General features: G+C 33.7%; 124 protein-coding genes, 3 pseudogenes, 2 riboswitches and 1 other annotated feature (1 of these 130 cut by a window edge). Of the genes and pseudogenes, 97 read left to right on the top strand and 30 right to left on the bottom strand.

Features of this window, described 5'->3' with window-relative positions; translation table 11 throughout:
* Nucleotides 1–236: 236 nt before the first annotated feature.
* Nucleotides 237–1,085, bottom strand: coding sequence for an MBL fold metallo-hydrolase (locus V5E38_RS08435; protein ID WP_499212914.1), 849 nt, complete (start codon nucleotides 1,083–1,085; stop codon nucleotides 237–239).
* Between the two features lie 453 nt (nucleotides 1,086–1,538).
* Here V5E38_RS08435 and V5E38_RS08440 point away from each other — a divergent pair, with 453 nt between their 5' ends.
* The 10 genes from V5E38_RS08440 (at nucleotide 1,539) to recQ (ending at nucleotide 10,069) form a co-directional block, all read left to right on the top strand.
* A complete protein-coding gene (locus V5E38_RS08440; RefSeq protein ID WP_499212915.1) occupies nucleotides 1,539–2,372 on the top strand; it encodes a protein-glutamine gamma-glutamyltransferase in 834 nt (277 codons plus the stop codon).
* Between the two features lie 158 nt (nucleotides 2,373–2,530).
* Nucleotides 2,531–2,857 carry a LacI family DNA-binding transcriptional regulator gene (locus V5E38_RS08445; RefSeq protein WP_499212916.1) on the top strand — a complete coding sequence of 109 codons (327 nt, stop codon included), beginning with the start codon at nucleotides 2,531–2,533 and terminating at the stop codon, nucleotides 2,855–2,857.
* 282 nt (nucleotides 2,858–3,139) lie between these two features.
* Nucleotides 3,140–3,757: a pyroglutamyl-peptidase I gene (locus V5E38_RS08450; RefSeq protein WP_499212917.1), complete on the top strand. Its 618-nt coding sequence runs from the start codon at nucleotides 3,140–3,142 to the stop codon at nucleotides 3,755–3,757.
* The gene (pxpB, locus tag V5E38_RS08455; RefSeq protein ID WP_499212918.1) at nucleotides 3,750–4,493 is read left to right on the top strand and encodes a 5-oxoprolinase subunit B family protein; all 744 of its coding nucleotides are present in this window, start codon (nucleotides 3,750–3,752) and stop codon (nucleotides 4,491–4,493) included. Before V5E38_RS08450 ends, pxpB begins: the two co-directional genes overlap by 8 nt.
* Entirely contained in the window at nucleotides 4,483–5,238 is a 756-nt protein-coding gene (locus V5E38_RS08460) for a 5-oxoprolinase subunit PxpA (RefSeq protein ID WP_499213542.1), read from the top strand. Before pxpB ends, V5E38_RS08460 begins: the two co-directional genes overlap by 11 nt.
* Before the next feature lie 4 nt (nucleotides 5,239–5,242).
* Nucleotides 5,243–6,187 (top strand): 5-oxoprolinase subunit C family protein, encoded by a 945-nt coding sequence (locus tag V5E38_RS08465; RefSeq protein WP_499212919.1) that lies wholly within the window; start codon nucleotides 5,243–5,245, stop codon nucleotides 6,185–6,187.
* A gap of 2 nt (nucleotides 6,188–6,189) precedes the next feature.
* The gene (locus tag V5E38_RS08470) at nucleotides 6,190–6,693 is read left to right on the top strand and encodes an ankyrin repeat domain-containing protein (RefSeq protein WP_499212920.1); all 504 of its coding nucleotides are present in this window, start codon (nucleotides 6,190–6,192) and stop codon (nucleotides 6,691–6,693) included.
* Nucleotides 6,694–6,775: 82 nt separating this feature from the next.
* Nucleotides 6,776–7,492 (top strand): pseudouridine synthase, encoded by a 717-nt coding sequence (locus tag V5E38_RS08475; protein WP_499212921.1) that lies wholly within the window; start codon nucleotides 6,776–6,778, stop codon nucleotides 7,490–7,492.
* Entirely contained in the window at nucleotides 7,476–7,916 is a 441-nt protein-coding gene (locus tag V5E38_RS08480) for a YaiI/YqxD family protein (RefSeq protein WP_097977482.1), read from the top strand. Before V5E38_RS08475 ends, V5E38_RS08480 begins: the two co-directional genes overlap by 17 nt.
* A gap of 41 nt (nucleotides 7,917–7,957) precedes the next feature.
* Nucleotides 7,958–10,069, top strand: coding sequence for a RecQ family ATP-dependent DNA helicase (recQ, locus tag V5E38_RS08485; protein WP_499212922.1), 2,112 nt, complete (start codon nucleotides 7,958–7,960; stop codon nucleotides 10,067–10,069).
* Nucleotides 10,070–10,132: 63 nt separating this feature from the next.
* Here the strand turns inward: recQ and V5E38_RS08490 are convergent, their stop codons facing one another.
* Nucleotides 10,133–11,734 (bottom strand): glycoside hydrolase family 10-like protein, encoded by a 1,602-nt coding sequence (locus V5E38_RS08490; RefSeq protein WP_499212923.1) that lies wholly within the window; start codon nucleotides 11,732–11,734, stop codon nucleotides 10,133–10,135.
* Nucleotides 11,735–12,045: 311 nt separating this feature from the next.
* Here V5E38_RS08490 and V5E38_RS08495 point away from each other — a divergent pair.
* Together V5E38_RS08495 and V5E38_RS08500 are read left to right on the top strand one after the other, a co-directional pair.
* Nucleotides 12,046–12,219, top strand: a pseudogene (locus V5E38_RS08495) (ABC transporter); the annotation flags it as partial.
* Between the two features lie 672 nt (nucleotides 12,220–12,891).
* Nucleotides 12,892–13,473: a MerR family transcriptional regulator gene (locus tag V5E38_RS08500; protein ID WP_499212924.1), complete on the top strand. Its 582-nt coding sequence runs from the start codon at nucleotides 12,892–12,894 to the stop codon at nucleotides 13,471–13,473.
* A 691-nt stretch (nucleotides 13,474–14,164) separates the two neighbouring features.
* Here the strand turns inward: V5E38_RS08500 and V5E38_RS08505 are convergent.
* Nucleotides 14,165–15,079 carry a DMT family transporter gene (locus V5E38_RS08505; RefSeq protein ID WP_499212925.1) on the bottom strand — a complete coding sequence of 305 codons (915 nt, stop codon included), beginning with the start codon at nucleotides 15,077–15,079 and terminating at the stop codon, nucleotides 14,165–14,167.
* A 394-nt stretch (nucleotides 15,080–15,473) separates the two neighbouring features.
* On the opposite strand from V5E38_RS08505, the gene V5E38_RS08510 reads away from it, so the two are divergent.
* Complete coding sequence (locus V5E38_RS08510) at nucleotides 15,474–16,025, top strand: NADPH-dependent FMN reductase (protein ID WP_387330368.1); 552 nt, start codon at nucleotides 15,474–15,476, stop codon at nucleotides 16,023–16,025.
* 64 nt (nucleotides 16,026–16,089) lie between these two features.
* Here V5E38_RS08510 and V5E38_RS08515 read toward each other — a convergent pair whose 3' ends face one another.
* Nucleotides 16,090–16,716, bottom strand: a complete 627-nt coding sequence (locus V5E38_RS08515; protein WP_097977469.1) for a trimeric intracellular cation channel family protein — start codon at nucleotides 16,714–16,716, stop codon at nucleotides 16,090–16,092.
* 172 nt (nucleotides 16,717–16,888) lie between these two features.
* On the opposite strand from V5E38_RS08515, the gene V5E38_RS08520 reads away from it, so the two are divergent.
* From V5E38_RS08520 to V5E38_RS08550, 7 genes are all read left to right on the top strand, one after another.
* Nucleotides 16,889–18,094, top strand: coding sequence for a serine hydrolase domain-containing protein (locus tag V5E38_RS08520; protein ID WP_499212926.1), 1,206 nt, complete (start codon nucleotides 16,889–16,891; stop codon nucleotides 18,092–18,094).
* 253 nt (nucleotides 18,095–18,347) lie between these two features.
* Nucleotides 18,348–18,932: an undecaprenyl-diphosphatase gene (locus V5E38_RS08525; RefSeq protein WP_499212927.1), complete on the top strand. Its 585-nt coding sequence runs from the start codon at nucleotides 18,348–18,350 to the stop codon at nucleotides 18,930–18,932.
* 27 nt (nucleotides 18,933–18,959) lie between these two features.
* A complete protein-coding gene (locus V5E38_RS08530; RefSeq protein WP_499212928.1) occupies nucleotides 18,960–19,631 on the top strand; it encodes a response regulator transcription factor in 672 nt (223 codons plus the stop codon).
* Complete coding sequence (locus V5E38_RS08535) at nucleotides 19,606–20,961, top strand: sensor histidine kinase (RefSeq protein WP_499212929.1); 1,356 nt, start codon at nucleotides 19,606–19,608, stop codon at nucleotides 20,959–20,961. Before V5E38_RS08530 ends, V5E38_RS08535 begins: the two co-directional genes overlap by 26 nt.
* Before the next feature lie 27 nt (nucleotides 20,962–20,988).
* The gene (locus V5E38_RS08540) at nucleotides 20,989–21,621 is read left to right on the top strand and encodes an SNARE-associated domain-containing protein (protein ID WP_499212930.1); all 633 of its coding nucleotides are present in this window, start codon (nucleotides 20,989–20,991) and stop codon (nucleotides 21,619–21,621) included.
* 150 nt (nucleotides 21,622–21,771) lie between these two features.
* Nucleotides 21,772–22,344 carry a hypothetical protein gene (locus V5E38_RS08545; RefSeq protein ID WP_499212931.1) on the top strand — a complete coding sequence of 191 codons (573 nt, stop codon included), beginning with the start codon at nucleotides 21,772–21,774 and terminating at the stop codon, nucleotides 22,342–22,344.
* Nucleotides 22,345–22,376: 32 nt separating this feature from the next.
* Complete coding sequence (locus V5E38_RS08550; RefSeq protein ID WP_499212932.1) at nucleotides 22,377–23,480, top strand: MGDG synthase family glycosyltransferase; 1,104 nt, start codon at nucleotides 22,377–22,379, stop codon at nucleotides 23,478–23,480.
* Nucleotides 23,481–23,562: 82 nt separating this feature from the next.
* On the opposite strand, the gene V5E38_RS08555 is transcribed toward V5E38_RS08550, so the two are convergent.
* The gene (locus V5E38_RS08555; protein WP_499212933.1) at nucleotides 23,563–24,264 is read right to left on the bottom strand and encodes a polysaccharide deacetylase family protein; all 702 of its coding nucleotides are present in this window, start codon (nucleotides 24,262–24,264) and stop codon (nucleotides 23,563–23,565) included.
* Between the two features lie 418 nt (nucleotides 24,265–24,682).
* Between V5E38_RS08555 and V5E38_RS08560 the strand changes: the two genes are divergently transcribed.
* The 27 genes from V5E38_RS08560 (at nucleotide 24,683) to V5E38_RS08690 (ending at nucleotide 48,629) form a co-directional block, all read left to right on the top strand.
* Nucleotides 24,683–25,003, top strand: coding sequence for a YbjQ family protein (locus V5E38_RS08560; protein ID WP_088011817.1), 321 nt, complete (start codon nucleotides 24,683–24,685; stop codon nucleotides 25,001–25,003).
* A 271-nt stretch (nucleotides 25,004–25,274) separates the two neighbouring features.
* Nucleotides 25,275–25,461: riboswitch (cobalamin riboswitch) on the top strand.
* 178 nt (nucleotides 25,462–25,639) lie between these two features.
* Nucleotides 25,640–25,821, top strand: a riboswitch (cobalamin riboswitch).
* Between the two features lie 126 nt (nucleotides 25,822–25,947).
* On the top strand, nucleotides 25,948–26,331 hold the full coding sequence (locus V5E38_RS08565; RefSeq protein ID WP_097977940.1) for a (2Fe-2S) ferredoxin domain-containing protein: 384 nt from the start codon (nucleotides 25,948–25,950) through the stop codon (nucleotides 26,329–26,331).
* 53 nt (nucleotides 26,332–26,384) lie between these two features.
* On the top strand, nucleotides 26,385–28,010 hold the full coding sequence (gene cobJ / locus V5E38_RS08570; RefSeq protein ID WP_499212934.1) for a precorrin-3B C(17)-methyltransferase: 1,626 nt from the start codon (nucleotides 26,385–26,387) through the stop codon (nucleotides 28,008–28,010).
* Between the two features lie 62 nt (nucleotides 28,011–28,072).
* The gene (locus V5E38_RS08575) at nucleotides 28,073–28,975 is read left to right on the top strand and encodes a sirohydrochlorin chelatase (RefSeq protein ID WP_499212935.1); all 903 of its coding nucleotides are present in this window, start codon (nucleotides 28,073–28,075) and stop codon (nucleotides 28,973–28,975) included.
* Nucleotides 28,972–29,769 (top strand): precorrin-6A/cobalt-precorrin-6A reductase, encoded by a 798-nt coding sequence (gene cobK / locus V5E38_RS08580; protein WP_499212936.1) that lies wholly within the window; start codon nucleotides 28,972–28,974, stop codon nucleotides 29,767–29,769. Before V5E38_RS08575 ends, cobK begins: the two co-directional genes overlap by 4 nt.
* A 16-nt stretch (nucleotides 29,770–29,785) precedes the next feature.
* Entirely contained in the window at nucleotides 29,786–30,433 is a 648-nt protein-coding gene (locus tag V5E38_RS08585) for a precorrin-8X methylmutase (protein ID WP_499212937.1), read from the top strand.
* 3 nt (nucleotides 30,434–30,436) lie between these two features.
* The gene (locus V5E38_RS08590) at nucleotides 30,437–31,540 is read left to right on the top strand and encodes a cobalt-precorrin-5B (C(1))-methyltransferase (protein WP_499212938.1); all 1,104 of its coding nucleotides are present in this window, start codon (nucleotides 30,437–30,439) and stop codon (nucleotides 31,538–31,540) included.
* Nucleotide 31,541: 1 nt separating this feature from the next.
* Nucleotides 31,542–32,732, top strand: a complete 1,191-nt coding sequence (gene cbiE / locus V5E38_RS08595; RefSeq protein ID WP_499213543.1) for a bifunctional cobalt-precorrin-7 (C(5))-methyltransferase/cobalt-precorrin-6B (C(15))-methyltransferase — start codon at nucleotides 31,542–31,544, stop codon at nucleotides 32,730–32,732.
* 2 nt (nucleotides 32,733–32,734) lie between these two features.
* The gene (gene cobI, locus V5E38_RS08600; protein ID WP_499212939.1) at nucleotides 32,735–33,436 is read left to right on the top strand and encodes a precorrin-2 C(20)-methyltransferase; all 702 of its coding nucleotides are present in this window, start codon (nucleotides 32,735–32,737) and stop codon (nucleotides 33,434–33,436) included.
* The gene (gene cobM / locus V5E38_RS08605) at nucleotides 33,433–34,200 is read left to right on the top strand and encodes a cobalt-precorrin-4/precorrin-4 C(11)-methyltransferase (RefSeq protein WP_499212940.1); all 768 of its coding nucleotides are present in this window, start codon (nucleotides 33,433–33,435) and stop codon (nucleotides 34,198–34,200) included. The genes cobI and cobM overlap by 4 nt, the downstream gene beginning before the upstream one ends.
* A 5-nt stretch (nucleotides 34,201–34,205) precedes the next feature.
* Nucleotides 34,206–35,327 (top strand): cobalt-precorrin 5A hydrolase, encoded by a 1,122-nt coding sequence (locus V5E38_RS08610; RefSeq protein ID WP_499212941.1) that lies wholly within the window; start codon nucleotides 34,206–34,208, stop codon nucleotides 35,325–35,327.
* A gap of 17 nt (nucleotides 35,328–35,344) precedes the next feature.
* The gene (locus V5E38_RS08615; protein ID WP_499212942.1) at nucleotides 35,345–36,715 is read left to right on the top strand and encodes a cobyrinate/hydrogenobyrinate a,c-diamide synthase; all 1,371 of its coding nucleotides are present in this window, start codon (nucleotides 35,345–35,347) and stop codon (nucleotides 36,713–36,715) included.
* Nucleotides 36,708–38,228, top strand: a complete 1,521-nt coding sequence (locus V5E38_RS08620; protein ID WP_499212943.1) for a cobyric acid synthase — start codon at nucleotides 36,708–36,710, stop codon at nucleotides 38,226–38,228. Before V5E38_RS08615 ends, V5E38_RS08620 begins: the two co-directional genes overlap by 8 nt.
* On the top strand, nucleotides 38,221–39,261 hold the full coding sequence (cobT, locus tag V5E38_RS08625; protein ID WP_499212944.1) for a nicotinate-nucleotide--dimethylbenzimidazole phosphoribosyltransferase: 1,041 nt from the start codon (nucleotides 38,221–38,223) through the stop codon (nucleotides 39,259–39,261). Before V5E38_RS08620 ends, cobT begins: the two co-directional genes overlap by 8 nt.
* 19 nt (nucleotides 39,262–39,280) lie before the next feature.
* Nucleotides 39,281–40,066 (top strand): uroporphyrinogen-III C-methyltransferase, encoded by a 786-nt coding sequence (gene cobA / locus V5E38_RS08630; RefSeq protein ID WP_499212945.1) that lies wholly within the window; start codon nucleotides 39,281–39,283, stop codon nucleotides 40,064–40,066.
* 1 nt (nucleotide 40,067) lies between these two features.
* On the top strand, nucleotides 40,068–40,637 hold the full coding sequence (locus tag V5E38_RS08635) for a nitroreductase family protein (RefSeq protein ID WP_499212946.1): 570 nt from the start codon (nucleotides 40,068–40,070) through the stop codon (nucleotides 40,635–40,637).
* Nucleotides 40,638–40,652: 15 nt separating this feature from the next.
* The gene (locus V5E38_RS08640) at nucleotides 40,653–41,210 is read left to right on the top strand and encodes a cob(I)yrinic acid a,c-diamide adenosyltransferase (protein ID WP_499212947.1); all 558 of its coding nucleotides are present in this window, start codon (nucleotides 40,653–40,655) and stop codon (nucleotides 41,208–41,210) included.
* A complete protein-coding gene (gene cobD, locus V5E38_RS08645; protein WP_499212948.1) occupies nucleotides 41,210–42,313 on the top strand; it encodes a pyridoxal phosphate-dependent aminotransferase in 1,104 nt (367 codons plus the stop codon). The genes V5E38_RS08640 and cobD overlap by 1 nt, the downstream gene beginning before the upstream one ends.
* Nucleotides 42,310–42,846, top strand: coding sequence for a bifunctional adenosylcobinamide kinase/adenosylcobinamide-phosphate guanylyltransferase (gene cobU / locus V5E38_RS08650; protein ID WP_499212949.1), 537 nt, complete (start codon nucleotides 42,310–42,312; stop codon nucleotides 42,844–42,846). The genes cobD and cobU overlap by 4 nt, the downstream gene beginning before the upstream one ends.
* Nucleotides 42,846–43,154, top strand: a complete 309-nt coding sequence (locus V5E38_RS08655; RefSeq protein ID WP_499212950.1) for an adenosylcobinamide-GDP ribazoletransferase — start codon at nucleotides 42,846–42,848, stop codon at nucleotides 43,152–43,154. Before cobU ends, V5E38_RS08655 begins: the two co-directional genes overlap by 1 nt.
* A gap of 13 nt (nucleotides 43,155–43,167) precedes the next feature.
* On the top strand, nucleotides 43,168–43,494 hold the full coding sequence (locus V5E38_RS08660) for an adenosylcobinamide-GDP ribazoletransferase (protein ID WP_499213544.1): 327 nt from the start codon (nucleotides 43,168–43,170) through the stop codon (nucleotides 43,492–43,494).
* A gap of 22 nt (nucleotides 43,495–43,516) precedes the next feature.
* A complete protein-coding gene (locus V5E38_RS08665; RefSeq protein ID WP_499212951.1) occupies nucleotides 43,517–44,215 on the top strand; it encodes an adenosylcobinamide amidohydrolase in 699 nt (232 codons plus the stop codon).
* 7 nt (nucleotides 44,216–44,222) lie between these two features.
* Nucleotides 44,223–45,191 (top strand): cobalamin biosynthesis protein CobD/CbiB, encoded by a 969-nt coding sequence (cbiB, locus tag V5E38_RS08670; RefSeq protein ID WP_499212952.1) that lies wholly within the window; start codon nucleotides 44,223–44,225, stop codon nucleotides 45,189–45,191.
* 19 nt (nucleotides 45,192–45,210) lie between these two features.
* The gene (locus V5E38_RS08675; RefSeq protein ID WP_499212953.1) at nucleotides 45,211–46,074 is read left to right on the top strand and encodes a GHMP family kinase ATP-binding protein; all 864 of its coding nucleotides are present in this window, start codon (nucleotides 45,211–45,213) and stop codon (nucleotides 46,072–46,074) included.
* A 48-nt stretch (nucleotides 46,075–46,122) separates the two neighbouring features.
* Nucleotides 46,123–46,773 (top strand): nitroreductase family protein, encoded by a 651-nt coding sequence (gene bluB / locus V5E38_RS08680; RefSeq protein ID WP_499212954.1) that lies wholly within the window; start codon nucleotides 46,123–46,125, stop codon nucleotides 46,771–46,773.
* A gap of 294 nt (nucleotides 46,774–47,067) precedes the next feature.
* Nucleotides 47,068–47,868 carry a HoxN/HupN/NixA family nickel/cobalt transporter gene (locus tag V5E38_RS08685; RefSeq protein WP_499212955.1) on the top strand — a complete coding sequence of 267 codons (801 nt, stop codon included), beginning with the start codon at nucleotides 47,068–47,070 and terminating at the stop codon, nucleotides 47,866–47,868.
* Nucleotides 47,869–48,398: 530 nt separating this feature from the next.
* Complete coding sequence (locus V5E38_RS08690; RefSeq protein ID WP_499212956.1) at nucleotides 48,399–48,629, top strand: hypothetical protein; 231 nt, start codon at nucleotides 48,399–48,401, stop codon at nucleotides 48,627–48,629.
* Between the two features lie 227 nt (nucleotides 48,630–48,856).
* Here V5E38_RS08690 and V5E38_RS08695 read toward each other — a convergent pair whose 3' ends face one another.
* Nucleotides 48,857–49,924 carry a pyruvate kinase gene (locus V5E38_RS08695; RefSeq protein ID WP_499212957.1) on the bottom strand — a complete coding sequence of 356 codons (1,068 nt, stop codon included), beginning with the start codon at nucleotides 49,922–49,924 and terminating at the stop codon, nucleotides 48,857–48,859.
* A 196-nt stretch (nucleotides 49,925–50,120) separates the two neighbouring features.
* Here V5E38_RS08695 and V5E38_RS08700 point away from each other — a divergent pair, with 196 nt between their 5' ends.
* Nucleotides 50,121–50,690, top strand: coding sequence for a class I SAM-dependent methyltransferase (locus V5E38_RS08700; protein ID WP_499212958.1), 570 nt, complete (start codon nucleotides 50,121–50,123; stop codon nucleotides 50,688–50,690).
* Nucleotides 50,691–50,758: 68 nt separating this feature from the next.
* Here V5E38_RS08700 and V5E38_RS08705 read toward each other — a convergent pair whose 3' ends face one another.
* Entirely contained in the window at nucleotides 50,759–51,175 is a 417-nt protein-coding gene (locus tag V5E38_RS08705; protein ID WP_499212959.1) for a hypothetical protein, read from the bottom strand.
* A gap of 178 nt (nucleotides 51,176–51,353) precedes the next feature.
* Here V5E38_RS08705 and V5E38_RS08710 point away from each other — a divergent pair, with 178 nt between their 5' ends.
* Entirely contained in the window at nucleotides 51,354–51,899 is a 546-nt protein-coding gene (locus V5E38_RS08710) for a GNAT family N-acetyltransferase (RefSeq protein ID WP_499212960.1), read from the top strand.
* Between the two features lie 1,113 nt (nucleotides 51,900–53,012).
* Nucleotides 53,013–53,771 carry an SDR family NAD(P)-dependent oxidoreductase gene (locus V5E38_RS08715; protein WP_499212961.1) on the top strand — a complete coding sequence of 253 codons (759 nt, stop codon included), beginning with the start codon at nucleotides 53,013–53,015 and terminating at the stop codon, nucleotides 53,769–53,771.
* Nucleotides 53,772–54,060: 289 nt separating this feature from the next.
* Here the strand turns inward: V5E38_RS08715 and V5E38_RS08720 are convergent, their stop codons facing one another.
* Nucleotides 54,061–54,903, bottom strand: coding sequence for a LysR family transcriptional regulator (locus tag V5E38_RS08720; protein ID WP_499212962.1), 843 nt, complete (start codon nucleotides 54,901–54,903; stop codon nucleotides 54,061–54,063).
* Between the two features lie 126 nt (nucleotides 54,904–55,029).
* On the opposite strand from V5E38_RS08720, the gene V5E38_RS08725 reads away from it, so the two are divergent.
* The 3 genes and pseudogenes from V5E38_RS08725 to V5E38_RS08735 all read left to right on the top strand — a co-directional run bounded on the left by V5E38_RS08725 (nucleotide 55,030) and on the right by V5E38_RS08735 (nucleotide 58,358).
* The gene (locus V5E38_RS08725; RefSeq protein WP_499212963.1) at nucleotides 55,030–55,770 is read left to right on the top strand and encodes an SDR family NAD(P)-dependent oxidoreductase; all 741 of its coding nucleotides are present in this window, start codon (nucleotides 55,030–55,032) and stop codon (nucleotides 55,768–55,770) included.
* A gap of 309 nt (nucleotides 55,771–56,079) precedes the next feature.
* A pseudogene (locus tag V5E38_RS08730) lies at nucleotides 56,080–56,505 on the top strand (DUF4306 domain-containing protein); the annotation flags it as partial.
* A gap of 407 nt (nucleotides 56,506–56,912) precedes the next feature.
* Complete coding sequence (locus V5E38_RS08735; RefSeq protein ID WP_499212964.1) at nucleotides 56,913–58,358, top strand: DEAD/DEAH box helicase; 1,446 nt, start codon at nucleotides 56,913–56,915, stop codon at nucleotides 58,356–58,358.
* Between the two features lie 179 nt (nucleotides 58,359–58,537).
* Here the strand turns inward: V5E38_RS08735 and deoD are convergent, their stop codons facing one another.
* Nucleotides 58,538–59,248, bottom strand: a complete 711-nt coding sequence (gene deoD, locus V5E38_RS08740) for a purine-nucleoside phosphorylase (protein ID WP_499212965.1) — start codon at nucleotides 59,246–59,248, stop codon at nucleotides 58,538–58,540.
* 360 nt (nucleotides 59,249–59,608) lie between these two features.
* On the opposite strand from deoD, the gene V5E38_RS08745 reads away from it, so the two are divergent.
* Together V5E38_RS08745 and gpmA are read left to right on the top strand one after the other, a co-directional pair.
* Nucleotides 59,609–60,343 (top strand): GntR family transcriptional regulator, encoded by a 735-nt coding sequence (locus tag V5E38_RS08745; protein ID WP_499212966.1) that lies wholly within the window; start codon nucleotides 59,609–59,611, stop codon nucleotides 60,341–60,343.
* A 171-nt stretch (nucleotides 60,344–60,514) separates the two neighbouring features.
* The gene (gene gpmA, locus V5E38_RS08750) at nucleotides 60,515–61,306 is read left to right on the top strand and encodes a 2,3-diphosphoglycerate-dependent phosphoglycerate mutase (protein ID WP_499212967.1); all 792 of its coding nucleotides are present in this window, start codon (nucleotides 60,515–60,517) and stop codon (nucleotides 61,304–61,306) included.
* Between the two features lie 47 nt (nucleotides 61,307–61,353).
* Here gpmA and V5E38_RS08755 read toward each other — a convergent pair whose 3' ends face one another.
* Nucleotides 61,354–62,703, bottom strand: coding sequence for an MATE family efflux transporter (locus tag V5E38_RS08755; protein WP_499212968.1), 1,350 nt, complete (start codon nucleotides 62,701–62,703; stop codon nucleotides 61,354–61,356).
* A gap of 107 nt (nucleotides 62,704–62,810) precedes the next feature.
* Here V5E38_RS08755 and V5E38_RS08760 point away from each other — a divergent pair, with 107 nt between their 5' ends.
* From V5E38_RS08760 to V5E38_RS08785, 6 genes are all read left to right on the top strand, one after another.
* On the top strand, nucleotides 62,811–63,503 hold the full coding sequence (locus V5E38_RS08760; RefSeq protein ID WP_499212969.1) for an SDR family oxidoreductase: 693 nt from the start codon (nucleotides 62,811–62,813) through the stop codon (nucleotides 63,501–63,503).
* 67 nt (nucleotides 63,504–63,570) lie between these two features.
* Nucleotides 63,571–63,732, top strand: coding sequence for a hypothetical protein (locus V5E38_RS08765; RefSeq protein WP_499212970.1), 162 nt, complete (start codon nucleotides 63,571–63,573; stop codon nucleotides 63,730–63,732).
* Nucleotides 63,733–64,001: 269 nt separating this feature from the next.
* Nucleotides 64,002–64,934: a DHH family phosphoesterase gene (locus tag V5E38_RS08770; protein ID WP_499212971.1), complete on the top strand. Its 933-nt coding sequence runs from the start codon at nucleotides 64,002–64,004 to the stop codon at nucleotides 64,932–64,934.
* A gap of 76 nt (nucleotides 64,935–65,010) precedes the next feature.
* Nucleotides 65,011–65,526, top strand: coding sequence for a metal-dependent hydrolase (locus tag V5E38_RS08775; protein ID WP_499212972.1), 516 nt, complete (start codon nucleotides 65,011–65,013; stop codon nucleotides 65,524–65,526).
* A gap of 19 nt (nucleotides 65,527–65,545) precedes the next feature.
* A complete protein-coding gene (locus tag V5E38_RS08780; RefSeq protein WP_097977391.1) occupies nucleotides 65,546–65,863 on the top strand; it encodes a low molecular weight protein tyrosine phosphatase family protein in 318 nt (105 codons plus the stop codon).
* 217 nt (nucleotides 65,864–66,080) lie between these two features.
* On the top strand, nucleotides 66,081–66,776 hold the full coding sequence (locus V5E38_RS08785) for a helix-turn-helix transcriptional regulator (RefSeq protein WP_499212973.1): 696 nt from the start codon (nucleotides 66,081–66,083) through the stop codon (nucleotides 66,774–66,776).
* A 54-nt stretch (nucleotides 66,777–66,830) separates the two neighbouring features.
* On the opposite strand, the gene V5E38_RS08790 is transcribed toward V5E38_RS08785, so the two are convergent.
* Entirely contained in the window at nucleotides 66,831–67,445 is a 615-nt protein-coding gene (locus tag V5E38_RS08790; RefSeq protein WP_499212974.1) for a LysE/ArgO family amino acid transporter, read from the bottom strand.
* A 113-nt stretch (nucleotides 67,446–67,558) separates the two neighbouring features.
* Between V5E38_RS08790 and V5E38_RS08795 the strand changes: the two genes are divergently transcribed.
* Entirely contained in the window at nucleotides 67,559–67,753 is a 195-nt protein-coding gene (locus V5E38_RS08795; RefSeq protein ID WP_025569137.1) for a hypothetical protein, read from the top strand.
* 173 nt (nucleotides 67,754–67,926) lie between these two features.
* Here V5E38_RS08795 and V5E38_RS08800 read toward each other — a convergent pair whose 3' ends face one another.
* The 3 genes from V5E38_RS08800 to V5E38_RS08810 form a co-directional block, all read right to left on the bottom strand.
* A complete protein-coding gene (locus V5E38_RS08800) occupies nucleotides 67,927–68,451 on the bottom strand; it encodes a GNAT family N-acetyltransferase (RefSeq protein ID WP_499212975.1) in 525 nt (174 codons plus the stop codon).
* Between the two features lie 197 nt (nucleotides 68,452–68,648).
* Nucleotides 68,649–69,158: a GNAT family N-acetyltransferase gene (locus tag V5E38_RS08805; protein ID WP_499212976.1), complete on the bottom strand. Its 510-nt coding sequence runs from the start codon at nucleotides 69,156–69,158 to the stop codon at nucleotides 68,649–68,651.
* Between the two features lie 22 nt (nucleotides 69,159–69,180).
* The gene (locus V5E38_RS08810; RefSeq protein WP_499212977.1) at nucleotides 69,181–70,164 is read right to left on the bottom strand and encodes a glutathione S-transferase family protein; all 984 of its coding nucleotides are present in this window, start codon (nucleotides 70,162–70,164) and stop codon (nucleotides 69,181–69,183) included.
* Between the two features lie 287 nt (nucleotides 70,165–70,451).
* Between V5E38_RS08810 and V5E38_RS08815 the strand changes: the two genes are divergently transcribed.
* The 8 genes from V5E38_RS08815 to V5E38_RS08850 all read left to right on the top strand — a co-directional run bounded on the left by V5E38_RS08815 (nucleotide 70,452) and on the right by V5E38_RS08850 (nucleotide 76,100).
* Complete coding sequence (locus V5E38_RS08815; RefSeq protein ID WP_499212978.1) at nucleotides 70,452–71,501, top strand: LLM class flavin-dependent oxidoreductase; 1,050 nt, start codon at nucleotides 70,452–70,454, stop codon at nucleotides 71,499–71,501.
* Nucleotides 71,502–71,625: 124 nt separating this feature from the next.
* A complete protein-coding gene (locus tag V5E38_RS08820; protein WP_499212979.1) occupies nucleotides 71,626–72,012 on the top strand; it encodes a cupredoxin domain-containing protein in 387 nt (128 codons plus the stop codon).
* 136 nt (nucleotides 72,013–72,148) lie between these two features.
* Nucleotides 72,149–72,448, top strand: coding sequence for a hypothetical protein (locus V5E38_RS08825; RefSeq protein ID WP_499212980.1), 300 nt, complete (start codon nucleotides 72,149–72,151; stop codon nucleotides 72,446–72,448).
* Nucleotides 72,449–72,679: 231 nt separating this feature from the next.
* Nucleotides 72,680–73,843, top strand: coding sequence for an MFS transporter (locus tag V5E38_RS08830; RefSeq protein WP_499212981.1), 1,164 nt, complete (start codon nucleotides 72,680–72,682; stop codon nucleotides 73,841–73,843).
* 80 nt (nucleotides 73,844–73,923) lie between these two features.
* Nucleotides 73,924–74,772, top strand: a complete 849-nt coding sequence (locus V5E38_RS08835; RefSeq protein ID WP_499212982.1) for a MerR family transcriptional regulator — start codon at nucleotides 73,924–73,926, stop codon at nucleotides 74,770–74,772.
* 297 nt (nucleotides 74,773–75,069) lie between these two features.
* The gene (locus V5E38_RS08840; RefSeq protein WP_098565640.1) at nucleotides 75,070–75,441 is read left to right on the top strand and encodes a DUF2089 domain-containing protein; all 372 of its coding nucleotides are present in this window, start codon (nucleotides 75,070–75,072) and stop codon (nucleotides 75,439–75,441) included.
* Entirely contained in the window at nucleotides 75,441–75,827 is a 387-nt protein-coding gene (locus V5E38_RS08845) for an SHOCT-like domain-containing protein (protein ID WP_499212983.1), read from the top strand. The genes V5E38_RS08840 and V5E38_RS08845 overlap by 1 nt, the downstream gene beginning before the upstream one ends.
* A 3-nt stretch (nucleotides 75,828–75,830) precedes the next feature.
* Entirely contained in the window at nucleotides 75,831–76,100 is a 270-nt protein-coding gene (locus V5E38_RS08850; protein ID WP_499212984.1) for a lysophospholipid acyltransferase family protein, read from the top strand.
* A gap of 136 nt (nucleotides 76,101–76,236) precedes the next feature.
* On the opposite strand, the gene V5E38_RS08855 is transcribed toward V5E38_RS08850, so the two are convergent.
* On the bottom strand, nucleotides 76,237–77,391 hold the full coding sequence (locus tag V5E38_RS08855) for a tyrosine-type recombinase/integrase (protein WP_499212985.1): 1,155 nt from the start codon (nucleotides 77,389–77,391) through the stop codon (nucleotides 76,237–76,239).
* A gap of 285 nt (nucleotides 77,392–77,676) precedes the next feature.
* On the opposite strand from V5E38_RS08855, the gene V5E38_RS08860 reads away from it, so the two are divergent.
* The 5 genes from V5E38_RS08860 (at nucleotide 77,677) to V5E38_RS08880 (ending at nucleotide 81,548) form a co-directional block, all read left to right on the top strand.
* Complete coding sequence (locus tag V5E38_RS08860) at nucleotides 77,677–78,684, top strand: helix-turn-helix domain-containing protein (protein WP_499212986.1); 1,008 nt, start codon at nucleotides 77,677–77,679, stop codon at nucleotides 78,682–78,684.
* A gap of 114 nt (nucleotides 78,685–78,798) precedes the next feature.
* The gene (gene ltaE / locus V5E38_RS08865) at nucleotides 78,799–79,821 is read left to right on the top strand and encodes a threonine aldolase family protein (RefSeq protein ID WP_499212987.1); all 1,023 of its coding nucleotides are present in this window, start codon (nucleotides 78,799–78,801) and stop codon (nucleotides 79,819–79,821) included.
* Between the two features lie 237 nt (nucleotides 79,822–80,058).
* Nucleotides 80,059–80,286: a hypothetical protein gene (locus V5E38_RS08870; RefSeq protein WP_499212988.1), complete on the top strand. Its 228-nt coding sequence runs from the start codon at nucleotides 80,059–80,061 to the stop codon at nucleotides 80,284–80,286.
* 130 nt (nucleotides 80,287–80,416) lie between these two features.
* The gene (locus tag V5E38_RS08875) at nucleotides 80,417–80,794 is read left to right on the top strand and encodes a DMP19 family protein (protein WP_499212989.1); all 378 of its coding nucleotides are present in this window, start codon (nucleotides 80,417–80,419) and stop codon (nucleotides 80,792–80,794) included.
* Nucleotides 80,795–81,068: 274 nt separating this feature from the next.
* Complete coding sequence (locus V5E38_RS08880) at nucleotides 81,069–81,548, top strand: PaaI family thioesterase (RefSeq protein WP_335486671.1); 480 nt, start codon at nucleotides 81,069–81,071, stop codon at nucleotides 81,546–81,548.
* Between the two features lie 198 nt (nucleotides 81,549–81,746).
* Here the strand turns inward: V5E38_RS08880 and V5E38_RS08885 are convergent, their stop codons facing one another.
* Nucleotides 81,747–82,157, bottom strand: coding sequence for an AbrB family transcriptional regulator (locus V5E38_RS08885; protein WP_499213545.1), 411 nt, complete (start codon nucleotides 82,155–82,157; stop codon nucleotides 81,747–81,749).
* A gap of 136 nt (nucleotides 82,158–82,293) precedes the next feature.
* On the opposite strand from V5E38_RS08885, the gene dltC reads away from it, so the two are divergent.
* Entirely contained in the window at nucleotides 82,294–82,503 is a 210-nt protein-coding gene (gene dltC, locus V5E38_RS08890; protein ID WP_499212990.1) for an acyl carrier protein, read from the top strand.
* A gap of 134 nt (nucleotides 82,504–82,637) precedes the next feature.
* On the opposite strand, the gene dltD is transcribed toward dltC, so the two are convergent.
* From dltD to dltX, 3 genes are read right to left on the bottom strand one after another with little or no spacing between them, the layout of a single operon-like run.
* The gene (gene dltD, locus V5E38_RS08895) at nucleotides 82,638–83,825 is read right to left on the bottom strand and encodes a D-alanyl-lipoteichoic acid biosynthesis protein DltD (protein WP_499212991.1); all 1,188 of its coding nucleotides are present in this window, start codon (nucleotides 83,823–83,825) and stop codon (nucleotides 82,638–82,640) included.
* Between the two features lie 34 nt (nucleotides 83,826–83,859).
* Entirely contained in the window at nucleotides 83,860–85,008 is a 1,149-nt protein-coding gene (dltB, locus tag V5E38_RS08900; RefSeq protein ID WP_499212992.1) for a membrane-bound O-acyltransferase family protein, read from the bottom strand.
* Nucleotides 85,009–85,040: 32 nt separating this feature from the next.
* Complete coding sequence (gene dltX / locus V5E38_RS08905; RefSeq protein ID WP_387329424.1) at nucleotides 85,041–85,196, bottom strand: teichoic acid D-Ala incorporation-associated protein DltX; 156 nt, start codon at nucleotides 85,194–85,196, stop codon at nucleotides 85,041–85,043.
* 355 nt (nucleotides 85,197–85,551) lie between these two features.
* On the opposite strand from dltX, the gene V5E38_RS08910 reads away from it, so the two are divergent.
* Entirely contained in the window at nucleotides 85,552–86,658 is a 1,107-nt protein-coding gene (locus V5E38_RS08910; RefSeq protein ID WP_499213546.1) for an MGDG synthase family glycosyltransferase, read from the top strand.
* Nucleotides 86,659–86,780: 122 nt separating this feature from the next.
* Here the strand turns inward: V5E38_RS08910 and V5E38_RS08915 are convergent, their stop codons facing one another.
* Nucleotides 86,781–87,437, bottom strand: a complete 657-nt coding sequence (locus tag V5E38_RS08915) for a phosphatase PAP2 family protein (RefSeq protein WP_499212993.1) — start codon at nucleotides 87,435–87,437, stop codon at nucleotides 86,781–86,783.
* 877 nt (nucleotides 87,438–88,314) lie between these two features.
* On the opposite strand from V5E38_RS08915, the gene V5E38_RS08920 reads away from it, so the two are divergent.
* The 5 genes from V5E38_RS08920 (at nucleotide 88,315) to V5E38_RS08940 (ending at nucleotide 92,067) form a co-directional block, all read left to right on the top strand.
* Nucleotides 88,315–89,307: an ROK family transcriptional regulator gene (locus V5E38_RS08920; protein ID WP_499213547.1), complete on the top strand. Its 993-nt coding sequence runs from the start codon at nucleotides 88,315–88,317 to the stop codon at nucleotides 89,305–89,307.
* Nucleotides 89,308–89,394: 87 nt separating this feature from the next.
* Complete coding sequence (locus V5E38_RS08925) at nucleotides 89,395–89,775, top strand: VOC family protein (RefSeq protein ID WP_499212994.1); 381 nt, start codon at nucleotides 89,395–89,397, stop codon at nucleotides 89,773–89,775.
* A gap of 131 nt (nucleotides 89,776–89,906) precedes the next feature.
* Nucleotides 89,907–91,136 (top strand): MFS transporter, encoded by a 1,230-nt coding sequence (locus V5E38_RS08930; protein ID WP_499212995.1) that lies wholly within the window; start codon nucleotides 89,907–89,909, stop codon nucleotides 91,134–91,136.
* 287 nt (nucleotides 91,137–91,423) lie between these two features.
* A complete protein-coding gene (locus V5E38_RS08935; RefSeq protein ID WP_499212996.1) occupies nucleotides 91,424–91,585 on the top strand; it encodes a hypothetical protein in 162 nt (53 codons plus the stop codon).
* Between the two features lie 251 nt (nucleotides 91,586–91,836).
* Entirely contained in the window at nucleotides 91,837–92,067 is a 231-nt protein-coding gene (locus V5E38_RS08940) for a MerR family DNA-binding protein (RefSeq protein WP_499213548.1), read from the top strand.
* A 215-nt stretch (nucleotides 92,068–92,282) separates the two neighbouring features.
* Here the strand turns inward: V5E38_RS08940 and V5E38_RS08945 are convergent, their stop codons facing one another.
* Nucleotides 92,283–92,483 (bottom strand): cold-shock protein, encoded by a 201-nt coding sequence (locus V5E38_RS08945; RefSeq protein ID WP_025568369.1) that lies wholly within the window; start codon nucleotides 92,481–92,483, stop codon nucleotides 92,283–92,285.
* A 280-nt stretch (nucleotides 92,484–92,763) separates the two neighbouring features.
* Here V5E38_RS08945 and V5E38_RS08950 point away from each other — a divergent pair, with 280 nt between their 5' ends.
* Nucleotides 92,764–93,231 carry a CarD family transcriptional regulator gene (locus tag V5E38_RS08950; protein ID WP_499212997.1) on the top strand — a complete coding sequence of 156 codons (468 nt, stop codon included), beginning with the start codon at nucleotides 92,764–92,766 and terminating at the stop codon, nucleotides 93,229–93,231.
* Nucleotides 93,232–93,468: 237 nt separating this feature from the next.
* Here V5E38_RS08950 and V5E38_RS08955 read toward each other — a convergent pair whose 3' ends face one another.
* Both V5E38_RS08955 and V5E38_RS08960 read right to left on the bottom strand, forming a co-directional pair.
* Nucleotides 93,469–93,681, bottom strand: coding sequence for a hypothetical protein (locus V5E38_RS08955; RefSeq protein ID WP_097977342.1), 213 nt, complete (start codon nucleotides 93,679–93,681; stop codon nucleotides 93,469–93,471).
* A gap of 342 nt (nucleotides 93,682–94,023) precedes the next feature.
* Nucleotides 94,024–94,224 (bottom strand): cold-shock protein, encoded by a 201-nt coding sequence (locus tag V5E38_RS08960; protein WP_499212998.1) that lies wholly within the window; start codon nucleotides 94,222–94,224, stop codon nucleotides 94,024–94,026.
* Nucleotides 94,225–94,563: 339 nt separating this feature from the next.
* On the opposite strand from V5E38_RS08960, the pseudogene V5E38_RS08965 reads away from it, so the two are divergent.
* A pseudogene (locus V5E38_RS08965) lies at nucleotides 94,564–94,868 on the top strand (DUF1259 domain-containing protein).
* A gap of 134 nt (nucleotides 94,869–95,002) precedes the next feature.
* On the opposite strand, the gene V5E38_RS08970 reads toward V5E38_RS08965, so the two are convergent.
* The gene (locus tag V5E38_RS08970) at nucleotides 95,003–95,338 is read right to left on the bottom strand and encodes a YciI family protein (RefSeq protein WP_499212999.1); all 336 of its coding nucleotides are present in this window, start codon (nucleotides 95,336–95,338) and stop codon (nucleotides 95,003–95,005) included.
* Between the two features lie 239 nt (nucleotides 95,339–95,577).
* Here V5E38_RS08970 and V5E38_RS08975 point away from each other — a divergent pair, with 239 nt between their 5' ends.
* The 4 genes from V5E38_RS08975 (at nucleotide 95,578) to V5E38_RS08990 (ending at nucleotide 101,448) form a co-directional block, all read left to right on the top strand.
* Nucleotides 95,578–96,036 carry a MarR family winged helix-turn-helix transcriptional regulator gene (locus V5E38_RS08975; RefSeq protein WP_176522588.1) on the top strand — a complete coding sequence of 153 codons (459 nt, stop codon included), beginning with the start codon at nucleotides 95,578–95,580 and terminating at the stop codon, nucleotides 96,034–96,036.
* Nucleotides 96,037–96,051: 15 nt separating this feature from the next.
* Nucleotides 96,052–97,890 carry an ABC transporter ATP-binding protein gene (locus tag V5E38_RS08980; RefSeq protein WP_499213000.1) on the top strand — a complete coding sequence of 613 codons (1,839 nt, stop codon included), beginning with the start codon at nucleotides 96,052–96,054 and terminating at the stop codon, nucleotides 97,888–97,890.
* Nucleotides 97,891–98,080: 190 nt separating this feature from the next.
* Nucleotides 98,081–100,693, top strand: coding sequence for a phosphoenolpyruvate synthase (gene ppsA / locus V5E38_RS08985; RefSeq protein ID WP_499213001.1), 2,613 nt, complete (start codon nucleotides 98,081–98,083; stop codon nucleotides 100,691–100,693).
* A 137-nt stretch (nucleotides 100,694–100,830) separates the two neighbouring features.
* Nucleotides 100,831–101,448 carry a LysE family translocator gene (locus V5E38_RS08990; RefSeq protein WP_097977333.1) on the top strand — a complete coding sequence of 206 codons (618 nt, stop codon included), beginning with the start codon at nucleotides 100,831–100,833 and terminating at the stop codon, nucleotides 101,446–101,448.
* 97 nt (nucleotides 101,449–101,545) lie between these two features.
* Here the strand turns inward: V5E38_RS08990 and V5E38_RS08995 are convergent, their stop codons facing one another.
* The 5 genes from V5E38_RS08995 to V5E38_RS09015 all read right to left on the bottom strand — a co-directional run bounded on the left by V5E38_RS08995 (nucleotide 101,546) and on the right by V5E38_RS09015 (nucleotide 106,750).
* Nucleotides 101,546–101,854 (bottom strand): CHY zinc finger protein, encoded by a 309-nt coding sequence (locus V5E38_RS08995; protein WP_499213002.1) that lies wholly within the window; start codon nucleotides 101,852–101,854, stop codon nucleotides 101,546–101,548.
* Nucleotides 101,855–101,895: 41 nt separating this feature from the next.
* Nucleotides 101,896–103,002: an acetyl-CoA C-acyltransferase gene (locus tag V5E38_RS09000; RefSeq protein WP_499213549.1), complete on the bottom strand. Its 1,107-nt coding sequence runs from the start codon at nucleotides 103,000–103,002 to the stop codon at nucleotides 101,896–101,898.
* Entirely contained in the window at nucleotides 102,998–104,464 is a 1,467-nt protein-coding gene (locus V5E38_RS09005; RefSeq protein ID WP_499213003.1) for an AMP-binding protein, read from the bottom strand. Before V5E38_RS09005 ends, V5E38_RS09000 begins: the two co-directional genes overlap by 5 nt.
* Nucleotides 104,465–104,512: 48 nt before the next feature.
* Complete coding sequence (locus tag V5E38_RS09010) at nucleotides 104,513–105,091, bottom strand: biotin transporter BioY (protein WP_499213004.1); 579 nt, start codon at nucleotides 105,089–105,091, stop codon at nucleotides 104,513–104,515.
* Nucleotides 105,092–105,673: 582 nt separating this feature from the next.
* Nucleotides 105,674–106,750: a DUF3900 domain-containing protein gene (locus V5E38_RS09015; RefSeq protein ID WP_097977319.1), complete on the bottom strand. Its 1,077-nt coding sequence runs from the start codon at nucleotides 106,748–106,750 to the stop codon at nucleotides 105,674–105,676.
* Between the two features lie 345 nt (nucleotides 106,751–107,095).
* Between V5E38_RS09015 and V5E38_RS09020 the strand changes: the two genes are divergently transcribed.
* The 6 genes from V5E38_RS09020 (at nucleotide 107,096) to V5E38_RS09045 (ending at nucleotide 112,444) form a co-directional block, all read left to right on the top strand.
* Nucleotides 107,096–108,016, top strand: coding sequence for a DMT family transporter (locus V5E38_RS09020; protein ID WP_387329482.1), 921 nt, complete (start codon nucleotides 107,096–107,098; stop codon nucleotides 108,014–108,016).
* Between the two features lie 84 nt (nucleotides 108,017–108,100).
* Nucleotides 108,101–108,311: a binding site (T-box leader), on the top strand.
* Nucleotides 108,312–108,456: 145 nt separating this feature from the next.
* Nucleotides 108,457–109,890, top strand: coding sequence for a proline--tRNA ligase (gene proS, locus V5E38_RS09025; protein ID WP_499213005.1), 1,434 nt, complete (start codon nucleotides 108,457–108,459; stop codon nucleotides 109,888–109,890).
* 41 nt (nucleotides 109,891–109,931) lie between these two features.
* A complete protein-coding gene (locus tag V5E38_RS09030) occupies nucleotides 109,932–110,288 on the top strand; it encodes a nuclear transport factor 2 family protein (RefSeq protein ID WP_499213550.1) in 357 nt (118 codons plus the stop codon).
* Between the two features lie 72 nt (nucleotides 110,289–110,360).
* Nucleotides 110,361–110,591 (top strand): MerR family transcriptional regulator, encoded by a 231-nt coding sequence (locus V5E38_RS09035; protein ID WP_499213006.1) that lies wholly within the window; start codon nucleotides 110,361–110,363, stop codon nucleotides 110,589–110,591.
* Nucleotides 110,592–110,632: 41 nt separating this feature from the next.
* Nucleotides 110,633–112,108, top strand: a complete 1,476-nt coding sequence (gene putP, locus V5E38_RS09040) for an SLC5/6 family protein (protein ID WP_499213007.1) — start codon at nucleotides 110,633–110,635, stop codon at nucleotides 112,106–112,108.
* Between the two features lie 186 nt (nucleotides 112,109–112,294).
* Nucleotides 112,295–112,444, top strand: coding sequence for a hypothetical protein (locus V5E38_RS09045; RefSeq protein ID WP_176522586.1), 150 nt, complete (start codon nucleotides 112,295–112,297; stop codon nucleotides 112,442–112,444).
* Nucleotides 112,445–112,566: 122 nt separating this feature from the next.
* Here V5E38_RS09045 and V5E38_RS09050 read toward each other — a convergent pair whose 3' ends face one another.
* Nucleotides 112,567–112,818, bottom strand: coding sequence for an alpha/beta-type small acid-soluble spore protein (locus V5E38_RS09050; protein WP_499213008.1), 252 nt, complete (start codon nucleotides 112,816–112,818; stop codon nucleotides 112,567–112,569).
* Nucleotides 112,819–112,949: 131 nt separating this feature from the next.
* Here V5E38_RS09050 and V5E38_RS09055 point away from each other — a divergent pair, with 131 nt between their 5' ends.
* The 3 genes from V5E38_RS09055 to V5E38_RS09065 form a co-directional block, all read left to right on the top strand.
* The gene (locus V5E38_RS09055) at nucleotides 112,950–113,357 is read left to right on the top strand and encodes a cytosolic protein (protein ID WP_069033110.1); all 408 of its coding nucleotides are present in this window, start codon (nucleotides 112,950–112,952) and stop codon (nucleotides 113,355–113,357) included.
* Between the two features lie 279 nt (nucleotides 113,358–113,636).
* Nucleotides 113,637–114,536 carry a beta/alpha barrel domain-containing protein gene (locus tag V5E38_RS09060; protein WP_499213009.1) on the top strand — a complete coding sequence of 300 codons (900 nt, stop codon included), beginning with the start codon at nucleotides 113,637–113,639 and terminating at the stop codon, nucleotides 114,534–114,536.
* A gap of 94 nt (nucleotides 114,537–114,630) precedes the next feature.
* Nucleotides 114,631–115,343, top strand: partial view of an undecaprenyl-diphosphate phosphatase gene (locus tag V5E38_RS09065; protein WP_098233615.1) — the 5' portion only. It continues 67 nt past the right edge of the window; only the first 713 of its 780 coding nucleotides appear in the window; the start codon lies at nucleotides 114,631–114,633; the stop codon falls past the right edge of the window.

Below are 115,343 nucleotides of genomic sequence, written 5' to 3' on the forward strand. Positions count from 1 at the left end.
AGAGGACATATGAGTACAAAAATAGGATAGAAATAGCAGATAACATATCAGCTTTTCTATCCTTCATTTTTATGTGTGACAATAAATATACACATTTAATATATTTACACATTTGTTTGCAACCAATTAAAACCAAAAGGCAATAACCCAATCAATTATTTAGTCTATATCAAAGATTTTGATATGGACGAATTTTAACCACCATAATAAAGTATAAAATAACTAATATAATAGGGTTACTTACGAGATAATTCAATTTGATTCTTAATACTCTCAGTTAATAGGAACTCAGTGTTCTGCCAGTCAGGATAGAGTTGCATCATTTTCTGTTTTGCTTCATCCTCTGTCTCTGATATTTGGACTGCATTTAGTAAATCATCCATGTACTTTTTATCAATTTCAAAAATTGATGTATCCGTCGGGGCTTCATGCCCAGGATAGACCGTCGGTTCGAGTGGTCCGAATTTCACTTTGAGTAGTTCTAACTGTTCCTGCCAGTTTTTGATATGCTCTCGCTCAACCCCAACACCTAGCCAAATGTGAACTTTATTGTAAGTTAGATCTGAACTGATGAGCGCATTCAGGTCGCGAGAGTAAAGGGTGGTCACATGGGCACTCTCAGTTGGTGGATAATCCGCTTTGATTTCAAGTACACTACCTCCTGGAAGAACTATTTCATTTGTTTCTAATACTTCCAATCGCATTTTATAATCAAATCCATCTGGATATTTTTCTGATTTAGGTTTCATGTCCTGTTCACCTTCAAGCCAATTAACAGAATCCATCCATTCAGTAAAATTGATGATATCATTTTTTACTTCCTGTGAAGCAACGACAATTTTAAGATCAGGAAACTCCTGCAACATAGTCCCCATACCGAGATAATGATCCGGATGTCCGTGTGTAATTAGCATTGTCTTTGGTATTGACCCTTTTGATAGTGCAAGTGCCGCTACTTTTCGTGCCTCCTCGCTGTTTCGTGTGCAGTCTACAATAAAGGTTCCTTTATTATCAGAAAAAATATAAGCATTTACATTAGCTTCTTCTGCATGGTATACGTCAATAGCAAGTTTTTGTTCTTTCATTTTTCAATTCCTCACTTTTATCAAAAATAGTATTTATATATACAGTTATCCTAATTTAATTTTCCTTCGCACATTATTCCCTTTTACTAATTGGTTTAATAATACATACCTAATTTCATAAACTTACTTTTACAGCAAACTAATTAAAATAAGCAATATAAAGTAAGTCAGATCTATTATACCTTTACCAATATTATGAGTATATATGGTACTTTTTTGTGCTTATGGTACTTCAAAGTTCCTATTTGTTTCTTAATAACAATGAGAATTTTAAAATATATAACTATTGGAGATGTAGTATCTTAATGGCTAATTTTCCTTTACATTTTCAAATTTCTGTATAAAAAAAAAACCATTGAGAAAGGTTCTTCGTCGAATATACACTTCAAAGCAATCTTTGAATATGATGGGTATATATGGAAAATAATACTTGATGCTGAAAAGAGGTATATTATGAATCATTTATCGAGGATGCCAGTTCAACAAAGTGACACAGGGGCGTCTGATAGTGTTATAAGTATGAAAATTCAACAGATGAATGAAAATCCGACGGTTCATGATTTTCGATCCATTGATGAATTTGAAAGTATGTTGCGAAATAATATCACTTTAAGTGCGAGAGCTATGTTTCAAAATAGATTAAGCTTTGCAGTATTTGCAAAATCACGATGTAATCCAATGTACTGGCAATTAATGAGAACAGGAGGGTTCCTATTAAGGCAAGGTGTAAGACCTTCTGACGCGATTAATGATATTTACTTTAATAGTTCATTATATGCGTTTGAATGTGCAACGGCAATGGTCATTATCTATTACCATGCGGTCCTAAATCTGATTGGTGAAGACTTATTTAATCAAATTTTTCAAAACATCTATTTATACGGTTGGCATACTGATCCTAACTTAGGAATAGGTGCCCAGTATTCTGACCGAATTTTACCAGGAGATATCGTATATTTTAATAATCCAGAATTTAGTCCACTAACCCCTGAGTGGAGAGGAGAAAATGCAGTTGTTCTTGGTGATGGTACGTATTTTGGACATGGATTAGGAATAATGACAGCCGAACAAATGATTTTTTCACTAAATAAAATGAGATGGCCAGGTGCATATCGGTCTGCCTATCTTTCTAATTCTGTTACTAGACCGAATTTTAAACATTTGGCAGAATTATCGAGTTGGCAACGAGACTATTCAATTAATAAAAATAGGAATATAGTCTTGCATCATAACCAAAGTTCGATTTCATTTGATTTTTATATGTATTTGTTAAATTTGTTTATGTGATATTCAATAGTTATCGTTAATACTTAAATAAAAGCAAAGTGAGGTCTTGGCTGATTTTTTTGCCTAAACCTCACTATTTTTATAATATTTCCATTAATTTAAGTCCCAATATTCCTTTTGCTACTTAATCTATTTAAAATAAAACTTGATCGGATTTTATGAAAGATTCAGGAGTGTTAGCAGCAAAACAAATCTTTTCAAACTATACTGAACCAAGTGCAGTTTTCTGTTTAAGTGATGAAATGGCGATTGGGATCTATAACTATTTACAAGATACAGATTACAAAGTAGGCAAAGATGTTTTTATTATAGGTTTTGATAATATTGAATTATCACAATATGTAACACCTAGATTAAGTACAGTATCTTATTCTACATTTGATTGGGTCTCATTAGCGGCTAAAAATTTATTGAAACTCATTTCTAACGAAGTTGTTGAGAATAAGAAAATTGAAGTTTCATTAACTGTTGGAGGTTCTTCTTAAGAATAAAATTATATCAGAAACTTAAGTTTTTCTTAAAGAGATTTAAATTTTTCTTAAAAAAGAGAGGTTTAAGTTTCTTTTTTTATGTCTTTTACTGAAAATTTCACATACCGTATTGTGACGAAATAAAGAAAAAAAACAGTTTTTAATAGTCAATATTGAACAGATGATTTTAATTTAAAAAGAACATCCCTTGGAATTCAACCTCTTTTACTAATATGACAGGAAATTATACTGAGCTTGTCGAAATATTGAACTATATAAATTCTACCAAAGGACTGAATGCTTTTGAACACATTATTGTTAACAGGTTTTGAACCTTTTCTGAACTTTTCAATTAATCCTACAGAAGAAATTGTGAAAGAGTTAAATAATCAAGAGGTTGGAGGGTTTCAAATTATCGGGGCAGTTTTACCTGTTGATTTCAGTACAGCGGGTAATGAGTTAATAAAATTGTTTCATACTTATAACCCATCTGCGGTTATATCATTAGGATTAGCAGGTGGTAGATTTAAAATAACACCTGAACGGATTGCCATAAATTGCAATGATGGTGCAGCGGATAATAAAGGGAATAAATATGCAGGGGCTAAAATTGATCCAGAAGCCCCGGATGGACTATTTACAACACTTCCAATTCAAAAGATTGTTAATGAATTAAACAATCACAAATTTCCAGCTGAAATATCCGATTCTGCAGGTACTTACTTGTGTAATAACGTTATGTATCAAATGCTTAATGAATTAAAAAAATTAAACAAGAAAATTCCTAGTGGCTTTATTCATATTCCAGCTTCACATGAAATGGCCGTAATTGATCGAAAGTTGCCAAGTTGGTCGCAAACAGATTTGACGAATGCTATCAAGCTTGCAATTGAAGTGATTAGTCTAAATGACTAGCACTAAATTAGATATTTTTCCATTAGGTTGCTCTGGCTTAGTATGTTATTTAGGTGATTCGATTTCAATGGAAACAAATAATCTAGTACATGCTTTCTCAGAATATCTAAAAACTAAATTAAGGACGAAAATAACAGCAGTCGTACCATCTTATCATTCGATTACGATTTTTTATGATTCAATTAACTGTTCATACACGGATATAAACCAAGAAATAAAATCTCATTTTAATCGTTATAATCGTTCAAAAATTAACAGAGAACACATAATTTATGAAATACCTATTTGTTTTAATGCCACTTTTGGGACAGAACTTCAAAAAGTAGCAGAAGATAATAAACTAAAAACAGAAGAGGTAGTTCGACTTTATCTAGAGAAAGTGTATCCCATTTATATGATTGGATTTATACCTGGGTTTCCGTATCTTGGAGGGTTAAATCCTAAACTATCAACTCCAAGACTAATAAAGCCAAAAACAGTTTTAAAGGGTTCGGTTGGAATTGCTGGAAATCAAACTGGGATTTATCCATTTGAATCTCCAGGTGGTTGGAATATTATTGGACGTACTCCAATTTCAATATTTTCAACGAAAAATAATGTCACAGAAAACTTTAAACCTGGAGATTTAGTGAAATTTTTTGAGATTACTATCGAAGAATTTAATCAGATTGAACAGCTAGTGAAAGAGGACAACTATTCAATTAAAAAGGAAGTGCGTTTTATTGATTCACATTGATTTAAACTGTGACTTAGGTGAAAGTTTTGGAAATTACAAAATAAATGATGAGCAAATTATGCCACATATTACTTCAGCCAATATCGCTTGCGGATATCATGCAGGAGATCCATTTGTAATTTATGAAACAGTAAAATTAGCAAAACAGTATAATTTATCAATTGGTGCGCATCCAAGTTTTCCAGATTTACTTGGTTTTGGTAGAAGAGAAATGAAGTTCAGTGAAGAAGAAATATATAAATTAGTTCTATATCAGATTGGTGCACTTTATTCGGTATGCAAAGTAAACCGAGTTGAACTTCGTCATTTAAAGCCTCATGGAGCACTTTATAATATGGCAGCTACAAATCTGAAACTCGCTTTAGCAATTACAAAAGCAATGAAAGACTTCGATTCTTCACTAACCTTATATGGACTAGCAAATAGCAAATTAATAGAAGCAGCGATTGAAATGAATATTCCTTTTTCTTCAGAAGTATTTGCAGATCGAGCTTATGGTGATGATGGTTTATTAGTACCACGTAATCAATTAAACGCGGTTCATCACAATACGAAAGATGCCATTAATCAGGCACTTCAAATTGTAACAACCAAAACCGTATCGACAATTTCAGGTAAAGATATTCCAATTCAAGCTGATACCATTTGTATTCATAGTGATTCAGATATTTCAATTAAATTAGCGAGCGAATTACGTAAGGTATTTAGTGAAAATAATATACTTGTTAAGTCTATAGGAGCGTAATACTTTGAAAGAGCTTTTTGAAGTTTTACAAAAAGGCGTATCTGTTTCAATTCAAGATTTTGGTAGGAACAAATTTAGACATTTAGGGATACCTGTTTCTGGTGCTATGGACAAGTTAGCTTATCAAATTGGAAATCTATTAATAGGAAATAAATTAAAAGCAGCTAGTATAGAAATTGCGATTGGTGGTACTGTCTTAAAAGCATTAAATCAATTTTCAATCGTCATTACAGGTGGAAATTTGAAACCTACAATTAACGGTAAATTAGTTGAGATGAATAAAATAATCGACATAGCAAAAGGGGAGATTTTGACTTTTAACGGGGGAAATACTGGTGTTTATTCATATATATCAGTACCCGGCGGAATTAAAAGTGAATCTCATTTCGAAAGTCAGTCCTCGAATGAGCCTGCTTCTCTCGGATTAATTCCTAAAAAAGGTACAATAATTAATGGTTCAAGCTCTTCTTATAAACTAGTGAAAAATGGACTAAAACATGAGTATATTCCAATCTATCCTAAGCATAATTTGGTTCATTTTATAAAAAGTAGTCATTTTGAGAAAATACCTCACCAGATAAAGTCACAAATTTTATCTGAACCTCTTACAATTGGTACGTTTAATAGGATGGGAATGCATTTAAGTTCAAAAAAATCTAATTTAGAACCGTTTGATTCAAATATTCTATCAGAAGGCACTACTTTTGGAACGATCCAAGTAATACCAACTGGCCAACCAATTATCTTACTAGCAGACTCTCAAACTACAGGAGGATATGCAACATTAGGTACAATAATTTATTCAGACCTTTGGAAACTTGTACAAATGCAACAAGGAAATACAATGCAATTAATACCAGTAGATCTAGATGAGGCGAGAGTTTTAAATAAAAAGCTTCATTTATTTTTAAACTATTTACAAATTGAATGTAGAAATAAGGAGAGATAAATATGGAAAGTTTACATGCAAAATTATTTGATGCGACGGAAAAAGGCGAAAATGAAATTGTAATGGAGTTAATAAGTGAACAGCCAAATTTGATTCACGAAGAAAATGAGCATGGGTTAACATTACTTGGAATCGCAGCACATTATGGTCAATATGAAGTTGTAAAAACTTTAGTAAAAAATGGTGCACAAGTCAATGCACTTTCTCACTCAAAGCTTTCATTCATACCGCAAAACACTACACTCCATGCAGCAATTGCAGGTGCTAAGTCGATTGAAGTGATTGATTTTCTTTTAACTAACGGAGCAAATCCTAATATTAGTGACAGTGAAGGTCACACTCCATTACATATCGCAGCATTTGAAGGAAATACGTCTATTGCTGAACTTTTGTTAAAAAACGGTGCTGAAATTAATACGAATAATTCTGGTAAAACTCCAATTGAAATTGCTGAAGAGCGTGGTAATACAAAGTTTATCAATTTTATTAAAGAAGTAACTTTATGATTATTTGTAGTGTTGTGATGACTGTTATGTCACAGCACTTTTTGTTATGATAAAAGAAAGACTAGTAAAAGAGGAATAAGTATTGAGAATTAATGTTTATATTAGCGCATCAGGATATTGTTCTAGAAGAGCGGCAGAACGATTGGTTGCTTCAGGACAGGTTAAAATTAACGGACTAACTGCTGAAAAAAACAGCATAGTAAAAGAAGAAGATCTTGTACAAGTTAATGATGAAGTGATTTACTTAACGAGTGAAAAGGACTATATCATTCTAAATAAACCAGTAGGAATTACTTGTACAGGATTACAAACTGTAGAAGGAAATATAATTGATTTTGTCAATTATCCAAAGAGAATTTTTCCAATAGGTAGATTAGATAAAGATTCGGAAGGATTAATCATCCTTACAAACGACGGTCCTATTGCACATAAAATTTTACATAGTGAACACGGACATGAAAAAGAGTATATTGTCACAGTCAATCAGCCAATTGATGATGATTTTATTAATGGCATGTCAAATGGTGTACTTATAGGAACAGTTATAACTAAAAAATGTAAAGTTAAAAAAATAGATGAATATACATTCCGTATTATTTTAACGCAAGGCTTAAATCGTCAAATTCGGAAAATGGCAAAAAGTTTTGGATTTAAAGTGATTAAATTAAAGAGAATTCGAATTATGAATATCCATTTGGAAAATCTGGAAATAGGTAAATGGAGAAAATTAACAGAAAACGAATTAGTTAATTTAAAAGAACAATTGAAAGAGGAAGAATCAAATGAAAATTTTAATTGATGCAGATGGCTGTCCAGTAGTTTCAGAAACAATTAAAATTGCAGCAGAATTTAAGATAAACGTTCTTTTGTTATGTGATACTGCCCATATAATGCAAAGAGAGGGCGCCGAAACGATCGTTGTTTCACAAGGTGCGGATGCAGTTGATTTTGCTTTAGTCAATCGAGTTGTAAACGGAGATCTCGTCATTACTCAAGATTATGGTCTTGCTGCAATGGTTTTATCGAAGCAAGCTTATGTATTAAATCAAAACGGTTTTCAATATACAAATGAAAATATTGATTCACTTTTACATACTCGTTATGTTTCAAAGAAAATTCGAAATGCAGGTGGACGAGTAAAAGGACCAAAAAAACGTCAGAAGCTAGATAATACAAATTTTGAAAACGGCTTAAGAAAATTACTTTCTTCAATTTCTTTATAGTAAAATAGAATGGTACAAATAAAATAAAAAAGGAGGCAAGCATGTTAACACTTGCAAGAGAATATTTAAAAAAGTATTTTGGATATGAAAATTTTAGAGCTGGACAAGAACAAATTATTGAACGTGTTTTATCAGGAAAACATACAGCTGGTATCATGCCTACAGGTGGTGGAAAGTCGATCTGTTATCAAATTCCAGCAACAATTCTCCAAGGAGTTACCCTCGTCATTTCTCCTTTAATCTCTTTAATGAAAGACCAGGTAGATGCATTGCATCAAGTAGGTATTCCTTCCACATTTATTAACAGTTCACTTTCTTATAATGAAGTAAATGAAAGAATGATGGATTTAAGTTATGGTGAATACAAAATTCTATATGTTGCACCTGAACGATTAGAATCAGAAAGCTTTATCAATGAATTAAAAAGATTGCCAATCTTACTTGTAGCGGTAGATGAAGCACACTGTATATCATCATGGGGACATGATTTTAGACCAAGTTACTTACGTATAAAAAACCTAATACAAGAATTGCCTACGAACCCAACAATACTGGCACTTACGGCGACGGCAACTCCTCAAGTTAAATCTGATATTTGTAATCAATTAGGAATAATTGAGGAAACGACAATCATTACAGGCTTTGAAAGAGAGAACTTGTCATTTAAAGTCATTAGAGGACAAAATAGATTAGATTATATTTGTAATTACATAAAACAAAATAAAAACGAATCAGGTATTATTTACGCCGCAACTAGAAAAGAAGTAGATAATGTTACGAATAAGTTAAAAAATCTTGGTATCTCTGTTGGTAAATATCATGCAGGCTTAAGCGATGCAGAACGTTCAAAACAACAGGATGCATTTTTACAAGATAATATTAATGTTATGGTCGCTACGAATGCATTTGGAATGGGGATTGACAAAAGTAATGTTAGATACGTAATCCATTACCAAATGCCTAAAAATATGGAAAGCTATTATCAAGAGGCTGGAAGAGCAGGACGAGATGGATTAGAAAGTGAATGTATTTTACTTTTTACTGCACAAGATGTTCAAATACAAAGATTTTTAATTGAACAATCTACTTTTGAACAGAATCGTCTAAAACAAGAAATTTCAAAACTACAATCAATGAAGGATTACAGTTATTGCGAAACATGTTTACAAGCATTTATTTTAAAATACTTTGGGGATGAAACTGACCACTCCTGTGGTAAATGTAGTAATTGTATTGATCAAAGAACTTCAATAGACATTACAATTGATGCTCAAATCGTTTTATCATGCATTATTCGAATGGGCGAAAGATTTGGTAAAACGATGGTTGCGTCAGTTCTAACAGGATCAATGAATAAAAAATTAATAGAATTAAATTTTCATACTTTAACGACATACGGTTTATTCAAAACCCGTACATTAAAAAGTGTCGGCGATTTAATTGATTATTTAACATCGGAACAATTTATTGGCGTTACTAGCGGTAAATTCCCATTGTTAACTGTAACAAATAGAGGAAGAGAAGTACTTTTAAATAAAATAAACGTAATGAAAAAAGAAGAAATCCAAGTTACTGAAATTACACACGTTGATAATAATTTATTCGATCAACTACGAAGTTTACGTAAAGAAATTGCTACAGAACTTGGAGTACCGCCTTTTGTCGTATTTGCAGATAGTACTTTACGAGATTTATGTAAATTACTCCCTACAACTGATGAAGAATTCTTACATGCAAAAGGTGTCGGCTTGCAAAAACAACAAAAATTTGGTAAGCAATTTATAGAAGTAATCAAGAAGTATAAAGAAGAAAACAATATTGAAGTAGAGACAACAAAACCAAAAGCGACAACTATTAATAAAGTACCTTCACACAAAATATCATACGAATCTTATCAAAACGGACTTACTATTTCTGAAATTGCAAAAGAGAGAGGATTAAATACAACTACTGTTGAAAATCATATTCTGCAAAGTGCAATGGAAGATGATCAGTTTGATTGGGATGAAATAGTACCTTTTGATATTGAAAAACAAATTAAAGAAGTAATTAATACAGTTGGAAGCGAAAAACTTCGCCCTATAAAAGATGAGTTACCTTCTGAAATTAGTTATTTCATGATTAAGGCAGTGATTATGAAATCTGCAACATAATATAAACTTTTTACTCTAAAAGTATAAAGAGCTTCCTATAGAGTGGGAAGCTCTTTATTATTCCTATTTCTTACTAGCTTTAACCTTAATTTGATTACTTTCTTTACTTTCATTATGAAGTCGATCTACAGCAGTTATTTCATACGTGTAGTCTTTATCGATATTTGCTGTTGTATCTATAAATGTTGTTATACCATTTTCTGATTTACGAACTGTAGTTAAAATGTTCCTTGGATCATCAATGCTATCTTTATGTAATCCATCAAAACGGTAGACAACATAATATGAAACATCTTGATCATTAGGGTGAGTATTCATTGTTAGTTGGATTCCATCTTTTGTACGAACAGCGTTTTCGAATTTTGGTTTCTTTGGAGCTTTGTCATCTAACCATGGCATTGAAGGAATTAATGCCTTTGTTCTATATAATTCCTGGCTTAAACGAACCTTAATACCAAGTGGATTTCGATTTAAGTCCGAAATTGAAAAATGCATACTACCTTTGATTTCAGGAATTGTACGATTTAAGGCAATTTGTTTTGGTAATTCATTAGGTAAAGCCCAAGCAGCATTGTTATCGTTAATTTTGTAATCAGCTTGTCCAATATATAAATCAATATTCTTACCTTTTACTTCCTTGGTCCACCAATTTGCAAGTATATCATACGCAGCAGGTTCAAATCCTATATTCCAATAGATTTGCGGAGTAATATAATCTAGATATTCTTTATTAATCCATTCTCTTGTGTCAGCAAATAAATCATCATAATTTGTTTGTCCAGCAGTAGTATTTGAACCAGTAGGGTCTTTTACGATATTTCGCCAAACTCCAAAAGGACTAATTCCAAATTTGACATAAGATTTTTCTTTTTTAATTGAATTATGAAGAATTTTTACGAACTGATTTACATTGTCTCGTCGCCAATCTTCAATATTAGCAAACTTTTGTTTACCATATTTTTCGTACGAGGATTGATCTGGAAATTCTTGACCTGCAATACGATATGGATAAAAATAATCATCCAAATGTACTGCATCGATATCATATTTTTTTACAACCTCCATAATCCCATCAATAATAAATTGACGTGCATCAGGATTACCTGGGTCAAAATATAATTGCTTGCCATAAGGGATTACCCATCCAGGATGTTTTCTTGCAGGATGGTTTTCTGCTAAAGTATTTAAATCCTCTAAAGTAGCATCACCTGGTGCTGTTCGTGGCATTGTAATACGATATGGATTAAACCAAGCATGAAATTCAATATTACGTTTATGTGCTTCTTCAACCATAAATGCAAGTGGGTCATAGCCCGGATCCTTACCTTGTGTACCAGTTAAGTATTTAGACCACGGACCATAATCAGACGGATAAAAAGCATCGGCGGTCGGTTTAATTTGGACAACAACTGAGTTCATGCCCATCTTTTCCACATCATCTAATAGTTTAATAAACTCCGATTTTTGTTGCATTTCAGACAAGCCAGTAGCCGATGGCCAATCTATGTTTACTACTGAAGCAATCCAAGCTGCTCGTAGCTCATGCTTAGGCGGGACCGAATACTGTGAAGTAGTTTCAGCATGAACATTTTGAATTTGTTGAAATAATAGAGATGCACCTACTGTAGCAGCAATCGCATATTTTCCTAGTTTTCTTTTCTTCATAAGTGTTCCACCTTACCTTCTATTAAATTAGTAGCGCTTACATAATATAAAACTACCAAAAATGGAAAGTATTGTCTACGATTTTTGAAATGAAATTTCAAAAAAATTTAAAAAATAAAGAAATTATATTTCGTTATTTGATACTTTTGTGAAATCCTTCAAATATAAATAATTTGATCATTCACGATGTATAGCTTGTTCTGATAAAACAACTTTTTGTCAAACAATTGGTGAGGAGTCAAAGAAACGTCTAGTGTCTTTACTTCCGAAAGATGAATATCAATATTTATTCCCAAGAGAGTGGACGTCAACAGCTTGTTGAGGGTATTACAGTTCAAACATGGCTCACTGGTAAAGTAAGTGAAATAGTTCCTGAAAATCAACTAACTGAGGAAGTTAAAGAAATACCGATATTTAATCGTATAAGAGAACTTAATAAACGTGATATGATGGCATTGTATCAATGTTTGATTCAAAATAATTAACAAATAAAAAAACTCATTTTCAAAGAGCGTTTTGAAATGAGTTTTTTTATTTTTGGGCTTAAAATATATGTGTCAATATAACAGCTAATATTGTTAAAAAATTTTCATAGAATAATGTTCATATTTTATACATGGTAATAAAAAAGAATACTTAGTATGATTTATCTGTAGGAAAAAACGAATTTTCTAAAAATATATTTATAAAATAACAATATTTTAAATGAAAGTAGGAGATATCATGAATCATTTAAACTTAGGTAGGAACATAAAAATATCAGCGGGTTTAACAGTATTTGTAATATTCTTGATGACATATCTTTTAAACTAAAATATTGTATTTTGACTAATAATTTGATCTGAAAACTCATTTGTTAAAAATACAAATGAGTTTATTATTATATTACCTTTAAAAATAAAGAAACTATTAGATCATTTCATTCGTATAAAAATAAAACTGAAAATTACAACAATGCTTTTATCAAGATTATATAGAGATAACATACATACATATAAATGCACAGAGCAACTGTGGTCCTCTTTTTAAAAATTCATTTATTCATCAAAGCTTCTCCTTCTATAAACTCTGATGCTAAATTCGATAAACCTTTTTCAATGCAAAAAGGAGATAGCATGCCAGTATAGAATATAAGCATTGTAAGGAGTGTGAGGGGCATGATAGACGGAGACGTAATATTAACTAGTACTCAAATAAGAGAGCAGTTGGAGTTGAAACCAAGCACCTTCAGAAAGTATCAGGACATCTTAGAGAACGTTGGTTATACAATCAAGAAGAATAGTAGAGGACATCGACAATATTCAAATTATGATGTCTTGATCTTCGAAAAACTAATTGAATTAAGTAAGCATGATGGGATGACGTTAGAGAAGTCTGCGAGAATGATAATAGAGCAAACCAATAGATTAATACCTCATACAGACATGATAGTCGGAGAAAAGTCTTTAAACTTAACAGAGCACCTAATACAGATAAACAATGAACATCAGTTGCAAACAATTGAAAAACTAATGAATGAAATGGAAGAAAGACTTTCTAAAAAGATGGATCTACAACATAAAGAAGTATTAAAGCAACGAGAAAAACAAACTAGCTTACTGATAGAAGAATGGAGAGAACAAAGAAAACAAGATCAACAACTGTTATTAGAAACGGCAGCCACTCAAGAAAAGAATTCATTACGAAAGAAAGTAAGTGAAAAAATAGAAGAATTAAAAAAATGGTATTTCGAAATATAAGCTTATATTACATTCTTGCAATTTAGCGATGTTTTTGTCGTTGGAATGATAATAGCCATCTTATATGGAATTTTACACTTAATAATTAATAGCTGAAATTTGAGGAACACTTAAAACAAGTGTTCTTTTTTATTAAATTATTATGTAAACTTGTTTTTTATTGATATTTCTTCAGGAATGATAGATTTTCATTAACCCATCATTCTAGTAACCTTTATTAAGTTCAAAAAATGCAGTTGAGGTAAGGTTACTCTTCATGAATAGATGAAATGGCTTCTAATCAAATATAAAAAACAGAACATACATTCTGGTATTTTGAATATACTTATGGTAAAATTAGGTAGAGTAGGGTTGTGGTAGGTGCCTTTCTTCGCTAAGAAGGGAGGTGAGAAAGTGACTGGTTATGAGATTGCAAATTTAATTATTCAATGTGTTGGAATAACTGCAACTGTAATCTTAAGCATAATCGGTATTATCATTTCTATTAGCAAAAAAAAATAACCACCCTACCCCTCGAATGGTTGTGGTGATTATTTCTTCACTGGATCCGAGGAAAGCAACTTTACCAATTACTACTCGGAAGGGATGTGTTCGTAGCACATCCCTTTTTAGTATATTCTTTATGACTTCATTATAGTCCTTTTAGTATAGTTTGACAATGAAGTTAAAGTTCTTTTAACTGAATGAACAGTTAATTTGCAATTTTTTCATTTGAATTTTGCGATACTTTCTTCGGTGAATTCAGTAGCAGTATTAAAGCGATACCTAAAAATGTCATGAAAATTCCAACTACTTGGGTTGGTGTTGGTTTAAATCCTGTTATGACTGTATCTAACACAATGGCTACTGCAGGATCTAAAAATGTTAACACAGCTATCATATTAGAAGGTAAAAATCGAATATTACCAAAGAATAATGCATAAATAACGCCTGTATGAACAAATCCAATAATCAAAATAAAACTCCAGTTTTCAAAATGTAAGTTTTGAAAAGAATCAAATTTAACAAAAGGAATTAAAAGTAGAAACCCTAATATTGTCTGAAGTAAAGTCGTAAAATATGAACTTGTTTGTGTAATACCTTTATTCACAATCATTAATAAACCATAAAAGATTGCCGCAAGAAATGCCCAAATGACACCAGACGAAAGGAATTTATCAATTGTAAAATCAGAATTAATACCGGATAAAAGAATTGAGCCGATAAAACTACTTAGAACCCCAAGTAAAGGTACTATCGTAATTTTTTCTTTATAAATTAAACTACCTAATAAGAATAAAATTACGGGAGCTAAGTAATAAATTGAAACTGAAATTGTAACTGATAAATTTTCAAATGATTTAAATAAAAATACCCAATTCAAAACTAAAAGAATCCCACTAAATAATGAAAGAGATATATCTTTTTTATTAAATATTTCTTTTTTAGCTATTCCTGAAAAATACCAAACAGAAAATAAGAATATACTTGCAAAAACACATCTAATAAAAACTAAATCAATGGCTTTTAAGCCTGTTTTAGGAGCGACGAAACCTACTGTGCCGAAAGTAGCCATTGCAATAATGATACTAATTGTCGCCTTTTTATTTACTGCCAAATTCCCCAATATGTATCACATCCATTTCATGTGTAATTTCAATATTCTGTCAAATAAGTATATACTAAACTTTGGTGTTATATCAATCGAATAAATCCTGTAAAAGGAAAATAGCATACTCATTGGGTATTCTTGAGTAAGAAAAATTCAAGGAGAAGTAGAGGTTAATTTCCTTATAGTATGTTCATGAGGAAGTAAAATGCCAAAAAGACGAGATTCATTATTCATAAGAAGTTCATAATAACTCCCACGCCTTTTAAGGGTTTTAAAATCCAAGTTTTCATTAAATTCTGTTTAAATTAATAGGCAAATAGATAGATTTCATTTATACTAAATTTTGTAGTTTAAAGAATTTTTTAGTAAAAATATGTGGCAACGATTTTAAGAAGTGAGGGGAATTTAAATGAATATCGTAGTAGTAAATGGTTCACCTAGAGCAAATGGTCGAACTAGATTCTTAGCAAAACAAATCGCAGACTCTAATAATTTTACAAATTTAGATTTAGCATTTGAACAAGTTCCTCTTTATAACGGGGAAGCTGAACAAAAAGAAATAGAAGCAGTTAAAGCAATTAGAGAATTACTAGTTAAAGCTGATGGAATCGTTATTTGTACGCCAGAGTACAATAATGCGATGAGTGGAGCTTTAAAAAACCTAGTTGAACTATTAGGCTCTGAGCCATTTAAGAAAAAGCCAATCTCATTATTAGCAGTAGCTGGTGGTGGAAAAGGTGGTATAAACGCCTTAAATAGTTTGAGAACTGTAATTCGTGGTGTATATGGAAATGCATTACCAAAACAACTAGTTTTAGATCCGGTTGATTTTGAAAATGATACAGTTGTGAAGCCTGAAGCTTTTGCAAAAGTAGCTGAAGTAATTGATGAATTAAAAGAATATGTACAAAAAGAAATTTTATATAAAGAATACATAGAATCAAATAGTGTTTCTAAGTAATAAAAATGGTCCTAATCAATTATTGGTTAGGACCATTAAAAATAGCTTAACATTTTTGTTAAGCTTAAAGTAAAAACGATTTATCATTTACATTTCTAATAGGAAAGTTTACTTTGTATCGTACAGCGATAATTCTAATAGCTGTTGTAATTAGAAAACAAATATACAAAGATTGCAGTTTAGTAAATTCACCATGTGTAAACAAAATTGTTATAGAGCCAATAATTGCTGCAATTGCATAAATTTCTTTTCGGAATACAAATGGAATTTCTCTTGCGAATACATCTCGCATAATTCCACCACCAATTCCAGTAATTAAACCCATCGAAATAATTAAAAAAGAACCTTTTAAACCGTGATCAATTGCCGAATATGAACCAACTGCAGTAAAAACACCTAGACCAATTGCATCAGTAATGATTAAAGTTGATTGAAACTGCATTGTTCGTTGATAAAATAACCAAGTTACAATTGAAACAACTGTACTTACCATAAAGTATTGAGGTTTTGCGAAAGCATTCGGTACTGTTTGACCTAAAATAATATCTCGAATTAACCCTCCGCCAAGCGCAGTACAAGCTGCTAAAAAAACAACTCCAAATAAGTCCAATTTCTTTTGAATACCAACCAAAGTACCAGAAATGCTAGCAGCTATAATCCCTGCATAAACAAAAACCTCGATCAAAATCATTCATTCTATCCCCTTAATTCCATTTTCTATGATTCATTTTAGCAACAGGTAGGGACTATTACAATATTAAAATAACTTTGAAAACGCTTCATTTAAAAAAATTTTTTTACATAAAAAATTTACTGTATTTTACATAAAAATCACTTGAAATTTATAGATTGGAGAGGTTAAAATGCAAAACAAAATTAAACAACATAAAAATAAAAATGTTTCAAAAGAAATTCAATTAATAATGGACAAATTTAATATTGTTGGTTGTCAAGCTGCTGCGGTTTTAAAAGATAAACTGATTTGGTCTGATGCTTATGGTTATCGTAATATAGAAACAAAAGATTTAGTTACAGAATATACGATGTTTCGAATTGCTTCTATTACAAAACTATTTACGGCTACAGCTATCATGCAATTAGTCGAAAGAAAATTAATAGATTTAAATCAAGATATTAGTCATTATTTAGGTTTTAAAGTAAGAAATCCTAAATTCCCTAATTCTTATATTACATTGATGCAAATATTAACTCATACATCTTCACTTAACTCAGACGATGCTTCAAATAGTGTTTATGCAAAGTTCATTAAAGATGGACATTCAAATTTTTCTTTACAACTTATTGAATTATTTGATGAAAATGGGAAGTATTTTACGAAAGAAATATGGGGGGATTGGAAACCAGGAGAACAATGGATGTACTCAAATATTGGTGCGATCATATGCGGTGCAATTATAGAAAAAGTCACTAAATTACGTTTTGATCAATATATCAAACAAAATATTTTTGAACCTTTAGAAATGAAAAATGTAGCATTTTCATATTCTAATTTTAATAAAAGCCATGAACTAGCAAACATATATGAAAAAAATAAAGATACAAACGAATATAAAGTATCAATTAATGATGCTAGGCAGAGTGGGTATTCGAAAACTCATTGGGATCAATATATCATAGGCAATCATGGAGGATTATTTGAACCTCAAGGTGGACTAAGGACATCCGCAGTTGAATTAAGTAAATTTTTACGGGCACATATGTTAAATGGAAATTTAAATGGACAACAAATTCTTGGACAAAAAACGTCAAAATTAATGAAATCAACTCAATGGTCTAGAGAAGAAAATAATCATTTCTTTAGTAAAATGGGTCTTGGTTTTCATATTAGCCACGACTTCTTACCGGGTTACAAAGAAATGATCGGCCATGCGGGTGAAGCATACGGATTAATCAGCAACTTATATTGGCATGAAGAAAAACAATTCGGTATAATTTTTATTTTGAACGGAAGTCAATTCGATTTATCTGAAGATTCAAGATTTGAAGTAGAAAAAGAATTAGCAGAAGTTATTTATAAACATGTTATTGAAGAACAATTATTAAAATAGATGTAAGGTAAATAATAAAAAATAGTGAATCGTTGTCCTATACAACAATTTTTTATTTCTGTTCGATTGTGAAGTGAAAAAATTCTCTCTTTCAGACTTAAATTATTTGTCTAACTCAAGTCTCAGTTAAAAGGATCTATTTTACAATAGGTCTTTTTTTATTTGTAATAGAAAATCCCAATTAAATTTTCATCAATTTTTCATAAAACTTTTATATAATAATTTCCGATCAAAAAAAATGGAGGAAATTTTAATGAACTACTCAATATTTAAATTAATAAATAGTTTTGCGGGCATTTGGCCTGCATTAGATAATGTAATGATATTTTTATCTAAATCTGCCATTTTAATCGTAATAGGTCTTTTAGCTTATTTATGGATTCAAAAAGGTAGCGAACGTAAGTATACAGCTTTTTATATCGTACTAACACTTATATTAGCACTAGGTGGTAACTTTATTATCCATCAATTTTATTACCACGCGCGACCATTCGTTAATCACCATGTGACGAAGCTGATTACTCATTCATCTGATTCATCTTTTGTAAGTGATCACGGGACATTAGTATTTTCTACTGCGCTTATTTTATTGTTTAGAAAAGATCGTTTAGGGTTGATTTCATTGGTTTGGGCCATATTAGTTGGTATTTCAAGAATCTTTGTTGGAGTACATTATCCTTTTGATATAATTGGTGCATTTATTTTGGCTGGTATAGTTGCAATTGTTGTTTTAAAAACATCATCATTAACGGAACCATTAATGAAAATATTATTAAAAATTTATGAAAGAATAATAAACAAGTTACCATTTAATACGAAAAAGAATTTAAGTTCCTGATTAAGAACTTAATAGAGGAGACATTTATTGAAAATTTTATTTGCTGAAGACGATCAAAAATTAGGAAAAATGACAACCCATTTGTTAAAAACACAAACTCCATTTCAAATCGAATGGATAACTAATGGGAAGCAAGCATTGGAGTTAGCTACCCATTATGATTTTGATTTACTTATTTTGGACTGGATGTTACCTGAGATTAGTGGTTTAGAAATATGTAAAATGCTTAGAAGAGATGGATTTAAAGGACCAATCTTAATGTTAACAGCGAGAGATAGTATTAATCACCGTGTTGAAGGATTAGAAGCTGGAGCGGATGACTATTTAATCAAACCATTTGATTTTACTGAACTGGCCGCAAGAATTAAAGTACTCAATCGAAGAAATTTTGCGCCACTTCAAGATGAAATAATCTCGATTGAAGACTTAACATATAATCGGACAAATTTTAGTTTAAGTAGAGGCAATGAACAAATAATTTTAACGCAAAGAGAATTACAACTATTTGATTTATTAGTAAAAAATAGAGGGATTGTGCTTACTAGAGAAGTTATTTTTGAAAGAGTTTGGGGAATTGAATCAGAAGTAACAAGCAATGCTGTTGAAGCGTATGTAAAAAATCTAAGAAAAAAAATTGATCCACCAAATCAGACTTATATAAAGAGTGTTAGAGGTGTTGGTTATACAATCGAAAAATGAGATCTCATTATTTCAACAAATTAGCAAGCGATTAACATTTTTCAATCTTAGAATTTTAATGATTTTCATTATTTTATTTAATATTTCAGTAGGGATTGTATTATCGTTTTACATTTACTTAGACCAAAAGAGCGATCTTATTACAGTATTAAAGCAAGAAATAAAAGAAGTAAAAATGAATGCTGCATCTCTAGGTCCAAATGATGACAATACGCAAAGAAAACATAAACGTAAAAATGTTTATTTTAATTATTTTTTAAATAAAAATAACGGATTTGAAATCTATGATGAAACAGCACCTGGGTATACAAAGGATATAGAAAAAGTTTTAAAACAGATTAATCCAAATCATAATAAAGTCGTTATTAAACGAATTGATCCACATGATAAGGAAGAACTAAATTTAATGATTGCTGCTGAAAAGGTGTATGATTCATCAAATCATTATCTCGGTACAATTTATAGTGGGAAAGATTTATCTTCAGTTATTTATTTAATAAAGCAGTTTATCAGTATCTCATTTTTACTCTCAATTATCTTTTGTTTTATGGCGTACTACTTCGGAAAGAAAATTACAAATCAGGCAATGGAACCAATTATTGCGTCTTATAAGGAACAGCAAGAATTTGTGGAAAATGCTTCACATGAACTAAGAACACCATTATCGGTATTACAAGCTGGTATTGATGTATTGAGTGTTGAACAAAATCGACTTTCTGATTTCGGAAAAGAAACCTTATCCGATTTAAAAAAGGAATTAAGTGATACGCGTAATCTAGTTCATCAATTACTGTTTCTAGCAAGGCTTGATCATAAACAAATCGCCAAAGTAAATATTGAAGAATTTAGAATCGATGAATTTTCTGAACAAATTCAAAAAGCATGGCAATATAAAGCATCGGAAAAAAAACAAAAAATACAGCTATTAAATGATAAGAAATTTATCGTTAAAACGAATCAAGAAAGTCTAAAACAATTGATTAATATATTTGTTGATAATGCGATTAAATACTCACTTGAGGATCGTACAATTTCGTTAAATTACTACGTAAGATCAGAGAAAAAAGCAAACTATTTCTATTATGTAATAAATGATAATGGTATTGGAATTGCAAAAGAGCTACAAGATAAAATATTTAATCGGTTTTATCGAATCGAAGAGCATAGGTCAAGAGACGAAGGTAATACTGGTCTCGGTTTATCGATCGCAAAATCGATTATAGAGTCTTTAAATGGAAAAATTATTGTTAATAGCGAAATCGGTAAGGGTAGCAGTTTTAAAATTAAAATTCCGATTTCAAATTTGTTTCAAATTAAGACAAACATATAGAGAAAATTTTGGGGGAGTTAGAGTTATATGGAGATTATTAAAAATTTAATTGATCTCATATTGCATTTAGATCAACATTTATTAACTTTTGTGCATAACTATGGGGCAATAACTTATTTGATCTTATTTTTCATTATTTTATTGGAAACAGGACTTGTTGTGACACCATTTTTACCAGGAGATTCATTAATTTTTACAGCAGGTGCACTTGCTTCCTTACATTTATTAAACTTTTTTGGATTATTAATCCTTTTCATAGTCGCAGCTAGTTTAGGTGATTCTTTAAATTATTTTATAGGTAAGAAATTCGGAAGTAAATTAAGTAAAAGTAAAAAAATAAATACTAAATACATTCATGAAACTGAAAACTTTTACAAACAGAAAGGTTCTAAATTTATTGTACTAGCAAGGTTTATTCCGATTGTAAGAACTTTTGCTCCATTTGTAGCAGGGATTGGTGAAATGAACTATTCAAAATTTATTTCATATAACATTTTCGGAGCGACACTTTGGGTTGGACTAATGGTGTCGATTGGTTACTTTTTTGGTAATATTCCTTTTGTTAAAAATCATTTTGGGCTATTAACGATTGGAATCATTTTCGTTTCAATCATTCCAATAATAATCGATGTAATTAGAAAATTTATTAAGAAAAAATAAATTGAAACAAAATTAATCAATTTTAGTAAAACATAATACAATTTTCATTAAACTTTCACTTTTATTTTGTACATTTTTGTATATAAAGGGAGGCGAATATGGACATGTATATTCTAATATTTTTTCAAAATTTGAAAGGAATAGGTCAAATTGATTAGTAATTGGATAAAAAATAAATCTGAGAGAAAATTAATTTATATAGCATTAGCAATTTCGATCATTATTTTCATCATTGCAGGGTGGAAAGTTTCGCATCGAACTGAATTATTAACGAATATGGGACCACAGATACAAAATGGAATACAACATGGTTTTCATAAAATAAATCCATTAAAAATATATGCGAAAGATAAAGGTTCCCTTGGAAGAATAGGTGTATTTGCGGCATTTATTCTCTTTCCACTATACTTTTTAATTCGATTTAAAAAATTAAATGACAAAAAGCGATTTAAGAAATACTTAGCTAAATTATTGAAATGGTGTAAGTTAATACATGTCCCAATCTCGTTAATTACTTTTGCTTTTATTACAGTACACTCTGTGATTATGACTTTTTTTGAATGGAAAACAGATGCTGTTTATATTTCAGGTGTTATAACTTATTTACTCTTAGTTCCATTAGGGATATTCGGTTTTTTAAGATATAAACGAAAAGATAAAAACTGGCATTACTATCTTTCATTTGCAGTTGTAATCTCAATGTTAATTCATACATTCGTTTAATTAATTTGTCTATTCAAAAGAGGTTGATTAGTATGGTATTGCAGCCTAAAATACTTGTCGTTACATCGAGTTTTGGAAATGGGCATAAAGAAGTATCAAAAGCGCTAAAAAGTGAGTTTGAACATATTAACTTTAACGATGTAACAATTATTGATATATACGAAGAAGCATATCCAACAATAAATGTATTTGCAAAAAATATTCATTTGCAATTATTCCAACATGCCCAAACAATTTATAAATGGTTCTTCTATGGGACTGAGAAATTATTCAGTACAGTCATTTTTGACAGGCTTTTAGAATTATGCGGAAAGAATATAAAAAGTATTCTTCAAAAAGAGAAGCCTGATATTATCATTACTACATTTCCAGTAGGGTCTGTAGCAAAATGGAAGAAATATTCATCACATCCTTGTAAATTATATACAGTTATTACCGATTATTATATTCACCGTTCATGGATTCATAATGAAATCGATCGTTACTATATAGCGACAGAAGGATTAATACATCAGATGGTAAATTTAGGTGTTTCTTTATCGAAAATATTTGTATCTGGTATACCTCTACGACAAGAATTTAAAGAATTAGATTTTTTAAATGAAGGTACAAATAAATCGAAATCAAACGACCAAATCTTAATAGTTGCTGGAGCAGTTGGATTATTAAAGGACGTAGAAAAAATGGCCAAGCAGTTACTTGCTGAAACAAAACTTAATGTAGCAGTTGTCTGTGGCTATAATCGCATACTTTATAATAAATTATGTAAGTTAAATGAAGAATACAAAGACCGCCTACAAGTATTTGGCTACGTAAATAATATACGTAATTTGTATAAAAAATCTGATCTCTTAATTACGAAGCCTGGTGGTATTACATTATCAGAATGTATTGCATGTAATTTACCGACAATCCTATATAAACCAACACCAGGACAAGAAAAAGAGAATTCCAGAATATTTGAAAATGCTGGTGCTTCAGTAACAGTAAAGTCGTTAAATGAATTAACTTTTTATATTAATCGAATTCTTTTCAAATCAAATCATTTAGAACAAATGAAATCATCTTTAACCGCATTAAATAAAGGATTTAGTTCACAATTAATTGTCAATGATATTTTTAGTTCCATTTCTTAAGAGTGTTATGACTAATAACTTTATGAATACGTAAAAACACCACAAGGTAAAGAGTTTCCTTGTGGTGTTTAGTTTTAATAAGCTAATGATCAATCCTAACAAACTGATATTGGTTTTGTAAACAATGTTCAATAAATCTCTCTAACGCTTTTATTGTATGAATAGGAGCATCCTCGTCTGCACCAAATGTATCTCCATTATCATGTAATAAAATAATTGCTCCTGGTTTCGTTTGATTTAACAAAAGACTATAAATGCCTTCACTTCCTTTTTTACTACTCCAATCATTTGCCATTACAGACCATAAAATAATTTTAAGCTTTTTCTGAAATAGAAGTGGAAGTGAAGCTAACCCCCAAGGTGGTCGATAATAAAGTGGGTTATCGTTCGTTATTTTCTTAATAATACTTGCAGTCTTTTTTATTTGATTTTTTAATTGTTTTGGACTGAGAAACCAATTACATTTATGTTTATAATTGTGTATTCCGATTAAGTGACCATCTTCATGTATTCTTTTAATGATCGTAGGATACTTTTCTGCCGCTGAACCTAATACAAAAAAAGTTGCTTTAATCGAATGACTTTGGAGTAAATCTAAAAGTAAATTCGTATAAACTGGATGTGGACCATCATCAAAAGTTAAAGCAATTCGTTTTTGACTTTTAGAATAAACTTGATGGATTGAAAAGAATTTAAATAAACGTGTTAGTAAACTCGGGATTGGTCCATAAAGAATAAATAATAATAATAGTAACCCCCCGATAATGATGAAAATTCTAAGCATAAATTCTCCTTAACTACCTTTAAATAATAATAATCATATAACATTATTATAGTCCAATTTATATTTTGTTGGTAATTAAATGCAGATAATATTATGATAAAATAAAATTGTGCTCTCGAAAAGTGAGTAGATGGTAAAATGAGAATGATTAAAGTTTAGCACTAAATTTATAGATGTAAATAAGAAGTCATCAATTGAAATAGAAAAATCAGTCTCGGAAATTTTAACGAATATTAATTTTCTGAAAAAATGAATTTCTCTTTTGTAAAAAGGGATTAAACCAATTACATAGAATTAATACAATATACGTTTCAAATTTTCCATTTTTAATTAATGAAGTTTAAAAATGGCATTGAAATACATACACAAAATTGGAAAATAATTTTGTGTAAAGAATAAAAATTTTGAGGTGAACATTATGATCGTAGTTACAACTGAAAACATTGAAGGGTATAAACTAGTTGAAGTAAAGGGTCCTGTATTTGGAGTTATTGTACGTAGTAGAGGACTTGGTGGCGATATTTTAGCTGGTCTAAAAAGTCTTGTTGGTGGAGAAATCAAACAATACACTGCAATGCTTGAGGATGCGAGAAAAGAAGCAATGGATCGAATGACTAAAAATGCTAGTGAAATGGATGCAAATGCAATTATCATGATGCGTTTTGATTCAGGTGAAATAGGGCAAAACATGAGTGAAATTGTCGCTTATGGAACGGCAGTAGTAGTCGAGAAAATATAATAAAAAAAGTGCGGACAATTTCACGGACAAGTTTACAAGAAAACCCACGAAGAGTTCTCTTTTTACTTGTCCTTAAATAACAATAAGTTTTAAAAAAAGAAATGAAGATATTTAATTTCTTTTATATCTATAATAATTCAATTACTTAAAAAAGATGAAGTTATTGGAGGATAGCGTTTTCCTTAAAGTAGTTTAATAACCTCTTGAAATATTAATTCTGATAGACTAGAATAATAATATCTAATAAATATCTAATAAATTGAATATTAATTTGTTAACAATTCGTTAAGATGCCTTAGGGCTTAATAGGGAATCTGGAGCATTACCAGAACTGTCCCCGCAACTGTAAGTGTGGACGAAATAGACAAACCACTGAAACGTTTATATGGACGTTACGGGAAGGGTCTAAAGTAGGAAGATACACAAGTCAGGAGACCTGTCTTAGCTTTTAAAGTTTCGATTTCTTCGGGGGTTGAGAAGATGAAACGTTTGGACAAAAAGGATTATTTATTAACTTTCTTTGTGCTGGCGTTTTATCCGTTCAACTTATGTTGAACGGATTTTTTCGTTTTAATGATTCTAAATCATTTTTTTATGCCTATAGTATGCCTCTACAAGAAACAAGTCTTTTTAAAAATTGAATAGATTAGGATTGGTGCACTATGAAAATAGTGCTTAATAGGGAAGTACGGTTTAAATCCGTCACGGTACCCGCCACTGTATGGGGAGTTCATTGCAGATGTCACTGAAGGAATTTGGGAAGACGCAATAGAATGATGAACCTAAGTCAGGAGACCTGCCTTTACCTAATAGCTTCAATCAACCTACGGGAACATAGGTAGAAGTGCTGAACTTACATCGCTATTTTTTTGTGTGTATTTATTCTGCACCCCTATGTCCATAGGGGTGCTTTTTTTATGAAAAAACGAAAGGGAGTATGTTACATGACTACTTGGAATTTACAAGGGACGAAACACCATGTCCTCATTTGTAACGGCAGCAGCTGTATGAGAAAGGGTGGGGAGGAAGCGACACAAGCAATACGGAATGAAATCACCAATTTAAGCTTAGATTCAATCATACATACTACAAGAACGAGATGCAATGGAAGATGTAAGGATGCACCTGTTGCCATCGTCTATCCTTCAGGGACTTGGTATAAAAACGTAACCCCAGAAGTGGGAACTACGATTGTAAAGCGTCATCTGGCTGAAGGCCATTGCCTTCAGGAGCATTCGATCTATCAATATTCCGAAGCTGGATTCATACATCCAGAAGGGTCGGAATGTATCGAAGGAATACAAAAAGCGGTTAAAGAAAAGATTTAACAGCGGATAGTAGCTGGATTCTAGTTTGAAATTGTGGAAGGTGGCGTAATAGTGTGAAAGGTAAATTATTGGTTATTGGTTTTGGCCCTGGTGATGAAAAACATATTACCGGACGGGCAAAGGAAGCCATCCAAGAAAGTGATATCATTATCGGCTACAAAACCTACGTTGATTTAATCAAGGGATTAATAGCCGGAAAGCAAATCATCAGCACAGGAATGACAGAAGAAGTGAGCCGTGCCCAGGAGGCTGTGAAACAAGCTGAGCTCGGTTACACGGTAGCTGTCATTTCGAGCGGTGATGCTGGTGTTTATGGAATGGCAGGACTTGTTTACGAAGTGCTAGTTGAAAAAGGTTGGAAAAAAGAATCAGGGGTAAAAGTGGAGGTGGTCCCTGGCATTTCTGCCATCAACTCCTGTGCTGCTTTATTAGGCGCGCCGGTCATGCATGATGCCTGTACGATTAGCTTAAGTGACCATTTAACACCGTGGAGCTTGATCGAGAAACGAATCGAAGCGGCCGCTCAAGCTGATTTTGTGATTGCCCTATACAATCCAAAAAGCGGGAGAAGAACACGTCAGATCATGGAAGCACAAAAAATTCTATTAAAATACCGCTCGCCAGACACCCCTGTAGGATTGGTAAAGAGTGCCTACCGTGATAGTCAAAAGATCGTCTTAACAAATTTACAAGAAATGTTAGAACATGAAATTGGCATGTTAACTACCGTTTTAATAGGCAACTCTTCAACATTTTTCTACGATGAATTGATGATTACTCCGCGTGGTTATCAGCGGAAGTATACATTAAATCAGGCAATTCAACCTTTGAAACCGCATCAGCGTCTGCAAAAGGAAGCTGAACCATGGGCATTGGAGCAAATGGAAGATGTAATGCCAGTAAACAAGAAACTAGTCACCCCAACCTCTGTGAAAGAGTCGCCAAGAGAGTTGGCTGAGGAAGCCTTGCAAATGATCCTTGGTGAGACCTATGGACAAACCCAAGGTTTAATTGTGAAGCAAGACTTTCAATCTATTTTTGAGGTAGCGGTCAGCCCTGGTGTCGCCAATAAAAAATTTACCGCGCATCAGATGGTCATTCTTTCCGAAATTGTCGGAAAAGAAGGAGTCATGGAATACACACAAGACCATTTTATGAAGCTGCAAATTTTAACCTCTAAGCCTGATGAGATTATTGAAAAACTAACGAGAGCCAACTTTTTGATTGCTCCTGTTGGCGACGTATTAACCGTAAAAGCCTGTGATTTTTGTGACGGAGAAAAGAAGGATTCCATCCCTTATGCCGATGAGCTACAAGAAAGGCTTGGCGGCATGGAACTCCCAAAAGAATTGAAACTTGGTGTGAATGGCTGCGGCATGGCTTGTTATGGAGCCGTAAAAGAAGATATTGGCATTGTCTATCGTAAGGGAGCGTTTGATTTATTTTTAGGAGCCAAGACAGCTGGAAGAACCGCTCATAATGGCCAAATCGTAGCTGAAGGAATCGCACCGGACAAAATTGTCGGGGTCATAGAGGGAATTGTTCAAGAGTACCAACAAAAGGCGTATCCAAATGAACGTTTCTATAAATTTTTTAAACGGGTCAAAGAAGTTCAAGGTTTTGTGTACCAGGATATCACACCAAATCTTAAAATCGAAGCAGCTGTTTGCGGGGAATAAAGGAGAGAAGTCTAGCGATAATTGGCAGGTAAGGCATTTACAAACAAAGGGGAGGAAATATTTTGAGAGCAATTTTATTTGTGGGGCATGGAAGTAGAGATCAAGAAGGAAATCAGCAGGTTCGAGAGTTCATCCGTGAGATGAGAAAGACTTGGGAAGATTCTTTCCTGGTCGAGACGTGTTTTTTAGAATTTGAACAACCAACAGTGAATCAAGGCATCGATCTATGTGTGGAGAAAGGGGCCGACCATGTTGTCTTGATTCCGATCATGCTCTTACAGGCAGGACACTCCAAAATTCATATTCCAGCAGCTATTGATGAGGCAAAGAATAAATATCCGTTTGTTCAATTTACTTATGGCCGACCAATTGGTGTTCATGAGGAAACATTTGAAATTCTAAAAACTAGATTAATGGAAATTGGCGAGAATGTAGAAACCATCGAAGACGATACGGCTGTCCTTTTGTTAGGACGTGGCGGAAGCGATCCTGATGCGAATAGTGATTTATATAAAATTGCTAGATTACTATGGGAAAAAACAAACTATAAAATCGTCGAACCTGCTTTTATGGGGGTGACCAATCCTTTAGTGAACGAAGGGATTGAGCGCTGTATTAAACTTGGAGCAAAAAAAGTAGTAATCCTGCCTTACTTTCTATTCACTGGCATCCTGATTAAACGGTTAGAAGATATGATGGTACCTATTCAAAATCAATATTCCGCGGTTGAAATTAAGTTGGCTGACTATTTTGGTTATCATCCAAAATTACAGACTATTTTAATAGATCGGGTGGAAGAAGCCCTCCGTGATGAAGTGAAGATGAACTGTGATACCTGTCAATACCGTCTTAATGTGATGGAACATATCGATCATCACCACCACCATGATCATGACCACGATCATCATCATGACCATCACCATGATCACGAACATGCAGTGCAAAAGGCTGGAGATAGAGGATGATTTTCGTGTTAGCCGGAACAAGTGATGCAAGAGCCCTTGCTTTAGAAATAAAAAAGGAGGGGTTCGATCTCCTGGCCTCAGTTGTCACAGAAAATGCAGCGGTTGAATTAAGGGAGTCAGGGATACGTGTTCAAGTAGGAAGATTAACGGATAAAGACATGGTGAGGTTGATTGACACAAAAGGGATTCTAGCGGTTGTCGATGCCAGTCATCCGTTTGCGGAAGAAGCTTCCAAAAACGCAATCAAGGCGGCCGAAACGGCGGGAATCCCCTATGTTCGATATGAACGGGAGTCACAAAATTTCCAATATGACAAAATGAAAGTCGTAGAAAGCTACGAGGAAGCTGCCGAGCTTGCATTGGCCAATAAAGGCGTGGTGATGTTGACGACAGGTAGCAAGACGCTTCAAATTTTCACAGAAAAACTATTAGGTAACCCGGACATTCGCTTGATCGCTAGGATGCTGCCTCGTGTGGATAATATGGAAAAATGTGAGCAGCTAGGGCTACCGCAAAAAAATATTATTGCGATCCAGGGCCCATTTTCAAAAGAGTTTGACAAAGCTCTATATAAGCAATATGGCGTGTCCTTAATGGTGACTAAAGAGAGTGGGAAAGTCGGATCTGTCGATGAAAAGGTGGAAGCCGCCAAGGAACTGGGGATTGAGGTTATTCTTATTGGCCGCCCGAAACTGAATTATGGCACCGTCTATGCTAATTTTATCGAAGTCATTGCAGAATTACATAAAAAGATTGGTTCCACACCAATCGTCACAACAGAACTATCATTTTAATACAGGAGTGAGAGAAATGGATTTTCGTACCGAATTTAAACCGTTAACCGTCCAACCGGAACAGATTGAAGGTAGAAGTTTTGAAATGATTAATGAAGAAATTGGGGAGCACCCTTTTACTGAGGAACAATATCCAGTTGTTCAGCGTATCATCCATGCATCCGCTGATTTTGAACTTGGGCAAAGCGTCCTTTTCCATCCTGACGCTATTCAGTCCGGTATTCGGGCGATTAGGAGCGGGAAAATGGTAGTTGCAGATGTTCAAATGATTCAAAGTGGGGCAAATAAAGCTCGAATTCAAAAATTTGGAGGAGAAATTAAAGTCTATATTTCCGATCCGGATGTCGTCCAGGAAGCCAAACGGCTGAATACAACAAGGGCGATTATTTCGATGAGGAAGGCAATCAAAGAAGCAGATGGCGGTATATTTGCCATTGGGAATGCCCCAACCGCTTTACTCGAACTTATCCGCCTGATTAAAGAAGGAGAAGCAAAACCTGGTCTTGTCATTGGATTGCCTGTTGGGTTTGTTTCTGCGGCTGAGTCAAAAGAAGAACTAGCTAAGCTCGATATCCCATTCATCACCAATATTGGCCGGAAAGGTGGCAGTACAGTGACCGTTGCTGCATTAAATGCCATTTCCATTATGGCTGAACGGGGATAACCCATGCAGGAAGTACCAAAAGGAAAGCTACGGGAAGGGTATACGACTGGGGCTTGTGCAACAGCAACCACTAAAGCAGCGCTGACGGCATTAATTACCGGTGAACCGCAAACAGAATCAACGATATACTTGCCCGTTAAGCGGTTTGCAACCTTCCAGGTAGAAAGATGTGAAGTAACGGAACAAACGGCTACCGCCAGTACGATAAAAGACGCGGGGGATGACCCAGATGCCACCCACGGGGCCTTGATTGTTTCCACCGTGTCATGGCTCGATGAACCAGGCATCGTGCTTGATGGAGGAATTGGAGTTGGCCGCGTTACAAAGGACGGCTTGCCGGTCCCTGTTGGCGAGGCCGCGATTAACCCCGTTCCCCGCATGATGATCCGTGAGACAGCCGAAGGGGTATTAAATGAATTCGGGATTACAAGAGGCATTAAAATCGTCATTTCCGTACCAGCCGGTGAAGAAATCGCCAAAAAAACACTCAATGGACGCTTAGGAATCGTTGGCGGGATTTCTATTCTTGGAACCCGCGGGATTGTCGTTCCTTTTTCCACAGCCGCTTATAAAGCCAGTATTATCCAGGCTATTAGTGTTGCCCGGGCAAGTGGCTGCGAGCACGTTGTCATTACAACAGGCGGACGGAGCGAGAAAAATGCCATGAAGCAATTTCCCGAGCTGTCTGAGGAAGCTTTTATCGAAATGGGTGACTTTGTCGGTTTTACCCTTAAACAATGCAAAAAGCAAGAGGTAAAGAGAGTTTCGATGGTAGGCATGATGGGAAAATTCTCAAAAGTGGCAATGGGGATCATGATGGTCCACTCAAAAAGTGCCCCGATAGATTTTGATTTTTTAGCTGAGGTGGCAAGCCGAACCGGTGCTGATGCTAACCTGGTCGAGGAAATTCGAACTGCCAATACGGCATCACAGGTTGGTGATTTGATGACAGCACAGGGTCATCTATCCTTTTTCGAAATGCTTAGCGACTATTGCTGCCTCGCTGCTTTAAAGGAAGTCGATGGGGGGATCGACATAGATACGACCCTATATACCATGAAGGGGCAATTGTTAGGAAAGGCGGTGCGAAAAAGTGGCATCAATTAAAATGATCGGCATTGGGGACGAAGGGAAAGTCAGCCTGCTCCCGATGTACGAAAAGTGGATTAATGAAAGTGAACTATTAATAGGAGGAAAAAGACAGCTTTCTTTTTTTTCTGAATTCGCCGGCGAAAAAATGGCGATTGAAGGCGGGCTTAATTCTCTAGTGGAACAGTTGCAGTCGGAAACGAGAAACGTAGTGATTCTAGCTTCCGGAGATCCATTGTTCTATGGAATTGGAAGCTATTTATCTTCTAAAATTGATTTGGATATTTATCCATATATAAGTTCAATCCAGCTTGCTTTTGCCAGAATGAAAGAAAGATGGCAGGATGCTTATTTTACTAGTGTTCACGGCAGGAGTATAAAAGGGTTGGCACAGCGAGTCGATGGAAAAAAAACAGTCGCAATCTTAACCGATACAGAAAATTCACCGAATAAAATCGCTCAGTATTTGCTTTCCTTTGGCATGACTGAATATGAAGCGTTTGTTGGCGAGAACCTTGGCAGTGACAAGGAACGATGCCGCTGGTTTACCCTTGCTGAAATGAAGGATGAAGAGTTTTCACCTCTTAATGTAGTTATTCTTAAGAAAAAGGGGGAAAGCCCACATTGGCCAATTGGCATTGACGATTCGGAATTTTTACAGCGTAAACCAGATAAGGGCTTAATTACAAAAAAGGAAATTCGCACACTAAGCATTAGTGTCCTAAGGTTAAAAGAAGATAGCACGGTTTGGGATATTGGGACATGCACAGGTTCTGTTGCGATTGAGGCAGCGAAAATCGCCAGGGAAGGACAAGTATTTGCCATCGAAAAGAACGAGGGCGACCTAGAAAACTGTAAGCAAAATTTAGCAAAGTTCCGTGTCGATGCATCTCTCGTCCATGGGAAAGCACCAGAGGGACTAGAAACCTTCCCGGATCCGGATGCAGTGTTTATTGGCGGGACGGCAGGTGGGATGGAAGACATTTTGGATATTTGCTGTAGCCGCTTGAAAGCGTGTGGACGCATTGTCTTAAATGCCGTCACAATTGAAAATCTTTCAGAAGCGATGCTTGTGTTTAAAGAGCGGGGATATGAGACGAACATTACTCTAGCTCAAATATCCAGAAGTAAGCCCATTTTGAATTTGACAAGATTTGATGCATTAAATCCGATTTACATAATCGAAGCATGGCGCAAGGAAGGGGAATAAACATGTTAGGTACATTATACGGCCTTGGGGTTGGCCCGGGGGATCCAGAGCTCATTACTGTTAAGGCGTTTCGTAAATTAAAGGAATCACCAGTGATTGCTTATCCGAAAAAACAAAAGGGCAGCAAAAGTTATGCCCATCGAATCATTGATGTCTATTTTCAGCCGAACGAAAAAGAAATGCTGGGCCTTGTCTTTCCTATGACAAAGGATCCAGCCACATTGGAAAGAAAATGGGCGGAAACCGTGGAAAATGTATGGGCGAAGCTAAAAGAGGGAAAGGATGTCGCTTTTGTAACTGAAGGGGACCCTCTTTTATACAGCACGTTTATTCATATGATGCGTTTGATGCAGGAGAAGTATCCACAAGTTCCGATTGAAGTTGTTCCGGGGATTTCGTCCATCAATGGGGCGGCTTCTAGGCTGGGAATTCCATTGGCAGATGGGGATGAGCATGTGGCGATTGTTCCAGCACGGGATGACTATGAAACCATGAAAAAAGTCATTCAAGACAATGATTGTGTCATTTTTATAAAAGTAGCGAAAGTGATTGATTTAATGCTAGAAGTATTACGTGATTTAGATTTGCTTGACAAGGCTTCAGTCGTCACAAAGGTAACATCGGATGAAGAAATTATTTGGAGGGCAGATGAGCTCGAAGGAGCGGAGCTTGAATATTTAACATTAATGGTGGTGAGAAAATGAAGCTTTATATCATTGGTGCCGGACCAGGCGATCCTGATTTAATCACGGTAAAAGGTCTTCAGCATCTTCAGGAGGCAGATGTCATTCTATATGCGGATTCTCTTGTAAACGAAGACTTAATTGCTAAAGCAAAACCTTCTGCCGAAATATTGAAAACCGCCGGGATGCACTTAGAAGAAATGGTTGACGTCATGGCTGACCGTATCCTGCAAGGGAAAAAGGTTGTTCGTGTACACACGGGCGATCCGGCTGTCTATGGGGCGATTATGGAACAAATCGTCTTGTTAAAGAAGAGAGGAATCGAAATAGAGATTGTTCCAGGAGTGAGCTCTGTGTTTGCAGCCGCCGCGGCCGCTCAAGCTGAACTGACGATTCCTGATTTAACCCAAACCGTGATCCTGACAAGAGCCGAGGGTAGGACACCTGTACCAGAATTTGAAAAGCTGGCTGATTTAGCAAAACATCATTGCACGATTGCACTTTTCTTAAGTGCGACGTTAACGAAGAAACTTGTCAAGGAATTGACTGGGGCAGGCTGGAGCAAGGACACTCCTGTTGCGGTTGTTTATAAAGCGACTTGGCCGGATCAAAAAATTGTCCGGACCACACTGGAACGATTAGACGAGGATATGCGTATAAACGGGATTCGTAAACAAGCGATGATTTTAGCAGGATGGGCACTGGATGAAAACATCCACGAACAAGATTATCGTTCCAAGCTGTATGACAAAACGTTTACACACGGATTCCGCAGGGGGGTGTAGTCGTAATGATCGAGCTCCAAGAAGCGCAAAAGGCGGTCATCCAGCAAAAGGGGGACTATGCGGTTGTCGCCATTACAAAGCATGGGGTCGAACTGGCCCGCAAGCTGGGACATTCGTTTCAAAATGCCGATGTTTATTATATGGCGAAGTTTGAAAAAGGAGATGAGAGGATTAAGGACATCCAGTTATTTACCGGAAGCGTTCGCCTTCTTCTGCCTTCTCTTTTCGAGGCCTATAAGGGGCTGATCATCATCATTTCCCTAGGAGCCGTAGTCCGAATGATTGCACCTATTTTAAAGGATAAAAAAACAGATCCTGCGGTTGTCGTTATCGACGATAAGGGCGAACATGTAATCAGCGTGCTGTCAGGCCATATCGGCGGTGCCAATGAACTAACGAAAGAAGTGGCGGCCGCCCTACAGGCCCGTCCCATTATTACCACAGCTTCAGATGTACAAGAAACGATTGCGGTTGATTTGTTCGGAAAACGGTTTGGCTGGATTTGGGACTCGGCTGATAAGCTAACTCCCGTTAGCGCTTCGGTTGTGAACGAAGAAAAAATCGCCGTGGTTCAGGAGTCAGGCGAAAAAGACTGGTGGCCATATGACCGGCCGCTACCAGGAAATATTCAGTCGTATTCATCGATCCAAGAAGCGCTGGTCGCAAAGCCAGATGCTGCCTTAGTAGTAACCCATCGGAATTTATTCGAAGACGAAACGGAGATTTTACAAAATGGTGTTTTATATCGACCAAAGGTGATCGTCCTTGGATTGGGCTGCAACCGTGGGACCACTGCAGCGGAAATCGAAGCAGTAATCGACGAAACGCTTGAGGAATTAGAGTTTTCAAAAAAAAGTGTCAAATCGGTTTGCACGATTGATCTAAAAAAGGATGAAGCAGGACTGCTCGAAGTGGTGAAAAAGAACCATTGGGAGTTTATTTATTACACACCAGCTGAATTGAATTCCATTAAACTTCAGAACCCTTCTGAAACAGTCTTTAAATTTACCGGTGCATACGGCGTCAGTGAGCCGGCTGCTTTAATGTACAGCGCAGCGGAACATCTAACGTTGATGAAGAAGAAATCAGGTAATGTCACCATATCGGTTGCGGTGATTCCTTATTGAGAGAGGAGGGAAATAGAATGTCTACTCGTAGACTTGTAATTGCAGGGACAGGCAGCGGTGTCGGAAAAACAACGCTGACAATCGGGCTGATGTCTGCTTTAAGGAAAAAGGGCTATACAGTCCAGGGCTTTAAATGCGGTCCAGATTATATTGATCCGACCTATCATACGGCGGTCACAGGGAGAACGTCAAGAAACATTGACAGCTGGATGCTCAACCACGAGATGGTCAAAGAAATTGTCAACCGTGCAAGTAATGGCGCGGATATTTCCATCATCGAGGGGGTCATGGGATTCTTTGATGGGAAAAATCCTCTAAATAATACAGGATCAACTGCCGAAATCAGTCTCGTCACCGAAAGTCCGGTCATTTTGGTCGTGAATTGTGCCAGCATGGCCCGTAGTGCGGCGGCCATTGTGAAGGGATTTCAAACATTTCTGAAGGAAGCCAATATTGTCGGGGTGATCGCCAATCGGGTGGGTAGCGAAGGGCATTTTAAAATCGTTCAAACCGCGATTGAGCAAGAATGCGGTATTCCCGTCCTTGGCTATTTGAAAAGAAACGAGGAACTCTCGATTCCGGAACGGCATTTAGGGTTGATACCCTCTGTTGAACGAGGAGAATTGGATCCATTTTTTGAGCAACTAGGTGAATTAGTCCTTGAAACCGTTGATGTAGATTCTATATATGACTTGGCACAAGCCCCCTTTTTAAAGATAAAAGAATCCCAGTTTAAAAGAGCGGAGCAGGCAACTGTAAAAATTGCTGTTGCACGAGATGCCGCTTTTAATTTTTACTATCAGGAAAACCTCGACATGTTAGTAGCCTCCGGAGCCGAGCTAATCGAGTTCTCTCCATTAAAAGGTGAATGCCTACCGGAACAAGTCGATGGCTTATATATCGGTGGCGGTTTCCCAGAGGAATTTGCGGAGGAGCTGACCAAACAGACAGAGGTAAAAAACTCGATTCGAACGGCCATTGAAAAAGGACTTCCAACCTTGGCGGAATGCGGCGGGTTTATGTACTTAACTGAATCGTTGGAAACAACGGATGAAACGAGTTACAAAATGGTCGGGATCATTCCTGGAAAGGTGAAAATGCAGACAAAACTAGCTGCTTTGGGATACCGCGAAATCACTGCAGAAGAAGAAAATTTCTTGTTAGCAGGAAATCTGACTGCAAGAGGCCATGAATTTCACTACTCCACCTTTCATCCGAGAACGGTTTTTGAACCGGCCTACCAAACGAAAGGAATTCGTGGATTTAAACAGGAGGGCTATAGGAAAGGGAATTTAATTGCAGGTTATACCCATTTTCATTTTGGCTCATGCCCTGAGCTTGTCGAAAATTGGGTGAAGAAATGTAAGGAGTTCAAACAAAATGACTAAAGCTCTTCCACTTATGTTTCAAGGTACCAATTCGGATGTTGGCAAAAGTGTTGTCGTGACCGCCTTTTGCCGGATTTTCGCACAGGACGGATATAAAACGGTTCCCTTTAAATCACAAAATATGGCATTAAATTCCTATATCACAGTGGATGGAAAAGAAATCGGCAGAGCACAGGGAGTTCAGGCCGAAGCCGCATGTATTCAGGCAACCACCGATATGAACCCGATTCTACTAAAGCCGAACCGGGATAACCAATCCCAAATTGTCGTCCATGGTAAACCATATAAAAATATGGAAGCAGGAAGGTACCGCCGGGAATTCTTTCAAACGGGATTGGAACTTATTCAACAATCACTGTCGACCCTGTCCCAAAATTATGAACGAATTGTCATTGAAGGGGCTGGTAGTCCGGCCGAGATTAATCTGAATGACCGGGAAATGGTTAATATGCGGGTTGCCAAAATGGCAGATGCCCCTGTGATTTTAATTGGGGATATCGAAAAAGGCGGAGTGTTTGCTAGTTTAGTAGGAACCCTTCAGCTGATGGAACCAGAGGACCGCGATCGAGTAATTGGTGTAATCATCAATAAATTCCGCGGCGATCTCCGCCTGCTAGAATCTGGATTAACGTGGTTTGAGGAATATACAGGAAAACCCATTCTCGGCGTGATTCCTTACTTGGAGAATCTAAATATTGATGCCGAGGATTCTGTGATTTTAAATCAATATACATATACTCAAAATACTGAAAAAGAATTGGATATCGCGGTGATTCAGTATCCGAAAATCTCAAATTTCACCGATGTCGACCCATTTTTTGCTGAGCCGGATTGTCATGTCCGTTTTATAACAAGAGCGGATCAATTGCTCCATCCGGATTTAGTCATTCTTCCGGGCAGCAAGAATACAATTGAAGATTTACTATTTTTACGAAAGAGCGGCATCGCTCAAAAAATAGCAGAATTACATAAAAAGAAACACTCCGTTCTTTTCGGGATCTGCGGCGGTTATCAAATGCTCGGTGATAAAATTGAGGATCCGTTGGCGATCGAGTCTCTCCATAAAGAAATCGAAGGCCTTCAGTTATTGCCAATTGGAACTACCATTACGAAAGATAAGACGACGATCCTATCAAATGGGAAGTTACATCTTTTTGGAAAAAACTTTCATGTGACAGGTTACGAGATTCATATGGGTGAAACCGTGGCGACAGGGGCGTCCCAAGGGCTTATTTTTACAAATGAAAAATGGGATGGTTGTCATTCCCCAGACGAAACCATCATTGGCACTTATTTTCATGGGATATTCCATAATGATGAATTTCGTGAGGAATTACTTAATCAGCTCCGCCGTAAAAAGGGATTGGAGCCCATCCACATGAGACCATCTTTTAACCAATTGCGGGAAGAAGCGTTTGACAGGCTGGCAGAACATGTAAGGGGACACGTTAAACTAAATGTCATTGAACAATTAATGAAGGATTATCAAAAAAGGAGATCATCCAATGAATAGCGTAATAACAGGAATCAAGCCTCTTGATAGAGAAATGGGACAGCAAGTTCGTGAGTATATCGAAACGTTAACCAAACCTCCGGGAAGTTTGGGGAGATTAGAGGAATTAGCCATTCATCTGTCGGAAATGACATCTGAATCATTCCCGGTCGTGTCACCGCCCGGTGTGATAGTTTTTGCCGCCGATCATGGTGTAGTCGATGAAGGGGTGTCCGCTTTCCCACAGGAAGTTACCGTGCAAATGGTCATAAACTTTTTAAACAGCGGTGCGGCCATCAATGTTTTTAGCCGGCAAATCGGAGCCATGTTTGAAGTCGTCGATATCGGTGTGGCAGCAGATATTGAGGCTGACGGGTTAGTGAATCGAAAAATTCGCTATGGAACCAACAATTTTTGCCAACAAGATGCAATAACAAGAGCAGAGGCTGAACAAGCCATCGCTGTTGGCTATGAACGGGCAGAACAGATGATTAAACAAGGAATCAAATGCCTTATTGTTGGTGAAATGGGGATCGGTAATACGACGTCAAGTAGTGCGATTGCAGCGGTTTTAAGCGGGCAGGACATCGATGTACTCGTCGGTCGAGGAACAGGGATTGCACATGAAAAAATTCGTCATAAACAAGAGGTCATCAGAAGGGCGATAAAGGAAAGGAACCCTGACCAGAATGATCCCCTCGATATCTTAGCAAAAATTGGTGGTTTGGAAATTGCCGGAATGACAGGAGCAATGCTCTCCGCCGCTCAAAACCGGATTCCGATATTGGTAGATGGGTTTATTTGTACGATTGCAGCTCTTTTGGCAAGGGAAATCTGTAAAACAGCAGCGGAGTATATGATTGTTGGCCATCGTTCCGTCGAGCCTGGACATGAAATTGCGCTACAGTTATTAGGCAAGAAGCCACTACTTGATTTAGATTTGCGGTTAGGAGAAGGAAGTGGAGCAGCAGTTGCCTTTCCAATCTTACAATCAGCGACCTTAATGCTGAAAGAAATGGCCACTTTTGCATCAGCTGGAATTTCAAATGAGTGAGTTAGTAAGGAGCGAGAAGATGACAAATGGAAAAGTGTATCTTGTTGGTGCTGGACCGGGAGACCCTAAGCTGATCACGGTTTACGGGATGGAGTGTATCCAACAGGCGGATGTGATTTTATATGACCGTTTAGTAAATGAGGAACTGTTGAAGTATTCAAAGGCGGAGGCAGAGTTGATATTTTGTGGAAAACTGCCAGGAAAACATCAGATCATTCAAGATCAAATTCACCAGCTGTTAATTGAAAAAGCCAGTCAGGGCAAGACTGTCACCAGATTAAAAGGAGGCGATCCCTGCATTTTTGGCCGTGTCGGTGAAGAAGCGGAAATTCTTGCAGAACATGGGATTCATTATGAAATAGTGCCAGGGATTACAGCTGGTATTGCAGCGCCTGCTTATGCCGGAATTCCTGTGACCCATCGCGATTATGCTTCCACCTTCGCGATCGTCACAGGCCACGGCCGTGCGGAAAAGGGTGAGGATCAATTAAATTGGTCAGCTCTCGCTCAAGGAATCGATACGATTGCCTTTTATATGGGAATTGGGAATTTACCTTATATTGTTTCCAAATTAATAGAGAACGGAAAAAGCCCTGATACGAAAGCCGCCGTTATCCAATGGGGGACCACGGCCAATCAGAAAACGGTGACCGGGAGTTTAAAGGATATCGAAGTCCGGGTTCTAGAAGCCGGGATTACTCATCCTGCGATTGTTCTAGTGGGTGATGTGGTCGGTCTTCGCGAGAAATTACGCTGGTTTCAAGAGGCAGAAGAAAAACAATTAGTTGGAATAGGGAGGGTCTAAGATGTCGATTTTAGCGGAAATCAAAAGCCGAAGAGCGATCCGTGATTATGCGGCTCGAGAGGTCGAGGACGAAAAGATTCACAACTTATTAGAAGCAGCGACATGGGCACCGAATGACCGGATGCGTGAACCATGGAGCTTTTATGTGATTAAAGACGAAGCAAAAAAACGCTATGAAGCGTTGGCCTATGAATATCTACAGGAACGCTTTCCAACCAAACCAAATTTAATCGAAAGCTCCTTAAAGGTACTAAAAACAACACCGGTCCATATTGTTGTTACCGCTGACATCGTTCCAGACGATGAAGAGGCATCTGCCGATAATGAATATGCCGTATGCTGTGCGATCCATTCGATGTGGCTTTCCGCCAAAGAATTGGGATTAGGTCTGGTCTGGCGGACAAGGGGAGTCGGACTTGTTCGTGACCAACGAATGTATGAGTTTATTGGCTCACCCGAAAACAAGAAAATCATCGGGAATTTGTTTATCGGTTATCCCGATCTAGAAGTATTAAAAAAGGCGAAGGTGCCGGCTCGGACATCCTTTGAAGAAAAGACAGTCTGGTTGTAAAGAGGAGTGAAGCGTATGGAAGAGGTAACTGAAAACAAAGCAAAGCGCGGTCTTACTTTAGTTTACACCGGTGATGGAAAAGGGAAAACGACGTCAGCCCTTGGCCTCGCAGTTCGTGCCGCAGGCCGGGGAAATCGGGTGCTTATGATTCAATTTATTAAATCGCCTGAACGAACGTATGGGGAAAAAATTACGTTCAAAAAATTAGGGATTGAAATCGTGCAGACAGGAATCGGCTTTACGTGGACGAAAACACCAGAGGAACATCGAGCAGCTCTAAAAACCGCGTGGTCTTTTACAAAAGAAAAGGTCCAGTTTGGCGGCTATGATGTTGTCATTTTAGATGAACTAAATAATGCGCTCGCGATTGATAAATTCCCGATAGACGATGTCCTTCCGTTAACAGAAGTAATTGAGTTGATTCTGCAGCGCCCTAAGGGGATGCATTTGGTGATTACCGGACGGTCGGCCAAAGATGAAATCATCGCTTGTGCGGATTTAGTAACCGAAATGAAGCCCGTTAAGCATTATTATAACGAAGGAATTCCTGCGGTGAAGGGAATTGAGTTTTAATGGTCTATCTTGAAAAATTTGGACATGGTGGCGATTTACTAACGGCCAAACAATTGTTTGGTAAAGATGCATCGCAGCTGTTAGATTTCAGTGCGAATATCAATCCACTCGGTCCACCTGCTAGTGTAATTGAGTTGATAAAGGAGCAACTGGAGTCGATCGTCCATTATCCCGATCCCGCCCATCGTGTTCTTAAACAAAAGCTGGCGGAAAAACACTCCGTTTCACCAGAACAGATTTTAATAGGAAATGGAGCAGCAGAGTGTATCGCCCTTGCAATTTTAGGATTACAGCCTGAAACAGTGGGGGTTGTATATCCTTGCTTCTCTGAATACGAAGAGCTTGCTAGAGCTTATGGTGCTACTATCAATTCATTGGTCGGCAGGGCAGAAAATGATTTTAAGCCTGATCAATCGGAATTACTTCAATTAATAGCGAAAACCGATCTTGTATTTGTCGGACATCCCAACAATCCCACTGGTGTAACATATTCAAAGGAAGAACTTGTCGAGATGGCAGAACAGGCAAAGAAGACAAATACATATTTGATTATAGACGAGGCATTTATTGATTTTCTTCCGATCGAAACACGAATCACGCTGCTTGATGATTTGCAACGTTGGAAACAGGTAATCCTGGTTCGCTCGATGACAAAGTTCTATGCGATCCCTGGTCTCCGGCTGGGGTATATGGTGGCCGATCCAACCCTGATAGTAAAGCTTCAGGCAAAACAAGTAACTTGGAGTGTCAACCAAATGGCACTATTGGTTGGTGAAGCGGTCCTAAACGAAAAGGTATACGAGGGAGCAACGATTTCCCTAATTCAGGAGCAAAGAAGCTTTGTTAAACTAGCCATTGAAGAAAAGCTTGGGTGGAAGGTTTTTCCCGGTCAAGCCAATTTTCTGTTAGTTAGGATAACAGCTGGCATAACGGCGGCTGAATTACAGTGGCGCATGGGTCGTAAAGGAATCTTAATACGCGCCTGTAACATGTATCCGGGGCTAACGGATCAGGATTTTCGGATTGCGATTCGAACTGAAGAAGAAAATCAATGCTTGATCCAATCCTTAATTGAAGTAAGTAAAGAGGTGAAACCATCATGACCTTAACCTATGTCACTGGAGGAATTCGCTCCGGGAAGAGTGAATTTGCGGAACGCTTGGCTTTCAGTCATGCAGGTAGAGTCCTTTATGTTGCGTTTGGAGTTCAAGCAGATCAAGAAATGGTGAAAAGAATTGATAGCCATATGAAGCGGCGCCCTAGTGAATGGGATTTATTAGAAGAACCGAACGAACTAACTTCTGTTCAAAACGTCTATCAAGGTTACGATGTTATTTTAGTTGATTGTATTTCTTCGTGGCTGTCCAATCATTGTATGTGGTTAACAGATCAGGAACTCAAGGAAGAAAACAAGAAAACCAGTTTAATAGAGGAAGTGGATCTTTGGATTAAGGTGATAAAAGAAAATCATCAGCATGTGATTGTCGTTTCTAATGAGGTAGGTCTAGGTGGTGTCGCGTTATCTTCGTTGGGGCGTTTTTTTCAGGATGTTCTAGGAAAAATCAATCAATTATTGGCAGCAGAAGCAGATGAAGCTTATACAGTCTTTTCCGGTCTGCCATTAAGGCTGAAATAATGAAGGCGTTCCTAGCAGACCTGATGTTCCTCACTAGCATACCCGTTCCGAAGATAGAGGTTTCAAATACCGATTGGAAAAAAAAGCCCCTTTATTTTCCGTTGATCAGTTTGTTGATTGGCGGCTTGTTATGGTTGGCTGTGACCGGAGTTGGAAGGTTGTTTCTAACTCCGGTCAGTGCATTTTTAATTGTTCTCGTCTGGATATGGATCACAGGTGGTTTACATATCGATGGCTGGATGGATTTAGCGGATGGATTTGGCAGCAATCGAAGCCGTGAGCAAATGCTAAAAAATTATAAAGGATAGCCGCGTGGGTACGATGGGTGTTATTGCTGCGATCTGTTTAATTGCAGAAAAAATAGTTGCGGTGTATGAAGTAGTTAAACTTCGTGAGCAGTTGATCCTTGTATTAAGTCCATGGATGGCGCGATTTTTGCTGATTTGTGCAATCAAATTCTGGCCGTATCGAAACGAGGTAGGACTTGGATCCGGTCTATCAGCCTTTTTATCGTACCGTATTATGTTGATCCATCTGGTTTTGATTTTAGGTATTAGCTATTTGGGAACAGGATTAAACCTTAGACACGGAAAAGCTATGGTGATGGATTGGTATGACCAAACGAAGTTGTTAACGATATCAAATTAGTGATAAAAGTGAGGAGAAAAAGGTGCAGCCATTTCGCAAACAGAATCAGTATACATCGAGAATATGGCCGGAAATAACGATAGTGAAAAAAAAGGACCATCTCTTATTTCAGTTCCCACGGAGATTGGCTGCTTTCAGTAGTGCCGTTCATGGTGGGGGCTTCCAACAGGTCAGCCATTTTGTCAATTGGCAGGTCCCATTGGATTATGACTCCAATGACCCCATTCTACTAATGAAACAAAAAATCATCGAATGGGAATACCCGTTGGAACAGACCGCAGGATTACAAACAGCAGCTAAAATTCATTGTGCTTCCATCCAAGAGGACTATGGTGATGAGTTTCGGATTGTTTGTTGTGTCACCGCAGGTGTAGGAAATCGAGAAAGGGCAGGAAGAAAGCGGAAGACCTTTTCAGCTTACCAATGCGGAACGATTAACACCTTTTTGTTTATTGATGGCCGACTGACAGAGGCTGCGATGATTAACGGGATTATCACCGCAACGGAGGCAAAGGCCACAGCGATGCAAGATTTACAAATAAAAGTGGATTCTGGAGAGTTTGCGACTGGAACGACCACAGATTCAGTTGTCTTGGCTACCAGTCAAGCAGACGATCTTCCAACCCATCTTTTTGCGGGTACCGCCACTACCATTGGGAATACGATTGGCTGCCTTGTTTATGAGGCCACATGTGAAGCAGTAAGGAATCAGGAGGGCTGAGAATTCGATGTTAGTTCATGCCATTTATATTGTTATTGCTTATCTTATTGATCGAATAATTGGTGACCCCCGTAAGCTGCTACATCCGGTGGTCATCATTGGGAAGTCTATTAGTCGTTTGGAAAAAGCGATTCGTTTTTTCATTGTAAAGGAAAGGTATTTGAAACTGGCAGGACTCTTATTTCCTATATTGATTGCTGGCGGCAGCTATTTAATCATTGCTTTGCTGCTTTTTTGGCTCAATCAAGTGAATCACGTTCTTGCTGTCATTGCGGAAATCTGGATAATTTCAACGACCATCGCGACAAAAGGATTGGCTGATGCAGGGTTGGAAGTATTCCGACACTTGAAAAATCAGGATTTAAGGGCTGCACGAAAAAGTCTGGGAATGATTGTCGGAAGAGATACAGAAAACCTTGAGGAAAGTGAAATTTCGCGTGGGGCAGTGGAAACCGTAGCCGAAAACATTGTCGATGCCATTATATCACCGTTATGCTTTGCCCTTATCGGGGGTGCCCCGCTTGCAATGTTGTACCGAGCGGTTAATACGTTAGATTCGATGGTAGGATATAAAAATGAAAAATATCAAAACTTAGGCTGGGCCTCGGCTCGACTAGACGATCTATTAAACTATTTTCCTGCCCGGTTAACGATTGGAATGATGCTACTTGCTTGTTCGATTAAACGTCTCGATATACAAGGCGCTTGGAAAATGATGAAACGGGATGCTAAACTTCATCCGAGTCCAAATAGCGGATACCCAGAAGCGACAATTGCAGGTGCACTTCAGATCCAACTTGGAGGAACGAATTATTATTTCGGTAAAGTCTCTGAACGGGCAAAGATGGGCGAACCATTACGGAAGATCAAAGCAGATGATATTTTACATACAGTAACGATTATGAAAACTACCTCCATTATCTGTGTCGTATTATTTATGGTACTTTCGATATTAGTGGAGCTTTCCATGAAGTAAGAGGATAGGAGCCTGTACAATGAAACTAGGAAGAGGAAGCTGCAATGGCACATTTGGAGAATTGGTCCAAGGTATCATGGAAGAGCGTCCGTTTTTAATCACTTTGCCTATCCAGTGTTTACGAAGTGAGGCTAGATTTGTTCCTGACACAGCCGTTTCCCAGATAAGGGTCGTAAATTCAAAAATGAAAGCGAAGAAAGCGGGTGAATCGTTACTCGAACTTGTGGGGATAAGAAAAGGTGGGTATCTTGAAATACATTCCAATATCCCTCCCGGCAAGGGGATGGCTAGCAGTTCTGCGGATATTGTTGCTTCATTAAGAGCAATTGCTGACAGCTATAGTATTCCGCTCACAAATGAAATGATCTCGATGATTGCCGCAAAAGTGGAACCTACCGACGGGGTAATGTATGAGGAAGTCGTGGTCTATGAATATATTCACGGTCAGCTGATTGCAAGCTTTGGGACCTTACCTCCATTCATCCTCGTTGGTATCGATCTTGGTGGTATGATCAACACAATAGAATTTAATGAAGTTCCGAAAGTGTACAGCCAGGACGATCAACAGCAATTTATTAAAGCTTTTGATCTGGTTACAAAAGGGTTTAAGGAAAAAAATATAACTTATATTGGTGAGGCAGCAACCCTCAGCGCAAGGGTGAATCAAAAAATATTGCCTAAGCCTGTTTTTCCTCTATTAGATCAGTTAGCCGATCACTATCAGGGCGGAATCGTTGTCGCCCACAGTGGAACGGTCGCGGGTATTTTACTAGATGGAAATCTTCCAAATAGTGAATTGGTGGTTTCACACTTAATTAGGGAAATGTCACTCGCTTACAAGGGTGTACCTATAAATTTATTTCATTATGAAAGCAAGGAATAGATAATGATTTGAAATATTCACAAAGTTTGATTTCAAAAGGGGGTTAACATGTTTAGTCAAGAGGCACGAGAATTGATTTACGATGTCATTTATAAAAGGAGAGATGTCCGCACTTTTCTCCCGGATCCGGTAAGTCCTGAGGTGATTCAACGTGTTCTTCAAGCGGCCCATCATGCGCCATCCGTAGGGTTTATGCAACCCTGGAATTTTATAATCGTTTCTTCAGACGAAATAAAAGAACGATTGGCCTGGGCGGCAGAAAAGGAACGAAAAGCATTGGCCATCCACTATGAGGATGAACGAAAAACAAAATTTTTAGAACTGAAAGTTGAGGGCATCAAACAGGCACCTTTAATCATTTGTGTCACCTGTGATTCCACACGTGGGGGCTCCCATGTATTAGGAAGAAACTCGATCCCGGAAACGGATATTCTATCGGTAGCCTGTGCAATCCAAAACATGTGGCTTACGTCATATGTAGAGGGATTAGCGATGGGATGGGTAAGTTTTTATAAGAAAAATGATATCAGGGATATCTTGCAGATTCCGCCTCATATTGATCCAATCGCCTTAATTTCGATTGGATACACCAATGAATATCCATCCGCCCCCATTCTAGAGCAAGCGAATTGGGAGAAAAGAAGAACTCTTCAGAATCTAATATTTTTTGAAGAATGGGGAAATCAGGAAAAAATTTAAAAGTTGAGGAATTAAGGGAATGTTCCTGCCAAAGATGTTGTAAGAAACAACGAATCCCTTTTTTGTGATACTGATTGGTGGGAACGGTTAGTCAAACATTGATTTAGGCGATTGATGTAGGTAATACGGCCAGTTTTATGCCAATTGTATTAGGAATCATCTTTATGCTTGGGGTGATGATTACAGACACCCTAGTTTGTCGACTATTTGCAGGGCCTCAAAGAACCTCAATCTGTCAAAGTTTAGGATAGATTTTTTATGTTGCAACTGTTTATAAAAGGGAGGAATTTTTAAATGGAAACTTTATCACTGTTTTTACTTGTTTTTGTATTGGGGCTTCGGCATGGTTTGGATGCTGATCATCTTGCCTTTATTGATGGACAAACCCGTTATAATTGGAGAATGGGCAGTTCGTTTGCACGTTGGGTGGGGACATTATTTTCATTGGGTCACGGAGGAATGGTAGCATTAACAGCAGGTATTCTAGGAATGGTGATAGAGAATTTTTCATTCCCAACTTATTTTGATAATATTGCATCATGGGTGTCGATTTTTTCTTTATTCCTTATTGGAACGTTAAATACATATAATCTGTTACGCACTAGAAACAATCACGAAGAGTTTCAACTTAGCGGACTAAAGGGAAAATTTATTCCAAAAATTGCGAAGGGGACTACAAATCCTTTTCTTATTATTTTAGTAGGGGCCTTGTTTGCCTTGGCTGCAGAGACAGTAAGTCAAACTGCCGTCTGGTCTTTGGCGGCAGGAAATGTAAGTGAATATACCCCTATATTTTTAGGGCTAGTTTTTATGTTTGGGATGATGATTACGGATACAATTGATTCGATGATTATCTTTAAAATGGCGAACCAGTCCAGCAAAATCGGTCAAGTTGCTTCAAGACTAATGGGTTGGGTGATTGTAGTCTTGGCATACGGGGTTTCCTTCTATCTGGCATTTACTTTTTTTAACCCTTGGGCAGAAATAGATTTCGAAATCGTGGGAGTCATTCTTTTCATTTTCTTAGTCGCATCATTTATCTTTATAAGCATTTACTCCAAAAAACAGAATCACGAAATAAATACTACGAATTAATTATATAAGCTCTGACAATTTTATAGTGTCAGAGCTCTTTTATTCTCGATATTAATCGTCCATAAAATTGGCTAAATATGAATTTATTGGGATGAGATTATGGAGATGTACTGTGAAATTGTAGCATATGGAACGACTATAATTAGAAGTACACTTCTTTTAGGTAAGATAAAAGCATAAAAAAAATTCAAATTTTAAAAATTCCAATACATTGTGTGCGTAGACCTCTCAAAATTAAATTGCTATACTTAAATTCATTAGGTGATAAAGTAATTTAAGAGAATCCAATTATACTAAGATGTTATTTTGATGGGTCATAAAAGTTATAATTGTGAACGTCCATTGCTCTTATCAGATATTTTTTGAAATAATTGTTATATTACAATCTAACGGACAAAATGGCTGACATAAATTAGTGAGTTGTTTGTATAGTGTTGTAATAGCAATACTTTTAGGAGGTCCATTTACATGAGGAACAATTTAAGTGAAAATGTAGCATATGGAACGGCTGTAGTAGTCGAGAGAATATAATGGAAGCATTTATTTTCGGTTTTTATGGTATCCAAATTTTATTTTTCATTATTTGTTTATTGCTGGGTTATTTTATATACGATAAACGATTTAATCGAAATCATGGAAACCAAATACCAGAAGGATTTCAACGAACTAGCGAAGTTAATATTGATCCTGTAACAGGGGAGAAAACAAGAGTTTATTATAATCCAGATACAGGTGAACGATTTTATAAAAAAGAAAAGTAATATTTTAAAAACGCCCTTTTGGGGCGTTTCAGACTGTTGACAAACGCTCGCTTTCTTCGTTGCTTCGCCTGCCTGCGGTGCTCATTACCGTCTAAGGTAACTCCACTCCTCATCAGACTTCACGCCTCGAAAGACAAGCGCTTTCAATCAGTCTGAAAATCTAGTTTTTTGTACTTTGTCTACACACTGAAACGCCCTTTTGGGGCGTTTTTTTATGGAAATCAAGTTTATTTGGTAGTTGTGTTAATCAATTCAAGCATATCATCAAAATCAAAAGGAGATTTCGATTTTACGGTCTCTGCAAATTGAGATACAAGCTTTAATGTTTCAATGCTTTCGATTGGATGGTGGCCAGCAGCACTTTCAGCGGATAACATGACGGCATTGGTCCCATCCATCACAGCTTGAAATACATCAGTTACTTCAGCTCTTGTTGGAAGTGAATTATCTACCATTGATTGTAGCATTTGAGTTGCTGTGATCACATAAGTCCCATTTGAATTACACTCATGAATCATTGCTCTTTGTAAGAGAGGAATCCATTGATAAGGTAGTTCAACACCTAAATCACCACGTGCTATCATAATTGCATCTGTTTCTTTATTAATTTCTTGGAAATTTTTTATTGCTTCAATCGTTTCAATTTTTGCGATTAATTGGGGTGTTTTATTACTCTTTGAATTCATAAAACTTCTGATTTCTTGTAAATGCGATGCACGTCGAATAAATGAGCATGCAATATAATCTAAACCTTCTTCCAAAATGAATTCGATGTCTTTTCGGTCTTTTTCAGTAATAGCAGGTAAACTTGTAACGACTCCAGGTAAATTAACCCCTTTATGTGAAGAAATTTCGCCACCAGTTTTCACAGAAGTGACAATCTTATTTTGTTCTATATTTTCAACGTATAACTCCACTGCACCATCATTAATTAAAATACGATCTCCTTGTTTCACATCATTTATTAACCCTTTATAATCAACACTTGCTTGATTACGATCACCTGTAATTTCATCAATTACGAGTGTAAAAGTTTGATTAGGCTCAAGATTTATTTTTTCCCCTTCAATTTTTCCTAATCGAATTTTTGGACCTTGGAGGTCTCCTAAAATCTTAATTTCTTTTCCTGTTTCTTTTCTAATTGATTTTATTAGTTCAATTACATTGTGATGACTTTCATGTGTTCCGTGTGAAAAATTTAGTCTTGCGATTGTCATGCCATGCTCAATCAATTCAGACAGTATTTTTTTATCAAAACTAGCTGGTCCAATCGTACAAATTCGATCGATTGTCATTTGATATCGCCTCCCATTTACTGGAATTATTATACCCAAGATAAAGTAGAAGAATCTAAATAATTTATGAAGTGTTAATTAAAGAGGAATATCTCAAATAATCTACATTACCAAAATTTGACATTTTCCTACGTTTTATAGAAGGAATTCATGTAGCTTTTGTAGAACAATACTAATCGATAGAAATTTAGATGAGGTGAATCTACTAGTGATTAAACAAGATGAATTAAAAGTTGTAATTGGAGCAGGTGAATATAACAATAATCCAACATGGATTCAAACTCAGGAAGAAGAACTTAATTTATTAGTTAAGTCAACTTGGGAATATAAATTTGAGAAAAGTTCTATTACAGCAATATTAGCTGAACATGTTTGGGAACACCTTACATATGATGAAGGTTTAGAAGCTGCTAAAATTTGTTATGATTATTTAAAACCATTGGGCTATATTCGTTGTGCAGTACCAGATGGATTTTTTCAAGACGAAACCTATCAAAGTATTGTTAAAGTTGGTGGACCAGGACCAATAGATCATCCTGCTGCAAGCCATAAAATTGTATATAACTATAAAACACTAGTTAACATGTTTGAAACTGCGGGTTTTGAAGTAAAACTACTAGAATATTGTGATGAAGAAGGAAATTTTCATTTTAAAGAATGGGATGGCAAAGATGGTGTTATTTTCCGTTCAAAAAAATATGATCCTAGAAATCACGGGGAAAAAGTGCTTTTTCCTTCTATCATTGTAGATGCAGTAAAGCGATAATTTTACAAAGAAATCTTCTTAAGTACAAAGAACTGAAGCTTCACTTCAGTTCTTTTAAATTGATTTAATTAGTAAATCATTCTTTCTCGGATTTCTTTCGTTATTCGTTCGATTTGACCTTGAAACATCATAGATGGAATGAAAATAGATTCTTCAGGATGGTTAATGACTAGATAAGCACTATGTGAGGGTGTTTCTTTATAGCGATATTGTAAATTAACACGTGTAATATGATGAGCGGGTATCGTTCGCTTGAAACCCCAATGTTCGTATGTAACACCGTGATCGTTTATTCTAATAACCATACTGCGAGTATAGCCAATATAAGCTAGAAAGATTAAGCATACCATTGTCATGATCATATATGACTTAATCGTATTTGGAAATCCATGCCTTTGTACATAAAAGATGAAAGTAATCATACAAATCGTAAACAAGATTGCAACTAAAAAATTTGAAAGCCTACCACTACTTCTAAATTCCACTTTTGATACACCTCTTTCATATTAATATAGTTTCGACTAAAAACTTTTAATATTAACATTAGGTTGATCTCTTTTAATATGAATTAATAAACATTCTTATTATGGAGTGTTATCCACTCTAATAGAAGTAGTACACAAATAATCCTAAAATAAAGAATACAAGTGTAAGGAGTATATGATGAAAATACAATCTCAGAAATTTACGATAAATGGCCTTCAATATATTATTAGACATGCAGTACTATTTGACGCTAATCAATTATCTAGTTTGAGAGTACAGATTGACGGGGAGACAGAAAATCTAGACCGAGAAGCAGGAGAAGCATTTATTGATCCAAAAGGCTTTGAACAATTAATTATCTCTGATACAGAAACGATTAATAATTTATTTTTAGTAGCTGAAGTTGAAGAGAAAATAATAGGTTTTTCTAGATGTGAAGGTAATCAATTAAAAAGACTTTCTCATAAAGTAGAGTTTGGGGTTTGCGTCTTAAAAGAATTTTGGGGATACGGAATCGGTAAAAATCTTTTAACACGATCAATTTCTTGGGCAGATGCTAATGATCTTCATAAAATGAATTTGAGTGTTTTAGAAACAAATGAAAAAGCAATTAAACTTTATAAAAAGTTAGGCTTTGAAGTTGAAGGTGTTTTAAAAAACGATAAGGTACTTTCTGATGGAAGATTTTATAATACAATATTAATGGGTAGATTTAATAAATGAATGTTTACCAAAAAAGAGTCTATTAAATGGCTTTTTTTTGTAAATATTTGATAAATTAAATTGATTTCTATGCATTATAAGAGAGGTCATTAAAAAATACATTTTTAATATTATAAATTGAATTTTCTGAAAAATCTAGTGTTTTATTCCCTAACTAGGTGAGTAGGGAGCAAAAAAAGCTGCAAAATGAGGAATTATACGCAAAATTTTTGTCTAAAAAAATACTAAATTATTTTTTAATTGATGACTTGACCGAATTTATAAAGAAAAATATAAAATTAAAGAATTAGCAATAGAAGATTTCTTAGAATTAAAAGAGGATCCATATGTAGATTTTCCAACTATATTCAAGTGTTATCAAATCGATGATGAAGCTGTTTTAAATAATTTATATAGTGATGAAGAAAAGGAATCACAACAAGTGAACAGATGTCGGATATCTTGTGATCCCAGTATTAGACTCAAAAAAACGAACATACTCAGAAGTAGAGTTTTAATATGGTGTTGGAGTTGGAGGAGAACAATGGAAGGAAATAATATCACTTAAAGCAACTGAATAATGATTCCATCTTCCTCCAAAAAACCTGTAGCCATAAACTCTTGATTCCCCTACAGTCTTCAAAAAAAACCAGAAATTATCGTTGTTTCTAAGCCACAAATACGTGAATCGATTCAAACAATTTTGAATACCCCAGGTACTTGGGGCATAGGGTGGTATTTGTCTTAAATATTCCATAATTATAAGTTCACTCCTTTTGAACATTAGCCTAATAACCAGTTTATGCCCTTGGTCAATACTTGGTCTAGGTATATGCCTAGTTACTTTCCTATATGAAATTGTTTAAGTATTAGGCAATTATTTTTGGAGATCGATATCTCTAATCCAAAGGTGATTGAAAACAGTTTAAAATGGATACATTATACTGCCGCAATAAGTGATGACTTTCTTATTTGGATCAAGCTCTCCAACTTTTCTAAATATTTCTCGTAGCTTAAAAATAGTGTAGCTGACTAAGACGGTTCAATGAATGATTGAATGAACAAAAGATCTATCATTAAAACTAGAAACTAATTAAGAATATGTTAAAAATCCTGATATACCTATTTGAACGCTTGCTCAAACTTTCATTGATAGATAATTATGTCTATGCAGGTAGTGGAATCGGAAGAGCAAGCAGTTTGAAACTTGCTAGTAACGGTGCAACAGTTGTACTAGTAGATTTCAATCAGGAAACAGGAGAAGAAACGTTAAAACTTGTAAAAGAACAAGGTGGTGAAGGCATCTTTATCCAGGCTGATGTCTCGAAAACTGAAGAGGTGCTAAATTATGTAAATAAAGCAGTCGAAACATATGGACGTATTGATATATTTTTCAACAATGCAGGTGTTATCCAAAAGTTTGCACCTTTCACTTCAGTAGAAGAATCCGAATTTGACCGCATTATGTCTATCAACGTAAAAGGGGTTTTCCTTGGAATGAAATATGTATTAAAAGTGATGGAGGAGCAAGGAAGTGGCTCTATTATTAATACTGCTTCTACTGCGGGGGTTCGTCCTGAACACAGTGTAGCTTTATATTCTGCAAGCAAACATGCGGTTATAGGCCTAACTAAGGGTGTTGCATTAGAATACGCGAAAAAAGGAATTCGCATAAATGCACTCTGTCCAGGAGGTGTGAAAACAGCATTAACAACAAGTGTTGAAGCTCAGTTTGCAAAAGGTGGATACGTTCCAGAAGAGGTTTCCAATATGAGAATGGGTCGTTATGCTGATCCAAAAGAACTTGCTGAAATGGTTGCTTACTTAGCATCAGATAAAGCAAGCTATATGACTGGTTCAGTTGTTCTTGTAGATGGAGGACTTACTTTATAGTCAATAAAAACATCGAGTGGTATTCTTTCCATTTAAAAATTAGGGGCAGTCAAGACTGTCCCTAATTTTTTAAAAATATCTCATAGAACATTACTTATTGATTGATGTTGCATATTTGAAAAAAAGCGTGGTTTATGATTTGTATAGTAACTAGAAATTAAATCAGAAATAGAACTAGATAATATATTATTTAATGCCAAATCTTCTTTTATGGGAGATAATCAATAAAATTGCAAATGCACTTCTTTAGAATTAGCAAATGGATAAAGTTCATGTAATTAATTATCATCTACATGGACTTCAAAAGCGTAATAAATTTTTTTAAACTTTGAGATTGCTGCTTTCTTTTTTTGGTAATAAAGTCTATCTTAGTTGTTTCATATAGCTCTTTAAATTGGATTGTTTGTATTTCTTTTCGACTATTTGCAATATCTGCGGGTATTATACTGATACCAAGTCCGTCATGAACTGCTTGAATAATAGATTCAAGAGAATCTAACTCTATGATATTCGGATTATAAAAATTACTTTCTTTAGAAAAAGCTAGGATTTTATTTCTGTATATACAATTTGTATCACTATTTACAATTAAAGTTTGATTATTTTTCTTTTCAAATTGATTCTGTTTAGGTGAGATAAGTACGATTTTCTCAAAATAACTATAAATAGTTTCGAACTGTGTGTTATTATGTGTTTCATTTATAAAAGCACCATCAAGTTGTCCAAAGGAAAGCATTTCTTGTAACTTTTCATTATCACACGTTCTTACTTTTACATCAATATTTTTATGTTCTTTCAAAAAAGAAGAAAATAGCTGAGGAATTCTAACTGCAGAAATCGTTTGGGGAGCACCTATTGTTAAAGATTCCCTCCATTTTTTAGGATTAATTAATGATTTTGCTTCATCCATTAAAAGTACAATTTGATTTGTATATTCCAATAAAACCTTACCCTCCTCAGTCAAAGTTACTCCTCTATTATTACGCATAAATAATTTAACGCCTAATTCAACTTCTAAACTCTTAATTCGCTGACTGACATTTGGTTGTACATAGCCTAATTTTTCAGCGGCTTTCGAAACTGATTGTAACTCTGCAACATGTTTAAAAATCCACAAATCTTGACTTTCCAATAAATATCATTCCTCTCCTAGATATCATTTAAAATGATACCTATATCATTATTAAATATTATACTCTTCAAATCATTAAAAATATAATAGAGAATATTAAATCAAACAAAGTGAGGTTGATTTTGAATGATATTAAGTGAAAAAGTTGTCTTAGTTACTGGCGGTGGCACTGGTGTAGGAAGAGCGACGGCATTTGAGCTAACAGCTAAAGGTGCAAAAGTTGTTATTAATTATAATCGATCTGAAAAAGAAGCTTTCGAAGTTGTCGATGAGATAAAACAGAGAGGAGGAACAGCAATCGCCTTAAAAGCGAATGTGGCGAATGAAAAAGAAGTAAATGATTTATTTTCCGACATTATTACAACTTTTGGGAAGATAGATGGTTTAGTAAATAATGCGAGTATTACAGCCCAGATAGCAATGAATGATTTAGACGCCGTAACAGAAGAGGTATGGGATTCCCTTTTTAGCGTAAATGTGAAAGGTATGTTTCATTGTATCAAAGCTGTCGTCCCATATATGAAGAAGCAACAATCAGGTGCAATCGTTAATATGGGTAGTGTGGCAGGAATGACCGGAATAGGCTCATCAATCCCCTATGCAGCTACAAAATCAGCAATTCATACAATGACAAGATCATTAGCTATCGCACTAGCACCGTATATCAGAGTAAATTGCATATCACCTGGCGCAGTTGATACAAGATGGTGGTCTGGTAATGAAGAAAAGATGTTTCAACTTGCTGGCAATTTACCATTAAAGAAAATTTCAACACCGGATGAAATTGCAGAAGCTATTCTTTTTCAACTGACAAATGAATCGATCACAGGCCAAGTATTTACAATTGATAATGGTCAAACACTTTAAACCTCATGTTAATATCAGCTTACTAATAAAAAAATTTAGGCATTCTCAATTAAAACTTGGGAATGTAATGGAGTAAATATTATCATTAAAATCATTAAGCGTTAGCACTATAAAATGGTTTCGTATCAGTCTTTCATCTTATTTAACTAAAAATATAGGTTAGTTGATTCTTGAACAACAACGGTTGCTTATAAAAATATATTAATGTTTAGATAAATGTAAATATTTCCAATATTACGAGGAAAGGATGCTTAATATGAATAAGTATACAATTCAGTATGGTTTAGCAGGTAACTTACCCTATTTTCAACTTTAGCTAGTTGGTATGAAGGGAGTGCAATTTTAGATAAACCTTGGGAGTGGCAGTTTTCAACTCCATTTTCACATCTTATGAACGGACGAGTACAAAATATAGGTGAAATTTCACAAATTGACTACTTCTTTTATGCAGCAAAATTTAAACCTCTTTACCCAATAATTATGATGTTTAGTTGTTTGTATTTGTTAGTATTAATTGGTTTTTTGTTCTTTAAACAACAAACAAATTTTTTAGCGAGTTATTTATTTCTATTAGGCATAAGTCAATTTGCGCTTAGTTATTTAATTAATAAATCTGAATCGTCAAGTGCTCAAGTACTTGAAAAAATATTGATAATTGGTGCGATGTTTTGTACATTAACCTCAATAGGAATATATCTTAGAATAATAAAATATATACGCGTGAACTTATTTTAATATAAAAGTCTGATTCTTTGTTTTTTAGATTAGGCATAGCTTCAATGAGATATAGCTTCATAATTGTGTTGTTGTTTGATTTGATTTCTGGATGTTCATAGATTACCTATGATGACGAAAAAAATAAAAATAAAGTGCACACTAAAAATCCACTGAAACAATTGAACATATAAATTATACTAATAAGCTCTAGTGTGATTTAAACCCATATTATTTAATGCAGTCGTTATCAAAGAAATTATCCCTATAATTCATGCTAATTTAATCTATTACTTTTTACAATTGAAAATAAAAACCGTTTTTCACGCATTTTTCAAGTATAATGAATCGTATTCAATTTATGAATATGATTTTTTTTAGGGAGAATTCTATACATATATCGAAAAAAACAAAAACGAGGTTAAGAAATGACAAAAAGAAGTTATGCGGATTATCATCTAAGTGATGAAATTAAAAGAGCACTTGCTGTATTAAAATATGAAGCTCCAACTGAAGTTCAGAGTCAAGTTATACCATTGGCAATGGAAAATCAAGATTTAGTCGTAAAATCTCAAACAGGAAGCGGCAAAACGGCAGCTTATAGTATTCCTGTTTGCGAAATGATCGAATGGGAAGAAAAGAAACCACAGGCTTTAATTCTAACTCCAACTAGAGAGCTTGCAGCTCAAGTCCGTGAAGATATTACGAATATTGGAAGATTTAAAAGGATAAAAGCGGTGGCCGTATATGGTAAAGAAACGTTTACTAAACAAAAGATAGAATTGGAACAAAAAACACATGTAGTAGTTGGTACACCTGGTAGGGTTATGGACCATCTTGAACGAGAAACCATCGATCTAGATCAAATAAAATATCTTATCATCGATGAAGCTGATGAAATGCTTAATAGAGGTTTTATCGATGAGGTAGAAGCTATCATCAACCAGCTGCCATTAAACCGGGTAACGATGGTTTTTTCTGCAACCTTACCTAAAGATGTTGAAAATCTCTGCCATGAATATATGAAAGATCCTGTTCATGTTGAGATTGAATCAACTGGTGTAACAGCCGATACAATTGAACATTTTTTAATAGAAGTGAAAGAGGAAGATAAGATTTCACTCCTAAAAGACGTCACGGTTGTAGAAAACCCTGATAGCTGCCTAATTTTTTGCCGAACGAAAGAAAATGTTGATTCTGTGTATAGTGAACTGGAAAAAGCTAATTATTCATGTGAAAGACTCCATGGAGGACTAGAACAAGAAGACCGATTTGCTGTAATGGAAGGATTTAAAATAGGGAACTTCCGCTATCTAGTAGCAACCGATGTAGCAGCCAGAGGTATTGATATTGATAATGTAACGTTAGTCATCAATTATGACGTTCCTATGGAAAAAGAGAGCTATGTGCACCGTACTGGAAGAACCGGCCGTGCCGGCAATAAAGGAAAAGCAATTACGTTTTCGACACAGTTTGAAGGAAAGTTCGTTAAAGCGATTGAAAATTACATCGGCTTTGAGATACCTACAATTGAGGCGCCAAGTCATCAGGAGGTTGTTAGTCAAAAAGCAATCTTCGAAGAAAAACTTAACAGCAGGCGAGTAGTAAGAAATAATAAAACAGCTCGAATTAATCAAGGTATTATGAAACTTCACTTCAGCGGCGGAAAAAAGAAGAAAATTCGTGCTGTTGATTTTGTTGGAACAATCGCAAAAATCCCTGGAGTCACAGTAGATGATATAGGCATTATATCTATTCATGACCAGATGTCTTATGTTGATATACTAAATGGTAAAGGATCACTAGTTTTACAAGCCATGGAGAATGCGACGATTAAAGGAAAAAAATTAAAAGTGAGTAAAGCAATTAAATAAAGAAGTATAAGTAATAGCGTAAAGTGAAAAGTTGTCAAACATTTAGATTTAAATATTATCCAATTCTCACATGCTATAGAAACATTAGAAAAAAAAAGTCGATTTTCGCAAAAACGGAAATCGACTTTTTTTGTATATTTGAAACTTACTCTTAGACTTTTAATAAAAATCTATTTATTTTACAAACAAGCTTCTAATGCTAGTTTCATCATTTTATCGAATGAAGTTTGTCTTGCTTCAGCACTAATCTCTTCATGAGTAACTAAAGAATCTGAAATAGTAAGTAAACAAGCTGCTTTCTTTCCTAAGACTTTTGCATTATGGAAAAGTGCAAAGCTTTCCATTTCTGTACATATACAATTATGCTCATTATAAAATTGAACAAAATTTGGAACTGAACTTTCATAATAAAAAACATCACTAGAATGAATTCTGCCTTTAACGATAGGAGTATTGATCTGCTTTGCAGTTTCTTCAATTTTGTTTGTTAGTGTTTCACAAGGATACTGTACGTCACCTTCTACGCCTGCTTGAGTCTTTGCAAATGTAGATTGACTCCAAGCACTTTCTACAAGCACAATATCGTGAATGTTTAGTTTATCTGTATAAGCTCCTGCACTTCCAACTCGGATAATATTTTCTACATCATAAAATTTATATAATTCGTATGAATAAATTCCTATACTTGGCATGCCCATACCAGATCCCATTACTGATATTTGTTTTCCTTTATAAGTTCCTGTATAGCCAAACATATTACGTACTGTATTAAATTGCTCTGGGTTTTCTAGATATGTTTCTGCAATATATTTTGCACGTAATGGATCTCCTGGCATTAAGACTGTTTTTGCAATTTCTCCTGATTTGGCTGTATTATGTGGCGTTGTCATATTAATTTCTCTCCATTTCTATTCTAAAAATTTATTTAACTAATTCATACAACTTATATTCTTACTCATTTCACATGTTAATATTTCTTAACGTTATCATCCTTTCCTAATATGTTTCCGTTTACAAAATAAAACAAAACAACATATTCAAAATAATGATAAATTAATACTACGAAGTATAGTTGTATAATTAGTTGTCTATTTCACTTCAATTAAATTATATTTCAACAAAATAGATAAATCAATAGCAACTTAAACGCACTTAGGTATTTAAAAATGATCAAGTTTGCTTTCCCACTTTTAATAGACAAGTTTGCGAATAATTCATAACTCGATATAATAATGATAAGGAGTGTTGTTATGTCCGTTGAAAATAAAAAAAAATTACCTCTATACGTAGGGGTTTATGAAAAATTATTTAAATTAATTAATGAGGGAGTCTATCCGATTGGAAGTAAGCTTCCTTCTGAACCAGAACTTTCTAAGATGATGAATGTTAGCAGAATGACCTTAAGACAAGGATTGGGTTTACTAAAAGAGGACGGCTATATTGAAACAATCCATGGACAAGGTAACTTCATAAAGCAAAATGTGAATTTAAGAAGTGTTGGCTTAGAAAAAATAGATAATTCAATTTATCAATGCTGTACAGAAACAATCGATGATGTAGATGCGTATTTAGAAGTTAGTTTTTCGGATGATTATGAATATGTTAAAAAGATTTTTAATAAAGATTCAGCAGTGATGATCAGGTTTAATCGGTGGTACAAATCTAAAAATAAAATTGTCGCCCATGCTTATACAATGTTCCCAAGTGAGACAGCTTCCCTATATCAAATGAACCTAGGCGATCAGCAGGGTGTACTAAAAATACTTGAAGAAGATATTTATAATTTAATACATTCATCAACAATTGAAATAAAGTTTACAGAGTCAGTCCTTCCTTCTTCAAACCATGAATTACGTTCAACGAATAATTTATTCGTTTTACTAATTGAAAACCTATATGATTCAATGGGGAATATCGTACTTAAAAATAAGATTTATATCCCAATCGAACTAAGTTCAATAAAAATAAATCGAATAAACAAATAGTTGAATTAGAGTTTATGTAAAAATGGAGAAATGCTAAAAAGAGGAAATATTTCAGTTTTTCTCTTGAAAATTATAATTACATAAGATCTTGTACTTCCAATCAATTGTGAATCAAATTATGAACATTTCAGCAAACTATATTATATTTAATTGATTTTAAAGGAGAGCAATATGATTAAACTTGTATTAATCAGACACGGGCAAAGTAAATGGAATGTTGAAAATCGGTTCACAGGTTGGACAGATGTTGATTTAACGAAGAGCGGACTTTCGGAGGCAAGAGAAGCTGGTATCATTTTAAGAAAAAACGGATTTTCATTTGATGTTGCCTATACATCAGTTCTTAAAAGAGCAATTCGTACATTATGGATTATATTAAATGAGATTGATATGATGTGGATTCCTGTTTATAAAACATGGAGATTAAATGAACGACATTACGGTTCACTTCAGGGGCTAAATAAATCTGAAACAGCTCAAAAATATGGTGAAGAACAGGTTAATATTTGGCGAAGATCGATGAATGTTAGACCACCTGCTCTAAAACAGGATGACCCAAGATATGAAATAAATGAACCTCGTTATAAAAACTTGTTAAAAGATGAATTTCCACTAACTGAAAATCTGGAGGATACAGAAAAAAGAGTATTAACATATTGGGAAGAAGAAATTGCACCAGCTTTGAAAGAAGGTAAAAAAGTTATTATATCTGCACATGGAAATACGTTGAGGGGGATCGTGCAATATTTAGATCAAGTCTCAGCTGACGGAATTGCTTCACTTAATATTCCAACAAGTATTCCTTTAGTTTATGAATTAACTGAAGAACTAAAGCCTATTCGACATTACTATTTAGGTATGGATGGAGAACTTCCACCCGATGTAATCCCAAAACATATCCCTAGTGAATTACTTGACCAATTTGATGATGATCATCCAAATATAACAATACAAGATGAGTAAAATAAAAAAAAGGATGGGTTTAGCAATCGTGCTTCCCATCCTTTTTATTATGCTTCAGATAACTTTAGTTTTTTTATTTGTAATTGTACTAATCGGAAAGATAATGTTAGTGCTGACACTCCTAAACCAACAATTAAACCAACCCAATATCCTTTTGCACCTAGATTCGTATTAGAAAGTGCATACCCAACTGGTAATGCGATTACCCAATAAGCTAAAATCATCATAATTAACGTGGCATTCACATCTTTATATCCTCTTAATGCACCTTGGATTGGTGCAGCAATTGCATCGAATAGTTGGAACATGACAGCAAAAATTAAGAATCCGCCTGCCAAAATTTGTACAGATGGGTCATTTGTATACCATCCAGCTACATCATATCGGAATAAATAGATGATGATCCCAAAAAATGAAGCAATTGAAACTGCCATTACTAAACCAATTTTGCTATATTCTTTTGCATTTTGGAACTCTTTTGCACCAACTTCATAGCCAACAGCAATTGTTAAAGCCATTGAAATACTTAATGGAACCATATAGAGTAGACTTGCAAAATTCATTGCCACTGTATGTGCAGCAATCGTTTCAGTATCAAACTCACTTAATAATAATGTTACGACCGAGAATACACTTACTTCAAAAAAGATACTAAGACCAATTGGAACTCCTAATTTTAAAATACTTTTCCATGTTGCAAATGAAATTGAAGGAAGATTTTTAAATAGATTGAAGCTGCTAAATGGCTTTTTACTTTTAATAATATAGAAAGCAATTCCAAAAATAATCCAATACGTTATTGCAGACGCTACACCAGAACCTACGCCACCTAAACGTGGAAGACCAGCTTTACCGAATATAAGGAAATAATTCAAAATTACATTAACTGGTACTGAAATAACGGTAATAACCATAGTAGTTCTTGTTTTACCTAAACCATCAATAAACTGACGAATGACTGTATATAGAAATAAAGGTAAAATTCCAAATGATAATGCGAATAAGAAATGAAGAGCAACACGATGAACTTTCGGATCAAGATTCATATGATTTAAGATTGGATGAATTGAAAATATACCAATAATAATTATGACAATTGCAATAATCCCAGCCAAATAAAGTGCCTGCATAACAAGAGGCGTTATTTTTTCATCCTGTTTTGCACCATTTAAATTTGCTACCATTGTCGTAATTGCGACTAAAATGCCAGTTAACCCCGTACTGATTGGAGTCCAAATACTAACACCGATCGCAACTCCTGCTAAATCCCCTGGACTACTATTACCAGACATGATTGTATCAAAAAATGACATCGAAAATAATGTCACTTGAGTGATTAAAATCGGAAGTAGTAGTTTAAAAAAGCGTGATATTTTATCCGTTTTAGTAGTATTCAATTTATCGACCTCCTAAACAAACACTTTTACAATTGTATCATGTTTTGGTTTAATAGCTATAATGAAATTATTCGGATAAATATTTTATAAAGAAAGTTGGTCTTAGATTGGGAAATCAAGTTGTAATCATCACAGGCGCAGGGAGTGGATTAGGAGCGTCATTAGCTAAAAAGTATTCTGAAAACGGAGCTCACATTTGTTTATTAGGAAGAACTGAAAATAAACTTAGAGAAATTGGAAAACAATTACCTAACAATTATTCAATACATACTGTAGATGTTTCAGAACATGAAGATGTAAAAAGAGTCTTCGATACAATCATTCAAACATATGGAAAAGTTGATTTATTATTTAATAATGCAGGTGTTGGAATTTTTGATCTTGCAGAAGAATTAAATGATGAAGCAGTACATAATATGATCGATATTAACCTAAAGGGAACTATTTTCTGTTCACAAGAGGTTTTAAAACAAATGAAAAAACAAGATAGTGGAACAATCGTCAATATTGTTTCTACTGCAGGTCTAATTGGAAAAGCAACAGAATCAGTTTATTGCGCAAGTAAGTTCGGAGTTAAAGGCTTTACTGAAAGTTTGGTTGTTGAATTAACAGGAACACCAATCTCGGTATTTGCAGCATATATGGGTGGAATGAATACAGACTTTTGGACAGGTATTTTTGATGAAGATAAAACTTCAAAAATGATGAATCCAGACGATATAGCTGAAATCATAATTGAAAATATAAAACCACGTAAAAATATATCCATACCTGAAATTATCATAAAAAACATAAAATAAGTATTAACCGAGCCGTCTTTTACACAAACTAAAGCCAAATCATTAAGTACTAAGTGAGGTATAAAAGATGAGCAAATCAAAAAAGAACAAATCAATTAATTCGAATCAAAATAATTTTGACGAATTATTACTTGAAGACCTTAATAAAGCAGATGATATTCCAATCGATTGGTTACCAAAAAGTGAACCGATTACGGAAACAATGTCATATAAAAATGCTGAAGATTAATTAGGCTTTGGTTTGAAAAGACTTGTTTATATTATTGCTTGTTTGCAATAGGGTGAATAGGCTTAGTGGCCTAAAAATTAAGCGTTTTCAATTAGTCTAATTAGCATGTTTTTTTGACTTTGACTTGAAACTGTAAAGAATAGCCATTTTGGCTATTTTTTTTTATTTTGATATGGTATTATTATTGAAGCGTTTTATATTAAAGCCAATTCCTGGCATTAAAAATACATAAACAAATGAAAAACAAGATATAGTTAGGAGAATTTTTGATGGAAAAAGTACTAGTTTTTGGTCACAAGAACCCAGACACAGATACAATTTGCTCTGCAATTGCATATGCAGAATTAAAAAAGGCATTAGGTGAAAATGCTGAGGCTATTCGTTTAGGTGAAGTAAGTGCAGAAACACAATTTGCACTTGATACATTTAAATCTGAAGCACCACGATTAGTAGAAAAAGTTGCAGCTGAAACAAATAATGTTATTTTAGTTGACCATAATGAGCGTCAACAAAGTGCTGATGATATCGAACAAGTTCGTGTACTTGAGGTTATTGATCATCACCGTATTGCTAATTTTGAAACTAGCGATCCTTTATACTACCGTTGTGAGCCAGTTGGATGTACTGCTACAATTTTAAACAAATTGTATAAAGAAAATAATATCGAAATTAAAAAAGAAGTTGCTGGTCTAATGCTTTCAGCAATTATTTCTGATACATTATTATTCAAATCTCCAACTTGTACTGATCAAGATGTTGCTGCTGCAAAAGAACTTGCAGAAATCGCAGGTGTAAATGCAGAGGAATATGGTCTAGAAATGTTAAAAGCAGGTGCAAACCTAGCTGATAAATCAATCGAGTCTTTAGTTTCACTTGATGCAAAAGAGTTCAAAATGGGTAACTATAAAGTAGAAATTGCACAAGTAAACGCAGTTGATACAAAAGACGTACTTTCTCGTCAAGCAGAATTAGAAAATGTACTTGAAGGCATCGTTGCTAATAAAGGATTAGACTTATTCTTATTCGTTGTAACTGATATTTTAACAAATGACTCAATCGCAGTTGCAAAAGGTACAGCTACTAACGCAGTAGAAAAAGCATACAATGTAACGTTAGAAAACAACACAGCTTTATTAAAAGGTGTTGTATCTCGTAAAAAACAAATCGTTCCAGTATTAACTGAGACATTCAATACACTTTAATTTGTAATTTAACAACAAAGTCTTTGAAAGGCTTTGTTGTTTTTTTTATAAATAGCAAATAATTGGGGGATTTGAAATGGAAAATTTAAAATATCCGATTGGCAGATTTACCTTACCGCCAAGCTACACTCCTGAACAACGTAAAGAATTTATTAAAGTACTAAAAGATGCTCCTATTAAATTTAAAGAAGTAATCACATCACTTTCAGAAGAACAATTAAACACACCTTATCGTGATGGTGGTTGGACACCAAAACAAGTTATTCATCATGTTGCTGATAGCCATATAAATAGTCTTATTCGAGTTAAATTAGCTTTAACTGAAGATAATCCTACGATCAAAGCCTATGATGAAAATGCATGGATTACATTAAGTGATTCGAATTTTGATTTTCATAGTTCTTTAAAAATTATCGAAGGTATTCACGAACGTTATGTAGTCTTACTTGAATCACTAACAGAGGAAGAGTTTAATCGCACTTGTTATCACCCTGAGCTTAAAATTAATATTAGTATAGATTTCATTTTAGCTTTATACGCTTGGCATAGCGAACATCATTTGGCTCATATTTATTTAGTGAAAAACAATTAATAGTAAGGTGTGAAGAACAATAAAATTATTATTTATTTGTAGTAAAAATCAATGGAGAAGCCCTACAGCAGAAAAAATTTTTCACTTATATAATGGCAACCAAGCAAGATCAGCGGGGACTGAAACTGGTGCAAGGATTAAAGTGACAGAGGGACATATTGGTTGGGCAGATATTATTTTTGTAATGGAGAAAAAACATTTAAGAAGAATTCGCGATAAATTCGGAGATATACTCAATGATAAAAAGATTGTCAATCTAGATATAGCTGATGACTATCAGTTTATGGACGAAGAATTAATTGAAATTCTCCAAAATAGAGTATCCGAAATAATTTAAGGTAATTGGGAAAGAAGCGAAAACATTATCAGATTTTAAGGAACCCACTCAGCTAAAAGAGTGGGTTTAGTTCTTTTTGCCTAATAAACGGTTAGAATTCTAAGTACTTCCGCATGATTATAAAAAATTTCCAAAATAACCCATTTCACAATAGTGTCAAAGTCCATGTTGTACACATAAAAATAAAAATAGAGCAAAATAAGAAAAAGGTGTGAGCATGTACTATAAATTATTAAAGCAATATATAAAAAATTCAAATTTAAGTTTGACTGATATAGCCAAAGAATTAAATAAGTTGGGCTTTTCAAAAGACAAGAGCTATTTAAGCAAATTACAAAATGCGAAATTGACTCCACCTGAAGAAAAATTAACTAGAGCGATAGCAAAAGTAACAGGTGGAAATGCTGAAGACTTAATTTGGTGTGCTTATATTATTAATGCACCAGAAAAATTGAAAACTCCTTTACGAAATATCTCAGAAGAAGTATTCAATCCTTCCCAGGTCGAAATGAATAGTAATCTAAAATTTGATATGATCTATAAAGAGCAAAACGTTGAGGATCGTTCAAAAATATTTGCTGAATTTATTAAACAGTCACGATTACAAAAAAATCTATCAATAAAGTGCCTTGCAACAAAAGCAAATGTATCCCATTCATATATTTCACAAATTGAAAATGGCAAAAGAGGTATACCGTCAACAGAAATTATTCGAAAGTTGGCAGAACCACTAGGTTTTCCTGTTATTCAATTGTTTCAATTAGCTGGATATGTACCAATTGATGAAAATGATTGGATAGAAGGTATGAACCTCATACGTAAAGCTAATTCAATGCTAAATAATGAAGAAAAAGAGAAATTATTGAGGTTAATAGAAGCTTTTCTAACATTGTCTTCATTACACTTTTTATAATTATTAGAATAAATAAAAATGCAGGATTCAGGATTATTCCTTTAACCTGCATTTTTATCCTTTTATTATGCCTTTAATTAGGTAAATAGCAATACACCAAATGATAATTGCTGATATTTTATTAATAACCAACATAAATTTACCAGATTGATCAAGTTTTCCTGCCATTCTTCCTGCTATAGCGAGTGACAAGAACCAGATCCACGAAACTGCAATACAAGTTACCGAAAAAGCAATTTTTTCAATTCCATCATATTGAAGTGAATTTGTTCCAATTACCCCTATAGTATCCAAAATTGCATGAGGATTTAGAAGTGAAACGGATGCAGCAAAAAGTATTTGTTTTTTTACTGAAAAATGCTCCGAATTCGTAGTTACATTTGAAGATTTAGCTTTCCATGTTTGCCAACCCATATAAGATAAAAACAAAACGCCAAAACTTAAAAGAGCGGTTTTAAAAAAAGGTGATGCTAAAATTAGCACTGAAACTCCTGTAATAGATAAAGTAATTAACAAAGTATCGCAAATTGATGCAGTAATTACAGCAGGAAGTGCATTAATAAATCTTTTTTGAGTTGCACCTTGTTGAAAAATAAAGACGTTTTGAACCCCTAAAGGAAGAATTAATCCAAAAGATAATAAAGAAGCGTGTAAAATAGTTTGAATCATAAAACCACCTAACTGACCATTTTATCTTCATTTCAAACTTTTTTTACGAATCTTGACTAAATTTGTAAATTTTAGGAAAGGATAGTAAGAAACTGTAAAAGGAAGTGAAGAGTATGTCACAACAATTTGACAATTTACCTGATTATGAATTATTAGCGAATAATCCAGCATTATCTTTACATGAACTGTCATATCATTATGATATGAGTTTTAATGATATCGCTGAAATTAGAGGAATCTCTGTAGAAGATTTAGTAAATTACTATCAGACAAATACTTCTCACGATTCATTATTTTATTTTGAATAAAATATACATAAAGCTGAGCCAATATCTATTGGAATCGGCTTTTTTTGTGTAAACAAATCCCCTACTTATACTATTGAAAAAATTGTGAGAATACTAGAATTTTAGACAGACTTAACAAGTCGGATTGTGAATTAGGTTTAAAAAAAGAAAGTCAAGCCATTTTAGGCTTAACTTCATTTTTTCTTCTTTGTCTTTAGTCGCCAATTATTACAGATCATAAATTTACCAATTGGATATTCAAAATTACATTTTTTAATAAACTTGAAATTTAATTTTTCGCATAATTTATTAGATGGAATGTTATTAGCGGAAGGGAATGCGTGAATATATTTATGCTTCGATTCTTTTTGGGCCTTCTTAATAGCTTTTTTTACTGCAATTGTTGCTATACCTTTTCGTTGAAATTGTGGTAAAATGCTCCAACCAATTTCATAAATAAGTTTACCATCCCATATGCGATCCCAATAGCCAACAGTTCCTATTTTTGTTCTGAATGGAAGCAAAACGATAACAAACATTTGTCCTGTACCTATTCGACTCATTTCAAGATAATGCTTGTGGCGACTCATAATTTGATTTAAACTTTCTAGACCACCAAGATATTTCATCATATTATTCGTATTCGATGACAGAAGTAAATTATGATCTGCTTCGTTCCATGGCTCAATTAGAATGTTTGATTCATCTATTTTTGACAATTAATACACTCCAAATTTATATTAAAAAGAATCATAATAAGATAGTATTTTGAAGTGAAGATGATATCTCTAATTAAATAACTAAATAGGTGAAATTCTTATCACGATAACCGCAAAAGGGCTGTTTGAAGTTAAAAAATTTCGGACAGCCCTTTTACTGAACAAAATTAAATTTAATTATGAGTAATAAATAAGGTTTAAATTTTCATCTGATAAGCTCTGACGATAATCCCATCATTTGCTGGTTCGAAGTCAAACTTTGGTAAACGTTTAAATCCAATTCCCTCATATAAACTTATGGCATTTTTCATAAATTCACCGGTATGTAATCCGATTGCATCGAATCCTTTTTCTTTCGTGCGATTAATACATTCTGAAATTAGCGCAGAAGCAACTCCTTGACCACGGCAGTCTGACTCTACAGCAAGCATTCGGATTTCTGGATAATCAAGTTCGTCGATATAGTCTCCATAGGCATTTATTTTGGTTGGGAATAAAGCGACGCTACCGACAATTTTTCCTAAAACCGTGGCAACAATTATTTCCACACCTTCTTGTTCATCAACATTCGATGAGAGGGACTTCTTTAAAGCATGCCAATGTTTATCTGGTAACAGGTTAACGTATTCATAATAAGCGTTAATTCTTTGTTCTCGAATTGACTGAAACATCTCTTTTTCAGCATTACAAATTTCTATTTTTACCATTAAAATTGCATCTCCTTATGCCTTAATGAATGAGGAACTTTTCTTTTTGTCCACTTAAATCTTCGCGATTGTGTTTCGAATTCCAAATCGTAAGTTCTGGACCTTTTGGTAACACTTTTGGTTCTTCTTTTTCGGGTGAAATAGTAATCGATAAATGGTAATGTCGTTTAATCGCATCAAAATCAGTTGTATCCCCAAACCCTGATGTTTGATATAAATCTCGTACATAGCCCCATAAGTTTTTAAACTCGCGTATTAAATTACGATTCGTATTAAAGGCTGTAAAGTAAGCAGCATCGAACCGTACAAGCGTTGTATATAACCTAACATCAGTATCAGTAATTTTATCACCAAATAAAAAACGTTGTTTAGATAATCGCTGCTCTAGCTCATCTAATCGATTAAATAATGTTTCATAAGCATCTTCATAGGCTTTCTGAGATTGTGCAAAACCACATTTGTATACACCATTGTTTACATCAGTGAATATGATTTCGTTTAGCGCATCAATTTCCTGGCGAATGGAAACTGGGTATAAATCTGGTGCATTCTTTTTATGGTACGGCTTCCAAACCGTTTCGAAATAATTTGTTAGCCTAAAATAGTCATTATTGGCAACCTTGCCAGAGCTTATATCGATAATAGCGGGTACTGTCGGACGTCCTGAGTAGTTTTGATCTGATTTATGATAGATTTCACTCATATAGCGAACGCCTAATATTGGATCAACTCCTCCTGAATCCAAAGAAAATTCCCAATCCACGTGAGGCAATCTTGGACGCATTGGACTGACGGTACCTAAACTGATTGCATTTTCTAAGCCTAAAACTTTTCGTACAATAACAGAGCGATGTGCCCATGGACAAGCAGCTGACCAAATGAGACGATATCGACCTGCTTCAATAGGGAGTTCTCCTGGTTTATTTCCAAATGGTGTAGAAAAACGATTTAATTGACGTCTAAAGAAACCATCAACTGTTACTTCAGTTGGTTTAGTTTTATTCATACTTAAACTTCCTTTCTCACTACTTTGGATAAAATTTTTTAGAGTTTTTGAAGGTGAACATAGAAGTAATTCTAATACTCTATTATACTCCTAAAATTCAGAAAATGTATTTTTTCTGGTCATACTTATGATGACAATACGATCTATATAATTGCTTTATACCACTTTGTTAGAAATTATCTCGAATTTGAGGTATATTTAAGTTGCTTAATAAATATAGCAACATAAAACCTTATAAATCTACTCAAATTTTCTTTAAAATTACAGAAATTAGGAGGAATAGTTAAATGGAAATAGGAATTAGTACTTTTGTAGAAACAACGCCTGATGCATATACAGGTAATGTAATAAGCCATGCAGAACGATTACGTGAAGTGGTTGAGGAGATTATTCTAGCAGATCAAGTTGGATTAGATGTATTTGGAGTAGGGGAACATCATCGTAATGATTTTGCAGCATCATCTCCAGCAGTCGTATTAGCAGCAGCTGCATCACAAACAAATCGTATTCGACTAACAAGTGCCGTAACTGTCCTTTCATCAGCAGATCCAGTACGAGTATTTCAAGATTTTGCTACGCTTGATGGTATTTCGAATGGTCGAGCGGAAATCATGGCGGGACGTGGTTCATTCATCGAATCATTTCCTTTATTCGGCTATAAATTAAACGACTATGATGAGCTTTTTGAAGAAAAAATGGATTTACTGTTAACCTTGCAAAAATCTGAATTCGTAACATGGAGTGGAAAACACCGACCAGCCATTAACAATATAGGAATTTATCCACGTCCAGTTCAGGAGCCCCTGCCAATTTGGATTGGAAGTGGCGGAAACAGTGAGTCAGTCTTTCGAGCTGGACTATTAGGACTTCCACTAGTTCTTGCAATTATAGGTGGACGACCAATTCAGTTCGCACCACTTGTTGAGCTATATAAAAAAGCAGCAGCACATGCCGGTCATGATGTAAGCAAACTAAAGATTGCATCCCATTCACATGGATTCATCGCAGAAGATACAATGACTGCTGCAGATAAATTTTTCCCATCAACTCAACAGGTCATGAATAAGCTTGGAAAAGAACGCGGTTGGGGAACATATGACCGAGCTGCATTCGATGCGGCGCGAAGCTTTGAAGGTGCACTTTATGTTGGAGATTCTGAGACTGTCGCACAAAAAATCATCCACCTTCGAAAAAATGTAGGTATTACAAGATTTATGCTTCATGTACCAGTTGGTTCGATGCCACATGCAGACGTAATGAAAGCAATCGAACTATTAGGTAAGGAAGTTGCACCAATCGTTCGAGATGAAATCGCAAAGTGGGAAGCAAAACAATAGCTGGAAATAAACGAAAAGCTGTTTTCTATAAGAGGACAGTTTTTTTATATCGATTAAATTAAAAAAATCGTGATAATATTCCATCAAATGGAAAAGAATATTGCTAGGAAAGGAGGGAATGCAAATGTTAATAAAAAATTGGTTCTCAGGAATTATTGTTTTTATGGCAACGATTTTGCTGATGGCAACACCAGGTAATCTCAAAGCTTTTGCTGAATCTGAGGTTTCAGATGCAAATAATCGAGCACAAACAATCGTAGTAGAGTTAAATGATGATTACTTTAACCCGAAAAACATTACGATTCCAAATGGTACAAAAACAACTTTATTATTGAAAAATAAAGGGAGTAAGCCACATACTTTTACTGTGAAAATGCTCAATATTGATGTAGAAGTTCAACCAAGAACTGAAAAAACCATTTCAGTGTCACCAAAACAAGCAAATACATATGATCTTACATGTAAGTACCATTTTAATGTAGGTATGGTAGGAAAAGTAATCGTAAAATAAAGTCAAGGCCATTTGGCCTTGACTTTATTTATGTTTTGATAATTTACTACAATAAAGAAATGTCATTTGAATTTCTAACAGGAACATTACTTTTTAGCAATATCTCCTCATACAATTAAAATGAGGAGGGATATGGATGGAGAACATCGATTTTCATATACTTCAATGGTTTTTTGGTAGTACACCGATCCTTGGTTTAGCTTTAATGATGTTTATTGCTTCATCAATTGGGAAACGCCTCACTATACCAATTATTACAGTTATCGTAACATCATGCTTGTGGTTTATTTGGAAAACGCTACCAAACGATATTTGGCATCGTATGGGAGCAGACGGTACTGTTGGGCTGTACCAACATATAACCTTCGCTCTAATCCTTGGTTTTGTCACATCGAGCATTCTCGGAATGTTTCAAAAAAATCAACACGCTAAATAAGAATACCATTAGATAGATGAACATTTTAAAGGCTATCAATGATCTTAAATAGATTAATACAATGTACCAATAACTATGAGCTTCTCTAAAAGAGGCTCCTTTTTCTATTACAAAGAATTGAAAGCGAATTCATTAAAAAAGAATCAAAAATAATAAAAAAATCAATTGACTCTCCCCTCGGAGGAGGCTTTACATTATGTTTTGTAGAGCTTTAAAAGGAGTTGAGTTAAGATGAAAAAACAAAACATAATGTTATCTTTAGTATTAATGAATTTATTCATTATTTTTTTAGGAATTGGGTTGGTTATTCCAGTCACACCTTCAATTATGAATGAGTTAAATATATCTGGTACAATTGTAGGCTATATGGTAGCTTCATTTGCTATTACACAATTATTTTTTTCACCAATTGCAGGTCGCTGGGTAGACCAGTTCGGACGTAAAAAAATGATTATAACGGGATTATTGATCTTTAGTATCTCAGAGTTTTTATTCGGAATGGGTAAAACGATTGAGGTTCTTTTTATTTCACGTATGCTAGGCGGAATAAGTGCGGCATTCATTATGCCAGCTGTAACAGCATTTATAGCAGATGTTACAACGGTTGAAACAAGAGCAAAAGCACTCGGCTATATGTCGGCTGCAATTTCAACAGGTTTTATTGTTGGACCAGGTGTTGGAGGATTTTTAGCAGAATATGGTCCACGCATACCATTTTTCTCTGCAGCAGGATTGGCGATTTTAGCTGGTGTTTTATCTATTACAGTCCTTCCTGAGCCAGAACGAAATCAAGACAGTATTGAAGAGAAAGGACAAAAACCAGGATTTAAACGTATTTTTGCTCCGATGTATTTTATTTCGTTTATGGTTATATTGATTTCACAATTTGGTTTATCAGCTTTTGAATCCTTATTTTCATTGTTCACAAATCATAAATTTGGTTTTACACCGAAAGACATAGCAATTATGATTACTGGTGGTGGGATAGTTGGTGCGATTGCTCAAATAGCATTATTTGATCGATTAACAAAATGGATGGGAGAAATTCGATTAATTCGATATAGTTTAATTCTGTCTACAATTCTAGTATTTATGATGACAATTGTGAACTCTTATTTTATGATTTTACTAGTGACGATTACAGTATTTTTAGGCTTTGATTTAATGCGTCCAGCTGTTACAACCTATTTATCTAAAATTGCAGGTAATGAACAAGGCTTTGTAGGTGGGATGAACTCAATGTTTACTAGTTTTGGGAATGTAATAGGACCAATAATAGGTGGAATCCTATTTGATATAGACTTAAACTATCCATTTTATTTTGCAACAGTCTTATTAGCGAGTGGTGTTGGTTTAACAATTGCTTGGAAAATGCCAGTATATCGAACTGCATAATATATCAAAAAAGCGTATTCTATATTTACGAATAAAGAATATGCTTCTTTTGCTAAAATAAGAATGTGGAGGTGACTAAAGTGAAGGAAAAACTATATACAATAGGTGAGGTATCTAAACTAGTTAATATTTCGATTAAAGCACTCCGATATTATGATAAAATCAATTTATTTAAACCAGCGTATGTCGATCCAGATAAGAATTATCGATATTACAAAGACTCACAAATTCATCTTCTCGATTTAATCAAATCTCTCAAATATATTGGTACTCCATTAGAAGAGATGAAAGAAGTACAGGGACTACAGAGAGATGAATTTTTTTCCTTTTTAACAGAACAAGAAAAAATTGTAAGAGAAAAAATAAATTCTTTAATCGAAATTGAAAAAATCATCGCAAATGCAAAAAAGGGATTGCAAAAACAAAAGGATTATCCACAATTTGGTGAAGTATTTTTTTCGTATGAAGAAGAAATGCAAATCATTCAGACGAAAGCGAATGGAATCGATCCGAAAAATATTTTGAATGCTTCATATAGTAAATTAAAGAAATTTGCTGCATCTACAGAAGGTTTTAGGAACAATGGTTATGGAGCCATTGTGCCATATAAGTCTTATACACATGTTAGTGAAGTAACATATCAATATTTATTTACACCCGTTTTAACAAAAAAACAAACTACACTACTATTACCAGATACGGAGCTTTCAATCATCCCCGAAGGAAGATACATATGCATAACTTATAAAAGCTTATCATCTAATGATTATTTTACAAACTTACAAAGACTTATTAACTATATAGACAAACATCAAATAACAATTAAAAGTGATATATATGAGTCATTAATACATAATAATTATTCACCAAATCAAAAAGAAGAATTTTTGATTGAAATGAGAGTATTGGTCGATGATGAAAGAGAATAGACAGACAAAAATATGATTTAAAAATCTCATAGAAAATTTTTGAATGACTCCTTAAAGGGTCTTTTTTTACTTTTATGATCCGAAAATAAAATTATTTAATATACAAATTGAATTTTTGAATAAAAAGATTGATTTTTATATAAAAACTTAACATTTACGTTCATCGAATCAAATTATTTAATATAAAAATTTAATAATTTAATAAAATTATAAATTTTTATAAATAATATTTAATTTTTGTTTAAAAAATTAAATATATAGTGTATTATATGATTAAATAAATGAAAGGAGAACAGTATGTCGTATCCTTTACTAACTAATTGTCCTGTTTGTAGCAAGGCACTTAAAATTACTAAACTACATTGTAACCATTGTCAGACTACGATTGAAAATGAATTTGAAGTATCAAGATTAGCAGCTCTAGGCCAAGAACAACTTCATTTTATTGAGATTTTTCTTAAATGTCGTGGAAATATTAAAGAGGTCGAAAAGGAACTAGGAATTTCTTATCCGACTGTTAGAGGAAAATTAGATGAAATTATCTCTACTCTTGGGTATTCCACTCAAAAGAAACCAGAAATAGATAAATCTAAAATTGTAACATTATTAGAAAAAGGCGAAATTACGGCTGAGAAAGCCATTCAATTATTAAAAGAGGGGGACTTATAATGAAAGACGAGATTTCAAGAATATTAACGTTGGTGGAAGAAGGAAAGATTGATAAAGATAAAGCAAGTGAATTAATTAATATTTTACAAGATAAAGATCAGCCAGAACGCGTATCTTTGAAAAAAGAATCATATGGAAATAAAATCTTAAAGATTCGTGTGAACTCTGAAGTAGGAGATAATGTTAATGTAAATGTACCGATTAATCTTGTGAAGGCTGTTTTAAAAGTAGGTACTAATATTGCTGAAAAAATTCCTGAAGCTGAAAAATATGTTAAAGATATTAACATTGATCTGCTAATCGAAGCAATCGAAAACGAAATGGTCGGACAAATCATTGACATCACTTCATCTAACGGTGATAAAGTTTTCGTTGTGATTGAGTAGAATATGTTAAAGTTCAAGGTGAAAATAGAAGGAAAGCGATTCTCCATTCCTGTTCCTTATGCGGTTTTAAATTTAGCAAGTTTGATCATCACATCAAAATTGCTTAATCGGTTAATAAATAAAGCAATAAGAAAAAATGGCAGTAAATTCAATTTCCCTGAAATTGATAGAAAGGATTTAAAGCCGTTACTAAAGGGCCTTTCAAAAAACAGTGGACTAATCCTTGTAGATACGAAACTAAAAGATGGAACAGAGGTAGTAGTAAAGCTTTAAAGTTGATTCTTTTTGTCACGAATTATTATTTTTCTACTTCCTAAATTGTTTCATATGAATTTTTTATAATAATATTATGTAAACTAAAAGTAAAGTATAAAAAGAACCCCCTTTTTTTAAAATGGGGTTTTTCTTATTAATAAATTTCATCATCCCAAACATTACTTGCATTTTGAGTTCGTTTCATCATTTTTGCTAAATAAAGTTCAGTTGTTTGAATACTTTCATGACCTAAACTACGACTAACTTGATAAATGCTCGCACCTTTTTCAATTGAACGACATGCATAATGATGTCGAAAGAAGTGAGGACTAATATTGTTCGATTGATTATGTTCTTTTACAAAAGGTAACTCTGAATCTTTTATCATTTCTATGACATATTTTGATAAATATTTAAACGAATAATGTTGATTCAGTTTATTTGGAAACAATGGACTTGAATCTGTTTTTGATATTAGATTTGATAGACCACGTCGACTCCTTAGTTTACATAAATCTACAAATACATGATTTAATAATTTAACTTCACGTTTTTTATTTCCTTTTCCAATAATCTCTAGCCAATAACCGTTTGAATCCTTTGTAACTTTACCCCAATTTGCCTCTGCTAGTTCCCGAATTCGCATTCCAGTTGTAGCTAATAATTTGATTATAGTCGTTTTTAAAATATTTCCATTATAAAAATTCAATAATGCTTTAACTTCACTTTCTTCTAAATCACGATTTGGTAAATCATCCTTTGTAATTTTTGCATTCAAAATTCGAGTATATAAAGGTACTGAAACATAATGACTATCAAATAAAAACTTGAAAAAGCTTTTTAATATGACAAGTTTTCTTGAAAGAGTTGTAACACGATATTGTTGCTTGTTCGAACCGTATTGATAAGTAGATAGCCATTGTTGATATGAATCGATATGTCTTTGATTTAAATTTTTGAAAAATGAAGTTTCTATATAAGATTCTACATCCTGACGTAAAAATTCTTCACTCTTCATCAAGTATCGAAAAAACTGCATTAACTCTCGTATGTATTCCATCTTTGTACTATCTTTTCGTTGTTTCGATTTTTGAATATCTTTTCTTTGATGGACAAAGTAGTAGATCATCTCCAAATCAGAAAAACCTTCATAGATCATCCGATGATTTTTTTCATTCTCAAACTTTGTTTGTAGAAGAATAGGAAAGTATGTTTCATCTATTAAATACTCAATTATGTTGGATTCATTTAGATTCGTACTTGGTAAATACGCTGAATTTGTAATAAGTAGACTTGATTTTACTAACATATTACTCACCTCATAATCTATTATACATAAATCATCCTATTTAAAGTATTAATTCGAATATTTTTTCCAGCTAAATAATTAACTTTAATATTTTATAAATATTATAATGCATGAAATGAATAAGGTAGAAAAATACACTATTATTCTACTTAAAACAAATTACGTATAATTAATTATTTATAAATAAATAGATTTATTTGTATCTGTTTAATTACTTTTTAACAATTTGTTGGAAATAATTATGATATAATGAAGCTATAAAACAATGAAAAAGGAAGAATCCAAATGTTAGAACAAGATCAAAAAATGAAAGAGATTGTTACAACAAATGAGGCTGTAGAACTGTTAGGTGTATCGAAACAAACGATTTACAATTATGTAAAGGCTGGGAAACTCAAACTTGTTTATGAAGATTGGCAAATCGATGGGACAATGAGGTTTTATTTAGTGGATCTTAATCAGTTAAAGTCCCAAACGGTAAAACCGGTAGGACTAACTGTTCTTGAAACAGCTAATTTATTAGGAGTATCGAAAGCAACAATCCATCAGTATATTAAATCTGGGAAAATTAACGCAAGTAAAGTAAATTTTAAAGGTAGACTAACTGTATTTATTCCAGAAGAAGAAATTGAAAATCTAAAATTCTCACAAAAAAATGCATCAAGAAAAAAGTCTTTTTTTACTAAGGACTTAGAATTTTACTTATTTGGACTTTATGAAATTCCAAACTCGAACGAAAAAGCCCGTATCATCGAGCTTAATGAGACCTCTGAAATCGTAGTAAAAACGAACATGGGTGAACTTTTAAATAAAGAAGAACTTACAAGCCGTGGTTTTAGAAAAGCTTATGAAATGAAGAAAGCCAGTCATAGTACGAAAAGAGGTATGATCTCTTTTCAATTTCCAATCCCTCAGTCAATTAGTGCTCCGATTTTTGGCATTATCGATTCTTTTTATAAACACATTGGACATCAAAATATGAATCTTTATATGAAGGACAACTCAATAAAGATCGAAATAAAACCAATTAAACTACCATATCTTGATTCCAACATTGAACAAGATTTTGAAATTTTACAAAACTGTTTAATTGATGGCAAGCTTTCTACTAGACCAGGTTTTATTGTGTTTACGAGTAATCAAGAACAACTAACTATTTTTGTGAAAGATTCAATAAAAGAAAAGATTAAACAAATTGCAATAGCTCATCATACTGGAATTGAGGATATTACTGAGAAGCTTTTGCTTATGGGTTTAAAGGAATTTGAAAAAAATAACTCATTTAATGACTAAATTTACTCGCCAATTTCCGACAATGAGATGGATACTTGTATTAGAAATCAAATCTCGATGCGTCTATTAAACCAGTTTAGATAATTCTGAAAATAGAATAAAAGGGGAATGAAAATGAAGTTTATCGATTTAAGAAGTGACACTGTAACAAATCCTACAGATGAAATGAGACAAGCCATGTTTTTAGCCGAAGTTGGCGATGATGTTTATGGCGATGATCCAACAGTGCAAAAATTAGAAATTTTAGCTGCTTCTATGATTGGAAAAGAAGCTGCTTTATTTGTACCAAGTGGAACATTTGGTAACCAGCTTGCTTTGTTTACACATTGTGATCGTGGTACTGAAGTCATTCTAGGAGAGGATTGTCATATTTTCGAACATGAAGTAGGAGCTGCTTCAATTATTGCAGGAGTCCACTTAAGAACTTTACAAACGACTCATGGCAAGATGGATATTAACCGAATTAAACATTCGATCCGACCTGATGACATCCATTATCCAGAAACTTCATTAATCTGTTTAGAAAATGCCTATTCAAATGGATCTGTAGTAGATATCGACTATATGAAGCAAGTTTATAGCATAGCAAAAGATACAAATATTCCTGTTCATTTAGATGGCGCAAGAATATTTAATGCGGCTACTTATTTAAAAACGGATGTTAAAGAGTTATCTCGATATAGTGATTCAGTAATGTTTTGTTTATCAAAAGGACTTTGTGCTCCAGTAGGTTCAATACTTGTTGGTAGTAAAGAATTTATTGAAAAAGCAAAAAAGAAGCGTAAATTACTAGGTGGAGGCTGGAGACAATCTGGATTTTTAGCTGCTGCTGGTATAATCGCATTAGAAAAAATGACGAAACGATTACATGAAGATCATGAAAATGCTCAATATTTAGCTAATAGACTAACTGAAATCCCTGGAATTAATGTTGATACATCTCAACTTCATATCAATTTAGTATTCTTTCAAATAACTGAAATGAGAAGAAGACCTGAAGAAATTGAACAAATTTTTAAAGAGAATGGAATTATCACATTTGCTCCAGAAGAAAACGGCATGATGCGTTTTGCCACACATTACTGGATTACGAAAAATGATATTGATAAAGTAATTGATGTGATGAAAACAATTTGATTTTTCAATGCAATTGCTGTATTAGTTGAGTTAATGGGAGTATCTTTTTGAGGCAGAAAAGGAATCTAAAGTGGAATACTCTCTCACAGAACTAGGTAAAAAATTTAACACTGACTCGATGCTATGATTGGGGGACGGGATTTATGAAGAAAAAAATAGAGGAGCATAACTATACTACACAAGATGAAGAATTATAGATTCTTTAGTTAAAAAAGATGATGTAGAACGGAGCTTATAATGAAAATCGAAGAAAAAGATGACTATGTAATAATTGATGGATATGAAATAGATGGTTTTATTGATAAGAAACAACAATGTTCAAAATGCAACAATAGTTTAATTCACTATGAAGATTTTGAAGCATTTTTCTGTCCAAATTGTAATGCTTGGACAGAAGAAAAATGTATGGATCCCAGTTGTTATTACTGTCCAAATCGTCCAGAAAACCCATTACCATTTAAATAATATTGTTTAACTAACTCATTTTGGTCGGCTATATAGTCATATTTTTATATGCTAGGATAGAAAAATAATACAAGTTAGTTTTTAAATGTTATACATTCAAGCAAATATAAATGTCAGGGGAGTTCATCAGATGAAAAATACAGAAGATTTATATTTCGAGATGTCTGATAAAATCATTGAAAAAGAAAGCAAAAATGGAATTGAGGGATTAAGTCAAAACGAAAGAAATTTTTATTCGGTCGATAGTCTCTTAATGGAATTAAATAACGGTGGATTTGATCAATATTTCTTAAATTGGACTGGTGAACATTGGCAAGAAACTGTTTCAATCTTAGATAATTTAGAAATAAGTTTTTTATCTAATTTAGTTAAAAAAGCTAATGAAATCTATCATAGTGAAAAATCAGAAGAGGATATTCTTGATGAATTACACGAATTGGATAATGAATTTTATAATAATTTGAACTATGAAGATACATATGAAAAAGTAATGAAATTGTTCAATTAACGTATGTAATTATTTAGCAAACTATTCTATTTTTAACGATAAGAAGTTTTTCCACTAGTAGTACTACTTGTGAACTATTTTTATTATCGAAAGTAAATTACTTGTATACTTGAAAAATATTACACTACTTTAAAAGTATAGTTAATATTAACGGAATTATCAGGAAACTATTGTGGATTAAGATGACCTTGTATATATTTAAAGTACAATATGACCGAGCGATTGCTCATATTATGATGAATTTTATTTAAAAAGTTATTAAGGAGGATGAATAATGGAGGAAGTAATTGAAAAAGCAATTCAAGATATCTACCCAGAAGATTTCGCTTGGTGTTATGGATGTGGTCGATTAAATAAAGATGGTCATCATCTTCGCACTGGTTGGCAAGGTGATAAAACGGTTACAATCTTTACACCGGAATCAAAGTACATGGGAATTCCAGGTTTTATTTATGGTGGATTAATAGCTTCGTTAATTGATTGTCATGGGACAGGCTCTGCCTCACTTGCTTTACACCGTAAGAATGGGAACGAAATAGGAGATGGTACAGCACCTCCTAGATTTGTAACCGCTTCCCTAAATGTGGAATATCTTAAACCAACTCCCCAAGACGTACCTTTAAAAGCAGTTGGAACTGTTGAAGAAATCCATCCTAAAAAATGGAAAGTTCATACAGAATTATTTGCAAATGACACTCTTTGTGCTCGTGGAGAGGTAGTTCTTGTTGTTATGCCTAGCACATTTTTAAAATAAAAACCCTTTAAATAAAATATTATATTCCAAAGGTAATTTTAAAGAATCAAAATGCAAAAACTCGCCAAGATTGAAGCGATTTTTTGCATTTTTATATGCCAACTGTTATATCAAAACATTTATCATTGCGGCTTTCAATATCTGAAGATTAATTCAAAACGGACCCGTGGTCTTAACACATTTTATCAACAGACTCTTTTATTTAAGTTCTTTAAGTATTTTGTTAATTCCGTTTTTTGTAGGCTTATCTCTGCCTATCAACCAGCGTATTAAAGGAACTGCAACTAGCACCATGATAAAAAGGCGGAATGTTTGCATCGCAAATATTAATGTTGTATCGGCTCCGCTACCAAAAGCGATGGCCATCACAGCATTAATGCCACCTGGTGTTGTCGCCAAATATCCGGAAAGTAGATTAAGATGGACAAATTTTGCGAGAACCAAACCGAAAGCTCCACAGCCGATTATGAGTATGAGAACAAAACTAGTAATTGCTGGTAACAATCGTCGAGCTCGTCCTAGGGTTTCTCTATCGAAACGCAATCCAATTTGAAGACCAACTAAAGTAAATGCCGGTTCACGTATCAATTCGGGTGGTGTAAGGATCAGTTACATATTATAATACGACGGATGAAATTGCCCAGGTTATAAATATTGATCAACTCAAGTAGAAAATTATTAGAAAATATAACAAAAGAGGGTAATATAATGAAAAATATTCGAGCACAAGTATTAGCTATTTTGATTGATTGATTTATGTAATACAGAAGAAATAGTAGAAAATCCGGAAGTACTTTTATTTGAAGAAGGTTTGTTAGATTCATTTGGAACTGTTAGCTTACTAGTTGAGATAGAAGATAAATTAGGGATAGATGTAACAATTTCTGATTTTGATCGCGATGAATGGTCTACACCAAATGAAATTATATCAATTTTAGAAACTATGGCTACTTAAAATAATGAATTTTAGAAAAAGCTTCCGAACACAAAATTTGAGTGTTCGGAAGCTTTTTCTTTGGACTATACTTAATTTCATATACACATTTTGTTCATTCTCAATCAGCTAACCACAAAGTTTTGAGATTAATTCTAAACTTTTTCTTTACTGTGCAAGAAAGATTCCAATGCTTGATCCACATAAACCCAACCCTTTAAGCTTAAATGAAGCGAATCGCTGAAAAAATATTTATCATATTCATGGTTCGATAAGTCTTCAACTTCAAATCCAGAATCACGAATTTCTTTAGATACTTTTTTATAATATAAAGTACGCTCTTCTTTTTTAAAACCAATGTAATCATAAAAGTACCCATTTACTGGAATAGATATGAAAAGTGGTTTTGCACCAGCACTTTTTAATAAATCTAATTCCAGTTGTAGGTCCTTATATTCAGGTGATTCTTTATAGGAAAGTGTAGACTTAGAGTTTTTTAATTGATTAATTTTATTAGCAAAATGCAATGTATAAATACTGTTTCTAATATAAAATGGATTATTGGTTGCTGTTTTCTTTCCTTCTTTTTCTGCAATTGCCATCAGCTCTTTAAATGATTTGTTTTTTGAAGTTGAGTAATTATTTATATTAAAATTACTGATAAAATTAAATTTTGATGTAAGTACATCTTGTTTATTTATAATTGATAAATAAGGATTGACTAAATTATTAGTAATTAGTTTATTAGTCAGTTTTTCTGTTTTCATTCCAAGCGCTTGCCTCATCAAAGTCGTAAGCATTTTATCATTTCTAACTATTGAATAATCAAGTAATCGATTAATTGCTCTTTGTTTTATATCCATAGGGATTTTATTATTATTTGCAAATTCAATTGCTTGTAACTTTGAAAAATTCGGGTCAAAACGTTGTTCATCTAATCCTCTTTTATTAAACCATTGAGGTGAAATTATAAAAATGATCTGTTTCCCTTTTAAACTTGTATAGTTAGCAGATAAACTAAGGAAATGTATTAATGATTGAGTTCCTCCTCTTCCAATTAGGAAAGGTGTATATTTTGGATCATATACCTTAAAATAATTTGAAGGATGAAACTGATCAAATCTTGAAAGTTCAGACGAACCATAGATTGGTATAATAGTAGGATCTTTCATAACTTGTCTTTGTACTGTAATACCTTGGAAGATAGCAGGACTAAGTGAGCTAGATTGATGCCTAGCTGTTCGATTTGTAACTAATGTAGATAACCATTGATTTGGAATGGTAAGTATTAAAATAACAACTATAAAAGCCAAAAATATTGGACCGAAAGTAGGTTTTTTCATATATAACCCCTCATTTGATATCTATTTATTTGTTTTAGAATAAAGTTCCTGAAAAAATTAAAAAGCCAAAACAAATAAAGTGAAATGTAATAATTATTGAAAGTATATCTGTGAATTTTGTTCGAGGAATTAATTTCTTTTCTTTATTTTTCCTTTCAAATAAATCATAGCAAATAATTAAAATAGCATGGTAAATACCATAAACAATGAAATGCAACGCTAGTCCATGCCAAAGACCCATTAAAAAAAATAAGGTAAAGTAAGAAATATACGAGATTACATATCGATTTTTTATTATTTTCTTTTTTTGCAAGAAAAAAACTAGCCTCATATAAACATAATCTCTAAACCAAAATGATAATGTCATATGCCAACGATTCCAAAAATCTTTAATATTTCTACTTAAAAATGGTTTATTAAAGTTCTGTGGTGTTTGAACACCTAATAAAAAGCTAACTCCGACTGCAAAAGCACTATAACCTGCAAAATCAAAGAACAAATAAAAACTATATGCATACATGTATAATAGTTTTAATACAAATAGGTCTTCATGTAAGTAGACATTTGAAATAATATACAAATTGATCGCATGAGCAATAATATACTTATAAAGAAACCCTCGAAATATTAAGTTGATACCATTAAATAAAAACCGCTTATATTCCCCAGCTTCAAAGCTATTCTTAAAATCCTTCTCAAACCTACGATATCGATCAATCGGACCAGACGTAAAAGTCGGGAAGAATAAAAAAAACTGTAGAAACTCAAATACTGTTAACGATTTGATTAATCCATCCCTTATTTCGATTAGTAAATGAATTGTTTTGAAAGTTACATAGGAAATACCCAAAAATCCAATTATTGATTTTGAAATAAAAAATGGCTGAACCTTTGTTAAAATTAAAGGTAATAAAGTAAATGCAATTAAAAAATAAAAAACACGAGGATTATTATATTTATCACGATATTTTCTATAGTTAATGACCAATACTGAATGAAAAATAGTAAAACATATAAAAAATAACAACTGTTTTAGATCATCTTTAAAAATAAGTAAAATAAGTGTCCATCCCACTAGAGTACTGTAAAATGTTATCTTTTTTCCTCTTAGCCCACAAATAATAATTGGTAAGAATAATAACATCAATATTATAAAATATAGTAAATTTCCGTATGGTGTCATTTGAATACCTCTATAAATATTAGTTTATAAAATTAAAATTCATTATAAATAAATGTAGATGAGCCAGAGGAATTACAAATGTAAAAATAGATTAGCAATATGATGATCATCAAATAATAACTAGTTTTAAAAAACCATTGAAAAATCATCGCATTTTTAAAAACTCGATTTGTTTTCTTTTCTTTCATAATTATTTCCACCTTTAACCAGGATAAATTTAAGTTTAAAATTGAAGGTTTACTTTGCTTAAAAGTACGTGAAATGTATAGCATTGCTATATAATAACACAGTAAAAAAACAAAAAAGATTATATTTTTTTAATCAATTTCACTATAATTTAATGATTGGCTATAAAATTCATTATTCATTTTTAAAAAGGCATTTTTTTGATATGTAGAAGTATTTAATAATTAAATTGTTTTAATCAAATTTATAGTGAATATTCATAATAGAATCTGCGAAATTTAATTTACAAAATATATAATGATCCCATAATAAGTTTTTAAATTGTGTAACAAAAAGAAGGGTGGATCATTAAAAGTGATGCAGCAACCAAAAATACTTGTAGTTACTTCTAGTTTCGGAAATGGTCATAAACAAGTTTCCAAAGCTTTAAAAAGTGAATTTGAAAATCATGATTTAAAAAATGTAACTATTATAGACTTATATGACGAAGCGTATCCTACTTTAAATACATTCGCGAAGCAACTCCACATACATATGTTCAAGCATGCACAGACAGTATACAAATGGTTCTTTTACGGAACTGAAAAGCTTTATAATTTATCTATAATTGATAAGCTTTTAGAATTAAGTGGAAAAAAAATAAAATGCATACTTCAAATTGAGAAACCAGACATCATTGTTACTACTTTTCCAGTAGAATCGGTAGCCAAATGGAAGAAAATATCAGGTCATCCATGTAAACTTTATACTGTAATAACTGACTATTATATCCATCGTTCTTGGATTAACGATGAAGTAGATCGGTACTATATTGCTACTGAAGAATTATTACCTCAACTGTCAAGATTTGGTGTACCTTTCTCAAAAGTATTAGTAAGTAGCATACCCATACGAGAAGAATTTAGAAAAATTGAAAGGAGTAAACTTATAGTAGACGAGCACCAAACTAATTTAAATTATCGAATATTAATTGTTGCTGGTGCTGTAGGGGCTTTGAAAGATGTAAAAAAAATAACCCAGCAGCTTTTAAATGATGAGAGACTAAGTGTAAAAGTTGTCTGTGGAAATAACCGAAATCTATATAAGAGTCTTATTAACCAAGTAGAAGTATACAATGGTAGACTTCAGGTGTTTGGTTATGTAAATGATATTTATAATCTATATAAAGAAGCAGATTTACTAATTACTAAACCAGGGGGGATAACACTTTCAGAAAGTATAGCATGTAGTTTACCTACAATTTTGTACCGACCAACACCTGGACAAGAAAGTGAAAATTCACGTGTTTTTGAAAATGTAGGGGCCTCACTCACTGTAAAAACTATAAGTGATTTAGTGGAATATGTAGAACAGATACTTGAAAAGCCATATTATTTATTTGAAATGAAAATATCACTAATGAACTTATATAAAGGTTTTAGTTCTCAGTTAATCGTAAACGATATTTTTGAAGGAATATCATAATATTAATCAAAAAGAAAAATAGAGAGTAATTACTCTCTATTTTTCTTTTTGATCATGAAAGGATTCCCTCATCAATCCGTACAAATTTAAAATTCCTTTTTTTACAATTAGTAAGAAAACCTTCAAGCGCATTGTTTTCGTTCATATTGCCTTTCTTTATAACGCTGATAATACCAGATTGCAGTACTAATCCAAAATCCTCCAGTAAAGTAACCAGCAATTACATCGCTTGGAAAATGAACACCTAAATAAATTCTACTTATGCCAATTAAAAGAATCATTATTAAACTTGTTATTATCAATAGAGAACGCCCAGATTTTGTACGAATATTTCTCCACAATATAAATGTTAAGATTCCATAAACTGTCATTGCGTTAGTTGCATGCCCACTCGGAAAACTATATCCACTTATTTCAATTAAACGGTGTAAATCAGGTCTGGCCCTATGAAAAAAGAGTTTTAATAAAACACATAGAATATTTGAGCCAATAAGAGCAGCAACAAATAATATTAACTCAGAACGGTGATTTAAAACTTTATAAAGAAAATATAGAATACTAATAGAAAGTAAAATAATAAATACGCTTGAACCTAAAAAAGTTATTATTTTCATAAAAGATGTTATGGCCGGTGATTCAAGTCCTTGTATAAAGTTAATAACTGTACTATCAAAATGATATATACTATGATTGCTTACTAGTAATGCCATGAGTCCGAAACCAAAAAGTGACAAAAGACTTATTAAAAAAGCAATGGACAAAGAATACTTTAAATTCATTTAAAAATACCTCAAATTTACAATGTTGTTATTGAATTTTACTAGCTAACAATTAAATCATATTCTTTTAGAGTTAAAATACTATCATTTCCATTCCGTTTCACTTATATGTCATAATTTTACTTTTTCAATGATTTTAAATATATAAATGTCTATATAATGTAAGGAGTATGGACAAAGTATTTTTCCTTTCTTATTACTTAAGTATTTATTTAAATTCGTTACTATAAAGAAGTTCTTAATTAATAGAAACTATACAAATATTAGAAATGAAAACTATAATAAAAATCAAATCAGAGATAAAAAATCTATTAATAACCTCATCTTATAAGAAAAATATTAACAAATTGATATATTTAGGTTAACCAAATTGAGATATCAAATGTATTTCCACAGATTTTTCTAACATAGTTGTAAACTTTTGAACCAAATGTCAAAGCATGTGGTTTTTATGATATAACGAACGAATAATAGAAAAATATGGAAGCATATCGAGAAGACTTTAACAGTATGTAATATTGGAGTTTAATCAAGGACTTAGTTAGCTACAATGATTATTGAGTGGCAGAAGAGCAATATGTAATACAAATTTATGTAGGGAAAAAGAAGTTCATAATCCTAAAAAGATACAAGACAGCATTTTTATTAAAGGACATTCTATACAGTCAAAACTGTGATAAAAAGGTTTGGTAAGCGATATATTATTAACATTTGTACTACTTAAAAATATAAATCTATAAATCTCTATATAAATTTAATTTCATTTGTGTAAATAAAAAGTATATGGTAAATTAAGGTCATTAACTTATTAAAGTCGTTTAATAAGTTTTTTAAGGCGGTGAATTTAGTGAATGAATTTTTAGCAACTCCAAGCTCGATGAGGAAAATGGTTCTTCGTGGTATTCGTACAACACTTTTAAAACTAGGAAGTGCAACTAAAGTTGAATTAAGTCAAAGGCTAGAAATTAGTTTTCCAACAATTAGTAAGTTTCTAACAGAAATGGAAAAAGAAGGAGAAGTTCTTTTAGTTGGATTAGATAACTCTAGTGGTGGAAGAAGAGCAAAAAGATATTCTTACAATCCTGAACATATGTTAGGGCTGGTAATTTTTTTAGAAAAAACAGAAACGAATTATAAAATTTTTAATTGTGTCGGTGAAATAAAGGAACAAGGCAAAGTGTCCAGTGCATTAATAGATAATAGTTTACATTTTTTAACGACTACCATTGAAAGTTTAATAAGTAAATATCCTAAAATCAGTTCAATGTCGATTGGGGTTCCTGCAGCGGTTGATAATGGAAAAATGTTTTATATACCAGGATATGAACAGTTTCAAAACATTAATTTAAAAGAATATTATGAAGAACATTTTTCGATCCCTGTCATAGTTGAGAACGATATGAATGCAGCTGTTTTAGGTTTTCACAATAATAGAGGGATAAAAGAAAAACAATCTCTTGTTTATTTGTATTCAGGACAAAACGGTCCAGGAGCAGGAATTATGGTAAACGGTGATGTTGTTAGGGGTAGTACTTTTTTCTCAGGTGAGGTTTCATTTGTACCTCAGTATGATGACAGAAATTTCGGGCAGGCGTTAGTAAATGGAAAAGGACTTAAAAGCCTAAACATAAGTGAGGATTATGAAATTGATGCAATCAGTAGGCTAATGGCCTCATTCGTAGCAATTATTAACCCTCATATTATCATTTTTTGTAAGGATGAAGTTGAAAACGTAATATTAGATAAAATTAGAATGACTAGCTCAAAATATATTCCGGCTGAACATCTTCCTGTACTTACGACGAGTGATTGGAAACAAGATTACTTATTGGGATTACAAAGTCTTTGTCTTAAACTTATGATCGATTGAATAATGAAAAAATAGTTATTTAAGGTGATGACCCTATTTAATACTAAAATTCAGAAAAAAATAATATCGGGGAGTAGTGGTAAAAAAATGAAAATTGAACATGTTGCTATTTGGGTTAAGGATTTGGAAGGGATGAGGGAGTTTTACGAAACTTTTTTTAATTGTAAGTCTAACAATAAATATCATAACTGTGAAAAGAAATTTGAATCTTATTTTCTTACTTTTGAATCTGGCGCACGGTTAGAGATTATGCGTAAAGAGGGTATTGTTAAGACGAATACCGATGCTCAAATTGGTTGGGCTCATATTGCAATCTCCTTGGGAAGTGAAGATGCCGTCAATCAGATGAGTGCCAAATTTAAAAATAGCGGTTATCCTCTTATTAATGGTCCTCGTATGACTGGTGATGGGTACTATGAGAGTGTTATAAAAGATCCTGAAGGAAATGTTATCGAGTTGACTGCTTAACTTATACTTATTAAAGATATTAAATAAGTATTTGAATTTTTACTTTTTAAATAAGTTAAATAAGTTTGCTTTTTTCACACTTTTTAAATGCGTTTAAAAAGTTTTGTAACACTATAACTAGGAGGTTAAGTATGGATATTTCTTTAAATAGTCGCCAAATTCAATTATGGAGAATCGCCATTTATTTCATTTTTGCACTGACTGGATTTGCATTCGCATCATGGGTATCTCGCACTCCTGCAATTAGGGATGCTCTTGGTTCAACAACAGCAGAGATGGGTGTAATCATATTTGGGCTTTCCGTAGGATCGATAATCGGACTGATAAGTGCCAGTATGCTTATTGCTCAAAGGGGCGGACGATTTGTTATGGTTTTTGGGCTTTCTGTAGTTTCTATTGGACTTTTAATAGTTGGAATCAGTGGTTCATGGCTAACAAATAATATTATGGTATTTTTAGGGCTTATCATTTTTGGTTTCGGCCAAGGAATCTGCGATGTAGCGATGAATGTTGAAGGAACCGCAGTTGAGAAAGCTGCTAAAAAGTCTCTCTTAACCGGTTTTCATGCTGCGTTCAGTTTGGGTACGCTTCTTGGAGCATTAGTTGGTTCGACAATGACTAAGTCAGGAATCTCTGTACCTATTCACTTGTCACTGACAGCCTTAGTTATTGTTGTGACTGTTTTATATTTATACCGTTTCATACCTGCCAACACAGGTAAAGAAGTTGCTGGTGACGCTGTTAAGGTAAACAGAACGAAGGAAAATATGTCTGTATGGAAAGAGCGACGTACAGTAATGATTGGTATCATTGTACTTGGAATGGCTTTCGTTGAAGGCTCTGCTAATGACTGGCTACCCCTTATTATGGTTGATGGCTACAATGTTACGCCAGCTATGGGCTCCATTGCATATGGCATTTTTGTCGGTTCAATGACTTTTGGCCGTGCAATAGGTGATAAAATATTAGACCGTTTCGGTCGAGTTATTATTTTGCGTGCATCAGCAATTTTGGCTGTTGTAGGACTGATTATTGTTATAATGAGCCACAGTTTCGAGGTAGCAACGATTGGTATTGTTCTTTGGGGCCTTGGAGCAGCATTTGGTTTTCCAGTTGGACTGTCCGCTGCAGGAGACGATCCTCATAGAGTAGCTGCAAGAGTAAGTGTAGTATCAACGGCTGGTTACCTAGCATTCCTAGTAGGACCACCATTTTTAGGAATTATCGGTGAACATATAGGGTTACTTCGCGCTTTAATTTTCGTACTTATTGCTGTAACGATCTCCGGGCTGCTTTCAAAAGCTGCGAAACCGATTGTGAAACAAAATAATTTGGAGATGGATATGGAAATACCTAATTGACCGTTTAATGAAAATTGGTTTACACATTGATCGTGTAAACCAATTTTGTTACTGAATTAAAGGAAAAATGAAATCCACACTAAACAAAAATGTGAAATCCAGTACTAATAGTATATTTAAAAATATTATTATTTAAGAAAAAAGAGTATAAAAGTGTTGTTAAACTAATGTTAGTTAACGACAAATAGAGAATAAAAGTTTAAATTCAATCTTATTTATTTTATAATTTAGTATAAAAATATGTCTAAAAAAATTGATTATAAAATGATCGCAAAGGAAAATTAACAATGAAGAAGGAAATACAAGGAACAATTATTAATCACGTGGGTGAATGGCAAATTAATTTTGCAATACCTGTAACTCAATCAAACGAAACAAAAGAAGTAGAACAATTATCGTTTGAGGATCTATTAGTAGATAAAAGGGAAGATAAACTAATGGAAAAGTAAGGACCAATTTAGTATTACCAAATGCTAGATTTAATTTTTTATACCTTTAAATGAAATAATCATCCCTAAATAAGAATGCCTATCTATATTATCAGATAGGCATTTTCATGTGTGAACTAAGTAAGTACATTATTAATCATCAGCTATTGGTATGAATTTTCAAACTCTTTTCGCTTGACCTTGGGTGACAGTCGTCACGTTCAAGAGAGGAAAATAACTATCGTAATTATTCAGAAGAAGCGGTTGAACGTCTGAAACTCATCAAAAAATTCCAGGGCATAGGATGTTCTTTAATAGAATTAAAAGAAATCTTAGAGGACAAAGATAAAAATACACGATCTAATCAACAGGTAATTGAATGGATATCTCAAAAAATAACTGAAATCGAACGAATGAGAAATGAATATGATCAAATGCTTGTTACTCTCAATATCATGTTAGAATACAGGAAGATATTAGAAAATGATTCAAAAAATGAATAATCCGAATAATCTTATTAGTTTACTAACAATTTTCTTTTAGTAAAAATTTGTATATACATTTTTTATAGGCTATAATACTTTAAACCATTTCTTTACCCGAGCTCCACGTTTAAATTTCCCCCTATTCTTAAATGAATAGGGGGTTTTTATTTTTATTAGATATAAATAAAAAAAGTCAAATTCTACTAGTAGAATCCGACTTTTAATTTTTTTAATTATGCTTTTTTAACGTTAGTTGCTTGTGGTCCGCGTTGTCCTTGTTCTACATCAAATGTAACTGCTTGACCTTCATCTAATGATTTAAATCCGTCAGTTTGAATTGCTGAGAAGTGAACGAATACATCATCACCATTTTCACGCTCGATGAATCCAAAACCTTTTTCTGCATTAAACCATTTTACTTTACCTTGTTCCATTTTTGTTTCCTCCTAGTGCGCTTTCACACAATGTAATAATTCAATCTTAACATTAAATGCAAAGATAATCAAATTCACCTAAATATTGGTGAAATTACATATTTTTTATGATTAATTTTTACTTAATTCTTAGTCATTAATTTTAAAAATAAAAACACTAACTAAAAAATTCATTTGCTTATTGACATGACTAATTTATTATTGGTAAAATATTTATTTTGACAAAAAAATAATAAATGTTATGCTTATATAGGTTCATAATTAAATGGGGGTGTAGATAATGTTTGAAGTTGGTGATAGCATCTTTTATCCAATGCAAGGAGCAGGTGTGATCGAATCCATTCAAGAAAAAGAAGTTCAAGGTGAAATACAGCAGTATTTTATTATAAGATTACTAATTAAAAAGATGGAAGTAATGATTCCAATTTCAAAAATGAGTAATTCAAAAATTCGAATGGTCGTTGATTCAAATACACTCGACAATATATTAATAAATTTTCATAATGGAGAATCTGATCGTTCTCTATCATACAAACAAAGATTTAAGCTAAATACTGAGAAAATGAAAACAGGTAATATTGAAGAAGGCGCAGAAGTAGTACGTGATTTAATGCGTATAGATAAAGAAAAATCTCTTAATTCAAGTGAAAAACAGATGTTAGGTAACGCAAGTAAAATTTTTATAAGCGAACTTGAATTAGTTAAAGGGATTTCAGAAAGTCAAGCCAAAGAACTATTATTCGGGTAAAAAATCTTTATTTCAACTTACAAAGGAAGATTACAGAATTTCAAATTTTCAAATCGTGTATGAAACGATACCCCTTATATAAAACATTAGCCCCGTCAATTTATGCTAGTGTTCCTACTTTTAAACTCCATTTTGAAAATAATGTTGTTAATAAAAATTAAACCATTATTTATTGAATAAGTGAAAACGAGTATCTATTTCATTTTCAACTTGTTCATCAACAAAAAAGCATCCAATTTATTTGGATGCATACTTAAGTATTCCGCTTAAAAAGAGTGAATCTTCTAACTGTGTGCACTCTTTTAGTTTGATTAATCCATCTAGTTCTAGTTCCTTAGCTAGTTTTTCAATCATATTTGTATCATTTTCCAATGAATTTTTAATGTCGAATATAAAGAAATTTCCTCTTGTTGCAAGTCGAAGGTTCTTTAATAGATTTTCCTTACTCATTTTCACATCTCCCTTCTAAATCATATAATTCGACACAGAAGAGGTATTGTCCTGTAAATTGAATTAAATTACAAATTAATTGTAGGATGATTATTTTATCTTCAGAGTATAACGTTAATAATTCTCATATACTTTCAATATACAAATACACATAGTATTGTGAGTAAAATTAACTTAATGAAGGTATAAAATGAATGTTGTGTATTCATTTTTTATAGGCTATAATACTTTAAACCATTTCTTTACCCGAGCTCCACGGTTAACCCCCCCTAATCAATGAATAGGGGGGTATTTTTATTATAAAAAAAGTCAGATTCTATAAATAGAATCCGACTTTTTTAATTATGCTTTTTTAACGTTAGTAGCTTGTGGTCCGCGTTGTCCTTGTTCTACATCAAATGTAACTGCTTGACCTTCATCTAATGATTTGAATCCTTCAGATTGAATTGCTGAGAAGTGAACGAATACATCATCACCATTTTCACGCTCGATGAATCCAAAACCTTTTTCTACATTAAACCATTTTACTTTACCATGTTCCATTTTTTATTTCCTCCTTATGTGCTTGAACACATTTAATGTTTATATAATAACAATTTAATGTAAGATAATCAAATTCTCTTACTAAAAAAATAGGACTTTTCACTTATTTAATTGGAAATTAAAGGATTTTCTTTAATTTTTAATTAGAAATCTTTGGATATTAGGAGCTATTTACGATGGTTAGTTAAGGATTAAGATAGTCGCCCGTTCTTCATTTTCTTCATAAGATACTGAGTAAAAAATAAAAAGAATGAAGAGAGTTATGAATATGTCAACTTGTCAAAGACTTGCGGATATCTTGAAGGAGAAGTTGTTAAAGCTACATCTGTATGTTTAATTATGCGTCTTCGTAATATAAATGCGACTATTTTAGGTCGTAGGACTCGTTCTCCATTAGCACTTCCTTACATGTTATCTTTTGAAGATAATGGTTTAAACCTTGGCGAATCTGTTGTCCGTCAGAAAGAGATTAACCCATTAATGACGCATTACGAAAAAGAGGAATTATCGTGACAGCAGTTCATAATCATTGGCTTTTTGATAAACCACGTTTAATGTATATGCATTGGGAGAATGTTAATTTGGATCCAGTTGAATTTACAAGAGTTAGTTTTGAGGTAGCAAAAGAAGCAGGTCTTTTTTAAGTATACTTACTTAATTGAGTGACTAAAATTATATAGAGTATGTAATCAATAAATGAAATAAAAAAAGCAAATGGACAGTTGACCACTGATCCGTTTGCTTTTTTTAATTTCGTTCAATTTTTTCAACAATTACATCATGTATTTTGTTTAGGGAGTACTGCATGCATCGGATAATATTCCGTAGACATGATTCCAGTTATCACGGCTGGATCTTCTTTGATAAGTTTTGGGACTTGGGCTTCATTTTCAACTTCAATTATTGCAATGCCATGAGGTGAAGAAGGATTTCGAACCGGTCCAAACACTAGAACAATTCCCTGGTTTTGTTTTTCTGTCCAATAAGCAATATGTTTTCCCATAATATTCCGTTCTTCATCTGTCATGTCCTGTTGAAAGGTTATTCTTGGGGGAATAGATTTTAGCAAAAAGTGCATCTTTACTGAATCATTAATTGGTGTGTTATCTGCCATCCTTAATGTACCTCCATTCATTCTGACGATCTTTACCTACAATTATTTCACAAATCACTTTTGAATACACTTCACAATTTAAGATCAACCAAATCACTGAATAATTTAAGAAATGCTGTAGAAAATATCCTATTGTCTATTTATTAATAATTTTTAATTGTACAAATGAACAATAAAGTTTTATTATTAGTTTACAATGTAAACAGTTTATAAAGTAAACTAATGTAAGGGGTGAAATGATGCCAGATTTTCAACAAGCAATCGATTTAACAAATTCGTTTGTTTCAATTGCGCGTCAACTAAAAAGAATAAACTTACAAACTGCAACTAAACTTGGGATAACCTTCCAACAGTTAATTATCCTCAATTCAATTCGAAATAATGAAGGTTTATCACAAAAGGAACTAACTGAACGAATTAGGACTGCTAAAAGCAGAGTGAGTCTTAGTATTGATGAGTTAGAGAAGAAAAATTATGTAAAAAGAGAAACGTCAGCTATTGATCGCCGCGAAACTCAATTATTTTTAACTCCCGATGGTGAAGAATTATGTCAACGCTACCGAGAAGAATCAGAAGCATATAAGAGTTTAGCAAATTCACTGGAACAATTTTCACAGGATGAGCTTAATATACTTATAGACATGCAAAAAAAAATTTTAACTGATTTATCAAATGAACAAACTAATTGTTCAAAATAAGGAGGACGTTTAATTATGTCAGGATGGGGTGGTGGACCTCCGATGGGTCCCCATGGTTTTGGGCGAATGAAATATGATAAAAACGCACAAAAACCAAATATAACAAAGGCAATACTACTTAGAATTGCAAAATATTTTATTCCGTATTGGAAGCAAACAACACTTGTCGTGCTTATTTTATTAGTTACTTCAGTACTAGGCATTTTACCGCCTATCATCATTCAACATATTGTTGATACAGCCTTACCAAATAAAGATTTAAGTCTCCTAATCTATCTCGTGCTTGCCTCACTTAGTACTACGATTATTTCAGAGTTATTGGGTGTTTGGCAAAATTATTTAAATGCATATGTTGCCCAAAAAATTATTTACGATATGCGAAACCAAATGTATCTTCATTTACAACAAATGCCATACCAATTTTATTCGAACGTTAAGCAAGGTGAAGTGATCACCCGAATGACGGCTGATATTTCTGGTGTTAAAGCTGTTTTTGATAGTACGATTGTGAGTTTCGCTAATAATCTATTCATTCTTATTTCTACGGCTACCACATTGTTAATAGTGAACTGGAGGCTTGGAATACTAGGATTAATCATTGTACCATTATTTATTCTACCGACTCGTAAAATGGGAAGTGTTCGTTGGAGTATTGCAAAACAGACACAGGAAAAAACAAGTGAGCAAAATCATATTATACAAGAAACATTAAATATTAGTGGTTATTTATTAATGAAGCTTTTTACAAAAGAACAAAAGGAATTTAAAAATTTTGATGAGATTAATGTACAGGCTACTAATCTTAAAATAAAGGAATCTATGGCAGGCCGCTGGTTTATGATGATTTTATCAACCTTTACTAGCATCGGCCCAATGCTCATCTATTTATATGGTGGATATTTATTTATTCACGGTCAGATAACAATTGGGGCTATTATTAGCTTTGTTGCTTTACTTGGTCGTTTATACGGGCCAGTTGGACAATTAACAAATCTTTATGTAAATATTACAAGTTCGATCGCTTTATTCGAACGTATTTTTGAATATTTTGATATGAAATTAACGATTAAAGATCGTGATGATGCGACTGAAATGAATGTTACTCATTTAGATATTGAATTTAACGATGTATCATTTTCTTATCAGAAAGATAAAACCGCTTTGCAAAATATTTCCTTTATTGCTCCATCCGGTACAATGACTGCATTAGTTGGACCTAGTGGAGCTGGTAAAACAACAATTACCAATTTAATTCCTCGTTTGTATGATTTTACATCAGGTTCAATCAAAATAGGCGGTCGAGATATTAGAGAATTCACGTTAGAATCATTACGGTCACATATTGGACTTGTTACACAGGATAGCTATTTATTTAATGGAACGATAAAAGAAAATTTATTATATGCAAGCCCTGAAGCATCAGACGAAGAAATTACCAATGCTTGTAAGGCAGCATATATTCATGATTTCATAATGGACTTACCAAATGGTTATGAGACAATTGTCGGAAATCGAGGGATCAAACTTTCAGGAGGAGAAAAACAAAGAATATCAATCGCTCGGGTATTATTGAAAAATCCTGAAATCATTATTCTTGATGAAGCAACTTCTTCATTAGATACTTTATCTGAGTTTTATATTCAAAGTGCAATACAAGGATTATTAAAAAATAAAACGTCCATTGTTATTGCTCACCGACTTTCAACCATTATGGCCGCGGATCACATCATTGTGTTAAATGATGGTCAAATTGTTGAGGAAGGCAAACATGAAGAATTGTTAATGCAAAATGGATTATATAAAGAATTGTACAATAAACAGTTTGGTAAAAAACCAATCGCATCTATTGAATAGAAAAAAAGCACAGATTAATTTCTGTGCTTTTTTCATTCTATATAGTGTTGAATAGATTTTTAATTGTTTGATTTTCTTACATACTCTTCCTACTTTAATTATACCATAAAAAAAATGGCTAAAATAGACTTTATCTTCTTATTTTCAACTGATAAAATCAATAGACATTAAAGGTTAGGAGAGATGTGGAATGAATTCTTTAGTTCTCGATTTCCAAGAGATTAATAAAAACCAACTTTTTCTCGTTGGCGGAAAAGGATTAAATTTAGGTAAATTATCAAAAATTCAAGATATAAAAGTACCGGAAGGATTTTGTATTACAACAGAGGCATTTCAAAAAGCTATCGAGCAAAATCAATCCTATCATGCTTTATTGGATCAACTAACACTGCTAAATGTAAAGGATCGAGATCAAATTAGTAAGATTTGCAGTAAGATTCGAGACCTTATTTTAGAAGTAGCAATCCCTTCAGATGTTGTTAATGCAGTTTCTACCTATCTCTCCAAATTCGGCGAGGAACTTGCATACGCTGTCCGTTCTAGTGCAACTGCTGAAGATTTGCCACATGCCTCTTTTGCTGGCCAACAAGACACGTATTTAAATATTATTGGTAAAGAAAATATCTTACAACATATTAGTAGATGTTGGGCTTCTTTATTTACGGATCGTGCGGTAATCTACCGTATGCAAAATGAATTTGACCACAATCAAGTTTATCTATCCGTTGTTATTCAAAAAATGGTTTTCCCTCAGGCTTCAGGGATTTTATTTACTGCTGATCCCATTACTTCTAATCGAAAGGTAGTATCAATTGATGCAAGTTTTGGACTTGGAGAAGCTTTAGTTTCTGGTTTAGTATCGGCCGATTGTTATAAGGTACAAGATAATAAAATCATCGATAAGAGAATCGCAACGAAAAAATTGGCTATTTATGGTCGAAGAGAAGGCGGAACAGAGTCACAGCAGATTGATTCACAAAAACAAATCACTCAAACACTTACTGATCAACAAATTTTACAACTAGCACAAATTGGTAGACAAATTGAAGCTTATTTTGGTTGTCCACAAGATATCGAATGGTGTTTAGTAGGCGATACATTTTATATTGTCCAAAGTCGTCCAATCACAACTCTCTTTCCGATTCCCGATGTAGATGATCAAGAAAAACACGTCTATCTATCTGTTGGCCATCAACAAATGATGACCGATCCAATCAAACCATTGGGATTGTCGTTTTGGATGTTAACCTCTAGGGCACCTATGCGTAAAGCAGGAGGTAGATTATTTGTAGATATCTCACAACATCTTGCTTCACGTGACAGAAGAAATATGTTTATAGAGGCAATAGGAAAATCAGACCCGCTCTTAAAAGACGCTCTATTAAAGGTTGTAGCAGGAGAAGATTATCTAGAATCATCAACTGAGAATAAAGCACCAACCCCCACTAAAAATGTTCAAGAACATTCGTCGTCCAGTTTTAAAGCACTAATCGAAAACGATCCAACAATTGTAACTGAATTGATTAAGAAAAACGAAACATCAATCGAAGAATTAAAACAAAACATTCAAATGAAATCAGGATCAGATTTAATGGATTTTATTATAGAAGATCTTCAGAAATTAAGAGAGTTATTATTTGACCCGCGAAGTTCCGCAGTGTTTATGTCCGCTATGAATGCGACAGAATGGATTAATGAAAAAATATACGAATGGTTAGATGAAAAGAATGTAGGAGATACGATTTCGCAATCTGTACCGAATAACATTACTTCAGAAATGGGTCTAGCACTAATGGATGTCGCAGATGTAATTCGTCCTTATCCAGAAGTAATCGATTATTTGCAACATGTAAAAGATGATAACTTTTTGGATGAAGTAATTAAATTTGAGGGTGGACAAGAAACTAAAAATGCAATTGATGATTATCTGAGAAAATACGGAATGAGATGTACTGGTGAAATTGATCTGACTAGAACACGTTGGAGCGAAAAACCATCTACACTTGTCCCCATGATTCTTAGTAACATTAAAAACTTTGAGCCGCATGAAAGTAGACGGAAATTTGATCAAGGCCTAGAAAAAGCAATGCAAAAAGAAAAAGAGCTTGTAGAACGATTGCTGCTATTACCGGATGGTAAACAAAAAGCCGAGGAGATAAAGGAAGTTATTAGTCTAATCAGGAATTTCATTGGATATCGTGAATATCCAAAGTATGGAATGATTAGTCGCTATTTTGTGTATAAGCTAGCTTTATTGAAAGAAGCTGAACAACTAGTTAAAAATAATGTCATTTCTGAAGTTGAAGATCTATTTTATCTCACATTTGAAGAACTTCACGAAGTCGTTCGTACAAATAAACTAGATTATCAAATCATTAATAAACGAAAAGACGAGTACAAATTATATACTAAACTAACACCTCCACGAGTTTTAACATCTGATGGTGAAATCATTGTAGGTGAATATAAACGTGAAAATCTTCCAGCAGAAGCGATTTTAGGTTTAGCTGTTTCTTCAGGAGTAATCGAAGGAAGAGCACGTGTTATTTTAAATATTGAAGATGCAAACCTAGAAGAGGGTGACATATTAGTTACATCATTCACTGACCCAAGCTGGACACCTTTATTTGTTGCAATAAAAGGACTGGTCACTGAAGTTGGTGGACTGATGACACACGGTGCGGTCATCGCAAGAGAATATGGTTTACCTGCAGTTGTCGGTGTAGAGAATGCTACCAAACTCATAAAAGACGGGCAAAGAATTCGTGTTCATGGAACAGAAGGCTATATTGAAATATTATAAATGTAGAATGAATAAGTCGTTTTTCCAATTGTGGAAAGCGGCTTATTTTTATTGAAATAAATAACAATTTAGGCAATTTCTGCAAAAATATACTGTATAATAGTCTAAATAAAAAGTAAAGAGAGGAGATGATCATCATGCTTTCATTTATTTTAGTTGTATTAATGCTATTTTTAATACCAGGACCAGCTGTACTTTTAACATTATCCCAAACAATGAAAGGTGGGAAATGGAATGGCATCTTAACAGGCGTTGGGATTGCTGTCGGTGATCTAATTCATACATGTGCATCCGTATTTGGACTTTCTGCAATTTTAATGACTTCTGCATTTGCTTTTGAAATCGTTAAATATTTAGGTGCAGCTTATTTATTTTATTTAGGAATCACTGCTATTATTAAAAAATCAAAAAACAGTAAAAAAACAACTGAACAAAAAGAAGTAAATAGTAAACTTTCCTTTCGTCAAGCAGTGCTGATCGAAGTATTAAACCCTAAAACTGCACTATTTTTCTTAGCCCTTTTACCACAATTTGTTCAACATAATGGACATCCGGTGTTCATTCAACTGTTAACCCTTGGTTTGACATTTGTATTACTTAGTATTTTGTACACAACTTTACTAGTGCTTTTATCAAGTGTAATCGGTAAAAAGATCTTTAGTAAAAAAACAAAAGGTCCAAAATGGATGGGGAAAGCGATTGGCTTAGTTTATATAGGGTTGGGTTTAAGAGTTGCTCTTCAAACACAATCGTAACAGATTAATAATATTCAATATAAAAAGGAGGCCGACTGGCATCCTTTTTTATTGTTCTTATATTACAGAGGATCCAACTTTGGTTTTCTTGATTAAATCACTCAAAATACAAATGGTAATGGTTTTTACAGCCTGGATTAAAATCAGATTCACATTTAGGACATTTGTAGTTACATTCTTGATATTCTTGAATTGTTAATTCCTCATGACAGTTACCACAAAGAATTGCTTTTGTTTGCCATTCATCTTTACCCCAGACTTTTGGCTCATGATTTGCGCTTTCCTCATGGCAATAATAACAACCATAGTATGTATTGCAGCACTTGAATTTGATAGCAATGATATCTCTTGCTGTATGGTAATGTTTACAACGTGTATATAGATCGATTGAACCGATTACTTTCATATGTTTACCTCTCTTTATACTTCTTACTACTTCATGATTGTTTAATTTTGTTTTACGATTTCGAATAAGACAGCTAATCCGATTCCACCACCACTTCCAATTGCAGCGACTACATAATTTGAATCTAAATTTTTTCTTCTTTGTACTTCATAAAAGAGTCTTGTGACCATGATGCTTCCGGAAGCCCCATATGGATGGCCAATCATTAATGCTCCTCCACAACTATTTAACTTGGAAGTAGGGATGGAAAGTTCATTAGAACAGGCTAGTACTTTTGAAGAAAAAGCCTCATTTATTTCAAAAAGTTCTATATCAGCCACTGTTAAATTGTTTCTACTTAACAAATCTTGAATAGCAGGAATCGGTGCTGTACCTGGATAATTAGGATGAACACCAGAAACTTGACTATCCACAAAACGTAAAACTGGTTTTAAACCGTTTTTTATCGCTACATTTTCTTCCATAATTAGAACAGCGGAGGCCCCATCATGAATGCCACAACTATTTGCAGCTGTGACTGTACCGTTCTTTTTAAAAACAGGTTTTGCTCTTTTTAAAAGTTCTTCCATCTTTCTTTTTTTGAGAAATACTTCATCATGGTCGAAATCACCAACTGGAATAATCTCTTGATTGAAGTGTCCGTTTTGATGAGATTCCCAGCTTCGTGTATAACTTAATAATGCATATTGATCTTGAGCTTCTTTTGAAATACTGTATTTTTCAGCTACATTTTCCGCTGCAATCCCCATATCAGGATCACCAATTTTGTCAGGTGAAAATCTTGCTCTAGCAGGAAATGGGGAGGTACTAGTACTTTCAACTCCTCCAGCAAGATAGCAAGTTCCAGCACCACCTTGGACTAAGTAACATGCCATTCGAATCGCTTCTAATCCTGCACTACATTGACGATCAATTGTGATTCCTGGGACTGTAAGAAAAAGATCCGCTTCCAATGCAGAAACACGAGCGACATTTCCCCCTGGGCCAACAACATTTCCTAAAATAATGTCATCAATCTTTTCATCTAACCCATCTGCCAAATACTTGAGCAATGGGGAAGCAAGTTCATGTGGTTGAAAATCTCGTAAAATTCCACCTTTTTTTCCAATAGGTGTTCGCTTTGCTTTGACAATAACAGCTCTTTTAATTGTTAGTCACCTGCATTTCGATTTGTTTAATTAGCTCTGCGCGTGCAATCTTTCCGCTAGTCGTATACGGCATTTCATTTTGAAAAAACCATTTACGAGGTATTTTATAAGCTGATAAGTGTGTTTTACAAAATCTTTTTAACTCAAAAGAATTAGATTTGCCTTTGATCACTGCAGCAACAATCTGACCCCAATAAGGGTTTGAAAGACCAACGACTGCAACTTCCTCAACATCCGGATGAAGAGATATAACTTTTTCGATTTCTTCAGGAAATATATTAATACCTCCGTATAAAATCATATTTTTTTCACGTCCGTTTATTGTTAAAAAACCGTCTTCATCAATAAAGCCCATATCATGAACTGTAGCCCAGCCATCATCATCTTGAATTGAATAAATGGTTCTTTCATTTTCTTCAAAGTATCCATTTATTAAATACTTACTTTTCACATATATTTTTCCAGTTTCATTCGGTTTAGCTAACTCTTGGTCTGGTCGACGAATTTGTAACACCACACCATAACAAGGCTTTCCAACCGTTTTTGCCTTATCGACACCATCTCGATCCGACAATACAGTAATGAAACTTAATTCACTAGCTCCAAAAAATTCGTAGATCGTCATAGCAGGAAACAAATGACGAAATTCAATTTTAGATTTTTCGGTCCACTTTGCACCAGACGAAAGTATTTTCATCGCTCGATCGACTTGAATACCTTCTTTTATTAATGCTTCGATCATTGTCGGAACTACATAAATAGTCGTAATAGGAAAAGAATTAATTCGTGATATTACATTTAAAGGAGAAAACTTTTCTAAAAGGATAACTGTTCCACCTAAATATAAGGTACTAATTGCACCATATAAAAAATGAGAATGGATTAAAGCTCCAGGTATAAGAGTTTGATCCGTTTCATCTAATCCAAAGTCAAAGCGATTGCAATCAAAGCTAGCAACCCATGAATCTTGAGAACGGATAAATGCTTTCGGGCTCCCGGTTGTACCTGAGGTAAATCCGACATAGAAAGGTAGGTTCTCATTTATTTCAATTGTAGATAAGGAATCAAATTGACCTATTTCTTGAAAGATATCATCTATAATCTTCACATTTGGAAGGATCGAATGAATCTTATTGTACATCTCTTTTGTTGTAACAATAATAGAAGGATTCGAAAGCTTTACCCTTTTTTCCAAATCCGCTAGATTCCATTTCATATCATACGGAACGGCAATCCAACCCGCTTTAGACGCTCCTGTAAACATCTGCAAGAAGGAGATGCTATTCGGTAAAAGAATACCAATTGTTTTCGAATTTGATTGATAAGAGTGTAGCCAATTAGCCGTTTGATTAATTAATTGATGCCATTCTTTATAATTGATTTGTTGATTACTCGTATGTATCGCGATTTTGTCAGGCGACAATATAGCGTTTTTCTGATAGGTTTCTGTAATATTTGCCATTTAAATCACCTCTATAAAAAAGAGACACAACAAGAGTGTCTCAAAAATTTACATATTTTCTGTTGATTGTTTAGAATAGTTTTTTGTCAATGAGCTTGAAAAAACTGGTTGCTGTCTTAGTTTGAATACTAAAATTGAGGCAAGAATCGCTTTTAATACATCACCTGGAATATATACTAAACTTAATTTAACAGCTGTCATAACTGGAATTCCCATCATAAATGCTTGAATTGGGATACCGATTAAGTAGATTAATAGAATTCCAACAGTCAAGTTAATCAATAAGACTTGTTTTAATTTTAACGTTTTAAAACGAGCTAATAAATACCCAATTACAAAAGCCGTAATAGGCCATGAAATTAAATAACCAACACTTGGTCCTGCAAATACACTAAAACCACCACGACCACCAGATAGAAGCGGCATTCCAACTGCAACTAGTAATAAAAAGATGGTTTGGCTTAATGCACCTAATCTTGCACCTAAAACACCACCAGTTAGAAGAACACCAAGTGTTTGTAAAGTAATTGGAACTGGTGTAAAGGATAACATAATCGGAGGAACTTGTCCAAGGACACCCATAACTGCTGCAAACATTGCGACAAATGTAATTTCTTTGATTTTCATTTTAATTCTCCTACTGTCAATTTTCTGATAACTATTATCATATTAATGAAACTTAAAATATATGTCAACTAAATATTTTATCCGGTTAACATATATTATATTAAGATAGAAAACTAAAAAATCTAAGAAAACAGATTAAAAGACGAAAGTAGGAAGGGGAAGCGTTTATAGACCGGTGTACTTAGATAAATTATAGTAATTGGTTTAGGTGAAGCGGGTAAAATTATTGCACTACTTAATGGTTTCTCTGATAGAGTTGTTGATTTAAATGATGTCATATTTAATTTTGCAGGAACATTAATTGGATATTGTATATTTAAATTATTTTCTTATTTATTTAGGTTATCAGTTAAAAAAGCTAATCTAAAATTAAACTCGGTATTAAAACATATATATGAAGCTTAAGAAGTGATTATATTTGATAAAAGTCCTGAATGTTTTTTATTAAAATTCTAAGGTGTTCACTTAGGTGTAGACTCTCTATAGCAATTTAGTTGAAATCGAAAAGACAGGAAGCTAGTAAGCGAACTGTCTTTTCGTTTTTATTATATTAAAGATATTTTATTTGAGTTATTCGATTGTTCAATATCCTGGAATATTTACTTTTTGGCCAATTCGGTCAATTACATCATCCAACTCGTCCGGCTTTAAAAACTCAATTGGTGAAAATCCCTTTTCAAATTGCAATGTATCAGCTTCTAAAATCACGACATATCGACCGTTTACTTTTGCAATATGGAGGTTATCACCGAAATCAGCTAGTAACCCTTTTACAGAAAAGTGATCCGCTTTAAATGATAATTCAATTTCTGGTGTATGTTCCACAATCTGTGCCGCTGCTTCGATTACTTCATTGGGTGTAAAATGCTCTTGAATTTCACGTTTAGGACTTGCTGCCCATACTTCCATTGCTGCATCAAATTGTTGTCTTTCAACACTTTCCTCTTCAAAAACGTCTTCAATTTTGTCATAAACCATTTCCATTACTTGAGATTTTACAATTTCAGGCATTGATTCAGAATAGGAAACAAATTTTAAAAAGTCTTCAAAATATCTTGCGTGAGATGCTTGATGGATTTTTAATTCACTTTCTGAGATCATCCCTAATTCTTCCATATAGGGGTATTGGATCGATTTCATATTTTTCGTTGTAATTGCCATTTCAACAGTTTTAATGAGAGTAGATTCATCTGAAATGGAGGCTACTTTTGGTTCAAAATCGCATTTTAGTACAAATAAGAATGGATCATCAAAATATTTTCTTAGTTTCGCTTGAATAACTAAAAATGCTCCACCGCGAACTGCGCTTGTATCAATGTAATTTATGACTAACGTTTCATTTTCTGCTTTAAAATCTTCAATTGATTTAGCATCTCTTATTCGCTGGAATAAATTATAATTTGGATTTGAGTCTAAAGAGTGGCCTTCTTCGACGATAAAATGACCTAATTTTGTAGGTACAGAATCAGATTTTGGATGTTTTTCAACTTTTCGATTGACAATTCGTTCAAGTTCACCTTCTAAAAAGCCTTTCAATGCGCTTTCTTCAAACATTGATTCATCTAATGTTTGGAAATGTTTATATCGTTTATCGGATTGTTCACCTTTACCTTCTACAGTAACAACATAAAACGATAAATATGTAATTTCAAAATCCATCCAATCACCTTTTCCTATTTTTCTGTATTTAAGTATATGGATGAGGATTCGTTGAGTCAATCATGAACTAATCAAGTTTTGGGCAAAATTTCCATAAAAACTATCATAAGATAGAGAAATTTTACAGTTATGAGACAAATTCATTACACACTATGATAAAATAAAGATATAATTTAATGTGGAACCAATAAAAATTAAAGTACTTGGATGTGGTAATTTCACATCTTTTTTTCGTTAAGTGGGAATAAATTGGCAGAAATGAAGTGATTTCAACGTCAATTAGGCACGTCAATCAACGAGTTTTCTTTACTTGCAATTTTATGGGACCAACTATATGGAAAGGGGATGAGAGACCTGAGAATAGATAAAATAGCTACCATCTCATTAATAATCGTAACATTACTTTGGGGCACAACATTTGTAGTAGTCCAAAATGCGATTGCATACGTTGAACCGTTTGCATTTAACGCATTTCGATTTATCCTGGCAACTTTAGTCCTTTTGCCATTTTTAATTAAAAGAAAGCAAAAAACTAAATTAACAGTTAAACAAATCGTTATTACTAGTGGAATTGGATTCATGTTGTTTTTAGGGTATTTACTTCAAACATTTGGATTAAAGTATACAACTTCATCAAAATCAGGTTTTATTACTGGTCTATGTGTTGTATTAGTACCTGTTCTTTTATATTTAGTCTATAAAGAACGATCCAACTGGTCTACCGTAATCGCATGTTTAATTGCATTACTGGGACTAAGTTTCTTAACTTTAGGTGATTCATTTTCTGTAAATCTTGGAGATGTACTTACACTTATTGGGTCAGTTGCATTTGCATTCCATATTATTTTATCAGGAAAGTATACAAAGCAAATGGATCCAATCACCTTTACAACGATTCAACTAGCAACAGTAGGCATTAGTAGTACGATTTTCTCTCTAATTTTTGAAGATACTTCCGTTTCATTTTCGAAAGAACTTTGGGTCAACCCGACATTCATTTTTGCTGTAATTGTGACTGCAGTATTCTGTACGAGTATTGCGTTTTGGGTTCAAATGTTTGCTCAACAACATATTTCTTCAACGAAAGCAGCATTAATTTTTATTTTTGAGCCTGTTTTTGCGGCATTTACAGCAGTACTATTTGCAAATGAAACATTATCGATCCAAACAATTATTGGTGGGACTTTTATTGTAGGTGGCATGCTGCTATCTGAAGTACCTTTACCAAAGAAACGAACAAAAGAAGTAAAAAATGAGGCAATATAGTAAGAAATGTAAGAAATTTTAAAAAAATGGGTATAATACACATTGACAGATACAATTTGTTCACGTATTATAACTTTAAATTAATAAACGACTTAGAAAAGGAATAGTAAGTTTATAAGCTTTTTAGAGAGGGAATGGTTGGTGCAAATTCCTAAAGTGAGTAAACTGAACCAGCCTTGGAGTCTCTGTACCGAAATAAAGTAGGCTACAGCGGTTTTCCCGTTAAAGATGTTAAGAGATTATGTAGAGCTTTTACATAATAAGTAGGGTGGTAACGCCATGAATGGTCCCTTTTGATCATTCATGGCGTTTTTTGTTTTTCATCCGCTTATTTCGTATTTTCTATATAGTAATTAGGGTGGTAACGCCGAGAATGGTCCCTTTGGAGATTATTCTCGCGCGTTTTTTTATTTTCTAAAAAATGATTAGGAGTAGAGAAAATGACTACAAAAAAATTTGTTGAAGCAATTACAGATATGGATGTTGATTTTGCACAATGGTACACAGATATCGTAAAAAAAGCAGAATTAGTCGATTACTCAAGTGTTAAAGGTTGTATGATTTTAAGACCTTATGGTTATGCACTATGGGAAAATATCCAAAAAGAATTAGATTTTCAATTTAAACAAACAGATCATGAAAATGTATATATGCCATTATTTATCCCTAAATCTTTATTACAAAAAGAAGCTGATCATGTAGAAGGCTTTGCTCCTGAAGTCGCTTGGGTAACGCATGGTGGGCATGATGAATTAGCTGAACCATTAGCAGTTCGTCCTACATCAGAAACACTATTTTGTGAGCATTTTTCAAAAACAGTTGAAAGCTATAATGACTTACCAAAATTATATAATCAATGGTGCTCAGTTGTTCGATGGGAAAAAACAACAAGACCATTTTTAAGAACGACTGAATTCTTATGGCAAGAAGGTCATACAGCACATGCAACCGCTGAAGAAGCACAAGCTGAAACAATTCAAATGCTAAATGTTTATGCTAATTTCTTAGAAGACTTCTTAGCAATTCCTGTTATTAAAGGGCAAAAAACAGAAAAAGAAAAATTCGCAGGTGCAAAAGCTACTTACACAATTGAAAGCTTAATGCACGATGGGAAAGCATTACAAAGTGGTACATCTCATAACTTTGGAGATGGATTTGCAAAAGCATTTGATATTCAATACACAGATAAAAACTCTAAAAGACAATATGTTCACCAAACTTCTTGGGGTATGACAACAAGAGTAATCGGGGCTTTAATTATGGTTCACGGTGATAACAGCGGATTAGTATTACCTCCAAAAGTAGCTCCAACTCAAGTAATGGTTATTCCAATTGCTCAACATAAAGAAGGCGTTATTGAAAAAGCAACTGAATTAAAAAACCGTATTTCAAAGATTGCTCGAGTAAAAATTGATACTTCTGACAAAATGCCAGGCTGGAAATTTAACGAATATGAAATGAAAGGAATTCCAGTTCGTGTTGAAATTGGGCCAAAAGATATCGAAAAGAATCAAGCAGTTTTAGTAAGACGTGACACGCGAGAAAAAACGATTGTTTCATTAGACGCTTTAGAAGAAAATATTACAAAATTACTTGAAGAAATCCAAACAGCTCTTTACGAAAAAGCATTAAACAATCGTACAGAAAAAACATATGAAGCTACTTCAATGGTAGAGCTGAAGCAAATTAGTGATGAAAAACAAGGCTTCATTAAAGCAATGTGGTGTCAGGATCTAGCTTGTGAAGAACAAATAAAAGAAGAAGCTGGCTTAACTTCAAGATGTATTCCTTTTGAACAAGAACAACTTGCTGATACATGTGTATGCTGTGGAAAGAAAACGGATGTAATGGTCTATTGGGGTAAAGCTTACTAATTCAATATCAATCTAAATAAAACGAAGAAGGTGAACGAATGATGGAAAGCTTAGATTTTTTAAAAGAGCATCTTTGTATGTTAGAAGAAAAATTACTTAAACCAGAAATTCGCACCTCACAAAATGAACTAAAAAATCTACTAGCCGATGAATTTTTTGAATTCGGAAGTTCAGGTAGAGTTTTATATAAAAATGATCAATTAGAAAATGGCATTGGAATCGTAAAAATGACATTAAGTGATTTTGAAATTCATCCATTATCAGATGAAATTACACTTGTTACTTACCGAATATTTAATGAAATAAAAAAACGACATTCCTTACGTAGTTCAATTTGGAAGTTTAAAGACGGTCAATGGAAAATGTATTTTCATCAGGGCACACCAACAGAGTTTTAGGTAATTGTAAAGAATAACAAACAAAAGAACATTTTCAATGAAAAGTAAGAATGATTAGGTAAGGAGAACAAAATGTATATAACAATTAAAGAAACAGCGGAATACTTGGATCTTGATGAATCTTATATTCACCAATTAATTCAAGAACGAAAAATAAGAGCAGTCCATGATGGTGAACAATATTTAATCTACAAAGAGCAATTTAATAATCATTTAGAACAAATGGAAAAAGCAAAAAAAATGATTGCTGATTACTATAACGAACCAATTCCTGAAGACCTAGATGTAAAGGATGAAGATTAAAATAAAATCAGATTGTAAGAGTTTTAAAACGGGGGGATAAAATGGATACGCAAGTACTCATATCAATTTCTATTTACTTTATTTTTATGTTAGCTATAGGTGTTTACGCTTATAAAAAATCTACTGATAGTTTATCTGAGTATATGCTTGGTGATCGTGGTCTTGGACCTGCAGTTACTGCTCTTTCAGCTGGTGCAGCTGATATGAGTGGATGGATGTTAATGGGATTACCTGGTGCAATGTACGCGACTGGTATCTCATCTGCTTGGATTGCTATTGGATTGACGATTGGAGCATATTTAAACTATTTACTTTTAGCACCTCGACTACGTGTATTTACTGAAGTAGCCGATAATTCAATTACAATACCAAATTTCTTTGAAAAAAGATTCCAAGATTCAACTCGAATTTTAAGAATTACTTCAGCTGTTGTTATTATCATTTTCTTTACACTTTATTGCTCAGCTGGTTTTGTATCTGGAGGTACATTATTTGAGTCAGCCTTTGGAATCGATTATAAAGTAGGATTAATTGTCACAGCTGCTGTTGTAATTGCCTATACATTATTTGGTGGGTTCTTAGCTGTAAGTTTAACAGATTTCGTTCAAGGTCTAATTATGTTTATTGCATTAATTTTAGTACCACTTGTTGCTTTTACAGATGTAGGTGGAGTAAAGCCTGCTTTCGATGAAATTAAAAATATAGACCCTAAGTTATTAAATATCTTTACTGGAACCTCATTTATTGGAATTGTTTCTTTACTTGCTTGGGGATTAGGGTATTTTGGACAACCTCATATTATTGTTCGATTTATGGCGATTTCAACTGTAAAGGAATTAAAGCCAGCGCGTCGAATTGGTATGGGATGGATGATTTTTACGATTGCTGGTGCAACATTAACAGGACTAGTTGGAATTGCATATATTTCAGTTAACAATTTAACATTAAATGATCCAGAAACAATTTTTATCTTTTTCTCAAAAACATTATTTCATCCACTAATTACGGGATTCTTGTTATCTGCGATACTTGCAGCGATTATGAGTACTATCTCATCTCAACTTTTAGTAACTGCAAGTGCTTTAACAGAAGATCTTTATCGTATCTTTGGTAAAAAGAATGCATCTGATAAAGAGCTCGTTCGAATTGGTAGATTAGCTGTATTAATCGTTGCGATTGTATCATTACTTTTATCGTTAACACCTAATGATACGATTCTAAATCTTGTTGGTAATGCCTGGGCAGGCTTCGGTGCTGCATTTGGTCCAGCTATATTATTAAGTTTATTTTGGAAAAGAATGACTAGCTGGGGTGCACTTGCAGGCATGGTAGTAGGGGCAGCAACTGTTATCATTTGGATCAGCGTGGATGCGATTAAAGAAGCGATTAACTTATATGAAATGGTTCCAGGTTTCTTTTTCAGCTTATTAGCAGTTATTATAGTTAGTCTTTTAACTTCAAATACAAATCCAAAAGTAGAAAAGCAATTTGAGGAAATGGAAAAACGACTAGCATAAAACAAAAGGATATTTTCAAAATGTTTAATCAGTAGAAATAGGAGCGTGCTATGCACACTCCTATTTTTTTATTTTTGATTCTTTTTGGAAATAATTCACAATTGAATAAAACGTACACTTTGTATACAATTTTTATATAAGACAGAAAATTAAAATTTAAATGGTACGTTAAGGGGTGTTGTATATATGAAAAAGGAAGTAATGATTATAGTCCCCATCCTTATTATAATATCAGTTGCATTAAGCATGAATAACGCTTATCACGAAATGGTTTTTACAGGTGTAGGAGAAGGTTTTACTGATTTTGTGAAATATATTGTTCATGGACTTTTCTAATAATTTTTATAAATCGTAAAAAATCCCTGTCTCCTTTATTGGTTACAGGGTTATTTTTAATTAGGGATCCTTAATTTACTTGTCTCAAATAGTTGTTATGACAATCGCTACCTGTTATACCTTTACCGTTTATTCAAATTCTCCTGCGCCATTCTAACTAATTCTTTCACCATATTCCCACCAATCCGTCCACCAACTTTACCGTTTTCATGAGACGTTAAATTTCCATTATATCCTTTCGTTAAAGGAACTCCAACTTCTTCAGCAGCTTCGAACTTAGCATCTTCAGGATTAGATGTATGCATTACTTTAGCTTTTAAAACATCTAAAGCTTTTCTAGATTCAGGAACTAAGATTTTATTTTTTCTACTCATCAAACCCACTCCTTTTAGTTGTAGATTTCCCGTTTATTGATTTTTTTAATTATGGAAATAATTGCTATAAAATAGGGAATGTTACATAATGAAGACATGCGTTGATTAATCGATATAAAAGGAGAATGATGATGAAATCTTTTAATGTAACATTTCACAAAGAAGATAATGTAGATAATATGTTAATCCAAAAATTGAATGACGAGGAATACCATAAGTCTACTGAAGGTGGAACTAGACATTTATTCGAAATCGATACGAATATAGGCTTTTTTGTGTTTTTAGATTCTGAGGATAATGAAGGAAATGTATCTCATTTAGTTCTTCAATATAATGAAGAAGATGAAGAACCAGTTGCTTGCTATTCATTTGCAATGAAAGATTTTTATGAATTCATGGCATTATATTTAAATGATTTAGAATTCGTTGATGAAACTTCTGAAGAAGAGGAAGTTGAACTGGATGCTTCTAGTTCAATTCATCATTTAGTTCATCTATTATTCCATGTAATTGAAGAAGGCGAAGATTTAGAAGTATAAATTACCAAATAAATGAATTTTCTTCCAAAAAATGCCGAGTTTATATCTTTGAAAATGGATATTTATGCAAAGTATGGAAGTTTCACTAATTTATTTTGGTTAGTAATTAAATACTATTATTTCAAAAAAAGCACTTGATATTTTTATCAAGAGCTTTTTTTATTTTAAGGCTTCTACTTTGTCTATCATAAATAACTTTCGACTCAAGTAAAATTTAAACAAGGATATTTACAGAGGAGCTTGTAAAAAAAATAAAAAGTAGAATAGGAGTCGATCATATTGAATTTGCCACAGTCTGTATTTATAAAAGAAATTGGACCTCGTATTAATTTTCAATATGGATCACGATTATCTATTGACCAAAAATTACAATGGATTAACTATCTGATTGATAGTGGAATAAATCATATCGAAGTATCCACTTTAATGAATTTTCCGAATAAACAACAGTTTAGTGAAGCTACCGAATTAGTATTGAAGCTAAAAAGAGATCATCACCTAACATATGGAGTATTAGTACCAAATAAAAGAAGTTTAATGAGAGCATTTGTTGTAGATGCAGATGAAATTAACTTTTTTATCTCAACAAGTGAGTCATATAATGTTAAAGTTAAAAATTGCTCGATCACTCAATCATTGAAAGATATAAAAGAGATGACAAAAGTAACGAAAGATTATGAAAAGCTATCGCGTGCTTATATTACAACGGTATTTGATTGTCACGATGAAAAAGTAAGTCATCAAAAAGCCATCGATTTAGCATCGCGCTTATTAGATGATGGTGTGGAGGCGTTATCATTTGTTGATACGGTCGGAAAAGTAACACCTCAACAAGTTAAGTTATTTTTAGAGGATTTATTAATAAAAATACCGAAAGAGCGTTGTTCGATGCAATTTTATAATACTTATGGGAATGGCATTTCAAACATCTATACTTCACTTTCGTATGGGATACAGCGGTTTGAATCAGCAAATGGAGGGTTCGGAGGTTGTTTTCCTTCTAATGAACAAAATAGAATGATTGAAACGGAAGATTTTATTTCATTTTTACATCGACTTAATATTTCAACTGATGTCGACGAAGTAAAACTACTAGACGCTACAAACTATATTTCAACCCAATTAAACGAAGAGCCTACTAGTAAGTTATTTTCAAGTTACCATCCTAAAAGCATCTAACATGATGCTTTTTTATTTTGTTTTTAATAATTTGGACAAGAATTGAATTTTTTTTGCATATAATTTACTAATTTGAATGAAAGGAGATTTGATTATGTCTAACTTTGAAGCAATTATATTAGGCATCATTCAAGGGTTAACCGAATTTCTCCCAATCAGTAGTACCGGTCATTTATATATTGGTAGACATTTATTCGGGTTAGATGAGGCAGGCTTATTATTAGATACGTTAATGCATATTGGTACTTTATTAGCAGTTTTTGTTTTTTACAGTAAAGAATGGAAAGGTTTGATCAAAAAACCTTTTTCGAAATTAACTTTATTACTATTTGTAGGAACATTACCCGCTGTAATTGTAGGCTTATTATTTAAAGATTTTTTTGATGAGATTTCTGTATCGGGTAAAACGATTGGGTGGGAGTTTATTTTTACTGGTATTATTTTATTTATTGCTGACAAAAGGAGAAAGGGAAAGAAAACAATGGAGGAACTAACATGGGTTGATGCCTTATTCATCGGCTCATTTCAAGCACTTGCTATATTTCCAGCGGTTTCTCGTTCAGGATTAACGATCGCTGCAGCATTATTTAAAGGAATGGAACGAAAAAGCGCTGCTTATTTTTCATTCTTACTATCTACTCCAGCAATTTTAGGTGGAATCGTATTCCAAGGAAAAGATCTTCTAGGCGGAAACGCGGAGCAAATTGCGTTTTTCCCACTATTTCTAGGAACATTAGCCGCAAGCCTATTCGGTTATTTAGCCATCAGTTGGATGATCAATTTATTGAAAAAACAATCACTGAATAT

The organism is Rossellomorea sp. GAMAL-10_SWC (assembly GCF_049568075.1).
Lineage (GTDB): Bacteria > Bacillota > Bacilli > Bacillales > Bacillaceae_G > Gottfriedia.

Coding starts and splice junctions, on each gene's coding strand:
- V5E38_RS08435 (WP_499212914.1), bottom strand. CDS start 1,085: ATGAAAGAACAAAAACTTGCTATTGACGTATACCATGCAGAAGAAGCT.
- V5E38_RS08440 (WP_499212915.1), top strand. CDS start 1,539: ATGAATCATTTATCGAGGATGCCAGTTCAACAAAGTGACACAGGGGCG.
- V5E38_RS08445 (WP_499212916.1), top strand. CDS start 2,531: ATGAAAGATTCAGGAGTGTTAGCAGCAAAACAAATCTTTTCAAACTAT.
- V5E38_RS08450 (WP_499212917.1), top strand. CDS start 3,140: ATGCTTTTGAACACATTATTGTTAACAGGTTTTGAACCTTTTCTGAAC.
- pxpB (WP_499212918.1), top strand. CDS start 3,750: ATGACTAGCACTAAATTAGATATTTTTCCATTAGGTTGCTCTGGCTTA.
- V5E38_RS08470 (WP_499212920.1), top strand. CDS start 6,190: ATGGAAAGTTTACATGCAAAATTATTTGATGCGACGGAAAAAGGCGAA.
- V5E38_RS08480 (WP_097977482.1), top strand. CDS start 7,476: ATGAAAATTTTAATTGATGCAGATGGCTGTCCAGTAGTTTCAGAAACA.
- recQ (WP_499212922.1), top strand. CDS start 7,958: ATGTTAACACTTGCAAGAGAATATTTAAAAAAGTATTTTGGATATGAA.
- V5E38_RS08490 (WP_499212923.1), bottom strand. CDS start 11,734: ATGAAGAAAAGAAAACTAGGAAAATATGCGATTGCTGCTACAGTAGGT.
- V5E38_RS08500 (WP_499212924.1), top strand. CDS start 12,892: ATGATAGACGGAGACGTAATATTAACTAGTACTCAAATAAGAGAGCAG.
- V5E38_RS08510 (WP_387330368.1), top strand. CDS start 15,474: ATGAATATCGTAGTAGTAAATGGTTCACCTAGAGCAAATGGTCGAACT.
- V5E38_RS08515 (WP_097977469.1), bottom strand. CDS start 16,716: ATGATTTTGATCGAGGTTTTTGTTTATGCAGGGATTATAGCTGCTAGC.
- V5E38_RS08520 (WP_499212926.1), top strand. CDS start 16,889: ATGCAAAACAAAATTAAACAACATAAAAATAAAAATGTTTCAAAAGAA.
- V5E38_RS08525 (WP_499212927.1), top strand. CDS start 18,348: ATGAACTACTCAATATTTAAATTAATAAATAGTTTTGCGGGCATTTGG.
- V5E38_RS08540 (WP_499212930.1), top strand. CDS start 20,989: ATGGAGATTATTAAAAATTTAATTGATCTCATATTGCATTTAGATCAA.
- V5E38_RS08550 (WP_499212932.1), top strand. CDS start 22,377: ATGGTATTGCAGCCTAAAATACTTGTCGTTACATCGAGTTTTGGAAAT.
- V5E38_RS08555 (WP_499212933.1), bottom strand. CDS start 24,264: ATGCTTAGAATTTTCATCATTATCGGGGGGTTACTATTATTATTATTT.
- V5E38_RS08560 (WP_088011817.1), top strand. CDS start 24,683: ATGATCGTAGTTACAACTGAAAACATTGAAGGGTATAAACTAGTTGAA.
- V5E38_RS08565 (WP_097977940.1), top strand. CDS start 25,948: ATGACTACTTGGAATTTACAAGGGACGAAACACCATGTCCTCATTTGT.
- cobK (WP_499212936.1), top strand. CDS start 28,972: ATGATTTTCGTGTTAGCCGGAACAAGTGATGCAAGAGCCCTTGCTTTA.
- V5E38_RS08585 (WP_499212937.1), top strand. CDS start 29,786: ATGGATTTTCGTACCGAATTTAAACCGTTAACCGTCCAACCGGAACAG.
- V5E38_RS08590 (WP_499212938.1), top strand. CDS start 30,437: ATGCAGGAAGTACCAAAAGGAAAGCTACGGGAAGGGTATACGACTGGG.
- cbiE (WP_499213543.1), top strand. CDS start 31,542: ATGATCGGCATTGGGGACGAAGGGAAAGTCAGCCTGCTCCCGATGTAC.
- cobI (WP_499212939.1), top strand. CDS start 32,735: ATGTTAGGTACATTATACGGCCTTGGGGTTGGCCCGGGGGATCCAGAG.
- cobM (WP_499212940.1), top strand. CDS start 33,433: ATGAAGCTTTATATCATTGGTGCCGGACCAGGCGATCCTGATTTAATC.
- V5E38_RS08610 (WP_499212941.1), top strand. CDS start 34,206: ATGATCGAGCTCCAAGAAGCGCAAAAGGCGGTCATCCAGCAAAAGGGG.
- V5E38_RS08615 (WP_499212942.1), top strand. CDS start 35,345: ATGTCTACTCGTAGACTTGTAATTGCAGGGACAGGCAGCGGTGTCGGA.
- V5E38_RS08620 (WP_499212943.1), top strand. CDS start 36,708: ATGACTAAAGCTCTTCCACTTATGTTTCAAGGTACCAATTCGGATGTT.
- cobT (WP_499212944.1), top strand. CDS start 38,221: ATGAATAGCGTAATAACAGGAATCAAGCCTCTTGATAGAGAAATGGGA.
- cobA (WP_499212945.1), top strand. CDS start 39,281: ATGACAAATGGAAAAGTGTATCTTGTTGGTGCTGGACCGGGAGACCCT.
- V5E38_RS08635 (WP_499212946.1), top strand. CDS start 40,068: ATGTCGATTTTAGCGGAAATCAAAAGCCGAAGAGCGATCCGTGATTAT.
- V5E38_RS08640 (WP_499212947.1), top strand. CDS start 40,653: ATGGAAGAGGTAACTGAAAACAAAGCAAAGCGCGGTCTTACTTTAGTT.
- cobD (WP_499212948.1), top strand. CDS start 41,210: ATGGTCTATCTTGAAAAATTTGGACATGGTGGCGATTTACTAACGGCC.
- cobU (WP_499212949.1), top strand. CDS start 42,310: ATGACCTTAACCTATGTCACTGGAGGAATTCGCTCCGGGAAGAGTGAA.
- V5E38_RS08655 (WP_499212950.1), top strand. CDS start 42,846: ATGAAGGCGTTCCTAGCAGACCTGATGTTCCTCACTAGCATACCCGTT.
- V5E38_RS08660 (WP_499213544.1), top strand. CDS start 43,168: ATGGGTGTTATTGCTGCGATCTGTTTAATTGCAGAAAAAATAGTTGCG.
- cbiB (WP_499212952.1), top strand. CDS start 44,223: ATGTTAGTTCATGCCATTTATATTGTTATTGCTTATCTTATTGATCGA.
- V5E38_RS08675 (WP_499212953.1), top strand. CDS start 45,211: ATGAAACTAGGAAGAGGAAGCTGCAATGGCACATTTGGAGAATTGGTC.
- bluB (WP_499212954.1), top strand. CDS start 46,123: ATGTTTAGTCAAGAGGCACGAGAATTGATTTACGATGTCATTTATAAA.
- V5E38_RS08685 (WP_499212955.1), top strand. CDS start 47,068: ATGGAAACTTTATCACTGTTTTTACTTGTTTTTGTATTGGGGCTTCGG.
- V5E38_RS08690 (WP_499212956.1), top strand. CDS start 48,399: ATGGAAGCATTTATTTTCGGTTTTTATGGTATCCAAATTTTATTTTTC.
- V5E38_RS08695 (WP_499212957.1), bottom strand. CDS start 49,924: ATGACAATCGATCGAATTTGTACGATTGGACCAGCTAGTTTTGATAAA.
- V5E38_RS08710 (WP_499212960.1), top strand. CDS start 51,354: ATGAAAATACAATCTCAGAAATTTACGATAAATGGCCTTCAATATATT.
- V5E38_RS08725 (WP_499212963.1), top strand. CDS start 55,030: ATGATATTAAGTGAAAAAGTTGTCTTAGTTACTGGCGGTGGCACTGGT.
- V5E38_RS08735 (WP_499212964.1), top strand. CDS start 56,913: ATGACAAAAAGAAGTTATGCGGATTATCATCTAAGTGATGAAATTAAA.
- deoD (WP_499212965.1), bottom strand. CDS start 59,248: ATGACAACGCCACATAATACAGCCAAATCAGGAGAAATTGCAAAAACA.
- V5E38_RS08745 (WP_499212966.1), top strand. CDS start 59,609: ATGTCCGTTGAAAATAAAAAAAAATTACCTCTATACGTAGGGGTTTAT.
- gpmA (WP_499212967.1), top strand. CDS start 60,515: ATGATTAAACTTGTATTAATCAGACACGGGCAAAGTAAATGGAATGTT.
- V5E38_RS08765 (WP_499212970.1), top strand. CDS start 63,571: ATGAGCAAATCAAAAAAGAACAAATCAATTAATTCGAATCAAAATAAT.
- V5E38_RS08770 (WP_499212971.1), top strand. CDS start 64,002: ATGGAAAAAGTACTAGTTTTTGGTCACAAGAACCCAGACACAGATACA.
- V5E38_RS08775 (WP_499212972.1), top strand. CDS start 65,011: ATGGAAAATTTAAAATATCCGATTGGCAGATTTACCTTACCGCCAAGC.
- V5E38_RS08785 (WP_499212973.1), top strand. CDS start 66,081: ATGTACTATAAATTATTAAAGCAATATATAAAAAATTCAAATTTAAGT.
- V5E38_RS08790 (WP_499212974.1), bottom strand. CDS start 67,445: ATGATTCAAACTATTTTACACGCTTCTTTATTATCTTTTGGATTAATT.
- V5E38_RS08795 (WP_025569137.1), top strand. CDS start 67,559: ATGTCACAACAATTTGACAATTTACCTGATTATGAATTATTAGCGAAT.
- V5E38_RS08805 (WP_499212976.1), bottom strand. CDS start 69,158: ATGGTAAAAATAGAAATTTGTAATGCTGAAAAAGAGATGTTTCAGTCA.
- V5E38_RS08810 (WP_499212977.1), bottom strand. CDS start 70,164: ATGAATAAAACTAAACCAACTGAAGTAACAGTTGATGGTTTCTTTAGA.
- V5E38_RS08815 (WP_499212978.1), top strand. CDS start 70,452: ATGGAAATAGGAATTAGTACTTTTGTAGAAACAACGCCTGATGCATAT.
- V5E38_RS08820 (WP_499212979.1), top strand. CDS start 71,626: ATGTTAATAAAAAATTGGTTCTCAGGAATTATTGTTTTTATGGCAACG.
- V5E38_RS08825 (WP_499212980.1), top strand. CDS start 72,149: ATGGAGAACATCGATTTTCATATACTTCAATGGTTTTTTGGTAGTACA.
- V5E38_RS08830 (WP_499212981.1), top strand. CDS start 72,680: ATGAAAAAACAAAACATAATGTTATCTTTAGTATTAATGAATTTATTC.
- V5E38_RS08840 (WP_098565640.1), top strand. CDS start 75,070: ATGTCGTATCCTTTACTAACTAATTGTCCTGTTTGTAGCAAGGCACTT.
- V5E38_RS08845 (WP_499212983.1), top strand. CDS start 75,441: ATGAAAGACGAGATTTCAAGAATATTAACGTTGGTGGAAGAAGGAAAG.
- V5E38_RS08850 (WP_499212984.1), top strand. CDS start 75,831: ATGTTAAAGTTCAAGGTGAAAATAGAAGGAAAGCGATTCTCCATTCCT.
- V5E38_RS08855 (WP_499212985.1), bottom strand. CDS start 77,391: ATGTTAGTAAAATCAAGTCTACTTATTACAAATTCAGCGTATTTACCA.
- V5E38_RS08860 (WP_499212986.1), top strand. CDS start 77,677: ATGTTAGAACAAGATCAAAAAATGAAAGAGATTGTTACAACAAATGAG.
- ltaE (WP_499212987.1), top strand. CDS start 78,799: ATGAAGTTTATCGATTTAAGAAGTGACACTGTAACAAATCCTACAGAT.
- V5E38_RS08870 (WP_499212988.1), top strand. CDS start 80,059: ATGAAAATCGAAGAAAAAGATGACTATGTAATAATTGATGGATATGAA.
- V5E38_RS08875 (WP_499212989.1), top strand. CDS start 80,417: ATGAAAAATACAGAAGATTTATATTTCGAGATGTCTGATAAAATCATT.
- V5E38_RS08880 (WP_335486671.1), top strand. CDS start 81,069: ATGGAGGAAGTAATTGAAAAAGCAATTCAAGATATCTACCCAGAAGAT.
- dltD (WP_499212991.1), bottom strand. CDS start 83,825: ATGAAAAAACCTACTTTCGGTCCAATATTTTTGGCTTTTATAGTTGTT.
- dltB (WP_499212992.1), bottom strand. CDS start 85,008: ATGACACCATACGGAAATTTACTATATTTTATAATATTGATGTTATTA.
- dltX (WP_387329424.1), bottom strand. CDS start 85,196: ATGAAAGAAAAGAAAACAAATCGAGTTTTTAAAAATGCGATGATTTTT.
- V5E38_RS08910 (WP_499213546.1), top strand. CDS start 85,552: ATGCAGCAACCAAAAATACTTGTAGTTACTTCTAGTTTCGGAAATGGT.
- V5E38_RS08915 (WP_499212993.1), bottom strand. CDS start 87,437: ATGAATTTAAAGTATTCTTTGTCCATTGCTTTTTTAATAAGTCTTTTG.
- V5E38_RS08920 (WP_499213547.1), top strand. CDS start 88,315: ATGAGGAAAATGGTTCTTCGTGGTATTCGTACAACACTTTTAAAACTA.
- V5E38_RS08925 (WP_499212994.1), top strand. CDS start 89,395: ATGAAAATTGAACATGTTGCTATTTGGGTTAAGGATTTGGAAGGGATG.
- V5E38_RS08930 (WP_499212995.1), top strand. CDS start 89,907: ATGGATATTTCTTTAAATAGTCGCCAAATTCAATTATGGAGAATCGCC.
- V5E38_RS08935 (WP_499212996.1), top strand. CDS start 91,424: ATGAAGAAGGAAATACAAGGAACAATTATTAATCACGTGGGTGAATGG.
- V5E38_RS08945 (WP_025568369.1), bottom strand. CDS start 92,483: ATGGAACAAGGTAAAGTAAAATGGTTTAATGCAGAAAAAGGTTTTGGA.
- V5E38_RS08950 (WP_499212997.1), top strand. CDS start 92,764: ATGTTTGAAGTTGGTGATAGCATCTTTTATCCAATGCAAGGAGCAGGT.
- V5E38_RS08955 (WP_097977342.1), bottom strand. CDS start 93,681: ATGAGTAAGGAAAATCTATTAAAGAACCTTCGACTTGCAACAAGAGGA.
- V5E38_RS08960 (WP_499212998.1), bottom strand. CDS start 94,224: ATGGAACATGGTAAAGTAAAATGGTTTAATGTAGAAAAAGGTTTTGGA.
- V5E38_RS08970 (WP_499212999.1), bottom strand. CDS start 95,338: ATGGCAGATAACACACCAATTAATGATTCAGTAAAGATGCACTTTTTG.
- V5E38_RS08975 (WP_176522588.1), top strand. CDS start 95,578: ATGCCAGATTTTCAACAAGCAATCGATTTAACAAATTCGTTTGTTTCA.
- V5E38_RS08980 (WP_499213000.1), top strand. CDS start 96,052: ATGTCAGGATGGGGTGGTGGACCTCCGATGGGTCCCCATGGTTTTGGG.
- ppsA (WP_499213001.1), top strand. CDS start 98,081: ATGAATTCTTTAGTTCTCGATTTCCAAGAGATTAATAAAAACCAACTT.
- V5E38_RS08990 (WP_097977333.1), top strand. CDS start 100,831: ATGCTTTCATTTATTTTAGTTGTATTAATGCTATTTTTAATACCAGGA.
- V5E38_RS08995 (WP_499213002.1), bottom strand. CDS start 101,854: ATGAAAGTAATCGGTTCAATCGATCTATATACACGTTGTAAACATTAC.
- V5E38_RS09005 (WP_499213003.1), bottom strand. CDS start 104,464: ATGGCAAATATTACAGAAACCTATCAGAAAAACGCTATATTGTCGCCT.
- V5E38_RS09010 (WP_499213004.1), bottom strand. CDS start 105,091: ATGAAAATCAAAGAAATTACATTTGTCGCAATGTTTGCAGCAGTTATG.
- V5E38_RS09015 (WP_097977319.1), bottom strand. CDS start 106,750: ATGGATTTTGAAATTACATATTTATCGTTTTATGTTGTTACTGTAGAA.
- V5E38_RS09020 (WP_387329482.1), top strand. CDS start 107,096: ATGAGAGACCTGAGAATAGATAAAATAGCTACCATCTCATTAATAATC.
- proS (WP_499213005.1), top strand. CDS start 108,457: ATGACTACAAAAAAATTTGTTGAAGCAATTACAGATATGGATGTTGAT.
- V5E38_RS09030 (WP_499213550.1), top strand. CDS start 109,932: ATGGAAAGCTTAGATTTTTTAAAAGAGCATCTTTGTATGTTAGAAGAA.
- V5E38_RS09035 (WP_499213006.1), top strand. CDS start 110,361: ATGTATATAACAATTAAAGAAACAGCGGAATACTTGGATCTTGATGAA.
- putP (WP_499213007.1), top strand. CDS start 110,633: ATGGATACGCAAGTACTCATATCAATTTCTATTTACTTTATTTTTATG.
- V5E38_RS09045 (WP_176522586.1), top strand. CDS start 112,295: ATGAAAAAGGAAGTAATGATTATAGTCCCCATCCTTATTATAATATCA.
- V5E38_RS09050 (WP_499213008.1), bottom strand. CDS start 112,818: ATGAGTAGAAAAAATAAAATCTTAGTTCCTGAATCTAGAAAAGCTTTA.
- V5E38_RS09055 (WP_069033110.1), top strand. CDS start 112,950: ATGAAATCTTTTAATGTAACATTTCACAAAGAAGATAATGTAGATAAT.